Genomic DNA, 112,673 nt, shown 5'->3' on the forward strand with positions numbered 1-112,673 from the left:
TTGCTTGAACAAATTGTGCTGTAATAGTTGCAAGTGCAGCCCCTTCTATTGCATATTTTCCCATTAATTTCATTAGAATGGGATCAAGAATTATGTTTAAAAAAGCTCCTAGCCCCATAATGAGCATTGCTTTTTTCATTAATCCTTCTCCACGCATAACCATGTTTGCTGATTGAGTAAAGTTTACAAATAAAGAACCAATAAAAATTACTCGTAAATATCTGATACCATATTCTTTAATTTCTCCACTTGCTCCAACCATATCTAAAAAATGTGGTGCAAGTAAAATTCCGCCTATTGTAATAATTGATGAGAATAGAATAACCCAAAAGATTAAATTCCCCATAATTTTATCAACTGTTTTTTTGTCGCCCTTTCCTATAGCTCTTGATAAAACCGATGCTGAACCTACACCAATAAGTGTAGATACACCACTATTGAAAAATGTAAGTGGCATAGCTACACCACAAGCTGTCATTGCTGTTTGTCCTATAATATTTCCTGCAAAAATTCCATCCATTAGTGGATAAAGACCTATTACTATCATTCCTATTACAGCAGGGATAGATAATTGAAAAAGTAAATCTATAGGTCTTTTTGTTAATAATTGTTCTTTCATATCTTGTTTCATAAAATCAACTCCTTACACAATCAGTCCATCTTTAATAAATTCCAAAATTTCTTTTTCATGTCCCTGGATATTTACTTTCTTGTATCCATTTTTTCCAAGCATTAACACAGAGTTACAAACCTTAAAAATAAGTTCTATATCATGAGTTATTATTGCAAAGGGATAAGTTTTTGAATATCTTTTTATTATTTGAGAAATGTCGTTCATCCTCTTATAATCTAAACCTGACGTAGGTTCATCAAGAATTATTAACTTTCTACCACTTAAACAAGCTGTCAATAGGGCAAGTCTTTGTTTTTGCCCACCAGATAGATTTTGAGGGTGATCATACCTATTTTCCCAAAGGTCAATATGTTTTAATTCTTTTCTAAGTCTATCTAAATATCCATTGTCATTAATTCTATCTTTTTGTAAAAGCTCGTTTTCTACTGTATCAAAGAAAATCTGATAATCCACGTCCTGCATCATATAATAAGAGTTTTTTAACCTTTCTTTTTTATTTTTTCCATAACTTGTTTTCCCATTATTTTTAATTAAGCCTGATAAAGTCTTTCCCAAAGTTGTTTTACCAATTCCATTTTGTCCAATAATTGCCATTATTTCTCCAGAATTGAGACTAAAGTAAAGATTTGTTATTAATTCATTATTACCTATTTTGATATTTAAGCCTGAGACCTCTAAGGCTTGTTCTTGAGGACAAACTAAATTTTCTGCTTTCAAAGATTTATAATTAATTGCTCTTAGTCCATATTCTTTGCAAGCATCTTCTGTAAGTTCTCCACGTGAAAATATTCTCTCTATTGTTCCGTTTTTCATATAGATTAGCCTGTCATACAAGTCATTTAAAAAGAATAATCGATGTTCAACTATAATAACAGTTTTTCCCATTTTTCTTAAATTAGAAAGGATATCCTTAAACTGTAGAATCCCATGATAATCTAAATTAGACGAAGGCTCATCAAAGAAAATAATTTTTGTATCATATAGTAACGTGGAAGCTATTGCTACTTTTTGTTTCTGACCTCCAGATAGTTCTGAAAGCTTCCTATCCATCAAGTCGCTAATTCCCATTTTTTCAAAAGTTTCTTTTGTTTTTAACTTCAATTTATCTAAGGACATTCCTAAATTTTCACCAACAAAAGCAACTTCCTCATCGGCAATAGTTGCAAAAAACTGGTCTGATGGATTTTGAAAGACATTGCCTATATATTTTGCAAGTTCTCCTTTTCTATAATCCATCAGATTTTTATCTAATAGTTTCACTTCTCCATTTAAAATTCCATTATAATGATTTGGGATAAGCCCATTTAGAATTCTTGTCAAAGTTGTTTTACCACAACCCGATAAGCCTGTAATTACAACTAATTCACCCTCGTAAATTTCTAAATCAATATTTTCAAGAACGGAAGAATTGTCTTCATCATATCGGAAATTCAAAATTTTAGCTTTTAATAAGCTCATCCTTCTAACCTCCATAATGCAAATACCATCAAAAAGGAAAATATGACAATATAATCTAAAATACCAAAATATATTGGATTATAACTTGTTTTTTCACCCTCATACTCAATACCTCTTGTTATTATAGAAGATGTTAATGTTTCGCTTACTTGAAGGCATTTATAGATAAGTGGAATAAGATAAAATTCAAATGAACGCACAGGATGTAAGGGGCTTATTTTTAAGCCCCTCACCCTCATTCCATTGCGTATTTCTTTAATTCTAGATTCTAATTCTCCAAGATATCTTAATGCAGTTACAAGAGCTATACTTACCATTTGTGGAAAATGAACCTTTCTTAAAGCTGCCATTATTTTGAGAGGGCTAGTGAGGATCAATACCCTACCAATATTAAAAATTGGATATAATTTTAATACCAAGGCAATTAGACCTATTATTGCCCCAGTAGTTAATCCTAAGTCAATATAAGATAAGATTTTTATTAACACATATAATCCTAAATAGATGCTCACCCTTTTGATAGCTTCTAAGTATGAAAATAACAAGACAACCACAAAGCTCATTCCCAAAAGAACATAATAAGCTATTCCATTAACAAGAAAAACCAAGAAAGACGAAATCAATATTATCAAAAAAAGAGTGATTGGATTTATATCTTTTGTCTTACTTTTTCCAAAATTGTTCACTACAAAATTCCTTTTTCTTTTCTCTTTTCAAAAAATTTATTGTTTATATATATGCCAAAGCATCCTGCAAGTAGTTCTAATATTACATTACATCCCATAGCTATTGCTATTACTTTATTCGTATAAAAGCTCGCCATCCATTCAGCTTGCTCTCTGCCTATAGAAGACGCAAACTTAACTATTCCTTCCACTCCTAAAACTTTAACAAAGATAATAGGATGCATAGCAACAATAAACATAGCCACTGAAAATGCTATTCCTACCTTCGTATTATTTTTATAATCACCTATTATAATTTCTGCCAATATTGCTGAAACTAGGCAGATAGGAATCATAATCCAATATCCCATCACTGAATATAGTAGACCATATATAATCCAAAATAGGGCTGCAGCTCCTCTCTTCTGAATTCTTTTTGCCATTATTACAAAAACTGGTCCAACAACAAAAGCTGCAAATCCAGCTGAAGCATAAAGAGCGATAGCTCCAAGTGTTCCTGTAAACATTGAAACAGCCATTCCAATAGCAAAACCAATTACTGTTAATACTGCAATTTGTACTATATCTTTTAATTTCATATAAACCTCCAATTTAAGATATATTTTTTCTTTCTGAGTAAACCCTAAGATTTACTTAGCATTATTATCTAAGATAATTTCTATCATTTTTTTTAATGCAAGTTTGTTCTTCACAAAATTTTCTCTTGCATTTAGAACTTCACAACCTAGAATAAATGTGTTAATAAAATCAGTTATTAATTCGATAACTTCACTTAATTCACCTCTTACATCTTCATCAAATAACATTAGAATACTATCAGATGATGATTTTTTTAGTTTCTTATATAAGTCTTTTAACTTATCGTCATGATTTAATTCCTGCAAAAACATTGCATAAATTGAAACATAGTCACTCTGATATAGCATTTTTTCTAAAATAATCTCAGATAAAACTTCGCTAAAATCCTGACTTGTTTTATTCATCTCATCATAGATTATCTTCTCTCTGTATTTATTTCCTTCTAACATAATGTCGTATAAAATTTCATAGGTAGAACCATAATGATGATACAAACCACCTCTAGAAAGCCCAGTAGCTTCCATAATGTCATTCATAACTGTATTTCTAAATCCCTTATCCAAAAAGACTTTCATAGCTGCTTGTCTAATCTGCTTTTTTCTTTCATCAGCTTCCATTTTCATTTCATAAATAACCTCCAAACCGACACTATTGTCGGTATTATTATATCAACACTGATAATCATTGTCAATAGCTTCGCTTATACTTCTTTATTAATTTCTTTAAATGCGGTATAATCAATAAAATTGAATAAACGCTTAACGCTTATAACTTTAATAGCAAGCACAGTAAGTGTACGGACACTTACGAAAAAATTAATGGAGCAAACCTTTACGGAATGCTCCATTTTTTTAATTTTTACCTTGTTAGGGAGAACCCTAAGACCCCGAAATATATTTATAAAGGAGAATAAAATGGCAAATAGATTTAGAAATGAAAGAATAGAAATAAAATTAACTAAGGAAGAAAAGGAAGTTTTTGAAAAGAAAATGAAACTTGCTAATTGCAAAACTATGTCCCACTTTCTTAGGAAATGTGTGTTGGAAAAAGAAATTTATATTGTAGACTTAGAACCATTTAGAAACCTACAATGGCTACTTTCAAATGCAACAAACAATATAAACCAGATTGCAAAAGCTACTAATACAACTGGTGTTATTTACAAAAATGAAATTGAATCTATGAATAAGCAGATAGAAAAATTATCAAGAGAAATATGGCAGATCCATTCCCTACTTCTTAATAAATCAAAAGAAAGTTCTGGTGATTAGTATGGCAATTACAAAAATACATCCTATAAAATCAACTCTAAATTTGGCAATAGATTATATAACCAAGAGTGAAAAAACTGATGAAAAAGTCTTGGTTTCTTCATTTAAATGTCATCCATCTACTGCCCATATTCAGTTTATGAAAACACGAAAGATCATATTCTATAGCATTTTTTGAAACAAAAACCTGCTAACAAAAGTCAAGCTTAAGCTGAAATTAATTTCAGCTTATTTTTTTGTGCAAATACTATATAATCTTTGCATATCCAGCTTCCATGCTATTATCAAAATTATACTTTAAGGATGTTTTCTTGGTGCTTGAAGCTAAAGCTAATTTCCTCCACATGAATTCTTTCGTTCGCTCAATTCACTAAAGTAAGCAATAAAAAAAGAATACCCTTTTGCAAGAGTATTCTTAATAAAAATACAATATCGTTAAACTTTATAAAATAAGAAAAAAATTATTTATTCATGTAGACTAGGATGTAGATATATAGGTGATTTTATCTTACTATTTAATCAATTGGGCACTTAAAGCATTTTCTAAAACATATTTATATTTTGAGAAAGTTTCAGAATCAAGCAACTGATATTTGTCATTCTTTAGCTCTATAATATTTATTTCGCTTTCAAATTCAAAATTCCTTCTTTCAAACCCAATTGATGAAAAAATCAATTGGGTATAATTTGATGAATTATCTAATATATATTCAATTAAGGATTGTGCCTTATCATAATCCATCTCCGCATTCTTAGGGCTATCTAATACCATAGGTAAATTCAAGCATTTATTATTAAAAATTTTTTTAATATCATTAAGTATAAAATACCATATAACTGTTGAAATTGGTTTATTACTTCCACTTGCACAAAAAACTCGATTAATTGCTTTATATTGTGCTTCCTCTAACTCATTCAATCCAAACTTTAAGACTTCCCTATCAATCATATCATAATATTTTTTATTGATATCCGATTTAATTTTAGATACTTCCTTCAAGTCTTCCTCAATATTTTCTAGTTTCTCTTTAAGTTCTCCTTGCAAATTAAACTCATTAAATAACTCTAAATTTAAACTATTATATAGTTCATTTAGCCCCATATAGCTGCTATAATTTTTTATTTCTGTCTTAGCTATACCAATGTTTTTCTTGTATGATTCCAACTTATCTAAAAACTCTTTATAACTACCCTCTATTTGTAAAATTGATTTTGAAATCTTTTCTATATCCTCATATATGCTGTCCTTTATATATAACGAATCCTCAATTGAATTGTATCTTTTACTTCTAAGATCAGTTGTATCTTTCAAAACTGAATGGCATTCAGGACATATATCTGTATTTAAAATATACTTTATTTCTTTTTCCTTTTTATTCTTAAACCTTTCAATTTGGTTCAATGCAATTTCAAGCTCATACTTTTCATTTCGTAAATTTGTAAGCTCATACCTAAATTTATTAATAGAATTCAGAATATAATCATATTCCTTTGTTCTAATAGAAAGCTCCCTTTCAAGCTCTTTTAAATTTTCAGGCACAACAATATTACCTAATAGTTTAGATACTTTTTCTTTCATTCTACTAGTTTCTCTGTATGCGTCTTCTGAATCATTTATACGTTCCAATAAATTTTGTTTACTTTCAACATGTTCAAAATAATTCTTATCATATATTCCAAATTGTGCATATATTACATCAGGTTTAAAATTTTGATATTGTCCTAATCTCTTAAAGGAACTAAAGTATGTTCCATCATAATAATCTTGGTCAATAAAATTCATTACATATGTATATGCTGGTGGAGCAATCTCCAGCTTCTCAGTCCTTCTATTCGGTAAAAATATTTCAAAATCCCAAATATTGCTTAAAAAATATGATAACTCAATTATAGTTGATGTTTGAAATAATATCTTAAAAACATCATTAAATACTTTGAATAACTTTTTATGGCGATATATAAAATATATATTATCGTTAACCGAAAACTCTAAAATATATACTTTATCTTCATTTTTCCATTTTTTATCGAAGTGGGCATCAGCACCCAAAGTATGATATAAACTACGTAACAAGACTGACTTCCCTCTATCTGTTCCATCAATGTTACTAGAAGTAACAATATTTAAACCTTTTTCAAAACATGTAACAAAAGCCTCTTTAGTTAAAATATCAAAAATATATATTTTATTGAAAATAACATCCATTAAATATCACCTCCCTCTGTGTATAAATAAAATACCATTAAATAAAATACTTTTTTCATGTATTTTGTGTATTCTATAGGGAATTCACTATCAAATACATTATTTAAAATATTAAAAAGGTCATTTTCGTTTTTTATCTTATCTATATTCCCTTCAATATACTCAAAAATTGATATCTTTAATACATTCAACTCATGGCTTTGATCAATTTCCAGTAAATTAGTTAAAGCTTGATTATATAATCTTCTTTCTGATGGGAATAAAGTTTTAATATAATCTTTAACCTGCTCAATGCCTGTTATAGATTTTTTCCTATGAGATTCAAGCATTTTATTAAACTCATTTTTAGAAATTCCTTTTAATTCTAGTACATCATTATAATTAGTGATTGCCATCTCATAAGAAGCTTTTTTCTGAGCTGTATCAGATACTAATCGAAATAAAGCATTAGGATTATTAGGTTCTTCATTTTTTATTTCTTGGAAAGCTTCAATTAACTTTCCAAGCAAAGCATAATGAGGATTTGTTAAGTCCATACTTTCACATACATAAAAAACATTATCAAGAATGACTTCTGATAACTTTAGTTCTTCTTGCAATTTATCTTCAATAAAATCTATTACTGTTTTGTCCAACTCACCTAAACAAACTTCTTGCCTTAAATCTTCTTTACTATCAATTTTCAAATGCTTATTACAAACTACAGCCAGCTTTATATTATGATTTGGGTTGTAAAGAGCATACAATGTTCCCAAAATAGATCTACTATTTCCTTTTCTCTTAGTTAGTGTTTTAGAACTATGATTACCTCTATTTATTGTTTTCACCTGGTAAAAATCAAGACCATTATCACGATGCAATTCAATATCACATTTGAAATCAAACACAATTGTATAGTCATCGTACAGCTTATATGCATCAATTAATTTACCAACTCCCCACAACAATTCAACTCTAAATCTATTTTTCGTTCTACTACCTGCTAAATCTAATGGTAAATTCATATAATAGTTCGAATATTCCAATATAATCACCTCACTTTTATGTCGTCATGCATTTATAATGTAACCTTTATAATATTTAATTAGTTTTTTCAAAAATCACTCTATAATCTTCTGTATGCCTTCTAATTCAAAAATATCAAAAACAGAACATCTGTAATTAAATTTTGTCTGTCTTAATTTATAAAATGTAATTTTCCTAATTTTGCTTTTCCATAAATTCACTATTTATCATACCTAATTCTTTTATTTTTGTAATAACATTTTATAATTAAATGATATCACTACATCCTACTTAAATCTTTTATTTATTCTATTATACCATTAAATATACGTCAAAAATAAAACGTTCTCCTTGATATAAAATTTATGCTTAAAAAAATAAAATCATTTCACTTCTCTAATACTTAATATTTTTTATCTATGATATGCCAGACAGTGTCTGTTAAATTACATCTCATTAATCCTATTTGATAAAGTTGTTACCACATCAACAACCTTATCAAAGCTCAGATCTCCAATATACTTATTTTCACTCAGATATACTTCCCACAAGGATCTTAGGTATGAATCTTCTTTTATGTCCTCGATTATTTCCTCATAGTCTTTCATTATCTCCTGACTTCCTCTTTTTTTTGAGGTTCTCTCTATTGCTTCTTTTAAAATTTCATAATCTATCTCATCTTTTTTCAGCTTGTAGAGAGTGTATAGGTCATAAAAGTCTCTCATTCGTGTTGTTGTTATATTTCTTCTGATTATGGTTTCGTATTTTTCAGCTAAAATTGTTTCTAATAGGTATAACATTATTTTTATATTTTCTTTGCTAAAGATACAGGGATAGGTATATTCTATTTCCCTTGGTATTGTTACTTCTCCCGTTGTTAGGTCAAGTTTCATAGGAATTTTTACTCATTCCTATTTTTACTAATAGCAATCAAAAAAGCACCTACCATTTGATAGATGCCGTTAAACAAATTTAAATTACTCTTTTGCTATAGGAACCCATAATTCCATTTGATAATCTTCTGAATTAGGGTCTCCATCTCCATATACTTCAAAATCAGGACTTTCATCATGTCTATATCCTTCTTTAGGGAAGAAATATGAAATAATATACTTCCATCCTTCGTGAATGCACTTTGGTATAGGACCTTCTAAGCTTACAATAGCATACTCTTTTTCAGGAATGCTGAGTATGTCTAACCCTAACTCCTCAGCTTTTACTTCATCCGTTAAATCAAAACCAGCTAAGTATATAAATGAATCTTCTTCATCCATTATATAGTCATATCCTACGCCAAAGATTTGACCATTACCAAACTCTTCAAATTTTTCTCTTGGTACTTTTTCAACTAGTCTATCCCAAACTTTTGGGAAATTTGAACTCTTAGTTACATCTGATTTAATACCAGCTACTTTAAACGCTCTCTTTTTCTCAATTTTAATATCCATTTGATTTCCTCCTTGAACTGAAATTGAAAAGTAGATTCTTGGGAAATATTGATACTTTTCTCCTTTTTTTACTTGACCTGGAGTTAGCTTATGAAAACTTTTAAAAGCTAAAGCAAAAGAATCCTGAGAATTATAACCATATTTTATTGCGATGTCTATAATTCTTTTATCTGAATTTTTTAAATCAATTGCAGCATTTGTCATCTTTCTTAATCTTATATATTCAGATAATGAATATCCTGATATGATTGAAAATATTCTTGAAAACATTGGAAATGAATATCCTGTTATCCGTGTTATTTCTTTTTCATCAAGTTCATCAGTTAAGTTATCTTCAATATATTCTATTGCTAAGTTAAAAGATTTCATTATATCCATATTTCTACCACCTTTCATTTAAATTGTACAAGGATTTATTAAATTATACCCGATAATGCTAATACAAATATTATAGCATCACATGTTTATACTATTTTTCTTCTCTGCCAGACTTCTTATCTTGCCCTTTATACTCTCGATATTAATCACAATAATACATCCACGTATTTTCTAACCTCATCTTCTATTTTAAATAGTCTACTGTATTTTATGAGTCGTCTTAGATTTTTATTTTGTGATTTAAAGTGTCTTTTTATGACTTCTGTAAAAATTTGTTTATCTATTTTTTCTCTGTCGATTATGATATCGCAAATTGTTCGATCTATATCGTAAACTGGAATAAGGTTGCCTTGTGGTGATTTTATTTCTGTCTTTCCTAGTTCGTATAAATCTTTCTTTACATAGTGAACTTGTGAGTCTTTATATCTATTTTTAATATGGCTTGCATTGTAGCCTTGGGGTAAAGATATATGAAATACATTTGGAGTTCTGTCGGATAGGTCGTGAAGGTAGAGGGCTGTTTGATGAGAAAATATAATTCGATTACTATTTGATGATATTAGAACAAAATCGTCTATTACTTTTCCTTTTAATTGATATAGTCCCGGTCTTAATCTTTCTAATTGTCCGCTCTTTGTTAATTCTGATAGATTATGCCTAGTATATCCAAGTTCTTCTGCTTCTTTGTTGGTGATTACTAAATTTTCTTGTATATAATTTTTAAGTGTATCCATAGTCCGCCTCCTCTCGTTTACGCTTTTGTTATATGTTATAAAAGCGAATATGTAAAGCTGGGCTATGAGTAATTTATATTTTGAGAAGGATGTAACGAATCCTTACTCCCTTCAATAAAAAGAGAGCAGCCTTTTAAGCTACTCTTATAGAAAGTACAAAATGAGTTTATCTTATTAATTTTTTCTTTGTGTCTCCTCATACCAGTTGCAAAACTACTATTACGTCCATATAGTTTTTTTTAGTCTTTTTAACATATCCTTCTTTATCTTTTTCAAAGACAAAATGCTTATAAAACTGCTTAAAATGCAGGATTTCTATATTTACATCTTTTGTATCAGCGCTATAGTCTCCGCGTGGCTTGAGAGGATAGAATGAATGTCATTTGAGTGTGTCCGTTCTCGGGAACATATCCACTGCGTTTTTGGGGCTATCGGTAGACGGGAACATATCAATACACCTCATGGATTATTATTTTAGAATGGATTTTAAGTAATCTAATAAATCTGATTTAGTTAGAGGCTCTGCATGACTTAAAATACAATACTTACAGTCGAAACTTTCTATCAAATTTGTTAATGACATTAATTTTTCTTTATCCATATACCCATCATCGTAGAAATCCTCGCTTGTTGAATCTCCCAAGAACAATATTTTTTCCTCAGGAATATAGATAAGCACCGTATCTTCCGAATGGGGTGAAACCGTATGAAAAATCATTGCGGTTATTCCACCGAGTTTAAGGGTAAGCTCTTTTTCAAATTGGATATCCGATAGAACGGCAATAATTCTTTTATTATCTACATATTCTCTAGCTAGGCACTCATCATCATTTATCAAAAATTTTATATATGCACTGTCAGATAGTTTGGCTCTTTCCTGTTTCAAAAACTCGTTGGTTTTATGGTGTGCAATGGACAATCCGTGAATTTTATGCATTCCAAAGGTATGGTCCCAGTGCCAATGAGTGATGACAGTAAAATCTGGCTTCTTTAGGTCCTCGATTTCTAGGGATTTATAAAATTCATCACCATGGTCTGCTGAATTTCCTGCATCAATGGCAAGTGCAATTTTATCTCCATTTAAGTATGCCAACATAGGCCTATCAGTTTCTGGTTGATGTGGATAATAAAAGACCCTGCTAGTTATCTTTTTCAGTTCCATTTGCCATCCCACCTTTCTGGTAATAAATCTTTCAGCAACACTTCTTCCATTTCAGGTAATACAATTTGGGTCTCTATATTTTGATTATCTATCTGTGCAATAAACTCTCTGCACCTTCCACATGGTGGAAGTATACTCCCATCTTCAAATACAGCGATAATCCTTTTGATTGCAGTTTCATTGTTCTTTACCATTTCAGCAATAGCTGACTGTTCAGCGCATAAGCCAATAGAACAGGGCAAGTCAATGCATATTCCTGTAAAGATGTTACCGCTATTTGTCTCCAACGCGCACGCAACATGCCCTGAAGTTCCAAAGTTCCGTAACTTTTTATGATTAATTATACTGAAAGCAATTTGATATAATTCTTGTTTATTCATTTTCTTCTCCAATATTATTTAGCTTAATAATACGTTATTCTTTTTTCAAAACACTAAGTTATTCAGTTCACCATCAAGAACTTTTATAGTTTCATTTCTTTCCTTATCCTCTTGATTGTCATATAAAAGTTGTTCAATAAACTCCCATATATCTTCTAGTTTACGTCTAATATGATAGAATAACAAAGCATCCGTATTGATTAAAAAATCTTTGTGTAATTTCAGGTATATGTTCATAAATACATCATAATATGGCTTATCAACAAAAAACATGAGATCAGCTTTTACTGGAGCCAATTTCAAGCCTTCCCAGTCAATTAGAACTAACTGCTCATCCCGTTGCATCAAGTTCCAATTATGAATATCTGTATGGCATAGGGCCATTTTAGGATTACTTCGTCTTAGAATCTCCGACAGTCCTTCAACTCTGTCAATAGATTGTTCAAGGGGTTTTATGTGTGCCCCAAGCAAGCATTTTAAGTCCATGGGAAGACTGGCGCATTCTTTACGCAATACTTGTTTTAGCTGTTTCAGAAATGGCAAGCTAAAATCTTCCCTAATTAGTTGCACATATACCTACTATATCAATAAATTTTGAGTTATCATTGACTATATTAGTTGCTATTATCAGAATAGTCGTCGATAACTATATTTTCGTGCAAATATGCAAATAAGTAAAATGATAGTTATGTTATATCATAATAATTGAAAATAATAGAATGCATTTTTCAATGTAATAAGATTAAGCGTTCTCTTAAAGTTAGAGAACGCTTAATTATTTTTAATTTATTGAAATAATTTGTAACTATTGAAAACAGACAAAAATTGTTCATTGGATAATTTATCAAGATCAGTAACATTCGCATGCTTCAGCACCTGTCTTAATTGATTTTTAGTAAAAAGAACATGATATTCCCTGTTTACCCATTTATAAACGAAAAATCTATACTTTTTGTAGTCCTTCTTTAAAATAAATGGTTTATGCCTTTCAAGTACAATCAATACAGAATCTACATTAGGCTTAGGGTGAAAATATGCTCGTGGCACTTTTTTAAGAATTTTTATATCCATTTCCACCATTAACAGCAAACCTAAAGCTCGTTGGGTATTTTGCAACCTTTTAGCAAATCCCCTCTCTACAATAAGGTAGCTATATTTCGCTTGACTATCAAAAGCAATCTTTTTTACAATATCAGTACTAATATTGTAGGGAATATTACCAAATATTTTATAGTCTGTATTTTTAGGAAAGCTAAACTTCAAAATATCCTCATGAATAACTTTTATATTCTGAAAAGGTTCAACTGCTTTTTTCGTGGCATGACATAAACCTTCATCAATCTCTATAGCATTCACCCGTTGACTCATTTCCACAAGTTCCTTGGTAAAATGTCCTTTTCCTGACCCAATTTCTATTATTTTATCTTGTTTATTGATATTCGTATATTTTAATATTTCCTTTACATGCTTTTTAGATGTAATGAAATTTTGCGTATTTTTCGGGTTTTTCTGTTTCATTATAAACTTCTCCTTGCCGGTTATAATGAACTAATCTTAAGAGCTCATTATAACCAATTATTTTTGGTTTGGTTGATAATGAAATCTCTCAATAACAAATATAGAAAACATACCCATACCTTTACCTCCTTTAATTTTTTTCATTATAAATGAGATAAAGTAATATCTACTACTGCAATACATGTACACATATTTAACTCCTCCTTATGCAACTGATTATATCACTTTTAATTTCTCTATTCAATAAAGTTCTGTGCTAATCTACCTCACCCTATGGATTTTTAATCCCGAAACATCAAATGTCATCTGTCAAATGCCCTATTTAAAAGGGTCAAAAAACGGTATTTTTTAGCCTGTTTTTGACCCAATTTTCGTACTCAAACCACTACATGTTGTGGTTGACTCCTATTATTCCTTGTCCAAACCACAATACGTCATCAGAATTGCTGCTTCAACGTGCCTTGAGTGGGCAAAAAAGATGTCGCACCCCACTGGTATCCCCTTGGCGGAAGCCCATATTTCTGAAACAGTCGCCTGGATAGGCTATTTTTCATTGATTTGGTGCCTGCTTTTGCGTCACAATCCAAGTAATTGTAAGCAATAAAGCCTTCAAAAGCATGTTGTCCTCTTGAAGGCTTTATTCGGTACAACTTTAAAATTGGTTTACTTATCTTTATCTTCCTCTCTAAGATACTTAACTAGCCCCGGATAATTGCTTATCCTTACAGTTCGGATCAATTAGAATTAGCCGAAAACGGCGGCGAAGAAACGAACCACCGAGAAGCACCGCCGCATTGCCGAGCTTGATACCCTCATTGAACGACTGTATGCGGACCGGAAAAGGCGCGGTTGACCGCCTTGCCCTCAAAGGCTTAGGGGCATATCAACTATATATTGGGGCCGAGTGCCGTTACTTTAACACCGCCGCTAGCCATGAGCTTATGCTTCCTTTAGGACACTGTCCCAACAGACACTTTTTAAAGTATGCTGCACTAATCCTTATTTTTCACAGCATAGCGCAATGACAGACAGCCATGTTCTGCATTCTCTGTTCCCTGCAATTCCAAATTAACTTTTTCAGATAACAGAAGGTTATCAAATAGTTGTTTTTCTTTATTACCTACAAAACATGGTGATATCACAAGACTGATTTCATCAATAAGTCCGTTTTCTAATAATTTGTTGGTTAATCCACCGCCACTGTCTGTCCGCATGTATTTACACCCATATTGCTCATGCAGGATCTGAAAGGCTTTTTCATAGTCCACATGATCATTTCCTGACACAATATATGGGTAATGCCTTTCCTCCAAATAATTCAAATATTCCTTCGGAGTGGCAGTTGATACCAGAATGACAATTTCCTTCAGATATCCAAGATTTCTTAAGCAATGAAGACTTCTCAAGATACCTCTGCTGTCAGGTATGACTCCTATTGGTCTGGGGTCCTCCGGGCTTGTTATGATTTTCTCAAAATCAGCCTCTGTTTCAGCAGGATATTTTTCAAATGCAGTAAAAACAGTATTGGACCCAAACAGCACCGCATCCGAATGAATTCCCCCGGCAACCTGGTAGTAAACTTCCGGATTATCAAAGCCTTTAATGCGGCCATCAAGGCTAATTTGTGTGTGCATAATTATCTTTGGTTTCATATTTTTCAATCCTCCTTTTTGATAGTAGAATATCATAATACACTGACAGCTGTATGTCAGCAGGGGATATGAAACCTTACAAAAAATACATAACAGACCAATCGCTTTCTCTAAATCAAGTTTAGGCAGTGATTCGTAATTTGTGCCAGGTGTTTACGGGTTATGCATTTTAATTCATCAGGTTGGACTATTTCAATGCCTGATCCATATTCAATCAGCTGCTTGCTCAATATCTCAAAGGAATCTGTCTGGAATTCGATTTCCATTTTACTTCCCAAATCGGTTTCTTCAAGGAAGCCGAGAGAATACCTGTTCTTGATAGAATTGTATGTCTCCCCTTTTTCAGCTCTAAGAATTACATTATATAGTTTTTTATATGAAAGCATTTGTTTTAATATTTGTTCCAAAGAGCCATCATGGCTTTGACAGAGCTCTTCTTCTATGCAAATGCTTTTAATCCGATCCACACGAAAATTCCTATATTCATTTCTTAGCCTGCAAAACCGATTAAGTACCAGTTCTGTTCATAAAACCCCAGTGATATAGGCTCTATCATTCTGCTTTCCGGTTCTTGCCCTCCTGATGCAGGATATTGAATTGATATTACCCTTTTATTGCAGATTGCAGTCTGAATTGCTGCAATAACGTTATCCGCCAATGTATTTTTCTGTCCAGATGTGCTGTACACGTTAATACTGTTCTCCAACTCCTGTGCATAGTTTTTTTCACCATGCTTCAAAATAGATTTGATTTTATACATAGCTGAATCAAAATCCTTTATAAATGATTCATCTCCATGGCAATTTAAAAATTTCCCTGCTGTAATCAATGCACCCACTTCCGCCGCTGTAAACATTACCGGCGGAAGTAGGAAGCCCTCTACAAGAAAATATCCTTTTCCGGCCTCAGATCCAATTGGTATTCCGGCTTCTTCAAGTGTCCGGATATCTCTGTAAACTGTCCTTAAGCTTATATTAAATCGCTGTGCAATTTCTTTGGCAGGAATTATTTTTTTTGATTGCAGCTGAATAAGAATAGAGGTTACTCTGTTAATCCTGTTCAAATTTTATTCCTCCTCTGTGACTTCCATAAAAAGTATATCCTATGCGTTCTTAAGCTAGCTGCTGTTAGTGCTTCTCATTGCACCCTGGTTATAAAAGCCATACTCACAAACCTCTTCACCAAAACTCTTTACATCTCTAATATAGAACTCTATCTAGCGAACTTTTAGAAAAGATATAAAACATCAGAGTATGGACAGTTGCGGATGTACTTCAGAAAAGATTAGATGTCTAAAAAGCTTGTAGTTAAAGCTTTTTAGACATCTAAATCTAGGTACTAAAACAATTCATCCAGTAAAATATAATATTTTATTTTCTCCCAATCAGGCTTGATCCCCAGTAAGTCAAAAAATAGCTCGACATACTGTTCTTCCCCGATATCCTCCCTGATCGATCGGACGCAGAAGGCAATGTCATACCACTTGTCCGCCCTGCCGCTTCTCCCAAGATCAATAAAGCCACTTACTTTGCCATCTTTCACAAAGATGTTGCTGTCTCCCAGGTCGCCGTGGGAAAAGACAAGTTCCTCTTCGGGCTTTTCCGTCTTTAAAAAATCATACAGCTCGCGCGGATCTTTAAATGGAGTGTCTTCTTCCCAGTTTTCGCAATCCACATCGGCCAGATCGTTATTCAGTAAGTAATCCAATTCGGCTAAGCGGCTGTCTAAGCTATTCGTATAGGGACAATCCGATATGTCGATGGAGTGAAAGAGCCTGATGCACTCCGCATACAGCTCGATAATCTTTTCAGGGCTTTGTTCATCTTCATACTCTTCCGAGCAAAGGACGCCATCGGCCTCACTCATGAGCAGATTGCTCCAGCCATCATGCCGTTCAAAGTGCAGGACCTTTGGAACAGGCAGCTTTCCTTCCAGCCATAGCATCATGTCCTTTTCTCGTTCCACATCATAGGTGGTCCCTTTATACCGGCTGTCCGTCATTTTTAAATATAGGTTTTCATTTTCTCCCACCAGCTTATATACCTTAGCAGGAGACATTCCTTCCGTATCTTTTACGCAGCGGTATTTTTCGATCAGTTTTTTCAATTCCGGTGATATTCTCATTTTAGCCATTTATTATTTCCTTCCTCTTTTCTACAGTATTTAAAGATACCCCAAGAAGCTAATTATAACAAGACGAACTCCAATTCACTGTTCCTTGCATTCTAAAACCTTAAATACCAGAAAACAGCTTTTTCAAAGTTGTTTTCAAAGTTGGCGTATAACATAGTATCGACGGAGCCGATTTTGAAACCACAATTATGATAGAATTTACAAGCTATAAGGTTATTGTCCTGGGTTTCAAGCATTAGTCCATGCAAGTTTTTATGCTTTGCCCATTCTATAGATATATTGATAAGCGCGCTGCCTATGCCTTGCCCCCTGAAATCCTTACATACGGCGATATCTTCTATATAAGCGTACCGGTTCCAATTTTTTCGCAGTTTAACTTTTCCGACGCATTTATCGTCTTGGTAGTAAAGATATATTATCTTATCAGTATTGTCAATATATTCAAGGCAATCTGCCTCCTCATCCTCTTCATCCTCTTCGTCTTGGTAGCTTTTTAAATATGGCGCTTCATAGAGTAATTCTGTAAAGGTCCAATTCTCGTTTTCATACCTCGGTATAATCTTACCTATCACCTCAAATGGTTCGCTGGGTTTATCGATATCTTTCAGGTGCCCTGCTTTCATTTCTGTAATCACTGTTCCCGCCTCTCTTCTATATCAGCGGCATATGTGCTATCCAGGCAGCCGGTTTTACCAGTGTATTTTTTATACATGTCCCTGGTATATTTTGTTATATTCCTATCATACTCCGGATAGGCATAATGAAGCCTTTCCGCCACCTCACCGGATACCGCCCTGAACAATTGATGGCATAGAAATAATGCTTCCCATATGTTTTCATAGGAATCCATCCGGTAGGTGGACAAAAGTTTCTCCCACAAATCCTCGGATATATACCTTTCAATAAACTTATAGTTCTTGCCTACACTTAATTTAAAGCCTGTTTCGATGCCGACCTTCCATGATATCATTCTCAGCAGCTCATGGCGAACAATCTGATTAAAATGATCAATAGCAAATAAAATTTCCTTACGGCACAATCCTTTAATAACATAAGGTGTTACATTCCAAAATTCATTGCAGCAATCATCATACTCCCTTGCGCTTGGCTTTCTTACATGATAATCTATATCAGTCGGAACTATGTCCCTTTTAATTCTACAATCTTTATCAATTAGAACCTTTATTAATTTATCGCCCTTTAGGTAATTATCTAACTCTTCCAAGGGCAATAAGGTAAGATCAATTTTATTGTAATCATCAAATAGCATAAGATAGGAAAATCCCTTTTCTTCAGGTGGGAATAATTCCATATCCTCCGGCTTTTGCATCATTATTATATTCCCAAATTGATTAAGCCAGTCATCATTAGATATAAACGGTTCTATATCACTTACAAAATATGTAATATCATAATCCTGAAATTCATCTTTAGGTATATTAATATTTGCGCGTGACCCCTCAAGGGTCACAATTCGAATACGTTCATCCTGTTCTGCTAAAGAAAGTACTAAATCCATCATTTCTTTTTCTGATCTCATTTACATACTCCTCGTTTATTTTTTCTATATTATTACATCTTCTTTTTTGCCGATACAATCAGCATCATTGGGCGTCGCATTTCATCCGCCATCCCCGGAATATCCATCATGTTCTCTGGCGGCTGTGGCTCCACAATCTGATTTATTATAAAACTATTTGAAAGCAGTGTATTTAGATATGTGGTCAGTGTTCTATGATATTTTGTAACCTTTTCTTCCAAAAACATAGCTGTCCGTTTGCCCTCATAATAATAATTGTCCACCGGGAAATGCAGTATTTCTCCTTTTTCGTTATAATACCAGTCTTGTGTTCCATGAGCAGTAAAAACAGGATGTTCAACTGTAAAAACTAAATTGCCACCAGCCTTCAGCATCCTATATATCTTTTTTATTAAATTCTCATAGTCTGCTACATAATGAAACGCAAGCGAACTTAGTATTACATCAAAGCTCTCCTCTGGGAAATCCACATCTTCTATAGCACAACATCTATATTCAATCTGTGAGAAATGCGTTTTCTCTTTTGCTACTTTGAGCATTTTATGAGAAATATCAACACCTACAACAGAAGACGCTCCGTGTTCCATCGCATAAATACAATGCCATCCATAGCCGCATCCTAAATCAAGCACAAGCTTATCTTTAAAATCCGGCAGCAGCTTTCTCAATGTTTCCCATTCTCCTGCACCGGCTAGTCCCTGCTGTGATCGACTCATTTGACTGTATTTTTGAAAAAATATATTATCATCATATTTGTTTTCTTTCATCTGAATTCCCCTCGTTTAAAAAGTTATTCATCTCCGTTGCAATTTTTTTCACTTCTTTATAAAGCTTCTCGGTCAGATCGTAGCATTCAAAAAGTGAAAGACCGAGTACTTCAAAAATATGATTAACCCTTTCAGCATATTTTTCAGGTTTATATTCAAAGGTTTCAATCAGTTTTATAGCTTTCTTTTCGTTAATGCAATAAGCATTATTACATGCAAATAGTACTTGATTTAAGCATGAAATAATACGAAAAACATGGCCTGCAATATAATATTTATCCTCTGCTCCCGCATTTGCTTTTACAAACATTAAAGAGAACTCTGCTTCAAATATAAAGAAGTTTATCAAGTTCTTCTTTAGAGCACCAGGGTAAATTTCTGCCTGATTTTTTAATTCGCATAAGCTTTCATTCTTAGTATATAGTATCTTGCTGATCGCCAATTCTCCACGATACATAGCACTTATATATCCATGGGGATGCCCCGTCTGATAATTAGTAGTAACAATTCCTTGCTCCGTATCTTTGATTATTTGTTCCACCCGTTTTATATCACGTAAAATCAAGTCAACATGATACCCATTTATAACTAACCATCCGCCGCCATTAATCCAATCACCCCACGCTCCGGGAGGTACAACAAGGTTATTTCTATTCTCATCATCCAACTCTGTAGCAATTTGATTAATCGCTGTAATGTCAAATGATTCTGATTTGTAATAGATTCCGATATCTATATCAGAATCCTCTGTATGTGTGCCTCTTGCACGAGAACCCCCTAATACAATGCCTTCTATATAAGGCAAAGAGGATAATTTGTCTGTCACTGATTGAATAATATTATCTATCATACTGAATCTCTCCTTTCAATATCAAAAGCTATATCTCATGTTGAGAAACACTTTTTTTGCCATATGTTCCTTATGCTTTACGTATATTTATATGGAAAGGAAAGGGGGCCTTCGGAATTCATCTTGAAGGCCTTATTTTCCCTGATTAGTGATCTAAACTACTTAGTGCTTAGATAAAATCCATAATCTTTTTCACTGCCCTACTTACCATCTGTCAAATAAGAAAAGTAAAATAATTATCAGACCATGAATATACAACAAAACAATCATAATATTTCTTTTATAACGTAATGATACAGATTAATGTATTAATTTAAAAGAGCAGCCGTTAAATTGAAGTCAATATCTGTTCTATCCACTCCCTAATTGATTATTGCTACTGTTTACTCAATCTGGTTGTTTTTCTGACACTCTCGATCTGTTCTCACAAACAAAGAAACACACATTTCTCCGAGTTGATAAAATAGATGTTTCTTCTTAAAACATTGCTATATCATTATTTTCTTGACATCAAACATACCGTCTCAGCAGGCGATTTCTGCCAATCGAAGCTCCCTATTCGGTCGCTTCTCTTGGGAAATCTTTGCATGAGACCTGCCTCTACTTTTCAGCGTCGCTTCGCTCCTTGACAAGTAGGGCTAGGGCTTCAACATGGTTCGCATTGTTAAGAGGCGTGTCGGGTGCTGTTAGTTATATTGTATATTTACTTTTTATCCTTGTCAATTTCAACCTCAAGTCCAGATTTAAACACTACTTTTAAATTTTCTTCATAAATTACTATCTTATCTATAAGTTTCCTCACCAATTCTTCATCATAACTTTCTATTTCTAATTCTTGATTGTCTAAAAACTCTTCTAATTCCTTTAGCCTGCTTTGTTCATTCTTCTCTTCCGCCATTTCAAGGAGTATCTTTTCTTTTTCATTTCTTAACTCTTCCACCCTTTCTACAAGGTCTGTGTAATCTTTCTTGGCATTAGCTACTTTTAAAAGCTCTTCTTGCACTTTCAACATTTCTTTATCTATTTCTTCTATCTGGCTAGTTCCATCACCTGTGATGACTTTTTCTATATTCTCTTTTATTATTTCTTTTAATTCATTGCTTTCAGATATAAGTTTATTGATGGCTTCTACGACTGCTTCTTGTAGGTCTTCTTCCTTAATAGTTCTAGCATGGCAGGCATCTGGCCCATGGGTTACTCTTGTACAACATCTCCAAACTGTATATTTTTTCCCTCTGTTGTTCCATGCTATTCTCCTGTAAATATCTCCGCATTTAGAGCAATAGACAATACTTGAAAGGGCGTATTTGCTGGAATAAATTCTTCTTTTCCCTTTGCCACTTACCATATTAGCTCGTCTGTACATTTCTTCTCCAACTCGCATGAAGATTTCTTTAGGTATAATGGCTTCGTGGTTATTTTCTACATAATATTGAGGTGCTATTCCATCATTTTTTACTCTTTTCTTATTTAGAAAATCCACTGTATAAGTCTTTTGTAAGAGAGCATCCCCCATATATTTCTCATTAGTTAATATTTGATTGAGGTTTGACACATGCCATTTCTTATTTCCTGCTCCATTTACTATCTTATCTTTTTCAAGCCCTTCTTTTATATCTCTTAGGCTTGCTCCTTCTAAATATTCTCTGTAGATCCTTTTTATAATTTTTGCTTCTTCAGGAACAATGACAAGTTTTCCTTCTTCGTCTTTTGTATAGCCTAAAAACCTATTATGGTTTACTTGGACTTGACCTTGTTGAAACCTATATTGAACGCCTAACTTTACATTTTGAGATAAGGACTGACTTTCCTGTTGAGCAAGAGATGCCATAATGGTAAGGAGGACTTCTCCCTTGGCGTCCATGGTGTTGATGTTTTCTTTTTCAAAATAGACTGGGATGTTGTTTTCTTTTAGTTTACGAATATACTTTAAACAGTCTAGTGTGTTTCTGGCAAATCTCGATATGGACTTTGTAATGATGTAGTCGATATTTCCTTCCATGGCTTCTTCAATCATTTTATTAAAGCCAGCTCTTTTCTTGGTATATGTTCCACTGATTCCTTCATCAGAAAAAACTCCCGCAAATTCCCAATCTGGATTTTTCTTTATATAATTTGTGTAGTGGTCTACTTGAGTGTCATAAGAAGTTGCTTGTTCATCGCTATCTGTTGATACCCTCGCATAAGCTGCCACTCTCAGTTTCTTCTTTTCTGATTCCTTGATGGAATTTCCTTTTTTCTTCTTCGCTGGTATTACTATGACCTTGCTATTCATCATCTATCACCTTGATTAACCTATACTTATAACTCGCTCGTTCAAAGGGATCTAGTGGTAGAACTTCTTCACTTTTGTATCTAAACTTGCATGGAACTCTAATGATCTCTTCTTCCTTTTCCCAAACTCGTCCCATGGCCACTGCCCTTTCTTTTAACATTTGACCTGCTTTTTCAAAGCTTTCTCTATCTATTATCTTGGGATAGATTTCATTTCCTAAATACTTTTTATTGGTAAGGATTCTTTTTACACTGGAGCTGTTTTTCTTCACGCCTGCAAGGTCTGCTGACTTTATAAGGGCATTGCCAGCAAGGTAGTTTTTAAAGATTTTTCTTATATTCTCCGCTTCTTTTTCTTGAATTTCTAATCTTCCGTCTCTTATGGTATAGCCATAACATAACCTAGACATTATTTTTCACTTCCTCTCTAAGTACAAGTCCACACTTTAAATGAAAATCAAGGGTCTCTCTATTAACAACTTGAATGTGGTCAATGATTTCTTCAAATAAGTCACCTTCAAAGTGATCTATCATTTCACTTTTTCCTAAGATTCCTATTAATTTTTCAAGTTCTCTTATTTCTTCATCATTTCCAAGGATGGCTTTTTTAATTCTTTCCTTTTCCCTGAGTAGATAACTTTCTTCACTAGAAATTTCACTGCTTTCTTTTGCGTAAACACTTGCATCTAAAACTCCCGAAGTTATTAGTTTGCTTAGAACCTCTTTTCTTTCCTTTAGTTTTTCTAGTCTTTCTTCAATTCCATTTATCTTCTCGACTTCTTCCTTGCTGTCCACTCTCTTTAAGGATTCTAAGAGTGGTGTAAGGATACTATCTTTTCCAAAGACTAGCTTGTTTACTAAAGTCGCAAATGCCAGTTTTATGTCCTTGTCTTTAATAAACTTCATATAACATTTATTAATATCTTTAAGGTGTTCACTGCAAGTCCAAGCTATATATTTTTCTTTGCCATTATAGTGATGTCTTCTTTTAAAGCTTGAACCACACTCGCCACACTTTATTTTCCCCGATAGGCTATATCTATTTTGGTATCTTTTAGTGTTTTCTCCATTTCCTTTTGCTATAGCCCTTATCCTTATTAGGTCTTGAACTTTCTCAAAGTCCTCTCTACTTACAATGGCTTCATGGTTGTCTATTATCTTATACTGGTCTTCTTCTCCCTTATTCTTGTGTCTATTATAATTTTCATCTGTATAGGTCTTTTGGTAGATGACATCGCCTATATATTTTTCATTTTTTAAGATTCCGTTTATAGTCGATCCATGCCATTTTGCTCCTTTTTGTCCTTTAATCTTTCTTTTATTTAAGTCTTCTGCAATTTTATGTGTTCCCTTACCTGAAAGATACTGTTCAAATATTTCTTTTATGATTTTTCCTTCTTCTTCATTCACTACCATCTTTCCGTCTATATTCTCATAGCCATAGGGTGGACTTGATATGATAAAGGTTCCATTTTGAAATCTTTTCTTTATGGACCATTTGTTATTTTCTGATATCGACCTGGACTCACTTTCTGCAAGGGATGAAAGTATGGATAACATCAACTCGCTTTCCATGGTTCTTGTATCAATGTTTTCTTTTTCAAAATAGATACCAATGTTTAAATCGAGAAGTCTCCTTACGATTTCCAAACAATCTGTCGTGTTTCTTGCAAGCCTTGAGATGGATTTAGTTAGGATAAAGTCTATTTTCCCGTCTTCACAGTCTTTTAGCATTTTTAGAAGTCCATCCCTACATTCTTTCTTTGTTCCAGTTATGCCTTCGTCAAAGTATAGACCTGCAAAAGTATATGACTTGTTCTCTGCTATCATCTTTTCATAGTGTGCCTTTTGTGTTTTAAGACTCACAAGCTGAGCTTCCTCATCTGTCGATACTCTTGCATAGGCAGCAACTCTTAATATAGATTCTTCTTTTTGATTCGCTTCTATTTTTGTTATCTTTTTCATCCATTCAACCTCCTTTCTGCTAGTGCTATATTCCCGTACAAGTGAGTATTTATCAAGTCTTATAGCAATAATTCTGAAAGAATAGGTCTTAATTTTTTAATGTTTTCTCTCCTAATTTTCCTATATTCTTCAAGGCTAATTTCATCTAAAAGAAAGAGATCCTGGATGAACTTATCTGATAGATAGAAATTAAGCTCTGCTTTTAAATCTCTTTCAGTGTATTCAGATTTTAAAACTTCTTTTTCACCTTCGAACTTTTCTACTCTCATACTCCACCTCCTATATCACAGGCAAAGAAATCAGGCCTATTTTTAACCTTAGTTTTCTTTCCTCTATATTCCTTAGGACAAAGGGAGTAGTTTTGAGTAATGTATTTTCATGAATATCGAAATTCTTGAATAAACAAAAAAGACCTATTAGTATTTCAATTGAAATACTAATAGGTCTAAATAGCTAATTACATTTTTATTTGTTAATTTGTCACTATCAAATAATAGGTTTATATCATTTTTTTAATGCCTTTTTTTAATATAGAGATGCTAGAACCCCTATGAAAAAGAAAATTATACTTATGTAACTGGAAGGTTTACATCGAAAAAAAATAAATAAAAAATATATTCCACGCTAATGGAAATAATAAAATATACTATCAATATAATTAAATTCCACTAAAAATCCATATAATTGAGATTTACCTACAAAAAAGATCGGACTACACGCTAGTATTATTATAAGTGAAATTGTAAATATTTTATTTTTCATTTGAAATATTCACTTGAATGGAATCTCAGTTTTCTGAATGTTTTGGTCAATTTTTTATGTCGTTTAAGATGTTATAATCCTGACTATTATAAAGTTTTTTATACAGTTCATTCTTTAAAAGCGTCTGATGAGAACCACTAGCAACCATCACACCATGATCAAGCAATATTATTTCATCAACTTTTACAAGATTTCTCAACCTATGCGATATTATAATATTCATTATTTCACCATTATTTTTATTTATCAGATTAAAAATATTTTCTTCAGTTAATGAATCTATAGATGATGTTGGCTCATCCAGAAGCAGAATTTCAGATCTGTTGTACAAGGCTCGTGCTATAGCCACTTTTTGCCATTCTCCTCCAGATAATTCAATCCCTCCAGCTACACTCTTATCAAGTACATTATCATAGTCAAAGTTCAGTTTATCTTTTTCATTATTATAAATATTAATTTGCGAGAGGATCTCATATATACCATTATCAGAAATTAATTCATATTCTCCTGAATGCGAGCTTCCAATACTTATATTTTCTCTTAACGAAAATGGATACTTTATAAAATCTTGATGTACTGTATCAAAATATTTATAATAGTTATTTTTATTTACATTATTAATTAATACTCCATCGACTTTAATTTCTCCTTCCGTTGGGTCATACATACCTAAAATTAATTTTGTTAAAGTTGTTTTTCCTGATCCATTCAAACCAATTATTCCATAATTTTTCCCTATTTTAAAAGTATAATTAAAATTTTTCAAAGCAAATTTATTACTGTTTGGATATCGAAAACTAACATTTTCAAAAGTGATTTGTTCTACTTTTCTATTCAAATTAACAGTTCCTTCATTACTTTCTTTTAAATTCATTAAATCAAAATACTTTTCAATATATAAACAACTCTCATATGAACTCTCCACTGAACTAAATAAATTTGTAAGTGATTGCCTAACTAATTCCATGGTTTGAAAATACATTATTGCTGACCCAATACTTATTTTAAGTTTAGAACATCTTAATATTATCAAAATTATATTCACAGTATTTGTTATCTCTTCTAATACTGAAATACATATTGATCGCTTAAAATATTTTGATTTTATAGATTTATTATTCTTTAAATTATTGTCATATATTATTGTCATTTTACCTATTAGTATTTTGACAGAACTGTAAACTTTTGTTTCGACAATCCAATTATACTTTGTTAAAATAGACTTTAAAATTTCAATATATCTAATACTTTCTATTTGTTTATTATATTCATTATATAGTTTTTCTAGAGCATCAAATTCATTTATAATATTAAGAATTGAACTAACTATACAAACAAAAAAACATAACATACTAAACTTAATTATTATATACGATACACTGACCATTGTAATAAGATTTCGTATCATATCCATAACTATATCTAACATCATTTTATTTTTAGAAGTAGAGTCTTTGTATACCATTTGTATTAAATTATAAGTCTTCGAATTATCAAAACTCTCCATCTTTAATCTGCTAATCTTTTTACTTATATTTATAGTAAAAAATTTATCTAGCTCATTAAAGTATTGAAAACTATAATAATCATTTATTTGCGTAATAACACGTATTAATAACTTTACCATTGAATATACACAAACTGCTCTTACAAATATGTACGTATCAATAGTAAAGTGTTTGATATAAAATGAAATCCCATCTATAAGATATTTATAAGCAATAACTATAGTAGAATTTAGTATTCCCAAAAATATACTACTCACTAGTATAATCAAAAATCTGATTTTACTCGCCTTATACATAAGGCCAATACTTAAGTATACATACCTAATAATAAAAATGATTTTTTTATACATCTTCATAATATATCCCCCAAAGTCTACTATGAAATAATAATTATTTTTGCATTTTTTATGTATTGAGACTGAAATAAATTGTAGGACTCTATAGTGATATTTTCAAGACGCAAAACAAATTTTTCTTTATTTATGTGATTTATCGGAATTAATCCATACTTATAAAATAACGAATATGAGTTAAACAAATAGTAAGTATCAGATAAATCCATCTTAAGAAAATCCCTTATATTGTTTAATCCTTTATCGAATTCCCGAATTCCTGCTTCATCATAGATGAGTGAATTTGCTTTTTCTAATATTATGGAGGACAAATCTATATCAGAACATATATTAATTTCAGTAAAAATATTTCCTATCATTATTGCCTTTATATTAAAATTTATAAAGCAATTTATAGTATTCAAATCTATATGTTTTAGCAATTTTTTTAATCGGTCCTTTAATATTTCTTCGTAAATTAAAAATAACAATTCTATCTCTTTATTACCTACTACAGAACCAATATCCAATAAGATTTTTAATTCAAAAAGTTCATCGTCTCTTATTTTATTAAAACTATAGACATCAATATTTTCCACTGTACAACCTCGTAATTTTTTCTTGTATTTTCTTACTTTCCAACACATCCTTCACAATTCCTATATAAAATATATCCACAATATTCAGTTGAAAATATTTTTTAATCTTCTTTAAACTACATGATCTTATTGAATTAGAACTCCCTATGGGCAATTCATCTAGTTTTTGACTTATTAAAACTTCATTAATTTTCAATTGTCTCTTATTAGAAAGAAACTTTTTTTCTATCTCCTTTAACACTTCCTTCTTAGATTCTATAAAACACATATTAGTCCTTATTGCTACTTTTCTTTCATAAAGTTCACTATTATTTATGATTCCAAGTGTGAAAAAAAAGGATTGTATTATAAATAACAAATCTTCAAATACATCAATCTTTCCTATAATTATCTCTATACTCATATAATCAGTCTTTCCTTCAATAAATAATGATTTATTGAAATACTCCTCACTTTCAATCATATTTATAATAAAATGTTCCAACAAATGCGCCCAGCCATCATGAGGTTCTCTAATTTTCATAATAAAAGAAATCCTATAGTTCTTAGATTTAGAATCTACAATAATTGACCCTTGGTTATCTAATATAAGCATATGATTATTTATAATTTTCATAATTTCTTATAGCAAGGATATTTAATATAATACTAAAAATAATTATTATTACTATACATATCGGCACCATTGCATATGCTTGCAATATATAGATATTAAAAATCCTAAATATAGGCCTGTAATTTATCAATAAAGACTCCCCGTTGTATAAATTTATCATTGATACAGATAATATTTTCTTTAGAACTCTACCTGCCCCTTCATATAAGACTAAAGGGATAAAGTTAAGTGCTAGAACTATCGAAACTGAAATTAATGATTTTTTTGATATTATAGAAACAATCATATTTAATATAATTGATATAACTGTTATTAAAACTCCTAGCATCAAAATTAACAAATAAGCCTGTAGAAAAGTCAAATTATACACGCTATTCCAATACGCTTGATATAATTGTATTGGTGCATTAAATCCATCTATTCCAAATAATAATAGAATTACAAAAGCATAGAGTAAATGCGGTAATAAAAACATCAAAGCTCCTGTCCATATGCCTGACTTAATCTTATTTTTTATTATTCTTTTTTTACCCACTGTAGCAAATAAAATTTCATTCATATTATTTGAATAGTCCATTGTAAAGGTATTGGAAACCACCACATTACTAAATATGGCAAACAATATTGAACTTATAAAGAAATCGCTCAATAAAATCTCCCATCCTTTATAATAAGTGTATTCTATTGGTGTTTTTAATTTGTCATTTTCTTTTAATAAAAAATTTTTTTCTCCATCGGTAAATTTGTAATTTTTAAATTCTGTTTTATCTAAATAGGTATTAAGCTTAGCTTTTCTATTAGTATAAAATGTATCAAGGTCATCAAAAGAAAGGGTATCAGCTATATTGAGATCAAAAGAATTAAAAGGAGCATAAGACTTTGCTATTAAAATCATAATATCATTATATTTTTGTTCATACTTAACATATCTTGATGTATCATCTAAATTATCATATTTCCCACTAATTACATCTTTGTGTATAGAAAGATATTTGCTTAAAAATTCTTCATCAATAAATTTGCCATATATCGAACTTCTATCTTTTTTTTCAGCTTTCGTCGCTGATAATCCTGTCAAATAACTTAAACCATCATTTCTATATACATAATAATTTCTCGCATTTATGTTTTTAAAAGAAATTACAGCTATGTAAATTAAGATCAAAAAAATTGAAATTTTAAATAGCTTGTTTCTATATAGTTTTCTAAATTCAAAATTCATAACTATCATCCTTTTTTTCTGAGTAATACAAGTAAACATCTTCAAGATTTGCGTTGATTTTTATTGAATTATCTATCGGCTTTGATTCAGATAATAAAACTACTTCATAAAACCCACTTTCATCTTCTTTAATTTTTCTTATCGGATATTTGTCTCTAAGAACCTGCAATGTTTTAGCATCTGTTTTAACCCTCCATATCTTTCCGTTCATGGAACTTACAACCTTATTCACACATTCATTTAAAACAACTTTTCCGGAATCTATAATTACTACATTATTAGCAATATCTTCTATGTCTTGTATTATATGAGTTGAAACAATGATTATTCTATTTTCAGCTATATCATTTAAATAATTCTTTAAATTAATACGTTCACTTGGATCTAGACCAGCCGTTGGCTCATCAAGAATTAGTATTTTTGGATTGTTTATTAAAGCTTGTAAAACTCCAACTCTTCTTAAAGTTCCCCCTGACAAATTTTTTAATTTATATTTTAGAAATTTATCAAGAGATAATGTATCAACTAAATCTCCTATAACAGTATTATTTTTATTAGAGATATTTTTTGTCCTTTTTATATAATTTAAAAATTCGATTACGGTAAATTCACCAATCCCTCTAAAATCCTGTGGTAAATATCCTAAATTATCATAATACATCGTTTTATTATCGAATAAATCAGTATCATTTTCTAAATTGATTCTTATTTTTCCAGATGTTAATTTGTAATATTTTGTAATTAACCTAATTAGCGTAGTTTTTCCAGCACCATTTGCTCCTATTAAGCCATTAACCCCCTCTTTAAAACTGAAATTAACAGACTTTATTATAGGCTCATTTGATATTTTTTTTAATACTTTACTTCCTGTAATTTCCAAAACTAACCTCCTCAAAATATGTATGTATTAACCAAACAGAATTGCCTTTTAGGCGTTAAACTACTAAACTTTCAACTTAAAACTAATTGTGTTTTATCCAACTACAGCACTATTTGAATTGTGATTACGTACATTTCCAGGTGCACAAGCACACCCACAATCTCCAGGCCACCAAGCACCAGATTTACCAGTAGAATGGTTTTGTGCCTGAACATTACAATAGCATCTGCATGAAAATGCTACATCATCAGTAACTTCTTTTTTATACATAGGATCTACAACTTTTAACATAAAAATCCTCCTTATCTAGGCAATATCTGTCTAGTTAATACCTTTTTAATACAAAAATTCATCTTTAAGAATAGAAAAATCCAATTCTTTTTCAAGAGCCTCATGATAAAAAGCCAATTGATTTTTTATTCTCAATCTATTTAAATCACATTTCTTTTCATGGTAATCTTTATCTATTCCATTCTCCAACATATTTACAGCATAACATGTTCCACATAGTCTTATTGCCCAACAATTCTGACAATACTTTAGAGAACAGCTCTCATATTCATTTATATAATACTTTTCAATAGATTCATAATCTAAGCCATCATCTATATTGCCTATACTAGGGGACTTTCCAACCCTTTCACAGGGATAAAAAACACCCTTAGTATCTACATATAATCTACGCATACCTGGTAAACAGCATCCATTAAATGGATAGTTGGCCGATACATTGTCAGATATGTATCTAGTATTAATTCTAATTAATTGACTCTTGATATAGTTAAAATATAAATTATTCTTATTATTTGAGTCAAGTCCTTTGTTTTTCATGGTTTTTTCCTCAGACCATTGTTGTAGTGGATCTGAGTATACTAAATCTGATTCATTCACAAAGTACTTTATGTATCTATCGTCGTCTTTTAATGTTTGTAAAAAGCCACCATCATCTAAACTACCTTCATCTGGGTAAGTAATCATAATAGAGAAATCTTTAGGTAGAAAATTTAAACTTGAATAGAAATTATTGACGCGATCTAATTTTTCAAATGTATACGGTGGAGTAAAAACCATATTTGCTGATAAAGAAAATGAACTATCAGGTTCTTTATTTGCCTTGTCACAAATTAATTTAAATTTTTCAAATACTACTTCGAATGTATTCGTTCCATCAGCGAATTGTCTATATGAATTTTGACTTTCTCTATCACCATCTAAACTACAAACCAAATTAAAGTTTGGTACACTTATAAAATAATCAATCATCTCTTCAGTTATAAGTGACAAATTAGATGTTAACGAAAAACTTAACATGTTTGATCTATCTCGAAACTTATAAATGGAGTAGTCAATTACTTCTTTTATTAAATCAAACTTTATTAAAGGTTCTCCTCCATAAAAAGTTATAGCTGTATATTTACTATTTGATGAATGATCATAATAGAAATCTACCGCTTTTTTGGCCATCTCTGAACTCATATCTTCATTTTCAAAATTACAATTATGCTGAAACTCTTCATTATATATACAATACTTACATCTAAAGTTGCATCTGCCTGTAACCTTTAATATCAACTGTTCCATTTCATTATTTAAAATTTTTTCTAATTTAAACTTCGAATGATTTTGATGTGAAAAACTAAGAGGCTCTATTGCTTGTAATAAATTCTCTTGTTCAATAAAATCTAAAAAATAATTCAAGTAATTTCTATCTGTGTCAATTTTTTCTATTGAATCATTTGTAGACTTAAGTATGGAACTAAGAATATGTTTAGACTCTTTATCAAGTGTGATAACTTTTCCTGTTCCAGTATCATAAAAGTAGCTACTATTTCCAGTATCGAATATTGTACCTAATCTTTTTGCTGTATTATTATTCATTTCCTTATTAATAATTTGAATTAAATTATTTCTACACATGAAAAACCTCCTAAGACACATAATGTTTGTCATCTATTGTTGACATAATTATACACCAAACAATCTATTTTAATCAATAGTAGTTTTTAGTATTATCCAATTAATTTTTGAATAAACCAGATTATAAAAATAAATAATAAAAATATGTGAACTTCATTAATTTCTAAATCAATATTATCTGATAGATTCAAAATTAAACGTAACACCATTAAAAAGTAAAAACTCATATTAATCTCTGTGAAATTTTCATAATTGTACGGAGATTAATATGAGTTTTTAATTTATTTCACTAAATACTCAAAATAATCTAGAGAATTTAATGGATATATATATTTTTAATCGTGATTAATTTAAACTAAATAAGACATAACTGACCTATTTATACTAGATGTATATAACTTAACTCCAGGATAAATGTTATCTTATATAATATTAGCCTAAATAATAAAATAATTCGTATATATTGGTTCCAAGTGCTTTTGAAATATCAAACGCAATCTTGACTGATGGTATTTTTTTTAGATTCTCCACATCACTTATATATTGTCTAGTAACGCCTACCATTTCTGATAAATCACCTTGTGTCATGCCCTTTTGTTTTCTAATCCTCTTTATATTATTACCCACTTAGCTTAATTACCTCTTTCTAATTTTTAATGTATTCCTTAATATTTTAAGTTAGTAAAACGGCATTGTCAACAATTGTTGCCTATAATAAAAAATAAGAATTGATTCCTCTAACTTTATATATTAAATTAATTGATTCACTCTTCTCTGAATAGCATAATAGTCATATCCAGCATTAGTTAATCTCCTTTTTCTCTCTTCTCCATTTCCCCATTTCCCACTTATAACTTCTCTTGCTAATTGGTCGATTGTCTTTCCAACTGGATATACTATCTTGCCATTTGCATCAAATACCTTTAATCCAAATCTATCAGCACATCTTTTCGCATTTTCTAAATTCTTAAATGCACCCTTCTGACTTTTAGGATCAGACCAAGATTTTCTAACTCTATATAGTCCACCTGTTGGTTTACTAATAGTATTATTGCCTCTGAGTCTTTTATTGACTTCATTTGCTATATATGGAAACTTGCTCCCTAGATATGGTCCTGGACAATTTGTGTTTTTATACCACTCGTGTTTTTGAAGAACACCATCCTTTCCTCCAGTATAGGTACAAGGATAGATTCCATTTCTTCTGCAGATGTCTGTCACCAAATCAATTAGTCTATTTAAAACGTAATCAGAAACTAGCCACTGAGGTCCTCTCGTAGAGTTTCCTACTTCAATAGTTACTGCTCTATTATCACACCAGGAAGATGAGGTTGTCCAGGCTCTGTTAGATTCATCAACCCCTAAAACAATGACTCCATCGGATCCTAAGTTATAGTTAGCTGATGCACGTCTTGATTTTGGTACAAATACCCCTGCAAGATTTCTACCATTTATAACTCCAGCTGCGTGGTGGATTGCTATTTTAGTAATCTTTTGATTCCTTCTACCACTATGGTTAGGTGAGAGAATTCTTGCTTGTACTAATGGACTATTACTCATTTATTTTTCCTCCTTGAATTGTTCTAATACTCTTTTTAATTTTTCTGGTACTGGCAATCCTAAAGCTACAGAGTTTTCTAAGATAGAAAGTCCCTCATTTGCTATATAAAAAAAGATGATGGCTGTTCTTATCATTGTTCCATCACCTTTAATTAAATTTACATCGCATAGGTTTGCTATTCCCACAACTATAAAAATCATAATCTTTTTGGCTATCCCTTTAAATCCTATGGATGAGGATAGCTTTCTTTCGACCCCTGCTCTTAAAACTCCAGTTAGATAGTCAGCAATCACAAACGCTAATAGTGTGTAGATAAAAGCATCTACACTTCCAAGATAAAATCCTAACCATCCTCCGATAGCTGTAAAGCATACTTTTAGTATTTCTAAAAACTTATTCATTTTATTCCTCCTCTGTTAGTGTGTAAGTTATTTTCATTGTCTTATCTGCCGTTTTTAATATTGGACTTGATAGGTTATTAATTGTTCCAAGATATGGAGTATGAAGAAATAGAAGTTTATAAAACGAATTTTCATAGCCTCCATAACCAAGCATTAATGGTCCTAATTGAAGCGGTGTAGACATTAAATACGGAATGCTCCTACCTTCGTACTCTGTTTTATCATCTCTACGAATAATTTCGTCGTTCTTATTTATTGAAAATTTATGCCCTAGAATATAGTCTCCCCAATTAAATAAATACATATATTCACCAGAATAAGTAATTCTTTGAATATCATACTCTAGATCAAATTTGCTAATATCAACAGGATTATTAATGTTAATCTTGTATAACAAGTTATCATCATTTCCAGCACCAATAGCATATAGATAGCCGTCTTTTATGCAGCTATATACTCTTCTCTCACAATAGCTGGAATCTTGGTCCTTATAATCTCCAAGTTTATATAAGCTAATGTCATTTAAAGACCATTCATCCACAGTAGTAGAATAATCTTTTTTGGAAATCTTCATCCTTATTAACTTATTGTACTTAGTCCCAAATCCATACCAATAATCATCTGAGCCGTTATAAAAACAAGTTTCTTTCCAGTAATATACTTTTTCAAAAAACTCCTTTGCATCTACAATCGTTCTTTCTTCTTGATAATTTCCCTTTGTAAATATGGGATCATTTAAACCGATATCTGTAATTGGTTCTCTAAGTTTTACAATATCTATAGATGTTTTGTTCTTAGGCCAAATTGATATAAGTGTACTGTTTTCAATATCATATTCTACACAACCCTGGTAAATATCCGTAACAGCTCTATCAGAATACATTCTTGTTTTATTTAAAAGTAGGAATGGATCTCTTCCGTGAGTATCTCCATAGAAATATTTTCCTCCTCTGTAATGAGTTAACGCCAGTGACGATATTCTTCCATTAGCTTGCGATGTAGAAAAATCCCATACAAATTTATATCCATTTTCTATAGGGGTAGATTCTGTTAAGTTAGCCGAACCTCTTTTTGATGCATCCGTTGAATTAACATCATTTGAAGCATATCCAATAATCTTATTATCTGATGGAGGAATAATTTTATTAGGATCTTCATCAAGAGTGTTTTCAAATAACAAGATTCCACCATAGCACTTATTGGCAATTGGAAAAATCTCCTCATGAAATTTTGTAATGAGTTCCTCTCCGACTGGATACATAAGTCCTGATGGATTCAGCCTTAATAAATCTGGAACTGCATTCGTTATTAAGTTTTCATCTTCATATATCTCCTTCCTATTTGTCCTCACATCAGTTAGTTCAATGACTGATTTACCCTTAAGCATTTCCTTCCTCCTTATCTTTAAATTCTGTAGTAATTTCTTCTTTATATTTTCCAAGCATCAATCCTTGATATTTGAATCTTCCTACCTTTTCATTAAATACTAGTGGCCTTGGGACTTGTCTTTCTACTTTGTATTCAGCCTTTAATTTCCTAAGCACAAATGAATGACTAAGTTCTATTCTCTTCCAGGATTCATCAATCTTAATCTTTCCATCCCAAGCCTCCGTAGAACCAAGAGACTGACCAGAAATAGCTGCGATAGCATTATCTTTTCCAATCATAGCTTGACCAGACTCAAGTCGTATTAAAACTGAAAAATTGTTCATCGTCTTTTCCTGAAGTTTAGTTAGTGGATAAAATAGATTTAGAATATGGTCACCACTTAAGTAGGTTTCTTTAGGAATGTGATGTTCTATTTTCGTATCATTGAAAACATAAGTAATAACTAGCCTTATTGGTATTTCTATATTTTCAATGAAATCAAGTTCTTCTACTTCCTCTTTTTCTTCAAACTTTGGAGGATCATAGGATTTTCCATCATTATTTAAAACCTCTACTTGTTTCTTGACCTTTCTAGATATCTTTCTAGTCTTTTCTTCAGTATCGCAAATTATATTTAACAAGATTGAGGCATTAAAAATTGCCTCCGTTTCTTTATTGGAGGCAAATTCTATACGAATTATTGGCGTATCTGTTGTTGAAAGATTAAAGGCTGAATAATTTGAATAGGCATGAACCACTAACTTTTCTGATTCAATCTGATTTAAAAGTCCTACTATATTCTTATCATTCTTACTTTTAGCTTTAGATAAATATGGATTCTTTCCAACTCCTAAAATTCTGTGCTTACCATTTATCTTATATTCTATGTCAGTGATAAGGCCTTCAATCTTTTCTTCTTCGTAAGAAATAGCTATTCTGTCTCCTACATCAAGACTTGGGTCTCCTATTGTTACCATATCAAAAGGTGTGTGGTGAATCTTACAAATTTCAGTAAGAAGAGCCTCACACATTCTTTTTCTTTTTTCTGGAAGTCCTAATTGCATTAAAGGATTTATTCCAAGATTCATAGTTAACCCATCATCATTTTCTAAAGAGTAGTATTCAGCTATTTTAGTCTTTGCATTTGTTGAGTTGATGGCTGTATATCTTGTCTTAAAATCTGATATTGATGAAGAAAATCTTTCTCTCGTTTTAATTTCAGTTGATATACTTTCTGCATACTTTTTTAAAACTAATTTACCATCACGAGAAACCCCAGCAAAAGCACCAAGAGTTGATGCTATATAGTGAATAAAGTCCCTGTAAGTTTCTATATCATGGTCTTGATAAATTGCCAAGACTTCTTCACCATTAACAAAAGCTTTCACCTCATCTTCTGTCATACCTAGTTCTACCTTGCACTTCTCACATGATAATGTAAGTAATTCAAAAGCTGTACCAAAGGTATCTGTTACTGGGAAATTCTTATCAAATCTAAGCATATAGTCATAGCCTTTTAGTTCTAAAATTTTCTTAGACCTATTTGCTTCAGTGACATCAAAAATTCCCATTGGTATGGTTTCTATCTTTTTATTCTCTAATTCTTGATGATAAAAAAGTTCTAGCTTTGAATCTTCTAGAGAATACCTATCTATATCTGAAAAAAGACTAATGCCAAACTCTCCAGCATAAACTGTACCTATTTCAAGTTCAGAAGATCCAGAGCATGAACGATGAATGTATCCAGACCCTTTTAAAATATCCTTATTCGTAAAAGGTATGGTGCTTTCATCTTTTAAGATGATATTTCCCGTCCAGTAAAATTTACGAGAATTCTTTTTTATAACTGTTTTATATTCATTGCTTGTTGGATACATTAGTACTCCTCCAATGAAAAAGATACTTCCCACAATCCTTTATAAGAAGTATCTTTTATTAATTTGACCTGCAACTTGTCTATATACATTTGTGTCTCTTTGAGTTCCAAGCTTTCTGTATCTAAGTATTTAACTTTAAGATTAGACTTATTAGCAAAACTACTCAATGTCTTTACAAGTTTAGGACTGCAAGAAAAACTTACAGAAATACTTGCTACTTTGTTTCTAACAATATCTCTCTGAATAGTTCCTGCCTCTGTCTCTCCTCCAGTATCTGCTTCTATATCTCTAAACTCCAAATCATAAGAATTTGGTAGTGGTAGGTCTACTCCTTCAATAATTAAATATGATTGATATTTCATTACCTACCTCCACTTCTTAAATTCTTACGCATAGATGCATTGACAATAACTTCATCAAGGAGTGTTCCTCCAAGATAAACTGGTATGACTATATCTCCAGAATTTTCAGATTTTAAATTGATGTTTGCAAGTGCATCGGATATTTGTCTTCCTATATCAATTCCATTTATAGCTGATTCTTTATCATGTCCACCTATGCCAACAGCTGATATGCTTGGGCTTAAAACCAAATCACTTGCGACATTTTTCATTGAAGATTGTACTAGTCTTCTGCTCTTTTCTATTCCATTAGATAAGCCTTCCATAAAGTCTGGCATCCATGATTCATAGTCGGTAAGTGGGCCAACATCTGGAACTGAAAAGTGCAAGTAAGACCTAATAGTTGATGCTACATTCGATACAGCAGATGTCACATTGCTAATCGCACTTCTAATCCCTCTTGCAATTCCGTTAATCATATCGGCTCCCCATGTATAAGCTTGAGATGCCAAATTCTTAATATGATTAACCGCATTATTAAATCCATTTCTAATAGTGGACTGAATATTTGACATGGTCGATGAAATACTTGATCTCATAGAATTAAATGCAGACGATACTGCTGACTTCGCGGTATTTACTGCAGATGAAATAGTCGACTTTATGGAATTCCAACCAGATGAAACAAAGGATTTAATATTATTCATCGTTGATGATATAAAGGTCTTTATCCCATTCCAGATTGATTCAAGGACTGTCTTAATAGAAGTCAAGATCGTCTCAATAGTCGTTTTTATGTTTGTCCAGGATGTGGATATAAATGTTCCAATGGCAGTAATGACTGTTGTTAAAAACTCTTTTAGTCCATTCCAAATAGTCTCTACTTTTACTTTAATTGCATCCAGAACTGTTGAAATTAAAGTCCTAATACCTTCCCAAGTAGTCCTGATAAACTCTCCAACTGCTGTAAATACTTCTGTGGTTTTAGTTGAGATAGCTGTCCATATATTGGTAAAAGTAGTTTGAATTCCAGTCCAAAGGCTTGTAAAGAATTCTCCTAAACTTTGCCATAAACTCTTGGCTCCCTCAATAAAGGTATTCCAAGATTCAGTTAGAAAAGTTGTTATAGATGTCCATATACTGTTCCACCCTTCAGAAAGTCCATTCCATAGATTGGCAAAGAAGTCCTTGATGCCTTTCCAAGTTGTCTTAACTCCTTCAATAAATCCAGACCAGAATTCTGATAAGAAAGTAGTAATCTCAGTCCACGATTTTGTCCATGAATCTGATATCCCTTGCCAAAGGTTTACGAAGAATTCATTTATTCCATTCCAAATAGAAACTGTTGATTCCTTGATAGTTTCCCAAATAGAAATAAGTCCTTCTCTAAACCAGTCGCACTTCTTCCATAAAAGAACAAGTCCAGCTATTACTGCACCAATAGCAATAGGGACAATACCTATAGCTGATACTACTGCAGTGATTGCTGGTATAAGTGTACCTGTAAAGATTCCAACTATCTTAGTTATTCCTCCTACTATTAGAGGCCCTTTGGTCATAATAGTTCCTATTGACCAGATAAGTTTTCCTACAATCATAAGTACAGGTCCAAGAGCAGCTATAAAAAGACCGATACCTGCAATAATACCTTTTACTGGACCTGGAAGGGCATTAAGTCCATTTACCAGTTTTGTTAATATATCTACTGCTTTTCTAACAGCAGGCATTAAAAGTTCTCCAAAGGATATGGCTAATTCTTCTAAAGCAGATTGTAAAATCTTTAATTGACCAGCTAGGTTATCCTGCATAGTAGCAGCCATTTTTTCTGCTGTTCCATCTGCGTTATATATGGCATCACTTAAACTGTTGTAGTCTTTTTCACTGGCATTTATAATTGCCAACATTCCGGACATGGCATTTTTACCAAATATCATGGATGCCGCTTGTGCTTTTTGAGTTCCATCTAAATTAGCAAAGGCTACTCTAAAGGTACTTAAAGTCTCATCAAGGGAAAGACCCTGCACATCTTCAATAGATAAGCCCAACATGGACATTCCATTAATAACTTCTTTAGTTGGTGATGCGAGTCTTGTTAGTCCAGACCTTAAAGCTGTCCCTGCTTGTGAACCTTTTATTCCTGCGTTAGCCATTAAACCTATAGCTACTGCTGTATCTTCAACTGAATAGCCAAGTGTCCCAGCAATAGGTGCAGCATATTTAAAGGTTTCACCCATTAATGAAACATTGGTATTGGCATTAGATGATGCAGCAGCAAGGACATCAGCAAAGTGAGAAGAGTCTTCAGCTTTTAAACCAAAGGCTGTAAGGGCATCTGTAACAATATCTGAAGTAGTCGCTAAGTCCTCACCACTAGCTGCAGCAAGGTTCATGACTCCTTCAATACCACCAATCATGTCTTTACTTTTCCAACCAGCCATTGCCATGTAGTTCATAGCCTCTGCCGCTTCAGATGCTGAGAACTTTGTCTTGGCTCCCATTTCACGAGCCTTTTCCCTCAGAGCATCAAAGTCAGACCCTGTTGCACCAGATACTGCTTTTACCTTTGACATGCCTGAGTCAAAATCTGATGCAGTCTTTACAGCCGCTACCCCAAGACCTGCTACTGCAAGAGATACTGGCATCATTTTTCTTCCTACGTTTTCTATATTTTGCCCTGTGTTTTGCCATTTTTCTCCAGTAATAGCTATGTTTTGCAGGGTTTGATTAGTGGTTGCACCTTGCCTTTCTAAAGATTTAAGGGCTTGTTCTGTTTCAATAATCTCTCGTTTAAGCGCATCATATTGCTCTTGGGAAATCTTTCCTTCTGCAAGAGCCTGTTCAGCTTGTTTTTGTGCCTCTTTCAAAGAAGTTAATTTGTTCTTTGTTTCTTCTAAGGTCTGTCCTAATAGCTTATGCTTTTGGGAGATAAGTTCTGTATTTCCAGGATCAAGTTTTAGAAGTTTATTGACATCACGAAGTTCTGATTGGGTATGTTTTATCTCCGTATTAACTTGTTTTAGTGCGGTCTGTAATTTGGTAGTATCTCCACCAATCTCAACAGTTATCCCTTTTATTCTATTTGCCAATATCTCACCTCCTCTTTAGAGATATATTTATCAGTGTTTTTGTTGATGTTTTTATCAATTTTTGCTATACTTATCTTGAGGTGATAAGTATGAATTTTGTAAAAGAATTATCCAATAAGACTGTATCCATTTCTGAATTCAATCGAGGTCTAGCTGGACGTATTTTCGATGATGTTAAAGTAAATGGTTCTAAAGTTGTATTAAAAAATAACGCCCCTGAGTGCATTCTTCTTTCCCCAGATGAATATATGAAACTTATTGATGAACTCGAAGATGCAAGAGATCTTATGCTTGCCAATACAAGGATGTCATCAATGGATAAATCCGATTTAATTTCTCAAGATGAATTTGAAGAAGCCTTTCATATCAATTTAAATGAAGTCTCTCCTCTTGATGAGGACGAAATTGAATGAACTATAAACTATCCTTTATAAAAGAAGCCATCCAAGACTATAAAGCCTTAGATGGATCTCAAAGAAAATTGTCGATAAAGCACTTAAGAGGATCTTGATAAATCCTCTTCCTAATACTGAAGGTGGGTATGGCAAGCCTCTTTCTAACCTTTCTGATTCTAAGCTTGCTGGTCTTATGAAAATTAAACTTAAGAGTTCAGGTCTTAGGATCGTTTATAAATTGGAAAAATCAGATGACGAAGTTCTTGTCATTATTATCGGTGCAAGAGCGGAATCCAAAGTCTATAAAGACGCTGAAAAAAGAGTAGCTAAGCTTGAAGATTAAAATTTATCAAAGTCTTCTTGCGTAGCTACTTCTTTATATTTATAGTCGTCATTATTCTTTTCTGTAAACATATCATTTACAAGTCCAATTGTTAGTAGAGATAAATCAGAAACAGAAAGACCAAGTTCCACTGCCCTTAATAGAAACAAGGGTGTAGTCATTGGTCTTTCTGTTGGCCTTACTTTTTTTTAGGAACTTCTTCCGATTTTATATTAAGTCCCCATAATTCAATTAGCTGAGGTAGAATTTGATAAATTGAAAAGGTTGAGAAATTATCCAACCATTCTTCTGGACTATCTGGTACAGATTTATCTCCATGCTTTGCCATTACATAGGCTATATTTTCAAATAGTTCTAATGAGCCTATATCTAGATTGGATTTATCTTCATCATTTTTCTTCATGGATTTTTCAAGTTCCATTAAGTCTTTGAAGATATCTCTTCCAAATTTAAGTCTATAGATTCTTGGGATTGCTGCTGATGCACGGAAAACAACTTCTTTCCCATCGATTTGAATTTTCTTGGTTAGTGCCATATTTATTTACCTCCAACACTTGCTCTTGAAGGTGTTACTGTATTTTCTGTTGGCATATAGACTGACTTGTACCAACCATCATAAGTTTCCTTTGTAGTCTCTTCGCCTGTTCTAGCCTTTACATTTCCATTTGGAAGTGGTCTTGCTTGAATAGACAAGGTTTCTGGTTGGACTTCTCTTGATTCCTCGTTGGTTTCTCCTTCAAGAGTAGGTCTTGCTGCTGAGCAGTTATACATGACGTGACGGATTTTCTTTTGGTCACCATCAAACTCAAATAACAGTGCAAAGTTTGCAGTTTCGGAATTTGAAGACTCAATAAGAACTTTATTTGAATCTGATCTTTCCATCAAAACATCCGTCCTAAAGGATTCTGGAATAAGGGCGATTTCTAAATCTCCATCATATCCCATATTGTTTGAAATAGTGTAGTATTCAATTCCATCTGCATAAAAGCTTTCAGGCTCTCCATTAGGATCCAATGAAATTGAAACAGCACCAGGCATTGGCACTGGTGTTTTATATTTAATAACGCCCTCTTCAGCTTTATCGAATAATGCATAATGCACATTGCAAATATTAAACTTTACCTTATTTGCCATAATTGTTACCTCCCATAAATTGTAGTGAGTCAGCTCCATCACAATTCTCTTCGCTCCTTATCAGTCGCAGAGAATTGGATTGCGTGACATCTGACCTACCTTCCACTCGCAAGGCTCGTGGGGTTAGGTCATTAACATTACAAATATTAAATTTAACTTTATTAGCCATTTTTTACCTCCATAGTAAATTCATAGAGAACTTCATAGAGTCTTTCTGATTCAATCCAAACTTCAGACTTTTCATAATAGATCTTTTCTCTATCAAGTATCTCTTCTATTTTTTCTTCTAATTTTAAATCTTTCTTATCGGTATAAAGTTCTAAGTCTATCTGGGTGTTTTTATAGAAAACTACTCCATCTGCACCAAAGTGTTTATTCTTTGGAAATAGATAGACTATAAATGGTGGAGAAGGGCTTTCTCCTTCAGCAAAGTGCGAGTATGCAAATGGGAGTCCTATCTTTTCAATTATTTTTAATAGCCTATCCATCTTGTAATTTCCTCATTATATTTTCTTCCAATTCTCTTACTCCTTTCTCTTCAGCTGGTCCAATGTGTGGCTTAGCAGATACTCTTCCTCCCTGCCTAAGAACATGACCTTTTTCAAGTAGATGAGCCAGCTGGTATCTATTTCTTGAGTGAACCACAAGTTCTATTGAATTTGAAGTTTCTTTCATAGTTTTTACAGACCAGGACTTAGAATATTTCCTTGTTTCTCCTACAGGTGCATTTTCTTGTATGTCTTTTCTAATATTACTACCAGTCTTTTTAACTTCCTTTTTGACTTCGTCTGTTGCCATATCAGAATATTCTTCTAAGCCTTTCATTATTTCACTGGCGAGGTTTTCAATTTTTACATTCATCTACTCACCTTCCTACTTCTAAACTTTATAAGTCTATTTTTATAGTTCATAAAGTCAATTGATATGATATTGTACATTTCATCATCAAATAGAATTCTGTATTCTGAAGTGTTAATATTCTTTAACCTATTTTGAAATCTTACAGTAAAAGAAATGTCTGACCTGTCTACTTCCATTCCTAAAAAAACCTCTTCACCTTTTCCTTGAAAGGAAATATAGGCTGATGTTGTTAGATAGTCCATCCATACTGATTTATGGTTACCAATTCCATCCACCTCAACATTTTTATTTTGAAAGATTATTTTTCTATTTAAATCCGATATCTTCATTAGAACTCAGCCTTTCTCATTCCAAATAATAAAGCCCTTAGAGTTAAGTTTAGTTCAGAATAATCTGCCTCTTCTCTGTGTTCATAAAGATAAGCAGTCATATAGAGGACAGCTATCTTTCCATTTGGATTTTTAGAAAGTTCTTCTTCACTATCAACCCTGGCTACATCCATGGAGTGCTTTATTGATGATTGGATGAAAGAATTAATCATCTCATCCTCATCATCAAAATCCACCCTTAAATAGGACTTTGCCTCCTCAAGAGTAATCATAATTTACTCCTTAGGCAGTAGCACCGATTTTTAATAGTTTAACTGCTTCTCTTAAAACTAAGATTCCATCAACTCTTTCCTTACCTAAGAAACCAACCATACCATTTCCAGCAAATAGTTCCTTTAAGTCTTGAAAAGACCTATTTCCTCTATCTCCAATCTTGTAGTATGAAAAATCGCCAAAGGCTACTGCAAGCTTTCCTTTTTCAGCTTTTGGAGCAAAGGCTGATGTGTAGGCAGGATATCCTAAAAGTCTATCTGGTTCTCCATCTTTAAGTGATGGTTGCCAAATATATGCACCATTAACATCTTTAAGCTTTCTAATTTGAGCAACTGTTGCATCATTTAAAATGAAGGCGGCTTTCTTCCTATAAGGCCTATCTAAGGAGTAAACTAAATCAATTAGTTCATCTGCAGTAATTGTTTGAGCCTTTGTTGTACCTCCAAGTTCTCCACCCTTTTTAGAATCAAAAATTCCCGTAGGTTTGTTTACTCCATCGCCATTTAAGAAAGCATCTTCTTCAGCATTTGCTAGCGCTCTAGTAAATTCTTCAGTGATATATTTTTCTAAATTAAAGGCTGCATCATAGAGAAGTTCTTCAGTAACTTTAATACCGACGTGGAGTTTATGTGCATCAAGAGATACTTGATCGAATGTGCCATCTCCAAAGGTAAGTTTACCACCTTCTTCAACCCATAGGGCTGCTGGTTTAGTAGCTGCAATATTGATTTTATGAAGTCCAGAAGTTTGAACTTTTGTAGCGAGTTTTCTTACAATATTTTCTTCTTCAAGACCGTTTACAATATCTGTTTCCATCTCTTCTGGAACTAAATATCCACCACTTTCATCTGTGCCTACTTTTAATTCATTAGAAATATCTCTGAAGTTAGTTCTTAATGCCTTCATCATAGATTTCTTATATACATTTCTAGCTCTCATTGGTTTATCTTCCTCATTAAAAGTAGCAGGCTCATTTGTTAGTGCTTGAGTAGTAGGTTTTTCCAAGGATTTATCCATTTCTTCTTCCCTCTTCTTTCTTTCAATTTCACGAGTATAATTCTCGATAGTTCTCTCCATCTCTTCATATGTCTTAAAGTCTTCATCAGACATTAGACCCTTTTCATCTTTCTTAGATTCAGCAAATGCCTTTGCCTCGTCCCAAGCTTTAGTTCTCTTTTCCATTAGTTCTTTTAAATTCATATCTTTACCTCCAAGTATTTTTAATATTGTTTAATCTTTCTTCTACCTCACTCATTGAGTGAGTCCTTACCTCTTTATTTATCTTTGTTAAGAGCGAATTTGTAACTGTTCGTCTTGAAAAGACCATGTTCGTAACTTTCTCATCTTTTCTTTTATCAGTGAGAGTTCCGTCACAAAATCCCATCTCAATGGCCTTATTCTTATCAAACCAAGTCTCCCCATCCATTAGATTTGAAATCTCTTCTCTGGATAAACCTGTCTTAATCTCATAGGCATTGATGATTGATTCCTTGACTTCCTTTAACATATCTATGGCTTTTTGCATTTCTTTTGAGTCACCAATAGCCACAGTTAAAGGGTTGTGAATCATCATTAATGATGTTGGACTCATCAATACTTCAGTTCCTGCCATAGCAATGACCGATGCTGCTGATGCTGCAAGTCCGTCAATCTTAATGGTTACATTTCCCTTGTGTTCTAAAAGCATGGTGTAAATTCTTGATGCTGCAATACAATCTCCACCAGGGGAGTTGATCCATACAGTTATGTCTCCACTTTTGTTTTTTAATTCTTCAAAAAAGAGCCTTGGCGTGATTTCATCATCAAACCAAGACTCTTCTGCAATAACTCCATCTATATAGAGTTCATTTGAATCCTTTTTCCAGTTCCAAAATATTTTATTGTTCTTCATTAGGATTTATTTTTTCTCCTTTCTGCTGATAAAAACTACCAGCCTTATCAAGTGGTAGCATATTTCCATTTACAAGATATAGGTCTCCACCTTCTTCAGCCGATATCCTATCTAGGTTTTCTAATTCTCTTATGTCATTTGCACTCATCCAGCCATTTTGTCTTCCTACAGCATATCCATTCATCCTTGATTCATAGTCTCCCCTCAGAAGTCCATCAAGATTAAATTTAATAAAGTAGGATTCTTTTTCTTTCTTTGTTAATAGTGCTCTTTCCAAAGATTGCTCCCAACGAACGATCCAAGGGTCAAGAGTGTATTTAACAAATTCAAGCGACTGCTGTTCTATATTTGAAAAAGACGACCTCTCTAGGTCGCCGATCATATGAGGTGGTATTCTGAATATTCTTGCTATCTCATTTAATTGAAACTTTCTAGTTTCCAAAAATTGGGCCTCACTTGGTGCGATGGCTATGGGTTGGTATTTCATCCCTTCTTCAAGTACAGCCACTTTGTTGGCGTTCTTAGGCCCCTGAAAGGCTGCGTTCCATGACTCTCTTACTCTTTCTGGGTCTTTGATAATTCCTGGATGTTCTAAAACTCCACCTGGTTGTGCTCCATTTAGGAAGAATGACGCTCCATAATCTTCACAAGCCATAGCCATACCAATGGCATTTTTTGCCATGGTGATTGGTGAGTAGCCCATAAGACCATCAAACCCAAGTCCTGGTATGTGAAGGACATCTTCTTTTAAAAGATAAACTTCTTCTGATTTGTGATTGTATTTATAGAAGATTTCTCCATCCTCACTTCGCATAACAGTCATCTTATTTGGCATTAATGGATAAAGTCCAATAACCTCATTTCTACCATTACGAATTATTTGAGCATAGGCATTACCCCACAATAAAAGGTGAGTCATTAGTGTTTCTCTAAAAACAAATGAAGTCATCTCTGTATTTGGTTCATCGTGCAAAAGAAAATATATGGCATGGCCTTTTGCTTTTTCTTTTGAGTTTGAATTTTCTTTCTTGTATAGATGTAAGGGAAGTCCAGCTAAGGTTTCAGCAAGAACTCTCACACATGAATAAACTGCTGTCATTTGCATGGCAGTAAATTCGTTGACATTCCTTCCTGCTGTTGTCCTCCCAAATAAAAAAGACGATGAAGATATCCTCTCCCCGTCTTTAGGTTTGTCTCTCGACTTGAATATTAAGTTTAAAATGTTTATATTACCACCTCCTAAAATTTTAATCATTTGTGATATAATGTTAATATATTTACTGGAAGGACAAACCATGAACATATATATCGACGAATCAGGAACAATTAATAATCAACTTAAAAATGAATACTTCATTATCACGTTAATTATTCCAGATAATTCTAATGCTTTAAAAAGATCCTATAAACGTTTTGTAGCATCTAATCTTGAAGAGCTTAAAAGAATAGACAATAGGCAAAAAATGTTTTTAAATGGAGCATTTCATGAGTTAAAAGGTTCTGCTTTTGATAGACCCATGAAACAAAAATTTATAAACTTCTTTGCCAGAAAAAACAACTTCAGTCTTTTCTATATAAAAGTTGACAATTCAAGACTCAAAGATACTTTTTGTTCAAATACATCTAGAGTTTTCAATTACCTATTAAAAATATCACTGGACTACTTCATAAGAAATAATTACATACCAAGTGAGAATCATCTTTTACAACTTGATGAAAGAAATGAAAGAACCGAATCGAGATTCTTTCTTGAGGACTATTTAAACACTGAACTTTGCATAACTGGGATTAATCAAGGAAATTTTGCGGTTTCATATTTTGACTCTGCCAATAACTCAAATATTCAAATCGCTGATGTTTTCTCAAATATCTTGTATTCTCATCTTAAAACAGGTAATTACGCAGATGAGTTTAAAACTTTAAGAGACAATGGCATCTTAAAATATATTTTTGAATTTCCCCTATAAAACTTGACTTTTTTCTATTTTTAAAGTATCATGATTATACCAACAGTAAGTCTTATTCAAGTGCCATTATCTAGGTAAGCGATATGTGTTATCGTCACTCATAAGCAATTGGTATACATATTCTAGCCACCTATATGGTGGCTTTTTTCGTGCATTTTTACTTAACTCTAAATCTCGCCACTTTTCTAAATTTGGCTATGATAAATCAAAAATAGCGAGATTAAAAAACAATCAATCCCCTATCATCATAAACTGACTCACTTGTATCATTTCCACACCTTATAGCCCTATCAAGAGCCATTATTGTAGCAATTACACCATCTATCTTTTCTGTAGATTTTTCCTTGTCTGCTTTTATATTTCCAGCAGGATCAGTTCTTATAAAAATATTGTCCATCATCCATCTTAGAACTGGATGACCTCCATGGGCTATTTTTCTTTCAAGGGTTAGTTTCATGAGTTCTTTAGTTGGTGGAGACATATCTTTAAATCCTTGACCAAAAGGAACTACTGTAAAACCCATGCCTTCTAAGTTTTGAACCATCTGAACTGCTCCCCATCTATCAAAGGCTATTTCTCTGATGTTATATTTTTCTCCCAAGTCCTCTATGAATTTCTCAATAAAACCATAGTGGACAACATTGCCTTCTGTAGTTTGAATATAGCCTTGCTTATGCCATAGGTCATAGTTTACGTGGTCTCTTTTTACTCTTAGGTCGAGATTGTCTTCTGGCAACCAAAAGTAGGGTAATATTTGATATTTATCATCTTCGTCTATTGGAGGAAAGACTAAAACAAAGGCGGTAATATCTGTTGTAGATGAAAGATCAAGACCACCATAGCAAACTCTACCTTTTAGTTCTTTTTCATTAACAGCAAAGTTACATAAGTCCCATTTTTCCATAGGCATCCACCTAATTGCTTGTTTGACCCATTGATTAAGTCTTAGTTGTCTAAAAGCATTCTCTTCAGTTGGATTTTGCTTAGCCGATTCACAGGCTTGTCTTACTTTTTCTATAGGAACTGTAATTCCAAGAGACGGATTTGCTTTATGCCATACTTTTTCATCTGTCCAGTCATCTTCTCTGTCTGCTCCATAAATCACAGGATAAAAAGTTGGATCAGTTTTTCTTCCTTCAAGTATGTCGACTGCCTTTTGGTGAGTCTCATAGCAGATTGATTTTGTATCTGTTCCAGCAGTTGTTATTAGAAAATATAAGGGCTGGGTCCTTGCATCTCCAGAGCCCTTTGTCATTACATCAAATAATTTTCTATTTGGCTGAGTATGAAGTTCGTCAAAGACCACACCATGAATATTAAATCCGTGTTTAGAATAAGCCTCTGCAGATAAAACTTGGTAAAAAGAATTAGTCGGCTTATATATCATCCTCTTTTGAGATGCTAGAATCTTTACTCTTTTAGATAGGGCTGGACTCATCCTTACCATATCAGCTGCAACATCAAAGACAATAGTTGCTTGTTGTCTGTCTGCAGCACATCCATAAACTTCTGCTCTTTCTTCTCCATCACCACAAGTAAGAAGAAGTGCCACAGCAGCTGCAAGTTCAGATTTGCCCATCTTCTTTGGTATTTCAATATAGGCTGTATTAAATTGACGGTATCCTGTATCTTTTACAATGCCAAATAAGTCTCTTATGATTTCTTCTTGCCAGTCAATAAGCTTGAAGTCTTTGCCTGCCCATCTACCCTTTGTATGCTTCAGACATTCTATAAAAGTGACAGCATAGTCTGCTTTGTTTTTATCATAGTGAGATGTAGACAGCATAAATTTTGTTGGTTTATATTTCATTTGACCTCCTTCCTCTAAAAATAGGCATAAAAAATACTAGCCGTTAGCTAGTTCACTACGAGAAAAAGAGCCTTCGCTCAATTTCTTGATTTCTAATTATTTTGTTTTCCTAGTTCATAGGCCTCTTTTAACATTTCTTTTAATGACCATACTGAAACTTCTAAAAAGTCTTCTGAATCATTGTTTCTTTTTTCTAAGTCTCCTCTTTCTTCTATTGCACAAGAATGTTTCTTGGCAATTTCTAAAAGTGCTTTATCTCTTTTTTCATTAATTCTTTTGGTGGCCTCTAAAAAGCATTGCCTTTTCAATTCTTGGTTTGTCATTTATCTCACTCCTCTTTTCTTATTCTTTTGGAGATTATCTATAAAGTCATCAAACCATTTCGCTCCAATCTCAAGTCTTATAATTGGAAGTCTTCCTAACTTGTTGTACTTTAAACTTACTATCCTTAAGTCTTCAGGAAGGTCGCTTTCGTAAAATTCGTTAATTGTTTTTCCCATTGTGATATAAATTGTGTCATCTTCAAGGTAGTCTTTTAAATAATCTTGGAAAGCTAAGTCTCCATTTTCTCCTTCGTAAAGTCCAAGCATTGTAATTGCTGAAGAGTCGATTAACTCATTTAAATCTTCCTGTGTTTTCATGTATTTGTATGCCATATTTTTCTCCTTATCTTTTTTTGTATGTACATATAACCGTACTGTCAAAAATAAAGCAAGTTAATTAAAGGATATAATGGCTATATTTCAACCTTTGCTCTATATTTTTTCTATTCTATCCACTCTGAAAATTACATTTAACATCGAACCATTATCCCATTTTACTAGGATTGATCCAATGGCATCCACCCCATAAACTGTGCCTAAAGTTCCAACTGGTGGTGCCTGTTCATCTTCCATTTGGATTAGTTTTACTCTTGTACCTACAGGATAAGTTTCTTTTAATTTTTGTATAATTTCTCTTGAAATCATCTAATCACCTCACATACATATATCACTCAAATACTGATTTATATCAAGTTAGATTAATAGCATCTTCATACTTATATTTTTTTCCATCTCTTAAAAGGCTTACATCTTTATCACTACCAACTAGTTCAATAAATCTATTTACAATGACATCTACAAATTTTTCATCAAGTTCAATCATCCTACAAATTCTATCAGTCTGTTCACAAGCTATTAGTGTACTTCCACTTCCACCAAATGGATCAAGTACAATGGAGTTTGTCATTGATGAATTTTTAATAGGATAAGATAAAAGAGGAATAGGTTTCATAGTAGGGTGGTCGCCATTTTTTCTTGGTTTATCAAATTCCCAAATGGTAGACTCCTTCCTTCCTGTATACCAGTTGTGTTTTCCTTTTTTCTTCCAACCATAAAGAATTGGTTCATGTTGCCATTGATATGGACTTCTTCCAAGTACAAGGGACTGCTTTTTCCAAATACAAGTACCAGATAAATAAAAGCCAGCATCTTGAAATGCCTTTCTGAAATTAAGTCCCTCTGTATCTGCATGGAAAACATAAATCGAACCATCATCTGCGAGGAATTTCTCCATATTTAAAAAGGAGCTTAGTAAAAATTCATAGAATTTATCTTGCTCCATATTGTCATTTTTAATTTTTCCAGCTGATCCTTCATAGTTTACGTTGTATGGAGGGTCTGTGATGATAAGATTTGCTTTTGATTCTCCCATTAATTTCTCGTAAGTGGTTTCATCTGTAGAATCTCCACAAATAAGTTTGTGCTTACCTAAGGTCCAAATATCTCCAACTTTAGAAAAAGTAGGTTTTTCTAATTCCTTGTCTACATCAAAACCGTCATCTTCTGTATCATTTCCAAGGTCAAAAATATTAGATAGCTCATCTGGTGAAAACCCAGTAAGTTCTACATTAAAACCATAATCTTCCAGGGACTCAATTTCTACTCTTAATAGTTCTTCATCCCAACCAGCATCAAGAGCCATTCTGTTATCAGCTAAGATATAGGCTTTCTTCTGTGCCTCGTTTAGATGGTCTGCAAAGACACAAGGTACTTCTTTTATCCCTTCTTCCTTTGCCGCCATAATTCTTCCATGACCAGCAATCACTCCGTAGTCTTTATCAATAATTACAGGATTGATGAAACCAAACTCTCGAATTGATGATCGTAGTTTGTTAATCTGGTCTGCTGAATGAGTCCTTGCATTATTTACATAGGGTACAAGTTTTTCAATATCAACTAATTTCATTTCTTTTGTTGTAATCATATGAGCCCCCACTTAGCAAATTCCTCAAAACCACCAATAGAGTTAATGTAGTTTCTAGCAATTTCTACAATTTCTGAATATGGTCTACCATCAACAGTTTCATCCCCGATTGCACAGGATAATTCAATCTCTCTATTTTCTTCTTGTGCCTTTAGGTGGGCATAAATATTAACCGATACATCAGCCTTGGATAGGTCTTTACCATAAAGACCCCCACCAGTTACTGCTCGTCCCATATCAGAACCGAGTTTTCTATTAGTTGCTCCAGTATCAACATTATATCCTCCAGTCCAATCTCCTAATGGATTTACAATTCCTCTTGGATAAATTGATTTTAAAATTTCTGTAGATACATTTGACTGACAAATAATAAGTTTATCCCCATCAAGAATGTATTTCCCATCGTAAGGATAATTAGAATAAATTTCACGAGCAATTAAAGATAGTTCCTTTTCTTCGTCTGATGTAGGCACTCCCTTAAAGATTCCATTATCTCCACATTTTAACTTATCTTTCTGATTATTTGATAGGTGGATATCCTGCTCAACTATTTTAATATCTGCTATGACCTCTCCAGCTATCCTCTTAATCGCTGTTTCAATTTCTTTTTTATTTAGATTACAATCTGTTTCAATAATTACATGACAATTTCCATGCCCCAGCAAAACTTCAACTGCTATTTTAGGATTATCTTTTTCTTTATATGCTAAATCTACAATTGCACCAGCAATACAATCTGCTATTTTATCTGGATGCTTTGGATTTACTTTTTCAAACAATACAATTACCTCCTCTGCCTTAGTAATTTTTCCATCATATCTTCTCCATAGTCTTCATATACTTCCGTGCAGTTTTCTTTAACTATGTCATAAATCTCGTACCATAGAAGATTGGCCGTCTTTTGAAACTGGCTAGACATCTGTACAAATGGAGATGCAATAACTCCACCAGTAGTAGGGTGCTTTCCTAAAAGTCCAAATTGACTTATTGCCTCTTCACATTGAATATATCTTGCAAAAGCCTGGGAGTAGGATTCTAATAATCTTGGATTTACTAAGTTTTCACAGTTTCTCTGTTTTAACCATCCCCAAGTCTCTTTATATATTTCATCAGCACCAAGTGGTATACCATTTTTTTGTTTTGCAGATAGATAATCACTAGGTGTTGGCATATCTGTTCCATCAAGAACTGCACCATCTGGTAAGTCAACTGCATCTATTTCTTCTGGACTAAATGTAGGAATATCATTCATTAGTATTTCTACTTTTTTACCTTTTTCTATTTTTTCAGCAGCAGGCTGTGGTTTCCCTCCTGCTTTTACTCTTCTTCCTCCTCTGTATGTTCCGTCTTTAGCGATAGTATCACCTCCTAGTTGTTTTATTTCTTTTCTCATGTATGTTATTGACTTTGACTAGTTCTATGTTATAATTAATTTAACAGAACCTCTCCACGCTTAATGTAGATTTTCTACATGCGGACCACGGAGAGGGCTTTTTTATATTAAGGAGAACTTATATGACATTAAAACCTGCTTTAAACTACGAAGATCAAATTACCAAATTAAAAATTGACCATAACTTAAAAATCAAAGATGAAGTTTATGCAACAGAAATTTTGAAAAAAGTAAATTATTACAGACTTTCAGGTTATGGTATTGGTCTTAAAAAATATAATAATAAAGAGCATTATAAGGATCATATTACTATCGAGCATCTCTTTAACCTTTATTGCTTTGATAGCCAATTTAAAAACAACCTCATTAGAACTATTGAGCAAATTGAAATAGAGCTTAGAACACAAATTGCTTATCATCTAGCTATGACGTATGGTTCCGATGTACTTATGCACGAAGATAATTTTATTCATAAAACAAATAAAAAAGGCCAAACCATATATTCCATCATAAATGAGAATCTGAGCAACGAAGTTGACAGGCAAAAGAATAAACCATTTATTAAACACCACCTAAAAAAATATGATGGAAAGTTTCCAATCTGGGTATCCGTTGAACTCATGTCTTTTGGAAATTTATCTTCTTTGTTTAGTATTCTTAAGGATGAAGATCAAAAAGAAATTTCTAATTATTACAACACAGATCCTAAATATTTAAAAAATTGGATTCTATGTCTCGTTGAAGTAAGAAATATTTGTGCCCATTACACTCGACTTTATAATATGCCTTTAAAAGAAACTCCCCGCCTTTATTCTGAAAACGAACAATATAAGGGCAAGCAAAATAAAATATTCCCCATTCTTTTAATCATAAAGAGAATTTTAAACTCAAACGACCAATGGGAATCCCTTTTAAAAGATTTAGAAAATACCTTTAATAAATACCAAGGATACTTCAACTATAAATTTATGGGTTTTCCTCCTAATTGGAAAGATGTTCTTTAATACCCCCTTTGAACCCGTTTTTTTGTGCGTGAGAGGGCGGCACCGTTGGTAGGGAAATCAGCTTTTAAGATAACTACTCCCCCTCCCTCAAAACTATTCTCGTCCGAATCTATCTCCACGCTCAGCGTGAATCTTTGAGTGACAAGATTTACAAAGACTCATAAGATTATCTTCGTCATTAGTTCCACCATGAGAAAGAGGAAGTATGTGATGTACTTCCTCTACCTTTGTCATTCTATTTTCTTTTAAACACATCTCACAAAGTGGATGCTCTGCTACATATCTTTTTCTAATAAGTCTCCATGCTTTTCCATAACGCTTATGAGTGTTAGGATCTCTTTTATATTTTTCATAGTTTTTGTTGTATTCTTTCTCATGTTTCTTGCAGAATCGTCCATCAACTAATTCTGGACAACCTGGATGTGAACATGGTCTCTTAGGTTTTCTCGGCACTTTATCACTCCATAAAGAAAGCCCTGAAGATTTTATCTCCAAGGCTCGTTTTATTATTCTTTTGCTATTCTAACTATACTACAACTACTTACTCTCATTCTATCAACTTTACTCTCCACTTGACTTTTTTCTCAGAAGAAAATATAATTTAGTTAGAAAGTATGAATTTCTAACTAAGGAGGTTTTTTATGTTAGTTGAATTAAAAGCTAAATCACAAGTTACCATCCCAAAAGACATAGTAAACTCTATGGAATTAAACCAAGGTGATCAATTTGAAGTCATAGAAGATAACGGAAAAATTGTACTTGTTCCAGTAGCAATCTATCCAGAACACGTCATAAAAAATTTAAAAGCTGAAGTAAAAGAAATTAAAGAATCTATAAAAAATGGGACTCAACCTGTTTTTGATTCTATCGACTCTCTATTCGAGGAGTTAGACAAGTAATGTCCTATAAAATTACTTATTCGAAAGCCTTTAAAAAACATTACAAAAAACTATCTGATACTGAAAAGAAACAAACGAAAAAGAAACTTAAATTTTTCGTAGAAAATCCTACCCATCCATCTTTAAGAACTAAGAAAATACAAGGTACAGATGGAATATGGGAGTCTTCTGTTAACATGGATATTCGCATTATTTGGTTCTATGAAAATAATGAGCTGATATTTCTTTTAGATATTGGACACCATGATATCCTGGATAAGTTTTAAAACTAGTACTATAATAAAAACACGAATTGAAAACGAAAGTTTTGCGGGTGATGCATTTATGCGTCACCCGATTTTTTTATACCTCTATGTTTTTTAAAGCCTTACTATGAAGTCTAAAGATATGCTGAATTGAGTAATTCATTTCAACTGCTATCTTCTCCCAAGATTCAAAACAAAGATATCTTTTTTCTAAAACTACTTGAAGTTCTTTATCTTCAATCTTTTTTATTGTTCTTACGATTTCTTTCTTTAAATCCACCAACTTATCTATGTCCCTATTGATTTCTTCTTGGAGATCTACAATCTTAACAATAGTATCCTCAAGTTTAGATGTTCCTCTATTAGGATCCTTTGGCATATCTGATAAGGTCGATGTAGCTTTTGTTGCTAGAGCGTTGAGTGATTCAACTTGCTCCAGCTTTGAGTTTATTCTCTTGTCTAAATAAAAAGCTTGTTTTAAATATTCTTTTGCATTCATTTCTTACCTCCATACGTTTTTGAGGTAAGTTATCCATATAACTTCTACTCTTGCATTAATCTTAGCAAATTTTGATAGTGACATTCTATGACATTAACTCTCCAGATTTGCTTTCACTGCATCAATAAGTGCAGCTTGTGTCTTGTTCTTATTTTCTAATGCTTTCATTACATCTTCATCAATGGTTTCCTTTGCTAGGATATGATGAATCACAACTGTTTCTTTCTGACCCTGCCTATATAGTCTGGCATTGGTTTGCTCATAAAGTTCTAATGACCAAGTAAGGGAAAACCAAATAAGTGTTGAGCCACCTGCTTGTAGGTTTAATCCATGACCAGCAGATGCTGGATGGATAATGGCTACAGGAATCTTACCTTGATTCCATTCTTTAAAGTCCTCACTTGTCTTAAGCTCTCTTACATCAAACCTATCTTTTATTCTTTTTAAATCCGACTTGTACCAATAAGCTATCAGAACAGGTTTACCATTTGCACCTTCTATTAAATCTTCTAAAGCATCAAGCTTTCTATCATGAATATGAATCATATTTTTATCTTCATCATAAACAGAGCCTGATGCCATTTGCAGTAACTTATTAGAAAGGGCTGCAGCATTAACAGCATCTATATCTTTATCCTTAATACTAACAACCAAGTCTTTTTTTAAGGTCTCGTAGATATCTCTTTCTTTATCTGATAGATTTACAAAGACTTCATTGTTTATCTTCTCTGGCATTTTTAGATAGTCTTCAGCTTTCATAGAAACTGTGATATCTGATATCTTTTCATAGATTGCATCTTCAGCAAAAGGAAGTGGCTTATAGGAATAAATGATTGGTCCGTTTCTCTTATCTGGTTTGAAGTAGATTTCCCTATACTGACCAATAAATCTACCAAGTCTCTCTCCCATATCAAGGAGCCTAAACTCAGCCCACAAATCCATTAGTCCATTAGATGATGGAGTTCCAGTAAGACCAACTATTCTTTTTACCTTTGGTCTAACTTTCATCAAGGCTTTAAACCTCTTTGACCTATGAGACTTAAAAGATGATAATTCGTCAATTACGATCATGTCGTAGTTAAATGGTATTTCGCTCTTATTTATTAGCCAGTCTACATTTTCCCTATTGATTAAATAGATATCTGCTTGTTTATTTAATGCTTTTATTCTTTCTTTTTCACTTCCTACGACCACTGAATATTTTAAGAAATCAAGGTGAGACCACTTTTCTATCTCTTCTTTCCAAGTATCCCTAGCAACTCTTAATGGTGCTACAATTAAAACTTTAGAAATTTCAAAAGAATCAAAGAGTAAGTCTTTTATAGCTGTTAGACTTATAACCGTCTTACCGAGTCCCATGTCCAGTAGAAGTGCTGATTCTTCATTTTCTTTTATAAATTCAGTAGCATAGTTTTGGTATTTATGTGGAGTGTATTCCAATTAATCACCTCCAATCCTCTTTATTATCTCATCAATGTTTTCTTTGGTATCAAGAACATAAACTTTGAAACCTAAGTTTTTAAATTGTCTTATTCTTTTTTTCTGGATTGGTCTTACTCCTCCTCCAGGTCTTTTTGTTTCCACAAATCCAATCTTTCCTTTAGGTAGAAGTATTATCCTGTCTGGTATTCCCGTCATTGATGGAGATGTAAACTTAAGACATAGACCCTTATTCTCTTTTACTCTTTTAACAAGGGCAGATTCAATATCTTTCTCTCGCAATTTTCATACTCCTTCCATGCTTTTTCAAAAGCCATCATACAATCATAACAAGCACCCTGGCTTTTTAAATAATTTTTAATCAGTCTTTTCCAGCCCTTAAATTTCCCTGTTTTATTTTTAGGAAAGTCTCTATCTTCCTTCATATCTCTTGCTAAATCTCCTCTTGGAGACTTTTCATTTAAGTGATTTTTCATCATGTAGTTATAGAAATTCATAAATCCTCCATTTTTCTAAAGTGTTGTATAGTGTAGCTATATATAAACCTTTTACACGAGAGAATAAAAATAATATATAAAAGAAAGTAGGCTATGACTATTCACACCATACAAAATGCGTATATTAAGCCATTTCAGTGTTAAGTCAAGTGTAAATAGTCATGTCTTTTTGTAGTTTAGTGTATGCACTTTTCATTAATTAAGAAAAACTTTTTTCTATGCAATCATCTTTATTTAGCCTATAAATGCTACACTAAGATGCATTTATAAAAAGTCGTCTTCCGACTCCATTAAATCATTGATGGTTATACCACCCCATTCAATTCCCCTATTTGTCCTTTTCTTTTCATAACCTTCTGCTATAAGGGCTCGTGAAAAATCTCTATTGTTTCTAATATATTCTCCATTTGAACCAGCCCACTCACGATAAACTTGATATAACCTTGCACTCATTTCTTTATAATTTGTTCCTTTTATGCATTTATCTGAAATAAAATGGTTTATCCAGTCATTTTCTTCTTTATATGAGCTTTTAGCATCATCTACAACATTACACTTTGGATATTTAAAGCCTGCATCTATATATTCTTTTGCTCCTTCAATCATCCACTGTAGAATTGCTCCTCCTGCTTTTTCTATAAGCTTATCTATATAGTCTGTCTTAGGATTTTTAATGGCGACAGAAAATGGAGCCACCACAATTCTTCTCCAGGTTCCTCGATCATTAGAGCCCACCTTTGGTAGATGATTTGTATAGAGAATAGTAGAATGCGTTGGCGTAAATGAAAAGGGTGCATAGTATTTTCTTTCTGCTGAAATATCATCAACACTTGCTATCTGCTTTAGCATAGAACTTGACAGTCTTTGACCCTCTTCTGTTTCAGAGGCTAGAATAAATCTTTTGCCACATAACTCTGCAAGATCAACCTTCACATTCTTTGCTCTTGTTGTTAAAGACTCAGCTGGGATTTTACCTGCATAGTCTCCAAGAACGTGAGCCTCTGAATTAAAGACTGTAGACTTCCCATTTCCTCCATCTCCGTAGGCTATAAGGAGTGCTTCTTCATAAACATGACCTATTAATGTCGACCCTGCATGGAACTTTAAGAAATTAATAAACTCATCATCTCCACCAGTTACATCCCTTAAAGTAGCTATCCACATATCCATATTATCCTTACTTGGAGCTAGGGCAGTAATCTTCGCGCAATAGTAAGACGGGTCATGCTCTTTTATTTCACTTGTTTTCAAATCAATAACTCCAACAGGTGTATTTAGAATAAAAGCATCTGCATCAAGTTTTTCATTTTTAACTTCTAACAAAGACTTAGCTAGTTTTAATATTCCAGATACTTTTCCGTGGTCGTTCATTTTTTTAGCAAAATTAAGGTAGGCTTTTGCAGTATTTACTTTTAACTTTGCTTGTGCTTTTTCTTCCTTATTTCCCATCATTTCAGCATCTGCTAATTCTTGATAGGTCTCTTTAAATTCAATGCTTGCATTTTCTAGAACTTTTTTAGCAGTATCCATATAAAGACTCATTACTTTTAGCTCAGAATCTTCCCACTTCTTGCCCGTCCAATAAAGCCAGCCTTGAGATATGGTGTAGATAGCTTTATCTTTGTTGTGCTTAGTAAAGATTTCAGCCATTGCTATATCTGTAAGTTTCTCTGGCTTATATTCCTCATATCTTTCATTGTATTCTTCAGGTGGAACATAATCTTCACTTGCTGATACTTTTTTATAGAACTTACAAGCTGACCTCCAAATTTGTTCTAACTCCTCATCTGCTAATGGTGGAGAACAAAGACTAGCTTTTTTATTAAATAGTTCTCTCGCCTCATCTGTATTTCCATATCGAATTAGAACCCTACCTGCAAAATGATTCATGGTTGAATTTCTAGAACCTTGCTGAATCAAGTCTTGAGAGTTATCAAAATCCTCAAAGTCATCTTTTAGGATTTCTGTTACATATTTTCTTCCCCTAACTATTTCAACAGCAGGATTCTTAACTCCAAAGAAAAATCTCGCTCCATCTAGTGCATTACCATCAAAGAAAGTATAAGTCTCTGCCAACCTTTCTTTGATGCCTACATATTCAGCTAAATTTGTGATCTTAGGAATTGGAAAATATATGTGCATTCTTGGTCTTGCAGCTTTTCCATTTTTTTCTTTTCTATGGTTTCTGCTGTAAACTATGGCAAATTTAACTCCATCAAATATTCTCTTTAAATCATTCATTGAAATCCAATCATCTGGATTTTCTGAATGGTCGTTGTCTATATCCATTGGAATGCATTCTGACTCTATAAAATTATCATTGGACCTGTAGGAATTTTTATACTTAGCCATTACATGGTCAAAACTCGCAGCTTTCTCAAATGACCTAACATCTACTGCATTGACCTCATTAGGATAAACACAGTTTGACTCCACTCCTATTAAATTTGAGGTGTATATTTTCAATTAGGCTACCCCCTTTATATGGCGAATCTTCATTTTTCTCTTCTCAGCAACTCTTATTTCTTCTGCCATTCCAGGACTTATGTTGTCACCAAAGACCCATACTTCTTCACATTTACCAAGAAGGACATAATTAAAATGCATGGCAAGTCTTCTCTCACTTTCATCACTCATAAACTGAGGAAATAAAAGATGTGGTGCTATTGGTATATTTCCTTTATCCAAGGCATAGCGAGAATACTTCTGTGCCTTGATGACATTATTTTCAACATCTCCAGAAAATGGACTGCAGATATATACCAAGGGATAGTATTTAGTTTTTTTCATTAAGCTACCTCCATTAATCTTTTTTATAAAATTCACTTTCAAATCCATCTGCATCAAGAATAAGTCCAGGTGCCCAGCTAGGAAGTAAGGACATTATTTGATTTATTTCCTCGATGCTAGATGAATCACTTTCTATTACAACTTCATCATGAATATGCATGACGATATTAAATCCTTTTTCCTCAAGTCTCATCATAGTCTCAGCTAAAATATCTCTGGCTATGGCTTGAACTATGTTTTCTACAAATTTTCCACCATAGGATTCAATTTTGTCCCACTTGTTTCCTAATACAACTCCTTCATAGACTACTGATTCTCCACCAAATCGATTCATCCCGATTTTTGCTTTTGGATAAGCTAGTCTTCTTTTTGAGGGTAGTTGTATAAAAAGAATGCCTTTTTCATAGCTAATAACTAGGCTCTTATATTTTTCTTTAGTTCTAGTCTTTACAACTCTTTTTACGACTGAATCTATGTCCCACCAAAGACTCACTATATTTGGATTAGCCTCTCGCCAGGAATCAACGATTGATTGAAGTTCATCTTCAGATAAACCCATCTCAATACCACCCATTGCTTTAAGAGCACCTAAGGCTCCTTGGTAGCCACAGTTGTGAACTAATTTCCCTGATACGGTAAAACGGTTATTCTTTCCGGCATTTCGTATATCATAAAGTCTAGTCTTGCTTCTATACCTTTCCAATTTTTTCTTTTCTCGAATACAGCTAATTCTGCATCTTCTATAATTTCGTCTCGGCTTAATCCTTTTGAAAGTTTCCTTATAACAACACTTCGTGCATAAGGCCAGTATTTTTGATGAAATTCTGTTAATACAGTATTTCTCTTGTTCGAAGCATTCTCTATACGAGTCGCAAATCTTAAGTTGCCTCTTTCGTAATGCCCATTGTTGTCTATTCTGTCTATTTCTAGTTCTCTTTTTGGCAGTCCAAATTTTTCGATTAAATAAAGACCTGCCTCTAGAATTGATGGAAACTTGAACTTTATTCCTCTTTCTCCATAGTTTTTGAACTCTGGATCTTTTGGGTTGGTACACCTTTGCTTTGCTGCTGTTAGCCTTCTGTCCAACCATCGTGGAATTTGTCTTGGCTGGGAGCAAGCTTGACATCCTTTTGACCTTCCTGTCGTTAAATTTCCCCTGTCTTGCCATTGAATGCTTCCACATCCTTGACATCTTGTGAGGACATAACAAGAATTCCAGTTTTTCGCCCATCTTTTTTCTGGACTTATAATCTTCACCCACCCATATTGCTCTCCTACCATCTCCTGATTGTAGGAGATGTGCTCCGCTGGTGGCAGCTTCTCCAAATTGTATTGGCTTTTCTTGCCCCTCGATCCATACGATATGGTCTTTTGTTGCTCTAAGCCCATCATATTCAATCACTTCTCCTATCCCTTTATATATAACTCCATCATGTGAAACCCAGTTTTCTCCATCCCATAATTTATGAGCTTTTGTAAGTTTTTCTATAGGAACTAACCCCTTATCTGTAAGAACCAATTCGCCTTCAGCAATACAGGCTAAAGTTGCTATCTTTCCTTTTTGCCTTAGATGACCATTTACTCCATGCTTTTCAACTGGCACACCAAACATCCTTGATGCTGTTCTGCAATAGATATCTTCTCCATTTTCAAAGGCATCCAGTACCCATTGTTCTCCTGCAATCCATGCAAGGACACGGGCCTCTATTGCTGAAAAGTCAGAAATAATAAACCTGGTGCCTTCTTTTGCTATAAAGGCTGTCCTTATTAATTGGGATAAAATATCAGACGGGGATTCATATAGAATCTCCATCGTTTCATAATCTCTATTTTTTACAAGACTCCTAGCTAGTTCTAAATCTTTTAGATTGTTTCTTCTTAAGTTTTGAACTTGAATAAGCCTGCCTGAATACCTTCCAGTTCTATTTGCTCCATAGAATTGGATCAGACCTCTTGCTCGATTATCTGTTCCTCTTACATTTTTCATAGCGTCATATTTTCTAACTGAGGACTTAGATAATTCTTGTCTAAGTTCCAGCACTTCTTTAATATCTCCTTCAACATTTTTAAGAGCAGACTCTACATCTTTTTTAGCTAAGGAATCGATCTCTAAGCCTTTCTTATTTAGCCATTCTTTTAGCTGTAAGAGAGAATTTGGATTTTCAAGACCAGTTAATTCTATGGCTCTGTCCATATTTTCTTCTCGTAAGATTTCATCAAATTTAATAGCTGAATCAACTAAAACTTCATCAATTAATATTCCTCTGTCATTGATGTTCTGGTCTACCCAGTAGTTTTCCCATTCTGATTGAGGCATAGGAAATGCTGATAATTTTTTCTTTATTGCCATTTCTGTTTCCACATCTCTTTGGTTATATTCCTTAAAGGTAGACCACTTTCCCAAATCATGATGTGGTAGATTTCTTGTCCTCATACCATTGGTTTTAGTAGGTTTACATGGAATAGAAAAATATCTTATAAGAGCTTTCCCTTCATTCATCTTTTGCTTATCTAGTTTTAAAACCTCTCCGACTTTTTCAAGCGATAGAGGTAACCCCAGATAGGCTGACCAAATCATAGTGCAGTACCAACCTTTTGGATTTAGCCTTTTACCAAGAAATCTTGAGAGGCACACCCTTTCAAAGTTTGCGTTAAAGGCCCACTTTTCTATATTTTCATCACTAAGTGCTGATAATATTTCTTCAGGAATAATCTCTCCACTTGCCAAATCTATGACCTTAACTTCTCCATCATCAATAGAATAGGCAAAGAGGAGGATTTCAAAATCCTCGCTCTCGGCATATTTGTATACACCACTTTTGCCTAAATCAATTGAAGAGAATGTTTCAAGATCTATGGACAATCTCTTCATAGCTATCACTAAGCTTTGTTAATTCTGCTAAATTATTTTTTCTATCTTCTTTTATTTGTTTTTCTATTTTTCTGATATCTCTATCTAGTTCTTTTAGTTGAGCTTGTAAAAATCCAAGCTTATACCATAAAAAGGACCAAATAGCTAAAACTATTGCTGTAATTAAATAGTCCATTTCTGCCTCCTATGCTAAGAAATCTTCGTCATCATCGTCCATGGCATCAAAGTCATCTGCTGCATTAGATCTATTTCCTAGAGGTTGTCCATCTCTTAGCTTTTGAATATTTCCGAGGCCAACCGCTACGCCCTTATTGCCATTTACATTGTAGGCATAGAAGTTAAGGGATACCCTCGCATAAACTCCTGAGTAGACTTCACTTCTATCAAGAATAGGTTCTACGTTTCTATCTACAATTTGAGGTGCTGTCATAGAGTTGGCATTTAAGAAGTATGCATCTGCATATGCCTCATCATCTTTTTCTGTGTCACCATCTCTTAATGGAAGTTTGATAGCTTTCTTATTAGGTTTTTTCCCATTGAATTTAGAAAGACCTTCATCAATAGCAGCATCTACTGCCTTTTCAATCTTCTCAATTGTCTTTTGGTCGCTCTTTGGGATAATGACAGATACTGAATACCTTTCTTTACCACCATTGATTGACTTTGGTTCCCAACCATTAAAATATGATAATCTAACTTCTCCAGTAACTACTTTTGTTCTATTTTGCATTATTAAATCCTCCAAATTCTTCTTTAACATTGTCAATTACAACTTCTTCTCTTTTATCATTAATGTTCACTAAGGTAAGTTTGCCTTTTGGTTTTTCTAATAAGTCGCTGATATTTTCATCAAAGACCTTCTTACCTAGTAACTTAGTCATAGCTGTGATGCCAAGTAACTTTTCTTCAAAGGGGTTAAATCCCAGTTCTCTTACTTTCTTAACTACTTCATCTTCATCTCTGTATCTTCTATTAGATCTTCCCTCAACGAGTTTTAGGTCCTTCCATCTATGGCCCCTCATTGCTTTTTCTAAAGCATAGGCCTTGATATCTTTGACCCATTGTTCCATTTCGTCTAGTCTTGGTAAAATCTTTTCAATTTCATCGTCAGATAGTTCTGGTGGTAGGGTAAATTCATCTTGTGCTAGTTTCAGATTCTCTTCTGCCCTTTTCCTGCATTTATTCTTAGCTTTGCAGAAGATGCACCATTCTCCACAAGAGAATTCCCCTTCTCCTTTGTAAGCTTTCTCTGCAATCTCTCGTACAGATTCTCCCCACTTATAAAGTTCTATCTTTTTAATTTCATAAGTTGAGATATTGCATCTTCTTGGTTGATAGATGTGAAGAACTACTTTCTCGATATCATAAATTCCATCAAAGAGAGTCAATGCACCAAGTCCGTATAACATGAGTTGTGAATTCTCTTTAGCGTCTACTAAAACTCCTTGACCATACTTTAGATCTATTACATGAAGTTCTTTTCCTCCAACAACTACACAGTCAGCAGTTCCAAAGGACTCCTTAACATAGTCTGATAGGTCAAGTCTTTCTTCCACAAAGACGGCTGGGCTTTCGTACCTACTTATAACTTCCGTTACATATGAGGCATATCCTTCAGTTAGTTCATCCATTTCCTCATCATAAAAATCCAAATCGTCAGTAGGATCTTTTACATCTAAACCTAATAACTTTTTAAGTTTATACTCTGCTAAGGCATGAGCTGATGTGCCTTCAAGCGCATAAGGACTAACCTCATCTTCATATTTTTGAGAGAGCCTAACACTTGGTGGACAGTGAATCCAGCGTGAACTACTTGATGCAGATAATATTGCGTGATCGCCCATCAGAGTTTCTCCACATCTGCTATCAAGTCTTTATAGTTACTTGGTTCAATGTCAGATAACTTTTTAGCTCCATACTTTTCTAAGAGTTCTCTTATCTTAGCTGTATGGCCTAATCTTGATTTGTCGGCTAGTATTTTTCTAACATCTTCAATCTCATAGGTCTTTTCTTCTTGTTTTACCTTTTCTTCTTTAGGCAGTTCCTCATCACTTTCTAGTGCTGTGAGAAAGACACCTATACTAGATGCAAGATTCTCTGCATCTTCTTTTATTTCCATTAGTAGCTTTATTCTTGGCACTTTTTTCTCCTTTCTCTGGTTGCATTAATTCCATAGCTATCTTCTTGGCAACAATTGAGATGGCTATTAAACTTTCTGCCATCTGTTCGTTTTTTACTAAGTCCACTTTGTTCCTCCTTTCATACTCCTTGGGACATTCATTAAATTTTTGAGTAAGATTTCTCCTCTCATACTCCTTAGGACATTTGCCTTCATTTTGAGTAAGTTGTATCTCCTCATACTTCTTAGGACATCCTGTTTGTATTTGAGTAAGACTTCTTCCCTCATATTCCTTAGGACATCTAGTAAGTTTTTGAGTAATTATTTTTTCCAGGGTCTTAATTTTTCTTGAATCTTTGGTAAATGCTTATTTTTGATGTTATTAACTGTTTTTTGGGATATTCCTACTACTTCTGCGACTTCTCTTTCTTTCATTTCGTAGAGGAAAAGTAGTTTTAGAACTTTTTTATCTCTTTCAGAAAATTCACTAATGACTTCTAAGAATGCTTCTTCTAAAAGTTTGTACGTTACTATTTCCTCAGTATTTTTAACGCTAGTTACTTCAAAGTCGTATTCTTCTTCAGCAACATCAAGGGATAAGGGAAGACCATATTCTTTTGTTTCGACAAAGCCTGTTTCTAAACTTCCTGCTTGGACGTAGTTTCCATTTTTCTCAGCCACTGTTTTAATTCTGTCTTTATCTTGTAGTTCTTCTAAATTCTTGTAGGCTCTTTGGATTCTCTTTTTTTCTCTCCAGATTGGTTTCATATATTCTTTGTAGACTTCTTCACTAACTTCGATTTCTTTGCCATTTATTTCTAAATATCTTTTCTTTGCCATCTTTTGCCTCCTTGCAAAATCTCTAGATCCGCAAGAAGGCCATCCGTAAAAACAAAAAAAGACGGCAATAGAAAACCATGATTTGGTTTTCCGACTGCCGTCTAGCGTTCTTGCGGATATCTTTTACTTATTTAAAATTTTAATTTCGCCTTTAACTACATAGGCTATGGTTGTACTTTTACCTCGCCTGATAGTTAGCTTTTTCTTGTCTTCACTAATATCACAGACTCTTTTTCCTTCTTTGTTTCTTATTTCTATAGGATCACCTCCTTAATATAAAAATAGCCAGATGAGTTTCCTTTTGAATACTCATCCGGCTATTTGATAGTTACATTTACTTCTTTGCTCGGTATGGTTTTTTCTTATTTTTGTTTGATATTTCCAGTGTTGAGATTTTCCCACAGTGTGGACATTTTGCTGCTATCTTTATTTTCTCTAAAGGAATTCTTGATACATCAAAAAATCTCTTTTTACAGACTGGACATGCCATTTGTTCCATAATACCTCCTTATCTTTCCTTGTTAGCTTCTTTGCTAATTTCTTTCTTAAAAAAATATAGCTACGCTATATTTTAAAAACTAAATTCGTTATATAGTTCTTTTGTTAACTCAAAGTCGTTAGGTGCATAGCCTAATACTTTTAATCGAACTAATGCTGCTGTTTTTGATACTTGGAATTGCTCTGATACTTTCATGATGAAATCAAATAGATAAGTTTCATCCTTAATGTGCTTATCATAACCTAGATAGTATAAATACTTTATAATCGCTTTTTTATTCATCAAAAGACAAGAAGCAAATGTATTCGCCTGCCATTCTATTGTATCCATAAATCCCCAACGCTTAGTTTTCTTCTTATTAACATCGCCAGTTCGACAAGCTAGCGAAGCAGGCTTTTCTTCTTCATTAAAAAAAGATATTTGGTTTGGATCTCTATAGAATACACACGGATGGATTACTCCATGTCCACATTCATGAGCTAGGGTAAACCTTCTAAATCCTTTATCTCTTGGATTGTCTAATTGTTTATCTATTAGAATAGTATTGGCTCTATCTGTAAGATATTCTAGTTCCCATTGTCCCGTTTCAACATTTGGCATTAGGCTTTTCATTGTTCTTATTACTTGGTCATCATTAAAGACCATCATTCCTGCATAGCATCCGTTATGAGATAAGTAGGCATACTCAACACTAAACCCTAAATCAAATTCTGCCAGTCCTTCAATATCTACTGCTTCAAAATTCTCGATTGCAGAAGGACAATATTTATTGAGAATATTCTCGGTCAGTGATTCAATTTGATCTAAAGTGATAAATGGAGCACCTGTACTTGATTTGTTGAAGTTATATTGATACATGCCTACCTCTCTTTTTCAATTTCTTCAATGAATTTTATCCACTCTTCTTCTTTAACATCTAAGTCTCTAGCCTTTCTCAAAGCTACGCTTAAGCCTTTAGTCTTTAAAATATACTCTGGCAAATCAGGTGCCACCGTATTTCTTTGCTTTCCAGCTAAATCCATCATAATGGATGATTCTTCTTCATCCAAATTTAATATTTTAGCAATTTGGTTCAACCTATCTAAGTCAAAAGAGTCTCTTTTTCCTTTCTCTACATCGCTTAGATACGGTGAGGAAATATTAAGCCTGTCCGCCATATCTTTTAAGGTGATTCTTAAATCCTTTCTCTTCTGAGAAATAAAATCCCCAAAAGTCAGTTCGTGATTGTTCATGATTACCTCCTATTACATTATTAGCTAATCTGCTAACTTGTTTATATTCTACAACTTATTAATTCGCTTGTCAAGTCCAAATATCTATTCTGTTCACTCTCCCTATAAATATCTATCCTGTCTATACACCCCTATGATTTTTACTATTGATATGTTACCACGAGGTATTTTTAAAATAAAAAAATGGCTTTTAAGATTTCTTAAAAAATCCTAAAAGCCATTGATTTCAACAGTTTTATATCTTGTTATTCTATTTTCTTGACATCAATACTATAGTCTCCACATGTACTGTGTTTGGAAACATATCTACTAATGATATTTTTTCAATTTCATATTTTTCTTTTAATATTTTCAAGTCTCTTGCTTGGGTTGCTGGGTTACATGATATATAGACTATTTTTTCTATGTTTTTACTTTCTAATAGTTCTTCTACCAGGTCTTTGTGGAGGCCTGATCTTGGTGGGTCTAGGATTATTTTATTTATTCCTTGGTATTTTTCGCTGATTTTTTCTATTATATTTTCTGATTTTTCTGCTACAAAGTTTGCATTTTCTATTTTATTGATTATCGCATTTTTTCTTGCATTTTTTATTGCTTCTTCTACTATTTCTACTCCAAGGACTTCTCCTGATTTTTCTGCTACTGATAGTGAAATTGATCCTACTCCACAATATAGGTCTAGAATTTTGTCTTCTTCTTTTGGATCTAAATAATCGATTGCTAGATTATATAGTTTTTCTGTTTGCTGTCTATTTATTTGAAAGAAGGATTGGGGTGATATTTCAAATTCTAGGTCATTTATTTTATCTACTATTTTGTCTTGTCCATAGATTTTTCTGAAATTTTTGCCATATCTAAATCTCTTGTTTGTATTTATATTTTCATATAGTGATACGAGTTTTAGGTCTAGGAGTTTGTTTAGGATGGTGTTGGTGTTTTTTATTTTTCCATCTGCTATTAGGATAACCATCAGTTCGCCCTTGTAGTTGGACCTTATTACAAGGTCTGTTATGTTATAGAAGTTATTTATTTCGTTTAGGGATCTTATGGCTTGGTTGATTGGATCTTCTGCTAATAGACAGCTTTTTATTGGAACAAATTCGTTGGAGTCTTTTGAAAAGTATCCTATTTTATTTTCTTTAACTTTAAGCTGGATGTTATTCCTATATTTATAGCCTTGGTCCATGTAGATTGACTTGTCTAGTTTTTTATCGATTTGACTTATTGCCGCTATTCTTTTTAGGTCTTGGATTAATTTGTCTTTTTTCCATTCGATTTGTTTTTTATAGTCATAGTTTAAAAAGTCGCAGCCACCACATTTTTTAAAGTAGGGGCATTTTGCTTCTACTCTATCTTCTGATGGGTCTATGATTTTTGCAATTTTTGCATTTGCATATTTTTTTGTTTTCTTTGTAACTATGACTTCTAAAAGATCGCCTATTACTGCCTTATCTACAAATACTAAGCCTTGGTCCGTTTTGGCAAGTCCTCTGCCTTTAAAGTCGTAATCTATTATTTTTACTTTCATTATTTTCTTAGCTCAATTCTTTCTGGGAAAAGTTTTACTTTTTCTTGTTTGTATAAAGCACCACATGCTCTTTTGAAGGCTCTTTTTGAAAGTCCTGTCATGGCTTTTATTTTTTCTGAGTCTGATTTGTCTCCTATTTCAAGTTTTCCATTATTTTCTTTTAATAGTTTTTCTATATCATCTGCATCTTTATCCATTTGTTTGTAGGATTTTTGTCTTATTGTTAGGGTTATTAAATCATTTTTTAAGACTCTTTGTACTCTTGCGTTGACTTCATCTCCGATTTTATAGATGCCTTTTAGTTCTTCTTTTGGAATCATTCCGTCGTATATTCCATCAACTGCAACCATGGCTCCTCTATGGTCTATGTCATAGATTACACCTTTTACTAAGTCATTTGATTTATATTTTTCATTTTTTTTCAATCTTTCTTTGATGTTCATGCTCACGCAAAATCTGTTTGATTTATCTATATAAAGGGTCATTAGATAGTGTTCTCCAACTTCTATCCTGCCCTTTTTTTCTTGGTATGGTAGGAATATATCTTTGTCTAATCCTATGTCAACGAAATAACCGAATTTTGTTTTTGCTACAACTTTTAAGTTTCCTATTCCGTTTACATCAATTATTGGCATTTTTTCTGTTGCAATCCTATCTCCATCTGGCCCATCGTAAACAAATACATCTATTTTATCGCCTTCTTTTAGGTTTTTACTGTATTCTTTTGCTTGTATTTCTTCTCTTCCGTCTGTTAATATTATTTTGTTTTTCAATATTTTTTCTACTTTAAGTTTATGCTTTCCTAATTTCATATTTTTCCTCTATTTCTATATTTTCAATTTTTCTATAAATACTGTCTCTTACTAATTCAAATATTCCCAAATTTTTTAGGGCTTCAAGGGATGGTTCTCTAAATTCTTCTAATAAGGCAAGGTCTGCTAGGATTTTTATTGCTGTTCTGTAATTTTCTAGTGGATAAAATCTGCAAAGATAAATCCCAAGTTTTATTGTTTCTTTGCAAAAACTATTTCTCATAAGAAGTATGGATAGACCTGGAAATCTTTGATATTCAATATTTTCTATAGAAAATAAGAAGTTTTGAAACTTATCTTTTATTTCTTCAAATTCATGGTCTTTAAAGTAAGCATCAAATTCTGTAAGTGCTTTTTTATCTTTACTAAAAAAATCAAAAAATGCTTTTTCTAGTCCTTCTATATTTCTGTCTTTACTTTCTACTTTTTCAAATATTATACATATCTTTTGCTCTTGGTCTATAAAGTTTTTTAATTTATTGTATATGCTTATTTCTTGTTTTTTCTTTTTAAATATTTTCATTATCTAATCACTAATATTAGTTTATCACAAGTTAAATTCTTATCTGAGATTATTTTACTAAAAATAGTCGCTTTATTGTATATAATATAGGTTAGTATGTTAGTATAATAAATTTAATTGTTTATTATCTTTTGTGAGGTCGATATGAAGATAGATATATTTGCAAGCTCAGATGTGCACGGTCATATTGTTCCCTATGATTATGGAACTAATAGACATATAAATAACTCACTTGCCAATCTGAGCACTGCTTATAAGGAATTAAAAGATGAAAACTCCATATTAATAGACAATGGCGACATGATCAAAGGTAATTTTATAGAAAGGTTTGTCTTTTATGATAAACAGCCTTCAGTTGAATTGATGAATTTTATGAAATATGATATCTGGAATTTAGGAAATCATGAATTTAACTATGGTCTTGATAATATTTACAGACTGGTCGAAAATTTTAATGGTACTAGTCTGCTTGCAAATTCTAACGGAGAATTTATGGACTATAAGATAATTGAAAGGTCTGGTATTAAAATTGCCTTTATCGGTATAAATACTCCTCTTGTAAATACTTTTGAAAAAGGAGAGCTGGGCGAGTTTAGGATAACTGATCCTGTTGATGTTATTGATAAAATTATAGATAAAATTCATGATAAGGTTGATGCAATCGTTGGCCTATTCCATGTTGGAATTGGAGATGAAAATGGCGTTTTGCATGCTGGAGCTGAATCGATTTTAAAGGATTTAAAAAATCTAGAATATCTTGATTGCATAATTATAGGTCATACTCATGATGGTTTTGAAGAAAAGTATTATAAACATGTTTTAGCTACTCAACCTATTGCCTATTCAAGAGGTTTAACTAGGCTTAGTTTAGAATTTGATGATAATAAAAAGTTGATTTCTAAAAAGGCCGAAATTATTGATGTTAGAAATTATAAGCCTGACCAAAATATTATAGATATTTATGAGCCTTATAATAAAAAAATTCTTGAATATAATAATAAAGTTATTGGATTTTTGGAAAATGTTGAGGGAGATTTTGATTATGACTTGGGAGATGGACCCCTTGTTCATCTGATGACTGCTATTATGCGGACCTACTACCCTTGCGATGTTGTTGCTTTTCAAATTGATTCTATTTATACTTGGTTAAATGACGGAGCTTTTAGAAGGTCTGATATAGCCAAGGTTTATTCTTATTCTGGTGGAGAGGTTAGTCTTTATGAAATTACTGGAAAAGATTTGCGTGATTATATGATTTGGTCCAGCCAGTATTATGACTATAATGAAACTTTGTATGTAAATCCTAGAAGAAAGCAGTTTAAGTATAAAACTTTTGATATTTTTGGTAATATAAAATACACTTTGGACTATAGAAGAGAAGAAAGAATAACTAAACTTCAAAGGCTTGATGGCAGCGAAATTAAGGATGATGACAAGCTTATTATTGGCATGAATGAATACAGGATGAATTATTTGATTTCTCAAAAGGGTCCACTTTCTGATAGACATTTTGAACAAATTGCAAGTTCTGAAAATATTTTAAAGGATTATCCTGTTCATGGGACTATAAGGGAGATTGCAGAGGTTTATTTTGAGCAAAAGGATGATTCTACTTTTCACTACAATGGAAAAATTAATTTTAAAATTAAGTATTAAAAAATAGGATATGTTCTCATATCCTATTTTTATGTCTTATCTTTTCTTACTAGATTTTTAGTCATTATTTTTATCGTTCTTTTTATCATTATCGTTAGTTGAAGCTGTTCCTATAATGACTACCCTATCTTGAGCTATATAGTTTGATGTTGAAATTTGTTCTGTCTTTAATACTTCTCCATTTTTAGAAATTTCCTTATAGGTTGTGTATACATAGCCTTTTGAACCAGATTTTTCAACTTTGCTTTGTCCTTCTTTTATTTTATTTGAATATTTTGTAACAGTTTTTGCCCCAACAGAGTTTACAAGTTTTGGAATTATTTTTACTTCATAATCTCTATCTGATTTGTTCCCAAAGACTTGGAATTTTAAGTTTGTTCCATCTGCTTCTGCTTTTAGGTAAATATTGTGGTTTGTATTGTTTTTAAATTTCAAATCTTTATAGCCTTCTGCAACTGCTGCATCAGTTCCAAGATCTACATATGAGATAGGTCTTGAGTGATTGTGTCTTTCACTAATTTCCAAATCAGCAAGTATCAAAGAATTGTAAAGAGTTGTTGAAACTTGGCAAACTCCACCGCCAAGTCCTTGATCAAATTCTCCATTTACTATTACAGCTGCTGTTTTAAACCCATTTTTAGCACTGATATCCCCCACAGTATTGTTAAAAGATATTTCCTCTCCTGGTTTTATTAATAAATCATTAAATTTACTAGAAGCTAGGGCTATATTGTCTTTTCTATTTGCCACAGATTTTGAATAGTCTGTTGAAAATTCTCCAAGCAAGCTATCTATTCCATCAAATTGTGAATCATCGATTTTTGGATAAGATACTATGATTGGAACTTCTATTAATTCTTTTTTATCTATATTATTTTTTATAAATTCTTTTAGTTTTTTTGAATCTACATATTGTCCGTTAGCTGAGGAATAAAGTTTAAAACCATTTTTAGCTGTGTATTCAACTCTTGCATCTCTTGGTTCTATATAGGCTTTTAAAATTAATTTATTTAAAGCTTCATCTAACTTATGCTCTTCGAAATCTTCATCCAGTACAATATTTTTGCCAAAGCAAGCTGCTCTTATTATTTCAAAGAAATTTTTAATTTCTGAATCAGATTTTCCATAGCTAAAAGCTTTGTCGACTGCCTTATCTATATCTAGCTGGTAGCCCATATCATTATAGCTTATAGAATATTCTTCTCCTTGAATGTCAAAATCAAATTTTGCATCTTTTAACTGGTCTAGTTTTGTATTTAAAACTTTTTGACCCGCATCTTTTTTATTTAGCCTGGAAACATCTATGCCTGATATTTTTATTCCCTTGTATATAAAGTTTTTATGTTTTTGTGAACTATAAAATAAAAATACTGAGCCGACCACTAATCCAAATATCAAGACAAAAATCAGTATTCTTGTTTTAACTTTATTCATCTATCACATTCTCCCTATTAAATCTACATATCTTATTTATATTACAATTTTTGCAATCTGGATTTTGTGCTTTACAAACTCTTCTTCCATGAAATATTAATAAGTGGTGGGTTTTTATCCACCTATCTTTTGGAATTCTTTCTTGCAAGGCTTTTTCCGTTTTCTCTACATTTTTTTCATCTACAAATCCAATCCTATTTGCCAATCTAAAAACATGAGTATCGACTGCAATTGCTGGAATCCCATAGGCTGTAGATGCAACAACATTGGCAGTTTTTTTGCCAACTCCTGGTAGTTTTAAAAGTTCTTTAATAGTATCTGGGACTTGACTATCATAGTCCTCAACTATTTTTTTAGATGCTTTATAAATATTTTTAGCCTTGTTTCTATAAAGTCCGCAAGATTTTATATTTGGTATAATTCCATCTACTCCAAGATCAACAAAGTCTTGAGGCTGGTTGTATTCTTTAAACATCTCTTTTGTAACCTTGTTTACTCTTATATCTGTACATTGGGCAGACAGTATTGTTGCTATTAATAATTCATAGGCTGAATTAAAATTTAATTCACACTTTGCATCTGGATATGTTTTTTCTAATATATCTAATACTTTTTTGACTTCATCATTTTTTAACAACATTTAATCAATCATTTCTATATCTATATCAATTATTTCTACTGAGTCAAAATTATCAATAAAATGTACAATTTTATTGATGACTTCATCTGCAAAAACTGCTTTATTAGCTACAACTGCGATTCCAATTTCTGCAATTTGCCAGCTATCATTTTCTCCTACTTCTGCAATAGAAATATTATATCTGCTTTTTAATCTTTCAATTAAAGATTTTAAAATTCTTCTTTTTTCTTTTAGACTGTTTGGTGAAAATAACCTAAGTCTAATTAAACATCTTCCTATAATCATAAAATAATTATATCATAAGCAATTTTTAAACTCATATTTATTAGCTATAATTTTGCATAAAAAAACCTAGCTAGCAAATCTAAATGATTTACCAACTAGGTTTAAATATGTGTTTTATTTTAAATATTTTAAAATAATTTGTTTGCAAGCTTCTATATATTCAAGATATTCATCAACTGGTAAGTTTTCATCTATTGTATGAGCAAGTCTTGGTTCTCCTGGTCCATAAACTGCAAGGTCAATTTTTTTGCCGACTCTTGAGAAGTTTGCTGCATCTGTTGCCCCAGTTGTTGGCATTGCTTTAACTTCTTTGTTTACTTCTTCTATTGCCTTTATTAAATCATTATCTTTTGCGCTTTCAACTGCTGGAAGATCTTGAATAACATTTAATTCTAGATGTCCTTCTGATTGGCTGTTGATTTTTTCTATACAATCATTTACAGTCTTTAGGAAAACTTCTCCTGGAACTTCTGGAACTATTCTTGCATTTGCTTTCATGACAACTTTTTCTGGTATGGAGTTTATTTGTCCTCCACCATTTATCACTGTGTGAGCATTGAGTGATTTTCCAAGAACTTTATTTTCTCCTTTGGAAAATATTTTTCCAAATTCTTTATTTGCAAGATTAATATAATCTACTAAAAGTTCTAGGGCATTTATTCCTTCTTCTGGCATTGATGAGTGAGCAGCTCTACCATGTGCGATTATTTCATAAAGAATTGAACCCTTTTGTGAATAAACTGCAGATTTTTTGCTAGTTGGTTCTGCAATTAAAACTCCATCTAGTTCATCTGCATATCCTTTTTCATACAAATCTTTTGATCCATACATGCCAATTTCTTCTCCTACTGTTGCAAGTAGTCTTATTTTTCCATTAAAGTCTAAATCTTCTTCTTTTATTTCTATCATAGCTATCACAAGGGCTGCTAGTCCTGCCTTCATATCAACTGCGCCTCTTGCATAAATTTTTCCATCTACGATTTCTGCAGCAAAAGGAGGATAGGTCCATTTATTTTCATCTTCTATATCGACTACATCCATATGACCGCTGATTCCAAGTGTTCTGCCTTGACCTTTTTTCAAATCTGCAACTAAACTTGATCTTGAAGGACTATAATTTACTATTTCTGATTCTATGCCATATTCTTTTAGTAATTCTTTTAAATAAATAGCAACTTCTTCTTCGTTTGAGTTGATAGTTCTAATTTTTAATATATCTCTAAGTATTTCTATCTTTTTTTCTTTATTCATAAAAGTTCCTCCTTTTATATTTCCTATGTAAGTTACTCTTTTATAAAAGATATCCTTTTTTCTATACTTCTAACTAAATTTTTACAAAAAAATAAAATCCAGTTGCCTGGATTTATATCTTAAGATTTTTTATCATTTCTTGATTTTCTTTTCTAACTTTATCTAGCCTTGCTTTTCTTTCTTTGTAGCCGTCCATGATTTTTTGCTCTTCTTCTGTAACAGCTTTTATTCCTGCAAGTTTTTCTCCTTCTTTCATTTTTAAGGCTGCATAGGTTATAAATCCATAGGCAGCTAAAAATCTATCTCCTGTTTTAGAATCTTCTTTTAGAAATTTTACAAATATTTCCATTGAATGATCTCCAACTCCAGATATAAAAGCTTCTGCCAATACAAAATCTCCTAGATGAATTGGTTCAACAAAATTAAAACTATCAAAGCTTGCTGTTGTAACCCAGCCTCTTCTGTGTCTAATTGCAACTATGGCTGATAAATTATCTGCCCATTCTAAAAGATGAGCTCCATATATGCTTCCGCCTTCATTCATATCTGTTGGTAGGGTTGTTCTTGTAAATTCTGCCCTACTTTGGTCTGTAGTTTTTACTGTAGTTTTTTCCAATTTTTTCTCCAATCATAATTAATTATCAAATTTATTAATGACATCTAGTATCGTATTGCAAGTAACTATTTCTAGATTTTTAAATTTATCCTTGTCGATTTTAGTTTTTGCAATAAAAACTCTTTTAAATCCAAGCCTTTCAAGTTCTTTTAACCTAGACTCAAGTGATGGAACATTTTTTAATTCACCTGTCAATCCAACATCAGCTATAAAAATTGTTGAGTTATCTATTTTTATATTTTTTGCTGCAGAATATATGCTCATTATTACTGCAAGGTTTGATGCTGTTTCTTTTAATTTTATTCCACCAGTTGTTTTAACTACAACATTTTTGTCTATTAATTTTAAATATGCTCTCTGCTCTAAAATTGAGATGAGGGTATTTAACTGTTCCCTACCCATGTTTTCAGATATTCTAGATGGATATGGTAAAAAACTATGGCTGCATAGGGCTTCTATTTCTAAAATTATTGGTCTTGTTCCTTCCCTGATTACGCTTAGAGCAGAGCCTGCTACTTCTTTTCCATCTTCTCTTTTTGTCATAAAATATTCTGATGGATTATCGATTGATTTTAATCCCTCATCCGTCATGGCAAAAAATCCCATTTCTCCAGTTGATCCATACCTATTTTTGCTAGCAAGCAAATATCTTAATTGTTCATTTGATTCATTTTCAAGAATTAAAACTGTATCAACTAAGTGTTCTAAGGCTCTTACTCCTGCCAGCTCATCTTCTTTTGTCATTTGTCCAACTATAAATACCATTCTTGGTTTTTCTGGATTTTTTGCAATCTCAACTAATTTATGAGCACATTCCATTACTTGAGTTGGAGATGATGCTCTTGATTGTATATCTCTAAGAGTTACTGTTTGTATTGAGTCTAGTATTATAAATTCTGGATCAAGATCATAAATTTCTTCTATAATATTATCCATAACTGTGCTTGAATATACATATAAATTATCAGATATCTTGTCTTCAATTCTAAGTGCCCTGTTTTTTATTTGGCTTTCTGATTCTTCTCCAGATGCATATAAAACTTTCATCCCATTTAGGGCAAGGTCATTTGCTACTTGCAAAAGCAAGGTTGATTTTCCTGCACCTGGTTTTGCAGTTATTATAGATACAGAATCTTTTACAATTCCTCCACCCATAACCCTATTAAACTCATTTATGCTTGTCTTTACACGAAAAGAAGAGATGCTTTCCACATCTCTTAACTTCTTTGAACTTGAAGTTTTTTTCGCACTTTTTGATGATTTTATATCATCTTCATAGACTTCTTCTAGGCTGTTCCAGGCTTCACATTTTGGACATTTTCCAAAAAAACCATAGGAAACATAGCCACATTTATTACACTTGTACTTTATCTTTTTGCTCATTTTTAACACCATCTAATTTTTTAATAAGCAATTTTTTGTAAAAATCAATTTCTATATTTTCATTTCTTTCTATTTCGCCTTCTAACATTTTTTGGGCGATTTCATCTTCTATTGAAGTTCTTATTGCTCTTTCAAGAGGTCTTGCTCCAAAGTCTTTGCTGTATCCTTTTTGAGCTATATATTTTGTAAGTCTCTTTGTGAAGCTTGCATTTATGCCTATATCTTTTAGTCTTTCTTTTAATTTATCTAGCATAATTTCTGCAATTGATTGTATTTCTTTTGTTGATAATTCTTTAAATACAATGATATCATCTAGTCTATTTAAAAATTCAGGTCTAAATATTTCTTTTAGAGAATTTTGAACTATTGATTTCATTTTTTCGTATTGGTTTTTCTTTTCAGTTTCTTCATCTACTGAAAATCCTATTGTTGACTTATTCTTTAACTGACTTGCCCCAGCATTTGATGTCATTATAATTACAGTGTCTTTAAAGCTTACTGTTCTTCCCTTAGAATCTGTCAATCTTCCATCATCTAACATTTGTAGAAGAACATTAAATACATCAGGATGGGCTTTTTCAATTTCGTCAAAAAGAATTACTGAATAAGGATTTGACCTAACTGCATCGGTTAACTGACCACCCTCATCATAACCAACATATCCTGGAGGTGATCCAATTAGTCTTGAAACAGTGTGTTTTTCCATATATTCTGACATATCAATCCTTATCATATGGTCTTCGCTTCCAAATAGTTCAGCTGCTAGACACTTAGCAAGATAAGTTTTACCAACACCAGTTGGTCCAACAAATATAAATGAACCCATTGGTTTTTCTGGATCTTTTAAGCCAACCCTTGCTCTTTTTATTGCTTTTGCAAGCACATCTACTGCTTCGTCTTGGCCTTTTACTTTTTCTTTTAGGTGTTCTTCTAATTTTACAAGTTTAACTTTTTCTTCTTGATTTAATTTTTCAACAGGAATTTTAGACCACTTAGATACTATTTGAGAAATATCATCGTAGCTAATTTCTTCCTGGCTTTGTTTTAATTTATATTTTTCCTTTTCTTCTTCGTATTTTTCTTTTAATTTTCTTTCTTCATCTCTAAGAGAAGCTGCTCTTTCATAGTCTTGATTTTTTATAGCGTGTTTCTTTTCTTTTTCTAGTCTATTAGAATCTTCTTCATATTTTATTTTAAATTCTGGACTAGCAAAATTTTTCACTTTTTTCTTTGAACAAGCTTCGTCTATAAGGTCAATAGCCTTGTCTGGTAAAAATCTATCATTTATATATCTGTGAGATAGTTTTACTGCCGCTTCAATAGCCTCATTAGTTATTGTTACATTGTGATATTCTTGGTATTTTTCTCTTAAACCTTTGATTATATCTATTGAATCTTTTTCAGAAGGTTCATCTACCATAATCGGCATAAGTCTTCTCTCAAAAGCAGGGTCTTTTTCAACTTTTTGTCTGTATTCATTTATTGTTGTTGCACCAATTATTTGAAGTTCACCTTTTGTCAGCATTGGTTTTAATATATTGGATGCATCAATTGCACCTTCTGCTGCTCCTGCTCCAATAATTACATGCATTTCATCTATAAATAAAATTGTATTTTTTTCATCTATAGTTTCTTTTACAACTTCTTTTAGTCTTTCTTCAAAATCTCCCCTGTATTTTGCACCAGCTATTAGACCAGAAACATCCAGTGTTCTGATAGTTTTATCTAGCATAATTTCAGGTACATTATTTTCCACTATTCTCATAGCAAGACCCTCAGCTATGGCAGTTTTTCCAACGCCTGGCTCTCCTATAAGGACAGGATTATTTTTTCTTCTTCTTGAAAGAACTTGTATCATTCTTTCAATTTCTTGGTCTCTTCCAATTATTGGATCAATCTTTCCATCCTTGGCTTTTTGATTTAAATTTGTTGTAAATTTATCTAATGATGTTTCTTTTTTATCTGAACCATCTTGGTCCTCTTCTTCTATTTCTGTATTCATAATTTCTTCTTCTAAAGAAGCTGCATCAATGCCAAGTCTTTTTAAAACTAGAAGGGCTATTCCTTGTCCTTCTCTTAAAATTCCAAGTAGTATGTGTTCTGTTCCTATATAATCTACACCGTCTTCTTTTGCTGCTTGCATAGCTAGTTCAAAAATTCTGTTTGTCCTAGGTGTATATATTAAATTGGAATTGGTAACAGTGTTTCCTCTTGAAATGATTTCAAATGTTGCCATTTTTAGGCTGTCATAATCTACTCCAAGATTTTTTAATACCTTGGCCCCTGTTCCACTTCCTTCTTTCATAATTCCAAGTAGTAAATGCTCAGATCCTACATAATTAACTCTTGAATCTCTGGCTTCATTTTGAGCTAAAAGTAAAGACTTCTGTGCTTTATTTGTAAATCTTTCATAAACATTCATGTTTAAAAGACCTCCTTCATCATCTTTCTTATGTTGTTGGCCCTTAATATATTACGAGATTTTTCATCTAGTAAGGCGCCTCTTTCAACTTGAAGATGACCATTTCTAAATTTATCTATAGTCTGAGCAAGATCTATTTCTTTTTTTGTCTTTAGAATGCTAAGTTCTATTCCCAAAAATAAATCACTCATCTTATCTATCATTTCTTCCTCATCTATCATTCTGCAATTCCTAAGAATGCCATAAGCCCTATTAACCAAATCTTCAAGATCTATAATCTTGTCTAGGTAAAGGCTTTGTCTTTTTTGTTTCTCAATATCTTCAATCTCTTTGCTAATATTTAATATTTTATCCAAGTAAGTTTTTTCGTCAATACCTATTGTCCTATCTAAGGATAGGCAATAAATTGCAGCTGATTTTCTTCTTGCATTATTTTTCTTTGTCATGCTGTATCCGGGTCTTTCCAAGGTCCTAATTACTGATTCATCATCAAAGTAATCAGTAGCTGGTAGATGCAAATATACATTAGCAAGAAGACCATTGCCACAATAGTTTATATCGGATGTTAGATATCCAAAGTCTTCCCTAAAAGCATATTGAACTTTTGAATCTATATAATCATCAAGCTCATCAACTTCCTTGTATAGGTCCATAAGTCCTAAATTTAAATCTTTTTTATAAATTTCTATATGGTTTTTAGCATTGACTCTAACTGCTAGATTATTTTCATTTATAAAAACTCCAGATATGTCTGAGTTTTTTAAAGAAGTCGCTGTTAAAAAATTATTTTCATAAAAATTTAATTTTTCTAGCGAAGACAAATCTTTTGTCCTATAAAATTTGAAATTTTTTACTTCTAAAAGAGCTTGCAAGATGCCAATAATTCTTTCAGCACCAGCTTGGTCCAACTTAGATGGAAAATTAAAATCAGAGATATTTCTATTTAGACATAAATCATTGTACAATATGATTTTCATTTTTTTCTCTTAACTCCTTTAATTCATCTCTATAAACTGCTGCGTCTTCATAATTTTCAAGCTCTATTGCCTTATCAATCTTATCTAATAAATCTTGTTCTTCCCTAATAAATATAGGTTTTTTGCCGGCTGATTTTGGTATTTTGCCCCTGTGTTTAGAACTAAATTTTAAATTGGTTAATACGCTTGCAATTTCATCTTTAAAGTTTTCATAGCAGGCTTCACAACCAAGTTTATTTTTTTCAAGTTCATTAAAACTTGTCCCACAATTTGGGCAAACTTTATCCGTAGAAACATTGGAGTTTTTGCCAGTTAGTTTAAACAATTCTTTTAAAAAACCTTCTACTCTATCTGTAACTGCATTGTTAAATACTAAGTCTTCTTTCATCTTCTTTTCTGCACATTCTGCACATAGATGAATTTCTTCTATGTTATTGCCGGTCATCTTAGTGTAAGAAATCATAGCGTTATTTTTTTTACAATTATCGCACAACATATTAATCCCCCTATTGCAAAATAACTAGCATGATATTTTTTAATATATCTGCTCTTAGTTCGTTTTTATTTTCAGCCTTGGCAAGCGAACGATCGCTTAATAAAACTTTTAGAAGTTCACTTTCTCTAGCTGAAATATATTCTAGATTTTTTAATTCTTCAATAATTTGGTCTGACTTGTTTTTTGTGATTGAGTCACCAATTTCATCATTGAAAATTTTTTCCATCCTATTTTTATTTTTTATTTCAACCCTGACGATTCTTATATAACCGCCGCCACCTCTTCTGGATTCTACATAGTAACCCTTGTATGGTGTAAATCTTGTTGTTAAAACATAATTTATTTGAGATGGTGCACAGTTGAACCTATCTGAAATTTCAGATCTTTGTATTTCTAAGATGCCATTTGCATCTTCTAATAATGAATTTAAAAATTCTTCTATTGAATTTGACAATTTTGCCATATTATCACCTTTTGACCATCTTTGTCTTTTGAGTTAAAAAAATATTAATCTATTTTCATAATAACAGAAAATTTATAATTTGTAAAACTTATTAGGTCCAGTCTTGACATTGCCTAGCTTTAAAAATAATATACTTTTAAAGGGGGAATTCTTTTATGAAAAAGAGAAATATTTTATTGTCTTTGATATTAAGTCTATTTTTAATTTCTTGCAAGTCTGAATATAAATTGAATTTAGACAATATATCTTTAAAGTTTAAGGAAATGGAAGTTTTAAGATATGTAGATGATGATTTAGAAAAAACTGAAAAAATAAAAATTGATAGTTCAGAAAAGATTAATCAAATTACAAAACTTTTAGAAAATAATTTAAATCCTTCCGAGAGTAATGATGGACTTGATTCTGCTCCAGGCAAGGATTCATTAAGAATTTATTTTGATGATTGTGAGCTTCTTTTAATAAAAGATAATTTTTATAAGGATAAATATTATTATACTTTCTACTATGGTGGTACATACAAAAATCTTACATCTGACATTGACCTGGTTGAAAAAATTTATGAAATAATTAATAACTAATAAATTTTTAATATTAATATATTTTAGTAGTATATATACATATAAGAAGATTAATTTAATCAAAATTTTTATCTTAATCTTAAACTTTGATATAATACATTAACATAAATACTGTATCTATTTATAATTATTAGATGGGAGCAAATATGAAAATAGGAATACCTAGAGGACTTCTTTACTATGAATTTGAATTTATGTGGAAAGAATTCTTCAAAGAATTAGATATTGAATATATAATAAGCCCGGATACTGATAAAGATATTTATCAAGCCGGAGTAAACAAAGCAATACATGAAAGTTGCTTGCCATTAAAAGTGTTCTTGGGTCATGTTGAATATTTAATTGGAAAATGTGATTATATCTTAATTCCACGTATCGGTACCTTTGGATTTTACGACAGAATGTGCACAAGATACCAATCAACAATAGACCTTGTATACAACACCTTTAGAGATGATAATATTAAAATTTTGCCTTTTAATATCGACTATAGCGAAGGCGAAAAACAAATTAAAAGTTTTGTTAAAATGGGTAAATTTCTTGGGAAAAGAAGAGGACAATCAATCCTTGCCTATAGAAAGGCGAGAATTTTAAATGACTATATAGTTTCTGAAAAAGAAGCTAAAATGGAAGAAAAATTAAATTCTGACAATATAAAAATTCTTCTTGTAGGCCACAAGTATAATACCTTGGATAGTTTTTCAGGCTCAATCATAATGAATTATCTTAAAAAAATGGGTGTAGAAATTATATTGGCAACTGACATGGATAGTAAAAAAGCAGATTTTTATGCAAAAGAACTAACAGACACAATGCCTTGGACACTTAATAGAGAACTTTTAGGATCTATATTAAAATACAAATCAAAAATTGATGGCATAATTTTAATAAGCTCTTTTAATTGTGGTCCGGACTCTATGGCTAATGAAATGATTTTAAGAAAATTTAAAGATATTCCAATTTTAAATTTGGTAATAGATGGACAAGAAGGAGTTGGCGGTATAGAAACAAGACTTGAAAGCTTTTTAGATATAATTTTATTTAAAAAAGAAGGTGGACTATTTGGCTGATAAAGTTACATTTCCTCAAATAGGAAATTATAATATTGCATTTGAACTTATTTTTAATTATGGAATGGGATTAGAATACATAAATCCGCCAAAGATGACTGATAAAACTCTTGAAATTGGAACAAAGTATAGTCCTGATTCTGTATGTGCTCCTTTTAAATTTATGCTTGGAAATTATATAGAATCAATAGAAAAAGGAGCCAATATTTTAGTTGGAGTTGGTGGTCTGTGCAGACTCGGATATTATGCCGAGTTGCATGAACAAATAATAAAAGATTTAGGATATGATATTAAGTTTGTCAACTTCGCACAATCAAGATTAAAAAGGCCTTCTTCGTGGTATGAAAAATTTAAGGCATTAAATCGAGACATGTCTCTTGTAAAAATTGGAGAGGTTTTGCCCACTGCAATAAAAATGATAGAATATTTAGATCTAGTGGATGATTTTTTAAGAAAAAACTCAGGTTTTGAAGTTGAAGAAGGCTCATTTTTAGAAATATATGATAAATATCTAGAAGAAATGAGGCAAATAACAAGTGTAAAAGAATTAGATGCTCATCAAAAGAAATACATGAAACTTTTAGATGAGGTTGAAATCGATAAACCAAAAAAACCTCTAAAAGTTGCAGTTATTGGAGAATATTACACAATAATGCAACCATATTCAAATCATCTATTAGAAAAATGGTTGGCAAAAAGAGGAATAGAAGTAGTTAGGTGGATGAATTTTACAAATTCACTTTTGCATAGGCCGGAAAAGGAAATTAAAACACATATAAAAAACTATGCCAGCTATGATATGGGTGCGACAAGTATGTACACAATAGGAACAGCTTTAAAGTGCGCTAAAAAAGACTTTGACGGAATTATTCATATAAAGTCTGCCGGATGCATGCCTGAAATTGATACTATGACCGTACTACAAAATATCAGCAAGGATTACAAAATTCCAATCTTATATATATCATTTGATTCGCAAACTAGCGATCTTGGTCTTGAAACTAGGCTTGAAGCCTTTTATGATATGATTATGATGAGAAAAAAGAGAATTATATAAATAAGTATATAAAACATTATACTCAAAAAATAAATGCAGGAATATTATTAACAGCATATCAAAAATTTTTAAATCTAATCTTGCATTTAACTTATGACAGAAGTAGAAGTGAAATTAAGATAAAACAAAATTAAAATATTTTGCAGTATCATTGTTATAAGGAGAATCAAAAGAGCTACTATGAAAAACGCATTTTATGGAATAGATGTAGGAAGTATATCAACTAAGGGCGTTATTTTGGATGAAGAAAATAATATTTTAGCAAAAGATTACTTAATGACAGAAGGAAATCCAATTAATGCAGTAAAAAAACTTACAAAATCCTTAGATGAACAATTAGATAGAGAAAAATATCAAGTTATAGCAGTAGGAACCACAGGATCTGCGAGAAAACTTGTAGGAGCAATAACAAATGCAGGTATAGAAAGAAACGAAATCACAGCTCATGCAATAGGAACAATTTCTATGCATCCTGATGTTAGAACAATTCTTGAAATTGGAGGTCAAGACTCAAAAATTATACTAATCGATAATGGAGTTGTTGTTGACTATGCCATGAATACACTATGTGCAGCAGGAACAGGAGCCTTTTTATCATCTCAAGCAAATAGACTTGGAGTTGCCGTAGAAGAGTTTGGAGATATTGCACTTACATCAAATAGCCCAACTCCAATTGCAGCACGTTGCACAGTCTTTGCAGAATCAGACCTTGTACACAAGGCACAAATGGGATACGAAAAAAAGGATATAATTGCAGGACTTTGTCAGTCAATTGTAAATAACTATTTAAATAATGTTGGTCGTGGAAAAAATATCCAAAGTCCTGTAGTTTTCCAAGGTGGAGTAAGTAAAAATAAGGGAGTAAAAAAATTCTTTGAAGAATCTCTAAATAAAGAAGTACTAGTAGATGATGTTGGACACCTAGCTGGAGCAATAGGAATTGCAATCCTAGCTCACAAAATGGGAACTCACAGAGAATTTAATTTTGAAATAGAAAATATAGAATTTACAACAAGAGGAGTAAATTGCAACAAATGTCCAAACCACTGTGAAATAATGTGTGTATTAAAGGATGGGGAACTTATAGACTCTTGGGGCAACAGATGCGAAAAAGGTGCCATTAAAAAACTCCACGCAAATTAAAAATAATTTTGAATACTTAAAAAAAGACGAAGATAGTAAAATCTCCGTCTTTTTATTTACTCACTTGCTTTTTTTCTTAAATTAAAATTTAAAATCCCACGCTGTAAAAACCCTAAATATTAAAAACTGCAAAATCTGCAAAATAATAGAACCCGCTAACTAGCAGGTTCTTCTTTTTTTCCATTTAATGTTTGTAAGACTTTTTCATATTCATTGTCCACAAAGTTTTTAGATTCACTTGTTAAATTATCCCTATACTTTCCTCCTTCTAGAATATCGTAGTATAAGACAACTTCTGATTTTCTGATTCCTTTCTCATCTATATAAGAGTTTACATAGGTCGGAAATAAGTTATAATTTTCAAGTTTTGTTTTTCCATCTTCTTTTACTAAATTTAATTCGACAAATACTCCAGATTCTACACCATCTCTTCCAATCCATCTTTTCTTTTGGTTGGAAATAGAATTTCCCATAGAATATATGGTAAAAATATTCTTGCCATCTACTTGTTTATAAGATGTTTCTTGTAAAACATGTGGATGAGATCCTAAAATTGCATCTACTCCATTTTTTATCATAAAGTCTTCAAAATATTTTTGCTTTTCATCTGGAACTTTACTGTATTCAATTCCCCAATGAGGATAGGCTATTATATAATCCACCCCTGCATTTTTTAATTTGCTTATATCTTCGATTATTAAATCTTCTTTTAGTGGAGAAATCATAAATTCATTTCCACTGACTAGAGAATCCATGCCATTAAAAATATCAGAATATCCTATAAATCCAACTTTTATATTATTAGATTCTATAATTACTGGATCTCTTTTTGCATCTTTATAAGTTCCAAAATGTTTTAATCCATTTGCATCTATGGCATCTATTGTTGTAGAAATTCCTTCTAGTCCTGTATCTAAGCAATGGTTATTTACGGTTGATAAGATATCAAATCCTGATTCTTTAAGATATTTAATAGCTTCAGGCGGTGTGTTGAACAAGGGAAAACCACTTAATTGTTTATTGGGATTTATACTTGTTTCTAAATTCCCGACTACAATATCTGCCCCGTCTAAATATTCTTTTACTTTTTGGTAATAAGAAGTGAAGTCATATTCTTGCTTTTCCATGTTGTAAGAATTTTTGTAAAGGGGCATATGATACATTATATCCCCCGTTGCCCAAATCTTTGTCCTGTATACTTGCTCTTCTTTTTTATCTGACTTTTTATTATTTTTTTTATTTTCTTTTTTCCCATCAGCTTTTTTACTTACTTGCTGACTTTTTAAATTTCCAGAGCTAATATTTGGATTTGAATAATATATATTTAAGCTAAATATACCTAATCCAAGTATCAAAAGTATTAGCAGACCATAAAATATTTTTTTCATTTTATCTTATTCATATTTTTCTAAGAAAGCTTTTTCTATTATTACTTCTTCTAGAGGTCTGTTCATAAAGTCAACTTTTGTAGCTGCTATATCATCAACTACGCTCATTCCTTCAAAAACTTGTCCAAATACTGTATGAATTCCATCTAGCCAGAATGTTCCACCAATATTTTGATAGCTATCTATTATTTCATCAGGATAGCCTTGTTCTTCGCCGGCTGATCTCATTTTTTGTATTATATCATCTTCAACTGCTCCTTTTTGAACTATGAAAAATTGTGATCCATTTGTGTTTGGTCCAGCATTTGCCATAGAAAGTGCTCCTCTGAAGTTTCTGAAATTTAAATTGATTTCATCTTCAAATGGTTCATTCCATAAACTTTCTCCACCTCTTCCAGTTCCAAGTGGGTCTCCAGATTGAATCATAAAGTCATTTATAACTCTATGGAAGATTAAACCATCATAGTAGCCTTTTTCTATAAGGCCTTTAAAATTTTCAACAGCTTTTGGTGCTGCTTCTTCAAATAATCTAATTTTTATATCTCCGAAATTTGTTCTTAAAACTGCAACTTCTTCCCCTTTTTCAGGTAAATTAAATTGTTCTAACATAATAATCCTCCTAAACTACACTTTTAACCCTGCTGACATATTTAGACATATTATTTCTAAATCCATCAGTTTTATTTCTTAATACATTATAAATTATTAACATTACAAATCCTTTTATAAAACTTGAAATAGACATTGATGCCCACAAACCATTTACACCTAAAATCGGCATTAATGCTAAGGCAATAGGTATTCGCATAACATTAAATATGACTGTGTTAAAGGCTGGATATCTTGTAAGTCCAAGTCCATTTAGCATACCAGTTACGCCAATTTCATAGGCTAAAAATAATTCAGATATTGCATTTATTTTTAAATAATTTGATCCAATAGCTATAACTTCTGGGTCTACTGGGATAAAGAATTCAAATATCTGTCTGCTAAATATAAACATAAGGCTAGATATTATTAAACCTGCTATTGTTAAAATTTCTAGTGACTTATTTCTTGCTTCTCTTAACCTTTCATATTGACCCGCTCCATAGTTTTGCCCAAAGAAAGTAGAAATTGCAGTTGCAAATCCTTCTGCACTCATCCAAGATACAGATTCTATTTGAGCTCCAATTGTATAGGCTGCTATTGCTGCTGCTCCAAAACTTGCAACATAAGAATTTAATTTAATTCCTATCAAGGCATGGACTATTGAGGTCAAACAAATTGGAATACCTAGGCTTAAGATATCTAAACAAAAAGTTTTATCTATCTTTTCAAAAAAGTTTATTTTGACATAGATTTCATTGTGTTTTATGCCAACTGCAATATATAAGACAACTTGGATAAATTGCGCAAATACTGTGGCAATTGCTGCCCCTCTTACCCCCAATTTTGGAAAAATCCCAATTCCAAATATCAAAAGTGGATCAAGAATTATATTTGTTATAAGTGCTATTGCAGATATTCTAAATGGGAGAGTTGAATCTCCAACTGAATAAAAGCAAGTCGACAAGGCTGGAGCTAAAAATAAAAATATAAGTCCTGCAATTATTACATCAAAATATTCAAGTGCCAAAATTTCAACGCTTGGATCTAGTTTATAAAATCCAATAAGGTTTTTTCTAAATATTAAAAATATTAATGTAATTAAAACATATATTATAAAGTTTACTTGAAAACCACTTCTTAATATTGACACCAATCCTTCTTTATCACTTTTACCATAGGCTTGACTCATGCCAACTGATAAACCTGTTTTTGCTATTAGAGTTAAGGCTTGTGCAATCCAGACAAAAAACCCAACACAACCAACAGCTGCAACTGCATCAGTCGATAATTTCCCAAGCCAGATTAAATCTACTAAAGAATAGGCTATCTGGATAAAGGCTGTTGCCATCAAGGGTAAGGACATTTTAATCATAGAAGATAATATATCTCCTTCAAGTAAATTTACTCTCCTACTCATTTTTGCCCCCTTTTATTTATTTAGCAATCACCTTGGTCTGTAATTATAATTGGTCCATCTTTTGTAATTGCTAATTGGTGTTCGTATTGAGCTGACAAAGATCCATCCGCAGTTCTTGCAGTCCAACCATTATCATCAATTGTCAATTCTTTTTCTCCCATATTTATCATTGGTTCTACTGTAAATACCATGCCTTCTGTAATTCTTGGTCCTCTTCCAGCTCTTCCATAATGTGGAACTTGTGGATCTTCGTGCATTTCTTGACCTATTCCATGTCCAACAAATTCTCTTACAACGCTATATCCTCTAGCTTCAACATATTCTTGGATAGCATGACTTATATCGCCAATTCTATTTCCTATTTTTGCTTGTTCTATCCCAATATACATTGCTTCTCTAGTCACTTTTAAAAGTTCTTTAGCTTCTTTTGAAACTTCCCCAACTTCATAGGACCAAGCAGAATCTGCCAACCATCCATCAACATTAACAACCATGTCTACAGTTATTATATCTCCATCTTTTAAAACATATTCTGTTGGAAATCCATGGCAAATTTCATCGTTAACGCTTGTACAAACTGAGTATGGATAACCTTCGTATCCCTTTTGTTCAGGATAGGCTCCTCTTTTTCTTAAATAGTTTTCTACAAATGAATCTATTTCAAGAGTGCTTACTCCAGGTTTAATAAAATCTCTTAGTTTGTGGTGCACATCAGATAAAACTTTACCTGCGACTTTCATTTTTTCTATTTCTTCAGGTGTTTTAATTATAATCATCTATTTTCTATCTCCTTAATAATGTCTTTTAAATCATTGTCATTTCTCGCCCAAGAAAATACATTTTCATTAATTTCGTTGGCATAAGAAATGTCTTTTATGGCTTTTTCTCTATCATTAAGTCTTGCATAAACACAAGCCCTATTGTAATGTAAATTAACACTATTTTTATTAAATTCTATTCCCTCATTTAGTATATCCAAGGCGAGCTTAAAATTTTTTTCTTCTATATATATAGCAGACATATTTAAGTATATATTCTCAAATTTGCTGTAATTTTTCGCTTCAAGATAAGCCTTCAAAGCCTCTTTATTATTTCCTAGACCCTTATAGGCAACTCCTAAATTATATAAGGCTCTGAAATAGTCTGGCCTTATTTCTAAGGACTTCTTTGCATATAAAAGAGATTTTTCGAAGTCTTTTTTGCTACCGTATATAAAAGAAATATCATTTAAAGCTACATAATCATCTTCATTTAATTCTAGACACTTTTCAAATAAAAAAAGAGCCTTATCATATTCATCAATTTCTAAATAAGAGTGGCCAAGATAATAATAAGCTCTGTCGTAATCCTTATCTTTTTCTATAGCCATTTTAAAATTTTTAATAGAATAGTCAATATCTCCCTTGATCATATTGTTTACAGTAGCTAGTCCGTAATAAGCTCCTGCTTGATCCTCGTCCATAGCTATAATCTTTTCATAGCTATCAATCGCATTTTTAAAATCACTTTCTATTAAATAAATATCTGACATTTCAAATAAAATATTTATCTTGTCAAAATCATCGGCATAATTATAGGCTTTTTTTAAAGCTCCTAAAGCCTTTTGAAATTTCTCTTCTTCAAGAAAATTTTCTGCCATAATCATATAATTATTATATTTATCAATAAGCTTTTCCATATAGCCTCCACTACTAATTATAACAATAATTATCCATAAATACAGAGATGATAGAAAGTATTAATATACTTTCTTTTAAAATTTTTCTTTTTTGCTAAAATATACTTGGTGGTTATATGAGAAGATTTTTAGATTTTAATACTTATTTTAGGTCAGTTTTTAATGAAAAGGTTGTAAAACTATCCCTATCTTCTGCTGCTACTTGTCCAAATAGGGACGGTAGCATTTCAAACAAGGCTTGTATCTTTTGTTCAGAAAGAGGAAGTGGAGATTTTATATCTTTAAAAAAAGATATAGATTTACAAATTGAAGAACAGAAAAAACTTATGGCAAAAAAATGGAAAAGCAATTCTTATATAGCTTATTTCCAAAATTTTACAAATACTTACGGAGATATAGATTATTATAAAAATTTATATAATCATGTTATAGAAAAAGATGAAATTGTTGGACTTTCAATAGCTACAAGGGCGGACTGTCTTGGCGATGATGTTATGGATATGTTAGATGATTTAAATAAAAAGACCTTTCTTTTTTTAGAGCTTGGCATGCAAAGTATCCATGATGATAGTCTTGAATTTATAAACAGGGGTTATGACCACAGAACTTTTGATTTGGCTTCAAGAAAATTAAAAGACCACAATATAAAGTTTTTGACTCATGTGATTTTTGGTCTGCCGGGAGAAAGTAAAGAGCAAATGCTAGAAAGTGTTAACTATTTAAAAGATCTAAAACCCTTTGGCGTAAAATTTCATTCTCTTTATATTCAAGAAGATGCCCGCTTGGCAAAATATTATAGAGACCATCCTTTTAAACTACTTACAAAAGATGAATATGTAAATTTAGTTTGTGACAGCATAGAGATTCTTCCAAAAGACATCGTAATTCATAGACTTACTGGAGATGCCGATAAGGAAAAGCTAATCGCTCCTTTATGGGCCGCCGATAAGCTTTCAGTTATTGGATCTATTGAAAAGGAATTGAAAAAAAGAAAACTAGCCTTGATAGATTTTTAAATCTCAGGCTAGTTTTTATTTTATTATTTATTGATTTCTGGTTTATATTTTAAGACCCTAATTGAATTTAAGACTGCAAGAATCGTAACTCCAACGTCTGCAAAAACTGCTTCCCACATTGTTGTGTATCCAAATAAACTTAGTCCTAAAAATAAGATTTTAACTCCTAGGGCAAATATAATATTTTGATAAACTATTTTTTTAGTTCTTCTTGATATATAAATACCGTCTATAAGTTTTCCAATATCATCTGTTAATAAAACTATATCTGCTGCTTCTATTGCACTATCAGACCCTAAAGCTCCCATAGCTATACCAATATCTGCACCAGCAAGAACTGGAACATCATTTACTCCGTCTCCAACAAAAGCTAAAATTGAATCATCTTTTCTTTCTTCTTCTAATTTTCTAACTTTGTCTTCTGGTAAAAGACCTCCAAAATATTTATCAAAACCTAGTTTTTCTCCTAAATCTTCTACATTTTCTTGTCTATCGCCAGATAAAAGAATTGTCTTAATATTAAAGCTTTTTAATTTATTTATTACAAAAGATGTATTTTCTCTTAGACTATCTTTTAATAGGATAGAACCTAAATATTTCCCGTCTGCTGCTACATAAACGCTAACTCCAGACTCACTTATATTTTTTGCTTCAATATTATTTTCATCTAATAATTTTTTATTACCGATTAAAACTTTTTTATTGTCTAAATAATATTCAACGCCTCTGCCGGCAATTTCTTTTTGTTTTTCTACTTCTTTATCTTCTGCATAAGTTTTTGCAAAGTCTGTTACTGCTTTTGCTATTGGGTGAGTTGAGTTTTTTTCGCCAAGATAAGCATACTCTAGAAGTTCTTTTTTATCTACGCCCTCTCCTAGATCAATATCAACTACAGAAAATTCTCCCATAGTTATTGTTCCAGTTTTATCCATTAATATCTTATCTATACTTGATAAAGCTTCTAAATAATTTCCACCCTTAACAAAAATTGCTGATTTTGATGCTGCTCCTATACCTGCAAAAACTGATAGTGGAACCGAAATAACGAAGGCGCACGGACAAGAAACTACCAAGAAGGTCAAGGCTCTAAAAACAGCTTCCTTAAACTCTAAGATATTAAAAATACTTGATACAAAAACAATTGCCACTGCAAAAAATACAACAAGCGGTGTATAAATTTTTGCAAATTTAGTTATTAATTTTTCTGTTTTTGATTTTCTGCTAGATGCATTTTCTACAAGGTCAATAATTTTTGCAACAGTTGAATCAGAATATGTCTTTGTTACTTGAATTTTTATTAAAGAATCTGTATTTATGCAGCCAGAATTTAATTGGTCACCAGGGCTAACATAAAGAGGAACTGACTCACCTGTGATGCTTGATGTATCTATATAAGAAGATCCTTCGTAAACTTTCCCATCTAATGGTATTTTTTCTCCCGGTTTTACTAAAATTATTTCTCCAATTTCAACATCTTCTGGATCAACTTCAATAATTTCTTCATCCCTATATACATTTGCATACTGAGCTTTTAAATCCAAGGCAGATTTTATTGAATTTCTAGAATTTTCTACCGCCAGGTCTTCAAAAAATTCTCCCACTGAATAAAATAGCATTACACCAACAGCTTCAGGAATTTCTCCAATAATTATTGCTCCTATTGATGCTATTGCCATTAGGAAGTTTTCATCAAATATTTCTCCAGATTTTAAGTTTTTAATCGATTGTAATAAAACTTCATAGCCTACAACTAAATATGCAATTAGCAAAATAGCAAAGCTTAGGCTTTTTCCTAAATCTAAAACTTGGCTTAGAATTAATATTATAAAAACTCCAAGTAATTTTAGAATTTCAGCCTTATTTTCTTCAAAAATAGAAGACTTTTCTAAAATATGGTTTTTTGTAACTTCAACATCAGGCTCTATACTTTTTACTATAGAATTTACATCATGAAATACTGAAGAAAAATCAGAGTTTGAATTGTACCAAACAGACAATTTTTGAGTCGCAAAATTATAGTTTGCATCCGCAACCTCATCTAATTTATCTATCTTATCCATGATTTTCCCAGCACAATCTGCACAATTTAATCCATTTAAATATAAAATTGAATTATATGCAGTCTCGATTTTATGATCATGACCAAGATGTTTTAAATGGTCTTGTATATCATTTACAAGTTCATCTTCATCAACACCTTCTTTTGCCTCTATTTCAACAATATCATCGTGGGAAGATATACTTTTTAATCCATTTATCTTATTTTTATGCTTTTTTAAATCGTCAATGCAAATTTGACATTCAAATCCTTTTAAGCCAATCATTTTTTCACCTCTTATATATGAACGATTTGTCATATGAATGTTTCTTCATATATTATATCTCCTATTAGATAATAGTCAATAGAAATGACAAATATAAATAAAAAAAGACTCAAAAACTTTTAAGTCTCTGAGTCCTCTTAATTTTTAACTTTATAATTTGAATTTAGCAACTCTTAAATATTCGCCTTGATCTTCAAAAATTATAGTCCATTTGTCATAAACATTTATATTTTTTATAAGTTCTTCAAAATAAAGCATTATTACACCTATGTCAACTAGGCGGTCCTTATTTTCAACTTCATCATCACTTTTTACCATATAAATTTCAACACAATCATCTTTTATGACAAATCTCCAAGGTTGTTTATTTTTGTGAGAAGGTGCAAATCTTATTGATGACATTGTTTCTAGAATTGCTCTTTCTTCAAGATCTTCTAAACTTGCTGGATTTCCAATTTCATCTTTAAAACAAATTTCATTTAAAGGATGTCTCCAAGAAACTGCACTTTCTTCAAATAATTTCTTGCCTTCTCTATAACCAAAAGCAATTAAGTATTTTATCATAGGACCAGCTTCTCCAAAGATTGCTTTCCTAGTTTCATCATCTACAAAATGGATAGTTATCCAGCATGTATCATAACCCATTTCAATAATTTGAGTATTCATTTGTTCGATTATAAAACCTAGTGCCAAGTTATTTCTATCAGTATCTTCTGATATAGCAAGTCCCATATAATGAGGAGCCTTGATCATGTGTCCTCCATATCCAGCCTTGCCAAGTAATTTATCATAAACAGTTTGTCCATTTTCAGCAATGAAAAATTTCACACTTGGAACTTGGTCTTCAACTGTCTTGCAATAACCTTTAATTCTTTCAAGTTCACTTTTATCTATTTTCTTGTCCTTAAATTTTCTTACTGATCTTCTATCTTGTAAAAAATCCACTAATACCATTCTAAAACTCCTCCTATATTAAATTTTTCTCCAATATATGAAAACACTAAAGGAAATAATTTATAATTAACTAATACCCCACAAAGCACTCCTATAATAATTCCAGCCAAAACATCCGTAGGATAATGAACAGCTAAATAAATTCTCGAAATAGCTATCAAGATTGCCAAGAAAAAAAATATAAGAGCAAAAGAGCTGTAATTTAAAGAAAGCACAGTTGCCACAGAAAAACTTGCAGCAGTATGACCAGATGGAAAAGAATAATCACTAAGGTCTATGCCATAAGTATTTAAATTCTCCAATATCCAGTAGGGACGGTTTCTCAAAAATACCCTCTTTAATATTTGAACTATAACTGCTTGCAAAGTAAGCGCCAAAAGCACTTCTATACCAAGTGGCCTAGTTGATTTTATAAAAAGTAAAATTAAGCCAAAAATAGTTATCGGCAAAAAGTTAGCTAATTTAGTAATATTAAAAAACAAAACATTTGAATACTTATTTTTTAGTTTTTTATTTATAAGGTCAATAAAAAAGTTATCAAAACGCTTAAATGGATTCGACATAAAACACCTCATTTATATTATATATCAATCACTTGCTAAATATATAAAGATTTGAATAATTCTTCTTAAATGTTTACAATTTAATTGGTGATTAAATGGAATTATCAAAGGAACAAAAACTAGCTATTAAACATAAAAATGGACCTGCCTTAATTTTGGCAGTCCCGGGTTCTGGCAAAACTTCTATCCTCCTACACAGGATATTAAGACTAATAGACCAAGGTGTTGATCCTAAAAGGATACTGACCTTTACCTTTTCAAAAGCTGCCAGCACAGATATAAAAAAGAGATTTTCAAAATTATATCCTCACAATAAAAATTTACCCAAATTTTTTACAATTCACGCCCTTTGTTTTTCAATAATTAGACATTATTCAAAATTAAGAGGCAAAGAATATAGGCTTATTGAAGGCGAAAAGGTAAGTAAATATAAGATAATAGCTAGCATTTATTATGAGCTTAATAAAAAACCAATTTCAGAACAATATTTAGAAGAATTGATAAATAAAATTTCATATTATAAAAATTCTTTAATAGATCCAGAAAAAGAGAAAGTAAAAATCACTAACTTTAGGCAAATTTATAGAAAATATGAAGACTATAAAAAAGAAAATAATCTTATAGACTTTGACGATATGATTATCCTTGCCTACGAAATTCTAAAAAAAGATAATTATCTATTAAATAAAATCAAGTCATCCTTTGACTACCTGCAACTTGACGAGGGGCAAGATACTTCAAGAGCTCAATTTCAATTTATAAAATTAATTGCTGCCCCAAAAAATAATTTATTTATAGTTGCTGATGATGACCAATCTATCTATGCTTTTAGAGGTGCAGATCCCGACTATTTATTAAATTTAAAAAATGTTTACAAAAATCTAACTTACTACTATTTACAAAATAATTTCCGTTCCACAAAAAATATTGTAAATACCAGCAGTAAATTTATAGATAAAAATTCAAATAGGTTTAGTAAAAAAATATCGACACTAAATGATTACTTAGAACCAGTAAATATAATTAAACTGGGATCTAGCGAAGACCAATACAAATTTATTTATGAAAATATACTTAAAAATAAAAATCTCAGTCAGGCAATCTTATATAGGAATAATCTGAGCAGTCTTGGTGTGATTGAATATTTAGAAAGAAAAAATTTAGATTTTTCGATAAATTCTTCAAAACTTAAGATTTTAAATCATTTTATAGTAAAAGATATTTTGTCTATTATTGAATTTTCAAATGACACTTCAAGGATTGATCTTTTCAGCAATTTTTACTACAAGATCCATGGCTATATTTCAAAAAAACACCTTAACTTTATGAAAAAGAACCTGGGAGAAAATATACTTATTCCACTCTTAAGCTATCCTGGACTCCCAACTTACTACAAGGAAAATATATCCATGCTCATCAAAGATTTTAAAAATTTGAAAGGAAAAAATATTTTCCAACAAATAAATTATATTTTGTACGACATGGGATATGACGATTATTTAAAAGATTCTGCTAAAAAGTTTAATTATTCATATGAAAATTTAAAAGAATTTTGCCACCACTTAATCTATATTGCATCATCTGAAAAAGATATAGACTCTTTTTTAGCTAGGTTAAAACACCTTGAATATATGAGCAATACCAAATCTTACAATGATTCTTTAATAAAATTATCAACCATACATTCTTCTAAGGGGCTAGAATACGATATTGTTTATATAATTGATCTTGTTGATGGAGTAATTCCTTCAAATAAGGGTGATACAAAAGATCTTGAGGAAGAAAGAAGACTTTTTTATGTGGCAATGACCCGCGCAAAAACGAATCTTTATCTTATATATCCAAAAATTTATAACGGAAGATACGTTTTACCATCTAGCTTTATAAATGAATTAGCAGCTTTAAGTAAGGCAAAATAAAATATTATATATTTTTACTATAAATACTAATTTAAAAATTATTAACAATATTAAATTTTATAGATTCAAAATTATATATAAATTATTTAAAACTTGTAAAAGTCAAAATCTTTTATTTTTCAATTTTTAAATTTTTAGATATCTTAAATCTTTTATATAAACTTAAATTTAAATATCTAAATGAATTATCTTATTTTTAGTCTGATAGTTAAAATTTATTTAGAAAGCTATAGGATAAAAATTACTTTAAAACCATTTTTAATAAATTGATAAAAGAAAAATACTTACTCTTAATTTATTTTAAAGTTTGTAGCAGATAAAATATCTTTTCTAAACTTTTAAATAATAAAGATTCTAAATAAGCTTAAGAAAAAATATTAGATAAATTGTTTTTCAACTTGCCAATTAATAATGCTTTGAAATAAGATAAGAAGAAATCCACCAGATAAACTGGTGGATTTCTTCTTATAAACTTAAATAAAATTTTCTTAAATTATTTTAACAATTTCTCATAAGCAAGTCTTTTCCCTGACCCTTCTAGGATAACCATTCCGCACTTTTTATATCCATTTTTTACAAGTAACTTTTGCATCAAATAATTATCTTCGTGAGTATCAATTTTTATAGAAAATATAAAATTTTTTATGGCTAATTTTTCAACTTCTTGTAAAAAAATCGAACCATATCCCTTTCTTCTTATTTTTATATTTGTAGCAAACTTATGCACAACATAATATTTCCCATTGCTTAACCAAGATCCGTCATATATATTTGCATAGTCCTTATCATAATCTAGTATAATTCCTGTAGAGAGTATTTCTTCACTTTCTGTAAGAAGATAAATATTTTTTATTGCTTCTTTATTTTTTATTTTTGGCTTTAATTCACCTTGCCACTGGTCTATTCCATTTTCTGCCAAGGATTTAGAAGCATCTTCATATATTTTATTAATCGTCTCAATATCATTATAATTTGCTTTTCTAAAGTTCAATTTCTCACCCGTCTTTTATCTAAAAAATAATTAGATTTTTAATATAAGTAAATTATATTAAATTTAGGCAAATAAAAAAAGCCTTGAATAAATATCCAAGACTTTTTGTATAAATATTAACGTTTTGAGAATTGTGGTCTCTTTCTAGCTTTCTTAAGACCATATTTCTTTCTTTCTTTCATTCTTGGGTCTCTAGTTAAGAAACCTGCTTTCTTTAAAATTGCTCTGTGTTCTGGATCAGCTTCTAGTAAAGCACGTGCTATACCGTGTCTTACAGCACCAGCTTGTCCAGTGTATCCGCCACCTTCAACTTTTACGATAACATCGTATTTGTCAGCAGTTTCTGTAAGTTCTAGTGGTGATTTAGCTGTAGCAATTAAAGTGTCATAGTTGAAATAGTCTGCTATATCTTTTCCGTTAATTTTAAATTCTCCGTTACCTGCTAATAATCTTACGCGGGCAACTGAAGTTTTTCTTCTTCCTGTTCCTCTGTATTGCAATCTTTCCATGAAACTAATATACCTCCCTCAAATTAAAATTCGTAAACTTCTGGTTTTTGAGCTGCATGAAGATGTTCTTCTCCAGCGTAAACTTTAAGTTTAGTATACATTTGTCTTCCTAATCTATTCTTAGGAAGCATTCCCTTAACAGCGTATTCAATTACTCTTTCAGGATGCTTGTCTCTTAATTGAGCGTATACAGTTTCTCTTCTACCACCAGGATAATTAGTGTGTCTTACATGGATTTTTTTGTTCCATTTATCTCCAGTAAGTTTAACTTTGTCTGCATTTATAACGATAACATAATCACCAGTGTCTACATGTGGGGTATAGATTGGTTTTCTTTTACCGCTTAAAATACAAGCAACTTCACTTGCTAATCTTCCTAGTACCTTATCTTTTGCATCTACTACATACCATTTTCTATCTACTTCATTGGCTTTTGCCATATAGCTTTTCATTTAGGTTTTTATCCTCCTGTGATTAAAAAATTTCCGGGGCTTTTTAAACACTTTAGATATTCTATTATAGAAAGCTCTTAATGTCAATATATTTAACCACATTTATAAGACTTTTATCTTATTTGAGATAAATTTTATTCTATATCTTCTTTTGCTTGTCTTTCTCTTCTAATTATTTCAGTTAATCTAGGAACAATTTGATTTAAATCTCCTACTACTCCTAAATCTGCTACATCATAAATAGGAGCATCTTCGCTCTTGTTAACTGCAATTATTAAGTCAGAATCTTCCATACCAGCTAAATGTTGGATAGCCCCACTAATACCTAATGCTAGATAAAGATTTGGTCTTACAGTTTTACCAGTTTGGCCAACTTGTCTATCTTTAGGCATCCAGCCAGAATCTACTGCTGCTCTTGATGCAGAAACTTCAGCTTTTAATTCTTTTGCAAGATCTTCTAGTTTTTCAAAGCCTTGACTTCCGCCAACACCACGACCACCTGATACTAAGATGTCCGCTTCAGTAATATCTTTTCTTTTTTGTTCAGTTTTTTCTATATCAAGTATCTTTACAGTCATATCTTTTTCTGTAAATTCAATTTTTTCTCTTATTAATTCGCCTGTATGACCTTCTAATTTTTTACTTTGCATAACTCCAGGTCTTACTGTTGCCATTTGTGGTGTGAAGTTTTCACAAAGTATAGTTGCCATTAAGTTACCACCAAAAGCAGGACGAGTCATTAAAAGTAATCTTGTTTCTTCATCGATTTCAAGTTTTGTACAGTCTGCTGTCAAACCAGTATGAACTCTTGCAGCTAGTCTAGGTGCTAAATCTCTTCCTATTGATGATGCACCATATAGAACTATTTCTGGATCATATTTTTTTATTATTTCATATACTGCTTTTGCATAAGGTTCTGTTGTGTATTCTTTTAATATTGGATCTTCTACAAGTATTACTTTATCAGCTCCATATTTATAAAGAGTTTCAACTTCATATTCTATTTCGCTTCCAAGAAACATTGCAACTACTTGTTCTTCTAGTTGATCAGCTAATTCTCTAGCTTTTCCTAAAAGCTCTATTCCTACTTTTTGTATCTTATTATCTCTTTGTTCTATAAAAACATATACATCCTTTGCCATATTAACTCCCTCAAATTATAAATTTCTCTTGAAGTTTAGCTACAATTGCTGCTGCAGCTTCATCAGCTGATAAGTCTTTTAAAACTTCTCCTTTACCCTTACCTTGTTTAGGGAATGACTTTTTAACTCTAGTTGGTGATCCTTTTAATCCTATATTGTTCATATCAAGATGATCTTTTATATCTTCAAGTCCCCAAACTTTAACTTCTTTTTCATAGGCATCAAAAACTCCACCTATAGTCATATATCTAGGTTTAGCAATTTCACTAATTACTGTTAAAAGGCATGGCATTTTAACTTCAAGTAAGTGATATCTATCTTCAAATTGTCTTTTTACAATTACCTTGTCACCTTTTACTTCAATGTCTTCTACATAAGAAACTTGTGGCACGCCAATATGTTCAGCTATTTGTGGACCTACTTGAGCTGTATCTCCATCTATAGCTTGTCTACCAGCTATTATTATATCATAATCAAGTTTTTCAATAGCAGCTGAAATTGTACAAGATGTTGCCCATGTATCAGCTCCACCAAAAGCTCTATCAGAGATTAAAATACCATCATCAGCTCCCATAGCCATAGCTTCTCTTAGTACGACATCAGCTTGACCAGGTCCCATACTTAAAACTGTTACATGAACATCATCAGGATTTTGATCTTTAATCTTTAATGCTGCTTCAAGTCCAGCCTTGTCATCAGGATTTATAATACTAGGAACCCCTTTTCTGATAAGAGTATTAGTTACAGGGTCTAGTCTAACTTCATTTGTATCAGGTACTTGTTTTATACAAACAACTATGTTCATTATCTTCCTCCTATCTTACGCCCATCCACTTAGATACAACCATACGCATTACTTCTGAAGTACCTTCGTAAATCTCAGTAATTTTTGCATCTCTCATCATTCTTTCAATTGGATAGTCTCTAGTGTAACCATAACCACCGAATAATTGAAGACAACGTCTTGTTACATCAGAAGCATTACCTGAGGCAAAAAGTTTTGCCATAGCTGCTAAATGAGTATATTCTTCTTTATTTTCTTTTGCACAAGCTGCTCTATAAACTAGTAGTTGAGCTGCATCTGTTGCTGTTTTCATATTTGCAAGTTCAAATTGAGTGTTTTGGAATTGAGAAAGTCTTTTACCAAATTGCTTTCTTTCTTTTACATACTCAACAGTAGCATCAATTGCACCTTCTGCAATACCTAATGCTTGAGCAGATATACCAATTCTACCTGAATTTAGTGTATTAAGAGCTACTTTGAATCCTTGTCCTTCTCTTTTAAGTAAATTTTCTTTAGGAATTCTACAGTTTTCAAAAACTAATTCACAAGTTGATGAACCTCTGATTCCCATCTTATCTTCCGCTTCTCCAATAGAGAATCCTGGAGTTCCCTTTTCAACTATAAACGCTGATATACCTTCGTATCCTTTGTATTTATCAGTTTTTGCAAATACTATAAAAACATCAGCAAACTCTGCATTTGTAATGAATACTTTGGATCCGTCAATTATGTATTCATCTCCATCTAATACTGCTATTGTTTGTTGTCTAGATGCATCTGTTCCTGCATTTGGTTCTGTAAGTCCGAAAGCACCAATTTTTTTACCTGATAATAAATCTGGTAAAAACCTCATTTTTTGTTCTTCATTACCATTTTCATAAATAGTACCGCAACATAAAGATGTGTGAGCTGAAACTACAACTGCTGTTGATGCACATTTTTTAGACAATTCTTCAATTGCCATTACATAAGCTAGATAGTCTCCGCCTTGTCCACCATACTTTTTTGGATATGGTATTCCGAAAAAACCATATCTAGATAATTTTTCAAGATTTTCTTTAGGAAACTTTTCATCTTTATCGAGATCTTTTGCAAATGGTTCGATTTCATTTTTTGCAAATGAGCTATACATTTCCTTTAACAATAAATGCTCTTTATCTAGTGTGAAATTCACAGACAAACCTCCTCTAAATTTTAATAAATGCTAGTCTATACATTTAAAATACATTTATATAATAGCATTTTATATTGATATTTCAACAATTTAAACTGTAAAACAAGACTTCTTACCTTATTAAATAAATAATAAAAATATCTTTACATTTTGTTATATTTATTAATAATTTTTAGCAAAATCTTATTTTTATTATTGAAATATTCATTATCGATGTTATATACATATCCTTTTTTTAAGTAAAAAAAACAAAATAAATGCATATTAATATATTTATTTTTTAGTTAAATTAGCCGTTTATCGCATTAAATAATTAATTTATTACAAAATAAAAACTAGTCTTTCGACTAGCCTTATCTTAGTTTTTCACTTTCTTCTTCATCTTTAATTTGTCTACCATGTGCAATTCTTGCTGCAGCAGCTGCTGCTATTGCTGCTAATATATCATCAGCAAATGTATTTACATGCATAAGATCTCTTTTTCTTTCATCAATCTCTTTAATTATTCCTATCTTTTCCTTATCAAGATAACCGAAATTTGTAAGTCCTATTGTTCCATATAAACTTGCAATTCCTATTGGAAGAATTTCATCTACTCCATAAAGTCCTTCGTCCTTAGCTATTATTGAATTAATAGGTTCTGGAAATTTATTTTCTTCTACTAATTTATCTATAGCTAGTCCAGTTAATACTATATGAAGCACTTCTCTTTTCATTAAAACTTTTTTTACATTATCCAAACACTCTTCAATGGTTACGTCTGGATTATAATCAATTTGTAATTTATAAACAATCTCTGCTAAATCATCTAACTCAACTTCTAAATCTTTTAGAGCTTGTATAGCTTGTTCATATAGCTCTTTTTGATCATATTCATACATGTTCTAAACTTACTCCTTTTTATAATTTTAAATATCTCTTCTTTGTCTTATTCTCTTTACCCTATTTTGCCTTCTCAATTTATTTCTAGATTTTTTTATTGAAATTCCATAAATAAAGCCTGGTAATAGACTTGCAAAAATTATTGAAATAATTCCATATTTAAATCCAAGCAATCTGCTTATAAGTAGTCCTGGCATCAAGAAAAAATCCAGTGGAAACTTCCATAAGCTTTCAGCTACATTCATATTAAACATCTTAAATCCAAGCATTATTAGTGGTGGGATTAATAATATTATCGCCACGACTACTATGATATTTCCTGTTAAAAAATCCAATCTTTTAGATTTTCTCTTACTCATAAGTTTTGCAAAATTATAATATAAAAATATAGTAAATACTATAAGTATAACTTTAAAGATCATATTTCCATATATCAGATTTGAAATTGTTGAATTTAAAGAAATCAACAAGTTGACTATAAATAATATAAGTATAATCAATATATGAAAAATTAAAGCTAAAACATTATTTTTCATCTAATCACCTATTAAGTCTTTTAATTTTTCTGAAATATATACTTCTTCATTATTATCTAAATAAACAACCCAAAAATCATTTTCTTTTTCTAAGTCTTTTACCCTTTCTTGATCTAGTAAAAATAAAGATGTTGATAAATAATCTGCTATAAAAGAATTGTCAGAAATTACTGAAATTGACCTATATTTATCGCTTGTTTCTAAACTAGTTGGATCGATTATATGGGGATATCTTTTTTCTTCTAAAATAAAATATCTTTGATAGTCTCCGGTAGTAACTACTGCCTTATTTTTTAAATTTAAAGTAATTAAGTATTGGTCTTTTTCTGAAATTTCTTTTTTATCTTTATCTTCTATTTCTGGGTTATAGATAGCCACTTTATATTTCCTATCTATACCATCTTTGTTCAAGCATTTTACATTTCCCCCAGAAGATATGATTATAGATTCAATATCAAGATCTTTTATTGCATACTGGCTTAAGATTTCAACAGCATATCCTTTTGCTACTGCACCTAAATCTAAAGACATTTCTTTTTTGCTTAAATAGATAGTTTTTTTATCTTTGTTAATTATAACATTATTTTGATCTATCAAGGGTCTAAGTTTTTCTAGCTCAGTTTTTCTAGGAAGTTCTGACCCTTTTTTTGAAATCACTTCTTCTTTTGAAAGTCCTTGATTATATAAATCGCTGTAATCTCTCCAAATATTTGTAACTGGCCCTATGGCAATATTAAGTTTTCCTAATTTGAATCTTTCTTCTAATTCTTTTGTTCTAGAAATTAAATCAAATAAGTCGTCGCTAACTTTTATTTCTTTTATGCCTGCATTATCGTTTATTGTTTTTAAATTATTTATTCCCTCATAATTATTAAATCCATCAAAGTCTTTACTCATAGCTTCAAATTTATCTGATAAGATTTTTAATTTTTCCTCAGCTTCTTTTGGATTTTTATCATATATAGATATTACTGTATATGTATCGAAGGCACCGTAGACTTGTGTTTTGTATTCTTTGCTTCTATTAAGATTTTTTATTATAATAAAAAGCAAGAAAATAAGTATAGTTATAGAGCCTATAATCCTAATTTTTTTCACTTACATCACCAAGTATATATTAACAAATGTATTTTATTTATTAAATAAGTAAAAGTTTTTTAGTAAAAATTTATCTAAAATTTGGTATATATAGCGACGAATTGCGATTTCTTGTAGATTTTTAACAATTTCTAATGTATAATGTTTAAATGGTTAGATCCACAGGAGGTATTTCAATGACTAAAAAAAATGTAGTTCTTGGAATGAGTGGTGGAGTTGATTCTTCAGTTGCAGCATTGATTTTAAAAGAACAAGGCTATGATGTAACAGGAGTCTTTATGAAAAATTGGGACGATACAAACGACGGAGAATGTACCGCAGCTGAGGATTACTTAGATGTCGTAAGAGTAGCCAATCAATTAAATATTGATTACTATACAGTTAATTTTGAAAAAGAATATAAGGATAGGGTTTTTTCTTACTTTCTTAATGAATATAAAAAAGGTAGAACTCCTAATCCTGATGTTATGTGCAATACTGAAATAAAATTTAAAGCTTTTTTAAATTTTGCTATGCAACTAGATAGTGACTATATTGCTATGGGCCACTATGCAAGAACTAAAACTGAAAATGGAAAAACTTATTTACTAAAGGGTTTAGACCCTAATAAGGACCAATCTTATTTCCTTTCTAGAGTTAAGGAAGAAGCTCTTGCTAAAACCTTATTTCCTATTGGAGATCTTGAAAAAAACCAGGTTAGAGATATAGCTAAGAAATATAATCTTGCTACTGCTAGTAAAAAAGATTCTACTGGAATATGTTTTATAGGCGAAAGAGATTTCAATAATTTTTTAGATAAGTATCTTTTTACTAAGCCTGGAGATATTTATTCTGAAAAAGGAGAGTATCTTGGCAAGCATTCTGGTTTAATTCATTATACAATAGGACAAAGAAGAGGTATTGGTCTTGGTGGAATGGGAAATGGAGAACCATTTTTCGTTGCAGATAAAGATATTAAAAACAACAGATTAATTGTTGCTCAAGGGCTAGATAATAAGGCCTTATATAAAAAAGAAACTTTGGTAGAGGATCCCTTTTTTATAACAGAAAAACCAAACTTCCCCTACAAATGCAAGGGTAAGATAAGGTATAGAGCAAAGGATGAGGACTTAACTATCTATGAAGATAGTGATTGTCTAAAAGTTGTGTTTGATAGACCCTTAAAGGGCGTAACACCTGGTCAAGTTTTAGTATTTTATGATGGTGATGTTTGTCTTGGCTCAGGTATAATAAAATAGTTATCAAGTAATTTGGAGGTATAAAATGGAAGAATTAGTGTTAAATCTTAAAAAAAGAGAAGAGTTAGGTAAAAATAAAGTTGATAAACTAAGAGCTGATCAAGAAGTTCCTGGTGTAATTTATTCAAAAGGTAAAGAAGCAATTTCTTTAACTGCATCTGAAAAAGATCTTAAAAAAATCTATAGAGAATATGGTACTTCAAACCTTGTTAGTGTAGATATTGATGGAGATAAACAAAAAGCTCTATTTAAAGAAATTCAAATGCATCCTTTTAAAAATCAAATTATGCACTTTGACCTATACTTAATAGATATGACTGAAAAGATCACTGTTACAGTGCCAGTTGTTCTTCTTAACAGAGACGATGTTAAGGCTCAACCATCAGTATTACTTCAAATACTAGATGAAATAGAAGTTGAATGTCTACCAGCAGACTTACCATCAGAAGCTACTGTAAATGTTCAAGATATGCAAATTGGAGATTCTCTAACTGTTGCTGATCTTGATATAGCAGGCGATGATAAGATTGAAATCTTAACTGAAATTGAAGAAGTTATAGCAAGTCTACAAGAACCTAGAGAAGAAGAAATTGATGAAGAAGTAGAAGATACTGCTGATGCTGCAGATGTTCCTACTGTATCTGAAACTGAAGAACCTGAAGAAGAAGGCTCAGAAGAATAATTTAAAATTTAAATTGATTTAATTAAACTGGAGATAATTTACGTCTCCAGTTATTTTTTTCTAAATTTTTTATATTTTTACAATTGTTTTTTACTAATCTTATAAACTCCTACTTGTGCTTATAAAATTTCAATTAAAAACACCCCAGTTTAATGCCTAAACATTAAGCTAGGGTGTTTTAATAATTTTTATTTTAACAAATAACTTACTCTTTTATATATCAAAACTGTTGCCGCCGATACTACAAATCCTTTAATTAGGTTAAATGGAAGAACAGAATATATCATCAAGCTCCATAAATCATTTATCTTAGAAGAAATATGACTTGCCATTCCTACTATTTCTTTCATTGGGATAACCTTACTGTATAGTGGGAAAATAAAGAAATAATTTGAAGTTATAGCTAGTAAAGTCATTACTATAGTTCCTGCAAACAAACTAAATATAGCTGTTTTAAAAGTTTTATGCCTTGAATAAATTAAACCTGCTGTAAAACCAAAAGCTGAAGATATAATAAAATTAGATAACTCTCCTACCCCAGCTGTACTTGTACCTTTTATTACTATATGAAGAATATTTTTTATTGCAGAAATAATAATTGCTGCAACAGGTCCCATAGCAAAAGATCCGACCGCTATTGGTAAATCTGAAATATCCATTTGCATAAAATGTGGAGCTATAAATGGAAGCGGAACTTGAAACGCCATCAAGATAAATGAAATAACTCCAAGCATAGCCATCTTTGTTAAATTATTTGTACTAACAATTCTTTTTGAATTAACTCTATTCATACTACCTCCTATTTTAGGGCTTAAAAAAGCCCCTTATAAAAGGGGTCAATTGCATAATAAAAAGCAATCTTCTACCATCCGGACTATACCGTCGGTGCTTGAATTGCACAAGCTCAATCCCTAAGGGAGTCGTGGACTTTTACCACCGGCAAGGAATTTCACCTAACCCCGAAGACTTTCTACAAAAATTATATCATAAATTATAAATACCTACAAATTATCAAATTAATTTTTTGATGAATCATAAACAACTACAGGCATACCTTTAAATGTATTATTATAAAAAGTTGACATCAATTTAGGTGGTGTATTTACACAACCATGAGATCCATTCCTTTTATAAATATCTTTTCCGTATTCTGATCTCCAAGAAGAATCATGTATTCCGCAACCTGACCAGTTAAATGGCAGCCAATAATTAACGTGAGATTTCCATCCATCTCCTGTTAAAAATCTATCAGTCTCTCTTGACCAAATTTTTCCAGTTCCAACAGGAGTTGCATTTCCTTGATTTGGATTTCCGCTTACTATCTCTGATTCAATAACAAGTTCTCCTTCTTTATATAGCCACATGTGTTGTCTGCCAAGATCAATTTCTACATAAGAATTCCCAAGATCATTAAGACCCCTATCAACTGCTGTTAATTTATAAACGGGTTCTATGCTTGCATCTTCTACTTTTTCTAGGAGTTTAATCAATTGGTCTGTGCTTGCATCTATATCTGTTAACCAGCCATAAATTCCACCCTTAACAACAATTGATCCTATACCAGTTGCATAAAAATTCCTATCTGTTCTGAAAGTATCATACTTACCTGATAAATACTTAATATAATCTTTTACACTTTCTGTATTTGGTACAAGCAGCCCTTCACTGTTTTCGCTATATAAATTTACTAAACTTTCGCCTTTTAACTCTTCTTGTCTATCCTTAAAATTATAAGTAATAGTTATAGAGCTTAAATTATTTTTTTGATGGCAGAGATTATTTAGTCTCTCATCATCAGATAAAATTAATGGTTTATAATATAGGTCTTTATCTTCTAAGTTTAGTTTTTTATCTCCACTTTCAAAAGACTTTAAGATTTCATCTTTTAGCTTTTGTTTGTTGACCTTATTACCAATTTTTTCTTTTTCTATTTCAAATTTATTTTTCTTTTCATTAAATACTATTTTTGCATCTTCTGGTTCTATTAGCTCTTTGTTGTTTGCTATTTTTGTATCGATTAAATTTTCGAGCTTATCAACATCGTAATCATTTATAGTTTCAAGTGTATATTCCTTTGACATTAATAAATATATTGGCCAATAAAAAGGATTTTGTTTTACAACTTGGTCTTTGGCAAGCTCATTTGTATATGAAAAGTCAGGGGCCTTTATTTTTATATTTCCGTCTCTTTTCTCAACATTTAATTCATAGTTTTTATAAAAATTTTCATAACTTTGTCTTATGTCTGCTTTTTTTGTAAAATCCAATCTTATCCCATTGACCTCTGTCTTTGGCATAAAATAGTAACAAAAAAAATAAAAGCCTGTTAAATATACAAGAGCCACTAAGCAAAATATAATTAGAACAGAATTTTTTAAAAGTTTTCTCATTTCTTTCACCTACTCTATTCTAATACACATGTAATTTTTATTAAAGCTTAAATTTATTTTATATAATTATTTATATTTATGTATTTTTGCTTTCGGTTTAGTCTTCTTAGTTCATCATCAGTTAGTAGTCTTTGGACTGCAAGCTGCTGGTCTTTTTTGATAGGAAATTTATTAATTTCTATCATCTCTTTTACCTTTATAGCATCTTTCTTGCTCTTTAAGTGTGAATGTTGACTGTAATTTCCATCAACTCTTTTTATTAACCAAGGTCTATCATAATTTTTGATATATCTAATTTCTAGTAGCATATTGCCTCCTAAAATTTAAAAATCTAAAAAGACTATCTATTAAATTATCTATCTGAATAAAAGCTATCATTAATTTGTAAATAATAAATTTAATGTCCGTTATTAATTCATAAAATTAGGTATATTAATATTAAAGAATGACTTGATTGGAGGAAAGTTTATGCTTAAAGACTGGCCTATTATTCTAATTGTTGTATCAAATATTATTTATCAAATTTGCTCTAAATCTTCACCAAAAGAGCTACATCCGCTAGCCATGCTAGTTATTACATATCTTATAGGAGCTTTGGGATCATTCATTGCTTATCATATATTAGCACCCAATCCAAATATTGTAGCTGAGTATAAAAATTTAAACTGGACAGCCTTTGTCTTAGGGATTGCAGTTGTTGGACTAGAATCTGGCTACTTATATTTATATAAGCTTGGCTGGAATATAAATACAGGTTATATGGTAGTTAGTATATTAATAGCAATTTCTCTTTTATTTGTTGGCTTATTTTTATATAATGAAAGCATTAGTTTAACAAAAGTTGTAGGAATCATTATTTGTTTAATAGGAATGTTTATTTTAAGGAAGTAATAATCGCATATGAAAAAAATATTAAATATCGTAAAAATTATAGCAGGGGTTTTCTTTGCTATAGAAGCTATAAGTGGTCCAATACTTTTAATTACAAATGCTGAAGTTAGATCAAATACATCAAATTTGATCACTACCCTTGCAATATCTTTGACTTTTGCTGTATTGGCATATTTTTGTCTGAGAAGAAAAAAATCAGATAAGTAATTTAAAACTTTATCTTTTATAAGAATTATATTAACTAATTTTATTAAGTAGAATTCTTATAATTTATAATAGTTTTACACTTTATTAAAAAGAAAAATCCTGTACTCTTGAACTGACCCCCAAAAGTTGGACTTAAAAACCAACTGAAGGAGGTCAGTTTTTTAATGACAAAATACAAAACAGAATTTAAGGTGAACATAGTAAAAGAGTATCTTGGAGGAAATATAGGCTACAAAGAATTAGCAAAAAAATACTCTATCCCAGATAAATATATTGTTAGAACTTGGGTTAATGCTTACAAAACACAAGGCTATGAAGGACTGGAAGTAAAAAGAAAAAATAATAAATATACTTTGGAATTTAAACTAAATACTGTAAACTTATATCTAACAGGAGAAATGTCCTATCAAATCCTAGCAAATGAACTTAAAATCAATAATCCATCTATGATATATAGATGGGTAAAAGAATTTAGAGAAAAAGGAATTGAAGGACTAAAGCCAAAAAAGAGAGGACTCCCTTCAGATATGCCAAACAAAGATAAAAATAAAAATCTAAAGAACAAAAGTAATAAAACAAAAGAAGAACTAAGTGAAATAGAAAAACTAAGAAAAGAAAACTACTATCTTCAAATGGAAGTAGAAATTCTAAAAAAAAAGATTCAATTCTCACAGATGACAGAATCAGAAATAGACGAATATCTAAGATCATTAGATCATTAAGAGATAAATTCAAACTAAAAGACTTGTTAGAATATTTTAGTATTCCAAAATCAACCTACATGTATTGGCAAGAAAGATTGGATAATACAAATAAAGATGAAA

At 31.6% G+C, this 112,673-nt stretch carries 126 protein-coding genes, 2 pseudogenes and 1 riboswitch; of the genes and pseudogenes, 20 read left to right on the forward strand and 108 right to left on the reverse strand.

Annotated features, from left to right (window positions below; all coding sequences use genetic code 11):
• From HGPB_RS00790 to HGPB_RS00810, 5 genes are all read right to left on the reverse strand, one after another.
• A partial coding sequence (locus HGPB_RS00790; protein ID WP_036737968.1) for an MATE family efflux transporter occupies positions 1-631 on the reverse strand: 631 nt, incomplete at its 3' end.
• Positions 632-643: 12 nt separating this feature from the next.
• The gene (locus HGPB_RS00795) at positions 644-2,092 is read right to left on the reverse strand and encodes an ABC transporter ATP-binding protein (protein ID WP_019131783.1); all 1,449 of its coding nucleotides are present in this window, start codon (positions 2,090-2,092) and stop codon (positions 644-646) included.
• On the reverse strand, positions 2,089-2,778 hold the full coding sequence (locus HGPB_RS00800) for an energy-coupling factor transporter transmembrane component T family protein (RefSeq protein WP_019131784.1): 690 nt from the start codon (positions 2,776-2,778) through the stop codon (positions 2,089-2,091). Before HGPB_RS00800 ends, HGPB_RS00795 begins: the two co-directional genes overlap by 4 nt.
• Positions 2,778-3,356, reverse strand: coding sequence for an MptD family putative ECF transporter S component (locus HGPB_RS00805; protein WP_019131785.1), 579 nt, complete (start codon positions 3,354-3,356; stop codon positions 2,778-2,780). The genes HGPB_RS00800 and HGPB_RS00805 overlap by 1 nt, the downstream gene beginning before the upstream one ends.
• Before the next feature lie 51 nt (positions 3,357-3,407).
• Positions 3,408-3,980, reverse strand: a complete 573-nt coding sequence (locus HGPB_RS00810; RefSeq protein WP_004835128.1) for a TetR/AcrR family transcriptional regulator — start codon at positions 3,978-3,980, stop codon at positions 3,408-3,410.
• Positions 3,981-4,271: 291 nt separating this feature from the next.
• On the opposite strand from HGPB_RS00810, the gene HGPB_RS00815 reads away from it, so the two are divergent.
• Together HGPB_RS00815 and HGPB_RS08530 are read left to right on the forward strand one after the other, a co-directional pair.
• Positions 4,272-4,628, forward strand: coding sequence for a plasmid mobilization protein (locus HGPB_RS00815; RefSeq protein ID WP_019131786.1), 357 nt, complete (start codon positions 4,272-4,274; stop codon positions 4,626-4,628).
• A gap of 1 nt (position 4,629) precedes the next feature.
• Positions 4,630-4,782, forward strand: a pseudogene (locus HGPB_RS08530) (relaxase); the annotation flags it as partial.
• Between the two features lie 357 nt (positions 4,783-5,139).
• Here the strand turns inward: HGPB_RS08530 and HGPB_RS00825 are convergent.
• The 36 genes and pseudogenes from HGPB_RS00825 to HGPB_RS00995 all read right to left on the reverse strand — a co-directional run bounded on the left by HGPB_RS00825 (position 5,140) and on the right by HGPB_RS00995 (position 41,110).
• Positions 5,140-6,834, reverse strand: a complete 1,695-nt coding sequence (locus tag HGPB_RS00825) for a hypothetical protein (RefSeq protein ID WP_004838629.1) — start codon at positions 6,832-6,834, stop codon at positions 5,140-5,142.
• The gene (locus tag HGPB_RS00830) at positions 6,834-7,859 is read right to left on the reverse strand and encodes a DUF4297 domain-containing protein (protein ID WP_019131787.1); all 1,026 of its coding nucleotides are present in this window, start codon (positions 7,857-7,859) and stop codon (positions 6,834-6,836) included. The genes HGPB_RS00825 and HGPB_RS00830 overlap by 1 nt, the downstream gene beginning before the upstream one ends.
• A gap of 426 nt (positions 7,860-8,285) precedes the next feature.
• Positions 8,286-8,751: pseudogene (locus tag HGPB_RS00835) on the reverse strand (nucleotidyl transferase AbiEii/AbiGii toxin family protein); the annotation flags it as partial.
• Positions 8,752-8,816: 65 nt separating this feature from the next.
• Positions 8,817-9,665 (reverse strand): AraC family transcriptional regulator, encoded by an 849-nt coding sequence (locus HGPB_RS00840; protein WP_019131789.1) that lies wholly within the window; start codon positions 9,663-9,665, stop codon positions 8,817-8,819.
• A 146-nt stretch (positions 9,666-9,811) separates the two neighbouring features.
• Entirely contained in the window at positions 9,812-10,399 is a 588-nt protein-coding gene (locus HGPB_RS00845; protein ID WP_019131790.1) for a type IV toxin-antitoxin system AbiEi family antitoxin domain-containing protein, read from the reverse strand.
• Between the two features lie 469 nt (positions 10,400-10,868).
• Positions 10,869-11,561 (reverse strand): MBL fold metallo-hydrolase, encoded by a 693-nt coding sequence (locus HGPB_RS00850; RefSeq protein ID WP_019131791.1) that lies wholly within the window; start codon positions 11,559-11,561, stop codon positions 10,869-10,871.
• Entirely contained in the window at positions 11,552-11,941 is a 390-nt protein-coding gene (locus HGPB_RS00855) for a cytidine deaminase family protein (protein WP_001041171.1), read from the reverse strand. Before HGPB_RS00855 ends, HGPB_RS00850 begins: the two co-directional genes overlap by 10 nt.
• A 45-nt stretch (positions 11,942-11,986) precedes the next feature.
• Complete coding sequence (locus tag HGPB_RS00860) at positions 11,987-12,511, reverse strand: phosphotransferase (protein WP_001176020.1); 525 nt, start codon at positions 12,509-12,511, stop codon at positions 11,987-11,989.
• A 216-nt stretch (positions 12,512-12,727) separates the two neighbouring features.
• A complete protein-coding gene (erm(A), locus tag HGPB_RS00865; RefSeq protein WP_000810833.1) occupies positions 12,728-13,459 on the reverse strand; it encodes a 23S rRNA (adenine(2058)-N(6))-methyltransferase Erm(A) in 732 nt (243 codons plus the stop codon).
• Between the two features lie 57 nt (positions 13,460-13,516).
• Entirely contained in the window at positions 13,517-13,642 is a 126-nt protein-coding gene (locus HGPB_RS09080) for an erythromycin resistance leader peptide (protein ID WP_017771940.1), read from the reverse strand.
• Positions 13,643-14,451: 809 nt separating this feature from the next.
• Positions 14,452-15,111, reverse strand: coding sequence for a dihydrofolate reductase family protein (locus tag HGPB_RS00870; RefSeq protein WP_000802831.1), 660 nt, complete (start codon positions 15,109-15,111; stop codon positions 14,452-14,454).
• A 110-nt stretch (positions 15,112-15,221) separates the two neighbouring features.
• Entirely contained in the window at positions 15,222-15,578 is a 357-nt protein-coding gene (locus HGPB_RS09150) for a WYL domain-containing protein (protein ID WP_000374054.1), read from the reverse strand.
• 23 nt (positions 15,579-15,601) lie between these two features.
• Positions 15,602-16,174 (reverse strand): helix-turn-helix transcriptional regulator, encoded by a 573-nt coding sequence (locus tag HGPB_RS09155; RefSeq protein WP_001079938.1) that lies wholly within the window; start codon positions 16,172-16,174, stop codon positions 15,602-15,604.
• A 275-nt stretch (positions 16,175-16,449) separates the two neighbouring features.
• A complete protein-coding gene (gene aph(3')-IIIa / locus HGPB_RS00885) occupies positions 16,450-17,244 on the reverse strand; it encodes an aminoglycoside O-phosphotransferase APH(3')-IIIa (protein WP_001096887.1) in 795 nt (264 codons plus the stop codon).
• A 92-nt stretch (positions 17,245-17,336) separates the two neighbouring features.
• On the reverse strand, positions 17,337-17,879 hold the full coding sequence (gene sat4, locus HGPB_RS00890; protein ID WP_000627290.1) for a streptothricin N-acetyltransferase Sat4: 543 nt from the start codon (positions 17,877-17,879) through the stop codon (positions 17,337-17,339).
• Positions 17,876-18,784 carry an aminoglycoside nucleotidyltransferase ANT(6)-Ia gene (locus HGPB_RS00895; protein WP_001255866.1) on the reverse strand — a complete coding sequence of 303 codons (909 nt, stop codon included), beginning with the start codon at positions 18,782-18,784 and terminating at the stop codon, positions 17,876-17,878. The genes sat4 and HGPB_RS00895 overlap by 4 nt, the downstream gene beginning before the upstream one ends.
• Positions 18,785-18,816: 32 nt before the next feature.
• Entirely contained in the window at positions 18,817-19,551 is a 735-nt protein-coding gene (locus tag HGPB_RS00900) for a class I SAM-dependent methyltransferase (RefSeq protein WP_019131792.1), read from the reverse strand.
• Complete coding sequence (locus HGPB_RS00905; RefSeq protein WP_019131793.1) at positions 19,532-20,401, reverse strand: nucleotidyltransferase domain-containing protein; 870 nt, start codon at positions 20,399-20,401, stop codon at positions 19,532-19,534. The genes HGPB_RS00900 and HGPB_RS00905 overlap by 20 nt, the downstream gene beginning before the upstream one ends.
• Positions 20,402-21,104: 703 nt before the next feature.
• On the reverse strand, positions 21,105-22,676 hold the full coding sequence (locus HGPB_RS00910) for a recombinase family protein (protein WP_019131794.1): 1,572 nt from the start codon (positions 22,674-22,676) through the stop codon (positions 21,105-21,107).
• Positions 22,669-23,085 carry a recombinase family protein gene (locus tag HGPB_RS00915; RefSeq protein WP_019131795.1) on the reverse strand — a complete coding sequence of 139 codons (417 nt, stop codon included), beginning with the start codon at positions 23,083-23,085 and terminating at the stop codon, positions 22,669-22,671. The genes HGPB_RS00910 and HGPB_RS00915 overlap by 8 nt, the downstream gene beginning before the upstream one ends.
• Positions 23,078-24,640 carry a recombinase family protein gene (locus HGPB_RS00920; RefSeq protein WP_019131796.1) on the reverse strand — a complete coding sequence of 521 codons (1,563 nt, stop codon included), beginning with the start codon at positions 24,638-24,640 and terminating at the stop codon, positions 23,078-23,080. Before HGPB_RS00920 ends, HGPB_RS00915 begins: the two co-directional genes overlap by 8 nt.
• Positions 24,641-24,699: 59 nt before the next feature.
• Positions 24,700-24,909 carry an SHOCT domain-containing protein gene (locus HGPB_RS00925; protein WP_019131797.1) on the reverse strand — a complete coding sequence of 70 codons (210 nt, stop codon included), beginning with the start codon at positions 24,907-24,909 and terminating at the stop codon, positions 24,700-24,702.
• 539 nt (positions 24,910-25,448) lie between these two features.
• Positions 25,449-27,266 carry an ATP-binding cassette domain-containing protein gene (locus tag HGPB_RS00930; RefSeq protein ID WP_019131798.1) on the reverse strand — a complete coding sequence of 606 codons (1,818 nt, stop codon included), beginning with the start codon at positions 27,264-27,266 and terminating at the stop codon, positions 25,449-25,451.
• 20 nt (positions 27,267-27,286) lie between these two features.
• Positions 27,287-27,841, reverse strand: a complete 555-nt coding sequence (locus HGPB_RS00935; RefSeq protein WP_019131799.1) for a hypothetical protein — start codon at positions 27,839-27,841, stop codon at positions 27,287-27,289.
• Positions 27,828-28,364 (reverse strand): hypothetical protein, encoded by a 537-nt coding sequence (locus tag HGPB_RS00940; protein WP_148497869.1) that lies wholly within the window; start codon positions 28,362-28,364, stop codon positions 27,828-27,830. The genes HGPB_RS00935 and HGPB_RS00940 overlap by 14 nt, the downstream gene beginning before the upstream one ends.
• 76 nt (positions 28,365-28,440) lie before the next feature.
• Complete coding sequence (locus HGPB_RS00945) at positions 28,441-29,679, reverse strand: ABC transporter permease (RefSeq protein WP_019131801.1); 1,239 nt, start codon at positions 29,677-29,679, stop codon at positions 28,441-28,443.
• Entirely contained in the window at positions 29,669-30,559 is an 891-nt protein-coding gene (locus HGPB_RS00950; RefSeq protein ID WP_019131802.1) for an ATP-binding cassette domain-containing protein, read from the reverse strand. The genes HGPB_RS00945 and HGPB_RS00950 overlap by 11 nt, the downstream gene beginning before the upstream one ends.
• 93 nt (positions 30,560-30,652) lie before the next feature.
• A complete protein-coding gene (locus HGPB_RS00955) occupies positions 30,653-30,850 on the reverse strand; it encodes a hypothetical protein (RefSeq protein ID WP_019131803.1) in 198 nt (65 codons plus the stop codon).
• Between the two features lie 45 nt (positions 30,851-30,895).
• The gene (locus HGPB_RS00960; protein ID WP_081578444.1) at positions 30,896-32,509 is read right to left on the reverse strand and encodes a radical SAM/SPASM domain-containing protein; all 1,614 of its coding nucleotides are present in this window, start codon (positions 32,507-32,509) and stop codon (positions 30,896-30,898) included.
• A gap of 399 nt (positions 32,510-32,908) precedes the next feature.
• Positions 32,909-33,103 (reverse strand): helix-turn-helix transcriptional regulator, encoded by a 195-nt coding sequence (locus HGPB_RS00965; RefSeq protein WP_019131805.1) that lies wholly within the window; start codon positions 33,101-33,103, stop codon positions 32,909-32,911.
• 123 nt (positions 33,104-33,226) lie between these two features.
• Entirely contained in the window at positions 33,227-34,036 is an 810-nt protein-coding gene (locus HGPB_RS00970) for an N-acetylmuramoyl-L-alanine amidase (protein WP_019131806.1), read from the reverse strand.
• Entirely contained in the window at positions 34,037-34,438 is a 402-nt protein-coding gene (locus HGPB_RS00975) for a phage holin family protein (protein ID WP_019125117.1), read from the reverse strand. It abuts the gene before it with no gap.
• A gap of 1 nt (position 34,439) precedes the next feature.
• The gene (locus HGPB_RS00980; protein WP_019131807.1) at positions 34,440-35,825 is read right to left on the reverse strand and encodes a hypothetical protein; all 1,386 of its coding nucleotides are present in this window, start codon (positions 35,823-35,825) and stop codon (positions 34,440-34,442) included.
• Positions 35,818-37,683, reverse strand: coding sequence for a hypothetical protein (locus tag HGPB_RS00985; RefSeq protein WP_019131808.1), 1,866 nt, complete (start codon positions 37,681-37,683; stop codon positions 35,818-35,820). Before HGPB_RS00985 ends, HGPB_RS00980 begins: the two co-directional genes overlap by 8 nt.
• On the reverse strand, positions 37,683-38,045 hold the full coding sequence (locus HGPB_RS00990; RefSeq protein ID WP_019131809.1) for a hypothetical protein: 363 nt from the start codon (positions 38,043-38,045) through the stop codon (positions 37,683-37,685). The genes HGPB_RS00985 and HGPB_RS00990 overlap by 1 nt, the downstream gene beginning before the upstream one ends.
• Positions 38,045-41,110: a phage tail tape measure protein gene (locus tag HGPB_RS00995; RefSeq protein ID WP_019131810.1), complete on the reverse strand. Its 3,066-nt coding sequence runs from the start codon at positions 41,108-41,110 to the stop codon at positions 38,045-38,047. The genes HGPB_RS00990 and HGPB_RS00995 overlap by 1 nt, the downstream gene beginning before the upstream one ends.
• An 89-nt stretch (positions 41,111-41,199) precedes the next feature.
• Here HGPB_RS00995 and HGPB_RS01000 point away from each other — a divergent pair, with 89 nt between their 5' ends.
• The gene (locus tag HGPB_RS01000) at positions 41,200-41,523 is read left to right on the forward strand and encodes a type II toxin-antitoxin system Phd/YefM family antitoxin (protein ID WP_019131811.1); all 324 of its coding nucleotides are present in this window, start codon (positions 41,200-41,202) and stop codon (positions 41,521-41,523) included.
• A 94-nt stretch (positions 41,524-41,617) separates the two neighbouring features.
• On the forward strand, positions 41,618-41,848 hold the full coding sequence (locus HGPB_RS01005; protein ID WP_019131813.1) for a hypothetical protein: 231 nt from the start codon (positions 41,618-41,620) through the stop codon (positions 41,846-41,848).
• Here the strand turns inward: HGPB_RS01005 and HGPB_RS08825 are convergent.
• The 10 genes from HGPB_RS08825 to HGPB_RS01055 form a co-directional block, all read right to left on the reverse strand.
• Entirely contained in the window at positions 41,845-42,009 is a 165-nt protein-coding gene (locus HGPB_RS08825) for a hypothetical protein (protein ID WP_004816339.1), read from the reverse strand. The genes HGPB_RS01005 and HGPB_RS08825 overlap by 4 nt on opposite strands.
• Before the next feature lie 17 nt (positions 42,010-42,026).
• Entirely contained in the window at positions 42,027-42,383 is a 357-nt protein-coding gene (locus HGPB_RS01010) for a hypothetical protein (protein ID WP_019117844.1), read from the reverse strand.
• Positions 42,384-42,385: 2 nt separating this feature from the next.
• Positions 42,386-42,982, reverse strand: coding sequence for a major tail protein (locus HGPB_RS01015; RefSeq protein ID WP_019131814.1), 597 nt, complete (start codon positions 42,980-42,982; stop codon positions 42,386-42,388).
• Positions 42,983-43,143: 161 nt separating this feature from the next.
• Complete coding sequence (locus HGPB_RS01025) at positions 43,144-43,470, reverse strand: hypothetical protein (RefSeq protein WP_019131816.1); 327 nt, start codon at positions 43,468-43,470, stop codon at positions 43,144-43,146.
• Entirely contained in the window at positions 43,463-43,843 is a 381-nt protein-coding gene (locus HGPB_RS01030; protein WP_019131817.1) for an HK97 gp10 family phage protein, read from the reverse strand. The genes HGPB_RS01025 and HGPB_RS01030 overlap by 8 nt, the downstream gene beginning before the upstream one ends.
• Positions 43,840-44,172 (reverse strand): phage head closure protein, encoded by a 333-nt coding sequence (locus tag HGPB_RS01035; RefSeq protein ID WP_019131818.1) that lies wholly within the window; start codon positions 44,170-44,172, stop codon positions 43,840-43,842. Before HGPB_RS01035 ends, HGPB_RS01030 begins: the two co-directional genes overlap by 4 nt.
• Positions 44,172-44,444: a head-tail connector protein gene (locus HGPB_RS01040; RefSeq protein ID WP_019131819.1), complete on the reverse strand. Its 273-nt coding sequence runs from the start codon at positions 44,442-44,444 to the stop codon at positions 44,172-44,174. Before HGPB_RS01040 ends, HGPB_RS01035 begins: the two co-directional genes overlap by 1 nt.
• A 10-nt stretch (positions 44,445-44,454) precedes the next feature.
• The gene (locus tag HGPB_RS01045) at positions 44,455-45,645 is read right to left on the reverse strand and encodes a phage major capsid protein (protein ID WP_019131820.1); all 1,191 of its coding nucleotides are present in this window, start codon (positions 45,643-45,645) and stop codon (positions 44,455-44,457) included.
• 4 nt (positions 45,646-45,649) lie between these two features.
• Complete coding sequence (locus HGPB_RS01050) at positions 45,650-46,336, reverse strand: head maturation protease, ClpP-related (RefSeq protein WP_019131821.1); 687 nt, start codon at positions 46,334-46,336, stop codon at positions 45,650-45,652.
• On the reverse strand, positions 46,323-47,591 hold the full coding sequence (locus HGPB_RS01055) for a phage portal protein (RefSeq protein ID WP_036738106.1): 1,269 nt from the start codon (positions 47,589-47,591) through the stop codon (positions 46,323-46,325). The genes HGPB_RS01050 and HGPB_RS01055 overlap by 14 nt, the downstream gene beginning before the upstream one ends.
• Positions 47,592-47,631: 40 nt before the next feature.
• Here HGPB_RS01055 and HGPB_RS01060 point away from each other — a divergent pair, with 40 nt between their 5' ends.
• On the forward strand, positions 47,632-48,303 hold the full coding sequence (locus tag HGPB_RS01060; protein ID WP_019131823.1) for a DUF3800 domain-containing protein: 672 nt from the start codon (positions 47,632-47,634) through the stop codon (positions 48,301-48,303).
• Between the two features lie 220 nt (positions 48,304-48,523).
• Here the strand turns inward: HGPB_RS01060 and HGPB_RS01065 are convergent, their stop codons facing one another.
• From HGPB_RS01065 to HGPB_RS01095, 7 genes are all read right to left on the reverse strand, one after another.
• On the reverse strand, positions 48,524-50,113 hold the full coding sequence (locus HGPB_RS01065) for a terminase large subunit (protein WP_019131824.1): 1,590 nt from the start codon (positions 50,111-50,113) through the stop codon (positions 48,524-48,526).
• Positions 50,114-50,205: 92 nt separating this feature from the next.
• Positions 50,206-50,436: a DUF6900 domain-containing protein gene (locus tag HGPB_RS01070; protein ID WP_019131825.1), complete on the reverse strand. Its 231-nt coding sequence runs from the start codon at positions 50,434-50,436 to the stop codon at positions 50,206-50,208.
• Positions 50,437-50,769 (reverse strand): hypothetical protein, encoded by a 333-nt coding sequence (locus tag HGPB_RS01075; protein WP_019131826.1) that lies wholly within the window; start codon positions 50,767-50,769, stop codon positions 50,437-50,439.
• Positions 50,770-50,868: 99 nt separating this feature from the next.
• Positions 50,869-51,081 carry a DUF4314 domain-containing protein gene (locus HGPB_RS01080; RefSeq protein WP_019131827.1) on the reverse strand — a complete coding sequence of 71 codons (213 nt, stop codon included), beginning with the start codon at positions 51,079-51,081 and terminating at the stop codon, positions 50,869-50,871.
• A gap of 43 nt (positions 51,082-51,124) precedes the next feature.
• The gene (locus tag HGPB_RS01085) at positions 51,125-52,360 is read right to left on the reverse strand and encodes a site-specific DNA-methyltransferase (RefSeq protein WP_019131828.1); all 1,236 of its coding nucleotides are present in this window, start codon (positions 52,358-52,360) and stop codon (positions 51,125-51,127) included.
• Positions 52,357-53,139, reverse strand: coding sequence for an S-adenosylmethionine synthetase N-terminal domain-containing protein (locus HGPB_RS01090; protein WP_019131829.1), 783 nt, complete (start codon positions 53,137-53,139; stop codon positions 52,357-52,359). The genes HGPB_RS01085 and HGPB_RS01090 overlap by 4 nt, the downstream gene beginning before the upstream one ends.
• Positions 53,140-53,144: 5 nt before the next feature.
• A complete protein-coding gene (locus tag HGPB_RS01095; protein ID WP_019131830.1) occupies positions 53,145-53,753 on the reverse strand; it encodes a P27 family phage terminase small subunit in 609 nt (202 codons plus the stop codon).
• A gap of 122 nt (positions 53,754-53,875) precedes the next feature.
• Here HGPB_RS01095 and HGPB_RS01100 point away from each other — a divergent pair, with 122 nt between their 5' ends.
• Complete coding sequence (locus tag HGPB_RS01100; RefSeq protein ID WP_019131831.1) at positions 53,876-54,757, forward strand: Abi family protein; 882 nt, start codon at positions 53,876-53,878, stop codon at positions 54,755-54,757.
• Positions 54,758-54,850: 93 nt separating this feature from the next.
• On the opposite strand, the gene HGPB_RS01105 is transcribed toward HGPB_RS01100, so the two are convergent.
• Positions 54,851-55,210 carry an HNH endonuclease gene (locus HGPB_RS01105; protein ID WP_019131832.1) on the reverse strand — a complete coding sequence of 120 codons (360 nt, stop codon included), beginning with the start codon at positions 55,208-55,210 and terminating at the stop codon, positions 54,851-54,853.
• Between the two features lie 188 nt (positions 55,211-55,398).
• Here HGPB_RS01105 and HGPB_RS01110 point away from each other — a divergent pair, with 188 nt between their 5' ends.
• Both HGPB_RS01110 and HGPB_RS01115 read left to right on the forward strand, forming a co-directional pair.
• Complete coding sequence (locus HGPB_RS01110) at positions 55,399-55,656, forward strand: AbrB/MazE/SpoVT family DNA-binding domain-containing protein (RefSeq protein WP_002834889.1); 258 nt, start codon at positions 55,399-55,401, stop codon at positions 55,654-55,656.
• Positions 55,656-55,922, forward strand: coding sequence for a type II toxin-antitoxin system RelE/ParE family toxin (locus HGPB_RS01115; protein WP_002834890.1), 267 nt, complete (start codon positions 55,656-55,658; stop codon positions 55,920-55,922). Before HGPB_RS01110 ends, HGPB_RS01115 begins: the two co-directional genes overlap by 1 nt.
• 76 nt (positions 55,923-55,998) lie before the next feature.
• On the opposite strand, the gene HGPB_RS01120 is transcribed toward HGPB_RS01115, so the two are convergent.
• From HGPB_RS01120 to HGPB_RS01200, 19 genes are all read right to left on the reverse strand, one after another.
• Complete coding sequence (locus tag HGPB_RS01120) at positions 55,999-56,400, reverse strand: DUF1492 domain-containing protein (protein WP_019131833.1); 402 nt, start codon at positions 56,398-56,400, stop codon at positions 55,999-56,001.
• Between the two features lie 93 nt (positions 56,401-56,493).
• Positions 56,494-57,840, reverse strand: a complete 1,347-nt coding sequence (locus tag HGPB_RS01125) for a DEAD/DEAH box helicase (protein ID WP_019131834.1) — start codon at positions 57,838-57,840, stop codon at positions 56,494-56,496.
• Positions 57,841-58,122 (reverse strand): VRR-NUC domain-containing protein, encoded by a 282-nt coding sequence (locus HGPB_RS01130; protein ID WP_019131835.1) that lies wholly within the window; start codon positions 58,120-58,122, stop codon positions 57,841-57,843.
• Positions 58,080-58,337 carry a sterile alpha motif-like domain-containing protein gene (locus tag HGPB_RS01135; protein WP_019131836.1) on the reverse strand — a complete coding sequence of 86 codons (258 nt, stop codon included), beginning with the start codon at positions 58,335-58,337 and terminating at the stop codon, positions 58,080-58,082. The genes HGPB_RS01130 and HGPB_RS01135 overlap by 43 nt, the downstream gene beginning before the upstream one ends.
• 264 nt (positions 58,338-58,601) lie before the next feature.
• On the reverse strand, positions 58,602-60,803 hold the full coding sequence (locus tag HGPB_RS01140) for a phage/plasmid primase, P4 family (RefSeq protein ID WP_019131837.1): 2,202 nt from the start codon (positions 60,801-60,803) through the stop codon (positions 58,602-58,604).
• Complete coding sequence (locus HGPB_RS01145; RefSeq protein WP_218915120.1) at positions 60,804-61,127, reverse strand: DUF7768 domain-containing protein; 324 nt, start codon at positions 61,125-61,127, stop codon at positions 60,804-60,806.
• 13 nt (positions 61,128-61,140) lie between these two features.
• Positions 61,141-63,999: a DNA polymerase gene (locus HGPB_RS01150; RefSeq protein ID WP_019131839.1), complete on the reverse strand. Its 2,859-nt coding sequence runs from the start codon at positions 63,997-63,999 to the stop codon at positions 61,141-61,143.
• The gene (locus HGPB_RS01155) at positions 63,974-64,174 is read right to left on the reverse strand and encodes a hypothetical protein (protein ID WP_002834902.1); all 201 of its coding nucleotides are present in this window, start codon (positions 64,172-64,174) and stop codon (positions 63,974-63,976) included. The genes HGPB_RS01150 and HGPB_RS01155 overlap by 26 nt, the downstream gene beginning before the upstream one ends.
• Positions 64,175-64,183: 9 nt before the next feature.
• Positions 64,184-64,729, reverse strand: coding sequence for a DUF2815 family protein (locus tag HGPB_RS01160; RefSeq protein WP_019131840.1), 546 nt, complete (start codon positions 64,727-64,729; stop codon positions 64,184-64,186).
• Positions 64,719-65,843, reverse strand: a complete 1,125-nt coding sequence (locus HGPB_RS01165) for a DUF2800 domain-containing protein (protein WP_019131841.1) — start codon at positions 65,841-65,843, stop codon at positions 64,719-64,721. Before HGPB_RS01165 ends, HGPB_RS01160 begins: the two co-directional genes overlap by 11 nt.
• On the reverse strand, positions 65,843-66,139 hold the full coding sequence (locus HGPB_RS01170; protein WP_036737990.1) for a hypothetical protein: 297 nt from the start codon (positions 66,137-66,139) through the stop codon (positions 65,843-65,845). Before HGPB_RS01170 ends, HGPB_RS01165 begins: the two co-directional genes overlap by 1 nt.
• The gene (locus HGPB_RS08745) at positions 66,081-66,245 is read right to left on the reverse strand and encodes a hypothetical protein (RefSeq protein ID WP_019131843.1); all 165 of its coding nucleotides are present in this window, start codon (positions 66,243-66,245) and stop codon (positions 66,081-66,083) included. The genes HGPB_RS01170 and HGPB_RS08745 overlap by 59 nt, the downstream gene beginning before the upstream one ends.
• Before the next feature lie 194 nt (positions 66,246-66,439).
• Positions 66,440-66,958, reverse strand: a complete 519-nt coding sequence (locus tag HGPB_RS01175; RefSeq protein ID WP_002834908.1) for a sigma-70 family RNA polymerase sigma factor — start codon at positions 66,956-66,958, stop codon at positions 66,440-66,442.
• 334 nt (positions 66,959-67,292) lie between these two features.
• Positions 67,293-67,457, reverse strand: coding sequence for a hypothetical protein (locus HGPB_RS08830; RefSeq protein WP_019131844.1), 165 nt, complete (start codon positions 67,455-67,457; stop codon positions 67,293-67,295).
• A gap of 72 nt (positions 67,458-67,529) precedes the next feature.
• Positions 67,530-68,105: an ImmA/IrrE family metallo-endopeptidase gene (locus HGPB_RS01180; RefSeq protein ID WP_245543845.1), complete on the reverse strand. Its 576-nt coding sequence runs from the start codon at positions 68,103-68,105 to the stop codon at positions 67,530-67,532.
• Positions 68,106-68,317: 212 nt separating this feature from the next.
• Positions 68,318-68,689, reverse strand: a complete 372-nt coding sequence (locus tag HGPB_RS01185) for a helix-turn-helix domain-containing protein (RefSeq protein WP_002834913.1) — start codon at positions 68,687-68,689, stop codon at positions 68,318-68,320.
• Positions 68,690-68,939: 250 nt separating this feature from the next.
• A complete protein-coding gene (gene rlmD, locus HGPB_RS01190; protein ID WP_019131846.1) occupies positions 68,940-70,217 on the reverse strand; it encodes a 23S rRNA (uracil(1939)-C(5))-methyltransferase RlmD in 1,278 nt (425 codons plus the stop codon).
• Entirely contained in the window at positions 70,217-71,029 is an 813-nt protein-coding gene (locus HGPB_RS01195) for a CvfB family protein (protein ID WP_019131847.1), read from the reverse strand. The genes rlmD and HGPB_RS01195 overlap by 1 nt, the downstream gene beginning before the upstream one ends.
• Positions 71,010-71,552 (reverse strand): hypothetical protein, encoded by a 543-nt coding sequence (locus tag HGPB_RS01200; RefSeq protein ID WP_019131848.1) that lies wholly within the window; start codon positions 71,550-71,552, stop codon positions 71,010-71,012. Before HGPB_RS01200 ends, HGPB_RS01195 begins: the two co-directional genes overlap by 20 nt.
• Positions 71,553-71,696: 144 nt before the next feature.
• Between HGPB_RS01200 and HGPB_RS01205 the strand changes: the two genes are divergently transcribed.
• Positions 71,697-73,208 carry a bifunctional metallophosphatase/5'-nucleotidase gene (locus HGPB_RS01205; protein ID WP_019131849.1) on the forward strand — a complete coding sequence of 504 codons (1,512 nt, stop codon included), beginning with the start codon at positions 71,697-71,699 and terminating at the stop codon, positions 73,206-73,208.
• A 57-nt stretch (positions 73,209-73,265) separates the two neighbouring features.
• On the opposite strand, the gene HGPB_RS01210 is transcribed toward HGPB_RS01205, so the two are convergent.
• The 10 genes from HGPB_RS01210 to HGPB_RS01255 all read right to left on the reverse strand — a co-directional run bounded on the left by HGPB_RS01210 (position 73,266) and on the right by HGPB_RS01255 (position 83,175).
• A complete protein-coding gene (locus tag HGPB_RS01210; RefSeq protein WP_019131850.1) occupies positions 73,266-74,642 on the reverse strand; it encodes a VanW family protein in 1,377 nt (458 codons plus the stop codon).
• The gene (gene nth / locus HGPB_RS01215; RefSeq protein ID WP_019131851.1) at positions 74,635-75,282 is read right to left on the reverse strand and encodes an endonuclease III; all 648 of its coding nucleotides are present in this window, start codon (positions 75,280-75,282) and stop codon (positions 74,635-74,637) included. Before nth ends, HGPB_RS01210 begins: the two co-directional genes overlap by 8 nt.
• The gene (locus HGPB_RS01220) at positions 75,283-75,567 is read right to left on the reverse strand and encodes a DUF503 domain-containing protein (protein ID WP_019131852.1); all 285 of its coding nucleotides are present in this window, start codon (positions 75,565-75,567) and stop codon (positions 75,283-75,285) included.
• Positions 75,568-75,681: 114 nt separating this feature from the next.
• Complete coding sequence (locus HGPB_RS01225) at positions 75,682-76,818, reverse strand: ArgE/DapE family deacylase (protein WP_019131853.1); 1,137 nt, start codon at positions 76,816-76,818, stop codon at positions 75,682-75,684.
• A 112-nt stretch (positions 76,819-76,930) separates the two neighbouring features.
• Positions 76,931-77,434: an acyl-CoA thioesterase gene (locus HGPB_RS01230; protein ID WP_019131854.1), complete on the reverse strand. Its 504-nt coding sequence runs from the start codon at positions 77,432-77,434 to the stop codon at positions 76,931-76,933.
• An 18-nt stretch (positions 77,435-77,452) separates the two neighbouring features.
• A complete protein-coding gene (gene radA, locus HGPB_RS01235) occupies positions 77,453-78,817 on the reverse strand; it encodes a DNA repair protein RadA (RefSeq protein ID WP_019131855.1) in 1,365 nt (454 codons plus the stop codon).
• Positions 78,789-81,239 carry an ATP-dependent Clp protease ATP-binding subunit gene (locus HGPB_RS01240; RefSeq protein WP_019131856.1) on the reverse strand — a complete coding sequence of 817 codons (2,451 nt, stop codon included), beginning with the start codon at positions 81,237-81,239 and terminating at the stop codon, positions 78,789-78,791. Before HGPB_RS01240 ends, radA begins: the two co-directional genes overlap by 29 nt.
• A gap of 2 nt (positions 81,240-81,241) precedes the next feature.
• A complete protein-coding gene (locus tag HGPB_RS01245; protein WP_019131857.1) occupies positions 81,242-82,216 on the reverse strand; it encodes a hypothetical protein in 975 nt (324 codons plus the stop codon).
• Positions 82,194-82,712, reverse strand: coding sequence for a UvrB/UvrC motif-containing protein (locus HGPB_RS01250; RefSeq protein ID WP_019131858.1), 519 nt, complete (start codon positions 82,710-82,712; stop codon positions 82,194-82,196). Before HGPB_RS01250 ends, HGPB_RS01245 begins: the two co-directional genes overlap by 23 nt.
• 10 nt (positions 82,713-82,722) lie before the next feature.
• Positions 82,723-83,175 (reverse strand): CtsR family transcriptional regulator, encoded by a 453-nt coding sequence (locus HGPB_RS01255; protein WP_019131859.1) that lies wholly within the window; start codon positions 83,173-83,175, stop codon positions 82,723-82,725.
• 155 nt (positions 83,176-83,330) lie between these two features.
• Between HGPB_RS01255 and HGPB_RS01260 the strand changes: the two genes are divergently transcribed.
• From HGPB_RS01260 to HGPB_RS01275, 4 genes are all read left to right on the forward strand, one after another.
• Positions 83,331-83,753: a hypothetical protein gene (locus tag HGPB_RS01260; protein WP_019131860.1), complete on the forward strand. Its 423-nt coding sequence runs from the start codon at positions 83,331-83,333 to the stop codon at positions 83,751-83,753.
• A 146-nt stretch (positions 83,754-83,899) separates the two neighbouring features.
• The gene (locus HGPB_RS01265) at positions 83,900-84,823 is read left to right on the forward strand and encodes an acyl-CoA dehydratase activase-related protein (protein ID WP_019131861.1); all 924 of its coding nucleotides are present in this window, start codon (positions 83,900-83,902) and stop codon (positions 84,821-84,823) included.
• A complete protein-coding gene (locus tag HGPB_RS01270) occupies positions 84,816-85,880 on the forward strand; it encodes a 2-hydroxyacyl-CoA dehydratase (RefSeq protein ID WP_019131862.1) in 1,065 nt (354 codons plus the stop codon). Before HGPB_RS01265 ends, HGPB_RS01270 begins: the two co-directional genes overlap by 8 nt.
• Positions 85,881-86,060: 180 nt before the next feature.
• On the forward strand, positions 86,061-87,023 hold the full coding sequence (locus HGPB_RS01275; RefSeq protein WP_019131863.1) for an acyl-CoA dehydratase activase: 963 nt from the start codon (positions 86,061-86,063) through the stop codon (positions 87,021-87,023).
• 155 nt (positions 87,024-87,178) lie between these two features.
• Here HGPB_RS01275 and HGPB_RS01280 read toward each other — a convergent pair whose 3' ends face one another.
• Genes HGPB_RS01280 through HGPB_RS01300 form a run of 5 tightly spaced genes read right to left on the reverse strand, consistent with a single transcriptional unit; the run spans position 87,179 to position 92,097 of the window.
• Positions 87,179-88,411 (reverse strand): CapA family protein, encoded by a 1,233-nt coding sequence (locus tag HGPB_RS01280; protein ID WP_019131864.1) that lies wholly within the window; start codon positions 88,409-88,411, stop codon positions 87,179-87,181.
• A 6-nt stretch (positions 88,412-88,417) separates the two neighbouring features.
• Positions 88,418-89,020, reverse strand: a complete 603-nt coding sequence (locus tag HGPB_RS01285; RefSeq protein WP_019131865.1) for a peptidylprolyl isomerase — start codon at positions 89,018-89,020, stop codon at positions 88,418-88,420.
• Between the two features lie 10 nt (positions 89,021-89,030).
• A complete protein-coding gene (locus tag HGPB_RS01290) occupies positions 89,031-90,419 on the reverse strand; it encodes an MATE family efflux transporter (protein ID WP_019131866.1) in 1,389 nt (462 codons plus the stop codon).
• A 20-nt stretch (positions 90,420-90,439) separates the two neighbouring features.
• Positions 90,440-91,195: a type I methionyl aminopeptidase gene (gene map / locus HGPB_RS01295; protein ID WP_019131867.1), complete on the reverse strand. Its 756-nt coding sequence runs from the start codon at positions 91,193-91,195 to the stop codon at positions 90,440-90,442.
• Complete coding sequence (locus HGPB_RS01300; RefSeq protein WP_019131868.1) at positions 91,192-92,097, reverse strand: tetratricopeptide repeat protein; 906 nt, start codon at positions 92,095-92,097, stop codon at positions 91,192-91,194. Before HGPB_RS01300 ends, map begins: the two co-directional genes overlap by 4 nt.
• Before the next feature lie 116 nt (positions 92,098-92,213).
• On the opposite strand from HGPB_RS01300, the gene mnmL reads away from it, so the two are divergent.
• Complete coding sequence (gene mnmL / locus HGPB_RS01305) at positions 92,214-93,113, forward strand: tRNA modification radical SAM protein MnmL/YtqA (RefSeq protein WP_019131869.1); 900 nt, start codon at positions 92,214-92,216, stop codon at positions 93,111-93,113.
• 23 nt (positions 93,114-93,136) lie between these two features.
• On the opposite strand, the gene HGPB_RS01310 is transcribed toward mnmL, so the two are convergent.
• From HGPB_RS01310 to HGPB_RS01320, 3 genes are all read right to left on the reverse strand, one after another.
• The gene (locus tag HGPB_RS01310; RefSeq protein ID WP_019131870.1) at positions 93,137-95,437 is read right to left on the reverse strand and encodes a heavy metal translocating P-type ATPase; all 2,301 of its coding nucleotides are present in this window, start codon (positions 95,435-95,437) and stop codon (positions 93,137-93,139) included.
• A 150-nt stretch (positions 95,438-95,587) separates the two neighbouring features.
• Positions 95,588-96,391, reverse strand: coding sequence for a nitroreductase family protein (locus HGPB_RS01315; RefSeq protein ID WP_019131871.1), 804 nt, complete (start codon positions 96,389-96,391; stop codon positions 95,588-95,590).
• On the reverse strand, positions 96,382-96,954 hold the full coding sequence (locus tag HGPB_RS01320) for a phosphatase PAP2 family protein (protein ID WP_019131872.1): 573 nt from the start codon (positions 96,952-96,954) through the stop codon (positions 96,382-96,384). The genes HGPB_RS01315 and HGPB_RS01320 overlap by 10 nt, the downstream gene beginning before the upstream one ends.
• Before the next feature lie 95 nt (positions 96,955-97,049).
• Between HGPB_RS01320 and HGPB_RS01325 the strand changes: the two genes are divergently transcribed.
• On the forward strand, positions 97,050-98,873 hold the full coding sequence (locus HGPB_RS01325; protein ID WP_019131873.1) for an ATP-dependent helicase: 1,824 nt from the start codon (positions 97,050-97,052) through the stop codon (positions 98,871-98,873).
• Positions 98,874-99,366: 493 nt separating this feature from the next.
• Here the strand turns inward: HGPB_RS01325 and HGPB_RS01330 are convergent, their stop codons facing one another.
• The 9 genes from HGPB_RS01330 to HGPB_RS01370 all read right to left on the reverse strand — a co-directional run bounded on the left by HGPB_RS01330 (position 99,367) and on the right by HGPB_RS01370 (position 106,441).
• Entirely contained in the window at positions 99,367-99,864 is a 498-nt protein-coding gene (locus tag HGPB_RS01330) for an N-acetyltransferase (RefSeq protein WP_019131874.1), read from the reverse strand.
• A gap of 116 nt (positions 99,865-99,980) precedes the next feature.
• Positions 99,981-100,373, reverse strand: a complete 393-nt coding sequence (gene rpsI / locus HGPB_RS01335) for a 30S ribosomal protein S9 (RefSeq protein ID WP_019131875.1) — start codon at positions 100,371-100,373, stop codon at positions 99,981-99,983.
• A gap of 23 nt (positions 100,374-100,396) precedes the next feature.
• Positions 100,397-100,825 (reverse strand): 50S ribosomal protein L13, encoded by a 429-nt coding sequence (rplM, locus tag HGPB_RS01340; protein WP_019131876.1) that lies wholly within the window; start codon positions 100,823-100,825, stop codon positions 100,397-100,399.
• Between the two features lie 134 nt (positions 100,826-100,959).
• Positions 100,960-101,967: an electron transfer flavoprotein subunit alpha/FixB family protein gene (locus HGPB_RS01345; RefSeq protein ID WP_019131877.1), complete on the reverse strand. Its 1,008-nt coding sequence runs from the start codon at positions 101,965-101,967 to the stop codon at positions 100,960-100,962.
• 10 nt (positions 101,968-101,977) lie between these two features.
• Positions 101,978-102,772 (reverse strand): electron transfer flavoprotein subunit beta/FixA family protein, encoded by a 795-nt coding sequence (locus HGPB_RS01350; protein ID WP_019131878.1) that lies wholly within the window; start codon positions 102,770-102,772, stop codon positions 101,978-101,980.
• Between the two features lie 10 nt (positions 102,773-102,782).
• Complete coding sequence (locus HGPB_RS01355) at positions 102,783-103,925, reverse strand: acyl-CoA dehydrogenase (protein ID WP_019131879.1); 1,143 nt, start codon at positions 103,923-103,925, stop codon at positions 102,783-102,785.
• A gap of 353 nt (positions 103,926-104,278) precedes the next feature.
• Entirely contained in the window at positions 104,279-104,806 is a 528-nt protein-coding gene (locus HGPB_RS01360) for a phosphatidylglycerophosphatase A family protein (protein WP_019131880.1), read from the reverse strand.
• Positions 104,807-104,833: 27 nt separating this feature from the next.
• Positions 104,834-105,343, reverse strand: coding sequence for a hypothetical protein (locus tag HGPB_RS01365; RefSeq protein ID WP_019131881.1), 510 nt, complete (start codon positions 105,341-105,343; stop codon positions 104,834-104,836).
• Positions 105,344-106,441 (reverse strand): FAD:protein FMN transferase, encoded by a 1,098-nt coding sequence (locus HGPB_RS01370; protein ID WP_019131882.1) that lies wholly within the window; start codon positions 106,439-106,441, stop codon positions 105,344-105,346.
• A 176-nt stretch (positions 106,442-106,617) separates the two neighbouring features.
• Here HGPB_RS01370 and mnmA point away from each other — a divergent pair, with 176 nt between their 5' ends.
• Together mnmA and HGPB_RS01380 are read left to right on the forward strand one after the other, a co-directional pair.
• The gene (gene mnmA / locus HGPB_RS01375) at positions 106,618-107,679 is read left to right on the forward strand and encodes a tRNA 2-thiouridine(34) synthase MnmA (RefSeq protein WP_019131883.1); all 1,062 of its coding nucleotides are present in this window, start codon (positions 106,618-106,620) and stop codon (positions 107,677-107,679) included.
• Between the two features lie 25 nt (positions 107,680-107,704).
• Positions 107,705-108,361 carry a 50S ribosomal protein L25 gene (locus HGPB_RS01380; RefSeq protein ID WP_019131884.1) on the forward strand — a complete coding sequence of 219 codons (657 nt, stop codon included), beginning with the start codon at positions 107,705-107,707 and terminating at the stop codon, positions 108,359-108,361.
• Between the two features lie 188 nt (positions 108,362-108,549).
• Here HGPB_RS01380 and HGPB_RS01385 read toward each other — a convergent pair whose 3' ends face one another.
• The 3 genes from HGPB_RS01385 to HGPB_RS01395 all read right to left on the reverse strand — a co-directional run bounded on the left by HGPB_RS01385 (position 108,550) and on the right by HGPB_RS01395 (position 111,059).
• Positions 108,550-109,152 (reverse strand): ECF transporter S component, encoded by a 603-nt coding sequence (locus HGPB_RS01385; protein WP_019131885.1) that lies wholly within the window; start codon positions 109,150-109,152, stop codon positions 108,550-108,552.
• A gap of 62 nt (positions 109,153-109,214) precedes the next feature.
• Positions 109,215-109,332: riboswitch (FMN riboswitch) on the reverse strand.
• 45 nt (positions 109,333-109,377) lie between these two features.
• Entirely contained in the window at positions 109,378-110,751 is a 1,374-nt protein-coding gene (locus tag HGPB_RS01390) for a L,D-transpeptidase family protein (protein WP_019131886.1), read from the reverse strand.
• 53 nt (positions 110,752-110,804) lie between these two features.
• The gene (locus tag HGPB_RS01395; protein ID WP_019131887.1) at positions 110,805-111,059 is read right to left on the reverse strand and encodes a hypothetical protein; all 255 of its coding nucleotides are present in this window, start codon (positions 111,057-111,059) and stop codon (positions 110,805-110,807) included.
• A 160-nt stretch (positions 111,060-111,219) separates the two neighbouring features.
• Between HGPB_RS01395 and HGPB_RS01400 the strand changes: the two genes are divergently transcribed.
• From HGPB_RS01400 to HGPB_RS01410, 3 genes are all read left to right on the forward strand, one after another.
• Positions 111,220-111,642 (forward strand): EamA family transporter, encoded by a 423-nt coding sequence (locus HGPB_RS01400; RefSeq protein WP_019131888.1) that lies wholly within the window; start codon positions 111,220-111,222, stop codon positions 111,640-111,642.
• Positions 111,643-111,651: 9 nt separating this feature from the next.
• Positions 111,652-111,849 carry a hypothetical protein gene (locus HGPB_RS01405; protein ID WP_019131889.1) on the forward strand — a complete coding sequence of 66 codons (198 nt, stop codon included), beginning with the start codon at positions 111,652-111,654 and terminating at the stop codon, positions 111,847-111,849.
• A 164-nt stretch (positions 111,850-112,013) separates the two neighbouring features.
• Positions 112,014-112,571, forward strand: coding sequence for a helix-turn-helix domain-containing protein (locus HGPB_RS01410; RefSeq protein WP_019131890.1), 558 nt, complete (start codon positions 112,014-112,016; stop codon positions 112,569-112,571).
• Positions 112,572-112,673 lie beyond the last annotated feature (102 nt).

Origin of the sequence: Peptoniphilus obesi ph1, from assembly GCF_000311865.1 — a bacterium.
GTDB lineage: Bacteria > Bacillota > Clostridia > Tissierellales > Peptoniphilaceae > Peptoniphilus_E > Peptoniphilus_E obesi.

Excerpts from the sequence above, each read along its gene's own strand:
- HGPB_RS01345 (WP_019131877.1), bottom strand. The coding sequence starts at position 101,967 with ATGGCAAAGGATGTATATGTTTTTATAGAACAAAGAGATAATAAGATA.
- HGPB_RS00810 (WP_004835128.1), bottom strand. The coding sequence starts at position 3,980 with ATGAAAATGGAAGCTGATGAAAGAAAAAAGCAGATTAGACAAGCAGCT.
- HGPB_RS01075 (WP_019131826.1), bottom strand. The coding sequence starts at position 50,769 with ATGGCATACAAATACATGAAAACACAGGAAGATTTAAATGAGTTAATC.
- mnmL (WP_019131869.1), top strand. The coding sequence starts at position 92,214 with ATGAGAAGATTTTTAGATTTTAATACTTATTTTAGGTCAGTTTTTAAT.
- HGPB_RS01165 (WP_019131841.1), bottom strand. The coding sequence starts at position 65,843 with ATGGGCGATCACGCAATATTATCTGCATCAAGTAGTTCACGCTGGATT.
- HGPB_RS01290 (WP_019131866.1), bottom strand. The coding sequence starts at position 90,419 with ATGAGTAGGAGAGTAAATTTACTTGAAGGAGATATATTATCTTCTATG.
- HGPB_RS01115 (WP_002834890.1), top strand. The coding sequence starts at position 55,656 with ATGTCCTATAAAATTACTTATTCGAAAGCCTTTAAAAAACATTACAAA.
- HGPB_RS01385 (WP_019131885.1), bottom strand. The coding sequence starts at position 109,152 with ATGAATAGAGTTAATTCAAAAAGAATTGTTAGTACAAATAATTTAACA.
- HGPB_RS01350 (WP_019131878.1), bottom strand. The coding sequence starts at position 102,772 with ATGAACATAGTTGTTTGTATAAAACAAGTACCTGATACAAATGAAGTT.
- HGPB_RS01380 (WP_019131884.1), top strand. The coding sequence starts at position 107,705 with ATGGAAGAATTAGTGTTAAATCTTAAAAAAAGAGAAGAGTTAGGTAAA.
- HGPB_RS00850 (WP_019131791.1), bottom strand. The coding sequence starts at position 11,561 with ATGGAACTGAAAAAGATAACTAGCAGGGTCTTTTATTATCCACATCAA.
- HGPB_RS01325 (WP_019131873.1), top strand. The coding sequence starts at position 97,050 with ATGGAATTATCAAAGGAACAAAAACTAGCTATTAAACATAAAAATGGA.
- HGPB_RS00955 (WP_019131803.1), bottom strand. The coding sequence starts at position 30,850 with ATGTTAAAAGTTGTAGATCCTATGTATAAAAAAGAAGTTACTGATGAT.
- HGPB_RS01040 (WP_019131819.1), bottom strand. The coding sequence starts at position 44,444 with ATGATTACTCTTGAGGAGGCAAAGTCCTATTTAAGGGTGGATTTTGAT.
- HGPB_RS01060 (WP_019131823.1), top strand. The coding sequence starts at position 47,632 with ATGAACATATATATCGACGAATCAGGAACAATTAATAATCAACTTAAA.
- HGPB_RS01160 (WP_019131840.1), bottom strand. The coding sequence starts at position 64,729 with ATGCAAAATAGAACAAAAGTAGTTACTGGAGAAGTTAGATTATCATAT.
- HGPB_RS01365 (WP_019131881.1), bottom strand. The coding sequence starts at position 105,343 with ATGAAAAATAATGTTTTAGCTTTAATTTTTCATATATTGATTATACTT.
- HGPB_RS01080 (WP_019131827.1), bottom strand. The coding sequence starts at position 51,081 with ATGATTTCAAGAGAAATTATACAAAAATTAAAAGAAACTTATCCTGTA.
- HGPB_RS00895 (WP_001255866.1), bottom strand. The coding sequence starts at position 18,784 with ATGAGATCAGAAAAAGAAATGATGGATTTAGTACTTTCTTTAGCAGAA.
- HGPB_RS09080 (WP_017771940.1), bottom strand. The coding sequence starts at position 13,642 with ATGTATTGCAGTAGTAGATATTACTTTATCTCATTTATAATGAAAAAA.
- HGPB_RS01175 (WP_002834908.1), bottom strand. The coding sequence starts at position 66,958 with ATGGCAAAGAAAAGATATTTAGAAATAAATGGCAAAGAAATCGAAGTT.
- HGPB_RS01250 (WP_019131858.1), bottom strand. The coding sequence starts at position 82,712 with ATGTTGTGCGATAATTGTAAAAAAAATAACGCTATGATTTCTTACACT.
- map (WP_019131867.1), bottom strand. The coding sequence starts at position 91,195 with ATGATTATAATTAAAACACCTGAAGAAATAGAAAAAATGAAAGTCGCA.
- radA (WP_019131855.1), bottom strand. The coding sequence starts at position 78,817 with ATGAGCAAAAAGATAAAGTACAAGTGTAATAAATGTGGCTATGTTTCC.
- HGPB_RS01110 (WP_002834889.1), top strand. The coding sequence starts at position 55,399 with ATGTTAGTTGAATTAAAAGCTAAATCACAAGTTACCATCCCAAAAGAC.
- HGPB_RS00795 (WP_019131783.1), bottom strand. The coding sequence starts at position 2,092 with ATGAGCTTATTAAAAGCTAAAATTTTGAATTTCCGATATGATGAAGAC.
- HGPB_RS00930 (WP_019131798.1), bottom strand. The coding sequence starts at position 27,266 with ATGAAGATGTATAAAAAAATCATTTTTATTATTAGGTATGTATACTTA.
- HGPB_RS01275 (WP_019131863.1), top strand. The coding sequence starts at position 86,061 with ATGAAAAACGCATTTTATGGAATAGATGTAGGAAGTATATCAACTAAG.
- nth (WP_019131851.1), bottom strand. The coding sequence starts at position 75,282 with ATGTTGTTAAAAAATGATGAAGTCAAAAAAGTATTAGATATATTAGAA.
- HGPB_RS01070 (WP_019131825.1), bottom strand. The coding sequence starts at position 50,436 with ATGACAAACCAAGAATTGAAAAGGCAATGCTTTTTAGAGGCCACCAAA.
- HGPB_RS00855 (WP_001041171.1), bottom strand. The coding sequence starts at position 11,941 with ATGAATAAACAAGAATTATATCAAATTGCTTTCAGTATAATTAATCAT.
- HGPB_RS01055 (WP_036738106.1), bottom strand. The coding sequence starts at position 47,591 with ATGATTAAAATTTTAGGAGGTGGTAATATAAACATTTTAAACTTAATA.
- HGPB_RS01000 (WP_019131811.1), top strand. The coding sequence starts at position 41,200 with ATGAATTTTGTAAAAGAATTATCCAATAAGACTGTATCCATTTCTGAA.
- HGPB_RS01210 (WP_019131850.1), bottom strand. The coding sequence starts at position 74,642 with ATGAATAAAGTTAAAACAAGAATACTGATTTTTGTCTTGATATTTGGA.
- HGPB_RS01245 (WP_019131857.1), bottom strand. The coding sequence starts at position 82,216 with ATGAAAATCATATTGTACAATGATTTATGTCTAAATAGAAATATCTCT.
- HGPB_RS00915 (WP_019131795.1), bottom strand. The coding sequence starts at position 23,085 with ATGTCTAGGTTATGTTATGGCTATACCATAAGAGACGGAAGATTAGAA.
- HGPB_RS01320 (WP_019131872.1), bottom strand. The coding sequence starts at position 96,954 with ATGTCGAATCCATTTAAGCGTTTTGATAACTTTTTTATTGACCTTATA.
- HGPB_RS01180 (WP_245543845.1), bottom strand. The coding sequence starts at position 68,105 with ATGATGGTCTTTAATGATGACCAAGTAATAAGAACAATGAAAAGCCTA.
- HGPB_RS01280 (WP_019131864.1), bottom strand. The coding sequence starts at position 88,411 with ATGAAAAAAATATTTTATGGTCTGCTAATACTTTTGATACTTGGATTA.
- mnmA (WP_019131883.1), top strand. The coding sequence starts at position 106,618 with ATGACTAAAAAAAATGTAGTTCTTGGAATGAGTGGTGGAGTTGATTCT.
- HGPB_RS00985 (WP_019131808.1), bottom strand. The coding sequence starts at position 37,683 with ATGTATCCAACAAGCAATGAATATAAAACAGTTATAAAAAAGAATTCT.
- HGPB_RS01015 (WP_019131814.1), bottom strand. The coding sequence starts at position 42,982 with ATGGCAAATAAGGTAAAGTTTAATATTTGCAATGTGCATTATGCATTA.
- HGPB_RS01390 (WP_019131886.1), bottom strand. The coding sequence starts at position 110,751 with ATGAGAAAACTTTTAAAAAATTCTGTTCTAATTATATTTTGCTTAGTG.
- HGPB_RS00945 (WP_019131801.1), bottom strand. The coding sequence starts at position 29,679 with ATGAATTTTGAATTTAGAAAACTATATAGAAACAAGCTATTTAAAATT.
- HGPB_RS01100 (WP_019131831.1), top strand. The coding sequence starts at position 53,876 with ATGACATTAAAACCTGCTTTAAACTACGAAGATCAAATTACCAAATTA.
- HGPB_RS01045 (WP_019131820.1), bottom strand. The coding sequence starts at position 45,645 with ATGAATTTAAAAGAACTAATGGAAAAGAGAACTAAAGCTTGGGACGAG.
- HGPB_RS00905 (WP_019131793.1), bottom strand. The coding sequence starts at position 20,401 with ATGATAGATAATATTATTCAATCAGTGACAGACAAATTATCCTCTTTG.
- HGPB_RS01085 (WP_019131828.1), bottom strand. The coding sequence starts at position 52,360 with ATGATTACAACAAAAGAAATGAAATTAGTTGATATTGAAAAACTTGTA.
- HGPB_RS00970 (WP_019131806.1), bottom strand. The coding sequence starts at position 34,036 with ATGAGTAATAGTCCATTAGTACAAGCAAGAATTCTCTCACCTAACCAT.
- HGPB_RS00840 (WP_019131789.1), bottom strand. The coding sequence starts at position 9,665 with ATGGATATAATGAAATCTTTTAACTTAGCAATAGAATATATTGAAGAT.
- HGPB_RS01410 (WP_019131890.1), top strand. The coding sequence starts at position 112,014 with ATGACAAAATACAAAACAGAATTTAAGGTGAACATAGTAAAAGAGTAT.
- HGPB_RS01300 (WP_019131868.1), bottom strand. The coding sequence starts at position 92,097 with ATGGAAAAGCTTATTGATAAATATAATAATTATATGATTATGGCAGAA.
- HGPB_RS01315 (WP_019131871.1), bottom strand. The coding sequence starts at position 96,391 with ATGGTATTAGTGGATTTTTTACAAGATAGAAGATCAGTAAGAAAATTT.
- HGPB_RS01065 (WP_019131824.1), bottom strand. The coding sequence starts at position 50,113 with ATGAAATATAAACCAACAAAATTTATGCTGTCTACATCTCACTATGAT.
- HGPB_RS01260 (WP_019131860.1), top strand. The coding sequence starts at position 83,331 with ATGAAAAAGAGAAATATTTTATTGTCTTTGATATTAAGTCTATTTTTA.
- rpsI (WP_019131875.1), bottom strand. The coding sequence starts at position 100,373 with ATGGAAAGATTGCAATACAGAGGAACAGGAAGAAGAAAAACTTCAGTT.
- HGPB_RS01030 (WP_019131817.1), bottom strand. The coding sequence starts at position 43,843 with ATGAATGTAAAAATTGAAAACCTCGCCAGTGAAATAATGAAAGGCTTA.
- rplM (WP_019131876.1), bottom strand. The coding sequence starts at position 100,825 with ATGAAAAGCTATATGGCAAAAGCCAATGAAGTAGATAGAAAATGGTAT.
- HGPB_RS01395 (WP_019131887.1), bottom strand. The coding sequence starts at position 111,059 with ATGCTACTAGAAATTAGATATATCAAAAATTATGATAGACCTTGGTTA.
- HGPB_RS00900 (WP_019131792.1), bottom strand. The coding sequence starts at position 19,551 with ATGAAAGAAAACAAATATGATGATAATATATTTTTTCAAAAATACAGT.
- HGPB_RS01120 (WP_019131833.1), bottom strand. The coding sequence starts at position 56,400 with ATGAATGCAAAAGAATATTTAAAACAAGCTTTTTATTTAGACAAGAGA.
- HGPB_RS00975 (WP_019125117.1), bottom strand. The coding sequence starts at position 34,438 with ATGAATAAGTTTTTAGAAATACTAAAAGTATGCTTTACAGCTATCGGA.
- HGPB_RS01050 (WP_019131821.1), bottom strand. The coding sequence starts at position 46,336 with ATGAAGAACAATAAAATATTTTGGAACTGGAAAAAGGATTCAAATGAA.
- HGPB_RS00920 (WP_019131796.1), bottom strand. The coding sequence starts at position 24,640 with ATGAAAAAGATAACAAAAATAGAAGCGAATCAAAAAGAAGAATCTATA.
- HGPB_RS01205 (WP_019131849.1), top strand. The coding sequence starts at position 71,697 with ATGAAGATAGATATATTTGCAAGCTCAGATGTGCACGGTCATATTGTT.
- HGPB_RS01265 (WP_019131861.1), top strand. The coding sequence starts at position 83,900 with ATGAAAATAGGAATACCTAGAGGACTTCTTTACTATGAATTTGAATTT.
- HGPB_RS01010 (WP_019117844.1), bottom strand. The coding sequence starts at position 42,383 with ATGGCACTAACCAAGAAAATTCAAATCGATGGGAAAGAAGTTGTTTTC.
- HGPB_RS01225 (WP_019131853.1), bottom strand. The coding sequence starts at position 76,818 with ATGAATAAAGAAAAAAAGATAGAAATACTTAGAGATATATTAAAAATT.
- HGPB_RS00825 (WP_004838629.1), bottom strand. The coding sequence starts at position 6,834 with ATGGATGTTATTTTCAATAAAATATATATTTTTGATATTTTAACTAAA.
- HGPB_RS00990 (WP_019131809.1), bottom strand. The coding sequence starts at position 38,045 with ATGAAATATCAATCATATTTAATTATTGAAGGAGTAGACCTACCACTA.
- HGPB_RS00870 (WP_000802831.1), bottom strand. The coding sequence starts at position 15,111 with ATGAAACCAAAGATAATTATGCACACACAAATTAGCCTTGATGGCCGC.
- rlmD (WP_019131846.1), bottom strand. The coding sequence starts at position 70,217 with ATGAAAGTAAAAATAATAGATTACGACTTTAAAGGCAGAGGACTTGCC.
- HGPB_RS08830 (WP_019131844.1), bottom strand. The coding sequence starts at position 67,457 with ATGGAACAAATGGCATGTCCAGTCTGTAAAAAGAGATTTTTTGATGTA.
- HGPB_RS01255 (WP_019131859.1), bottom strand. The coding sequence starts at position 83,175 with ATGGCAAAATTGTCAAATTCAATAGAAGAATTTTTAAATTCATTATTA.
- HGPB_RS01035 (WP_019131818.1), bottom strand. The coding sequence starts at position 44,172 with ATGAAGATATCGGATTTAAATAGAAAAATAATCTTTCAAAATAAAAAT.
- HGPB_RS01200 (WP_019131848.1), bottom strand. The coding sequence starts at position 71,552 with ATGAAAATATTTAAAAAGAAAAAACAAGAAATAAGCATATACAATAAA.
- HGPB_RS00815 (WP_019131786.1), top strand. The coding sequence starts at position 4,272 with ATGGCAAATAGATTTAGAAATGAAAGAATAGAAATAAAATTAACTAAG.
- HGPB_RS00940 (WP_148497869.1), bottom strand. The coding sequence starts at position 28,364 with ATGAAAATTAGAGAACCTCATGATGGCTGGGCGCATTTGTTGGAACAT.
- HGPB_RS01145 (WP_218915120.1), bottom strand. The coding sequence starts at position 61,127 with ATGAAAAAAACTAAATACTATCCCTTGGTATATATCTGCAGTCCATTT.
- HGPB_RS01240 (WP_019131856.1), bottom strand. The coding sequence starts at position 81,239 with ATGAATGTTTATGAAAGATTTACAAATAAAGCACAGAAGTCTTTACTT.
- HGPB_RS00805 (WP_019131785.1), bottom strand. The coding sequence starts at position 3,356 with ATGAAATTAAAAGATATAGTACAAATTGCAGTATTAACAGTAATTGGT.
- HGPB_RS00845 (WP_019131790.1), bottom strand. The coding sequence starts at position 10,399 with ATGGATACACTTAAAAATTATATACAAGAAAATTTAGTAATCACCAAC.
- HGPB_RS01400 (WP_019131888.1), top strand. The coding sequence starts at position 111,220 with ATGCTTAAAGACTGGCCTATTATTCTAATTGTTGTATCAAATATTATT.
- HGPB_RS01220 (WP_019131852.1), bottom strand. The coding sequence starts at position 75,567 with ATGATTATAGGAAGATGTTTAATTAGACTTAGGTTATTTTCACCAAAC.
- HGPB_RS01150 (WP_019131839.1), bottom strand. The coding sequence starts at position 63,999 with ATGAAGAGATTGTCCATAGATCTTGAAACATTCTCTTCAATTGATTTA.
- HGPB_RS01285 (WP_019131865.1), bottom strand. The coding sequence starts at position 89,020 with ATGTTAGAACAATTTAATTTACCTGAAAAAGGGGAAGAAGTTGCAGTT.
- HGPB_RS00960 (WP_081578444.1), bottom strand. The coding sequence starts at position 32,509 with ATGACAAACATTATGTGTCTTAGGAGGTTTTTCATGTGTAGAAATAAT.
- HGPB_RS08825 (WP_004816339.1), bottom strand. The coding sequence starts at position 42,009 with ATGACTACACCCTTGTTTCTATTAAGGGCAGTGGAACTTGGTCTTTCT.
- HGPB_RS00980 (WP_019131807.1), bottom strand. The coding sequence starts at position 35,825 with ATGCTTAAGGGTAAATCAGTCATTGAACTAACTGATGTGAGGACAAAT.
- HGPB_RS01360 (WP_019131880.1), bottom strand. The coding sequence starts at position 104,806 with ATGTATGAATATGATCAAAAAGAGCTATATGAACAAGCTATACAAGCT.
- HGPB_RS01135 (WP_019131836.1), bottom strand. The coding sequence starts at position 58,337 with ATGAATTTCTATAACTACATGATGAAAAATCACTTAAATGAAAAGTCT.
- HGPB_RS01185 (WP_002834913.1), bottom strand. The coding sequence starts at position 68,689 with ATGAACAATCACGAACTGACTTTTGGGGATTTTATTTCTCAGAAGAGA.
- HGPB_RS01155 (WP_002834902.1), bottom strand. The coding sequence starts at position 64,174 with ATGGACTATTTAATTACAGCAATAGTTTTAGCTATTTGGTCCTTTTTA.
- HGPB_RS00925 (WP_019131797.1), bottom strand. The coding sequence starts at position 24,909 with ATGAGAGTAGAAAAGTTCGAAGGTGAAAAAGAAGTTTTAAAATCTGAA.
- HGPB_RS01405 (WP_019131889.1), top strand. The coding sequence starts at position 111,652 with ATGAAAAAAATATTAAATATCGTAAAAATTATAGCAGGGGTTTTCTTT.
- HGPB_RS01095 (WP_019131830.1), bottom strand. The coding sequence starts at position 53,753 with ATGAGAAAAGAAATAAAACAACTAGGAGGTGATACTATCGCTAAAGAC.
- HGPB_RS01025 (WP_019131816.1), bottom strand. The coding sequence starts at position 43,470 with ATGGATAGGCTATTAAAAATAATTGAAAAGATAGGACTCCCATTTGCA.
- HGPB_RS00910 (WP_019131794.1), bottom strand. The coding sequence starts at position 22,676 with ATGAATAGCAAGGTCATAGTAATACCAGCGAAGAAGAAAAAAGGAAAT.
- HGPB_RS01310 (WP_019131870.1), bottom strand. The coding sequence starts at position 95,437 with ATGATTGGCTTAAAAGGATTTGAATGTCAAATTTGCATTGACGATTTA.
- HGPB_RS01195 (WP_019131847.1), bottom strand. The coding sequence starts at position 71,029 with ATGAAATTAGGAAAGCATAAACTTAAAGTAGAAAAAATATTGAAAAAC.